The sequence below is a fragment of the Pelagibacterium halotolerans genome (assembly GCF_044811015.1).
Lineage (GTDB): Bacteria > Pseudomonadota > Alphaproteobacteria > Rhizobiales > Devosiaceae > Pelagibacterium > Pelagibacterium halotolerans_A.
On record NZ_CP085243.1, the window covers coordinates 3,116,936 to 3,232,278 of the forward strand.

Here is a 115,343-nt window from a genome sequence, read left to right on the forward strand (position 1 = left end):
CTACATGGATGCCGATAACCAGGAAGCCGCCAATGGGGGCACGTTAGTCGTGCAGGTCAGCAGGACATTGCGCGCGGCGATTCTTGCAGGCCAGTTCAAGCCTGGTGACAAGCTTCCCAGCGAAGCAAAGCTCACCGAAGTCCATGGCGTCAGCCGCACCGTCGTGCGTGAAGCCATAGCGGCCCTGCGCGCTGATGGCCTGGTCGAGCCCCGCCGCGGCGCCGGCATTTTCGTCCTCGAGTCCGGCGCCGCCCACGCCCAGCCCTTCAAGAACATCGATCACGCCCGCATTTCCTCGATAATTGAATTGCTCGAACTGCGTGGCGCGGTCGAAATGGAAGCGGCTGCCCTTGCTGCGCTACGCCGCTCCCCCGCGCAGGAAGAAGAAGTCCACGAAAAGCACGCCGCTATCCAAGCATGTATTGCCCGGGACGCGCCCACAAGTGCTGCCGATTTCGAGTTCCATAAGGCAATCGCCAGGGCAACCAACAATCCTCGTTTCCTTGAATTTGTCGAGTTGATGGGTCAGGACGCCATCCCTCGCGCCGCTCTTCAGTCGGCAGAAAAAGGACGCTCCTCGCCAGCCTACCTCACGCAAATCCATGATGAACATGGTCAAATCGTTTCCGCAATCTCCGACGGCAATGCGGAAGCCGCTCGCGAGGCCATGCGTGAACACCTTCAGGGCAGCCAACGGCGCTATCGCGCGTTGCTCAGGGACGTATAGGGCATCGGGATCGGCTACGGGCCGGTCTGGAGGTTCAAGACCGTAGCGCTCCCGCCTTGCGTTTCCGGCGAAAGCCGGAGGCCCACTTTCCACACCCGCATCGTTGAAATTTTGTGCTGAGTTCCGGCTTTAGTCGGAAAGGCGAGAACGGTGTGCGAGGGTGTTGCCGGACCTTTACTGAAAAGATATCATACAAGCTGTTGACATAAGTCATGCAGGTTTGTATGCCAGTCAGCATCACAACGATGGCTGCTAGGGATTATGATGGCGATGGATTTTTTTGAACTGAAAGAGGCTCTCGGAGCCGGGTTGCTCTCGTTTCCCGTCACCCATTTCGATGCCCAGGGGCGCTTCAATGCCGGGTCTTACCAGCAACACGTTGAATGGCTCTCCCGCTACGAAGCCACGGCCCTGTTCGCCGCTGGCGGCACAGGCGAATTCTTCTCGCTGGCGCCTGATGAAATTGCCGATGTGGTGCGCGCCGCAAAGGAAGCCGCCGGCGGTCGTACGGCCATCGTCTCGGGCTGCGGCTATGGCACGGAAGTCGCCGTCTCCATCGCCCGTTCGGTCGAAAAAGCAGGCGCTGAAGGTATCCTGCTTCTGCCTCATTATCTGATCGATGCGCCCCAGGACGGGCTTTACCACCACATCAGGAAAGTTTGCCAGTCCATCGGTATCGGCGTGATGGTCTATAATCGCGACAACTCAATCATCCAGCCAGACACGCTCAAGCGCCTATGCGACGAATGCCCAAACCTCATCGGCTTCAAGGATGGTTCGGGCGACATCGGTCTTGTCCGCCAGATCACCTCAACGATGGGCGACCGGCTCACCTATCTCGGCGGCATGCCGACCGCTGAACTCTTTGCAGAAGCCTATCTCGGCGCCGGGTTCACCACCTATTCCTCTGCGGTTTTCAATTTCGTTCCCGGCCTCGCTGTCGAGTTTTACAAGGCGCTGCGCGGCGGCAATCGCGCGCGCTGCGAAGAAATCCTCAAGGACTTCTTCTACCCGTTCATGGCCATCCGCGATCGCGCCAAGGGTTACGCCGTTTCCGCCATCAAGGCCGGCGTTCGACTGCAAGGCTTTGACGCAGGTCCCGTTCGCGCGCCCCTATCGGATTTGACGCCAGTAGAGGAAGAGATGCTGGCGGCTCTGATTGCGCCCTATAAGCGATGAAGATCGTCAACGTTTGCACTCATCTGCTCGAGCACCCTCTTGAAACCGCCTTCGAGAGTGCGTCCATGCGCTTTGACAGACGGCTGCATGTGCTTGTCGAGATCGAATGCGACAACGGCATCACCGGCTGGGGCGAGTGTCTCGGCCCGGCCGTCCCCAACGCCGCTATTGTCGGCATCTATAAGCAATGGCTTGTCGGCCAGAACCCGCTCGAAACCGAAAAGCTCTGGGCAACGCTCTACAATGCCCTGCGCGATCAGGGCCAGCGCGGCCTGACGGTTACGGCGCTCTCGGGCATCGACGTCGCGCTTTGGGATATCAAGGGTAAGCATTTCGGCGTGCCGGTCTCGACACTCCTCGGCGGCCGCTTCCGCGAGTCCGTCCGCGCTTACGCCACCGGCTCGTTCAAGCGTGATGGAGCGGACCGGGTCGAGGACAACGCCGCCGACGTCGCGCGCTACCGCGCTGAGGGTTTCCACGCCACCAAGATCAAGATCGGCTTCGACGTCGAGCAAGACCTGCGCACAATCAAGGCTGTCCGCGAGGCGGCGGGCGATGACATGCGCGTGATGATCGACGCCAATCATGGCTACGACGCCCTCGAAGCCATCGAGTTGGGGAAGAAGGCCGCCGAGTATGGCATAGACTGGTTTGAGGAGCCCGTGATTCCCGAGCAACTCGACGCATACCGCGCCGTTCGCGCTGGTCAACCCATCCCGGTTGCTGGCGGTGAGACCTGGCATACCCGCTGGGGAATGCGCGAACCCATCGAAACCCGCTGCATCGATATCGCCCAGCCCGACCTGTGCGGCTGCGGCGGCTTCACCGAAGCCCGGCGGATCGCCGACCTCGCCTCACTTCACGGCGTCCGCCTCATCCCCCATGTTTGGGGCACGGCAGTCCAGATCGCCGCCGCTTTGCAGTTCATGGCAGCGATGGTCCCGAACCCGGTGCGCACCAAGCCTATCGAGCCAATCCTCGAATTCGATCGTACCGATAATCCTTTTCGTCAGGCCGTGGTCAAAACCCCGCTCGAACACCAGCGCGGCTGGGTTGCGATTCCCGACGGCCCCGGCCTCGGTATCGAGATCGACCGCGACGCGCTCAAGGAATTCGCACCCAGAACAGATTGATGCTCGGCTACTCGGCTGCAAGTTTTCGCGAGCAGCAAGTTCTCTGACACCCACCAGCACGATCGGCGCGCAGATGCGTCTGTATCTGCCCGGATGTGCGGCAAGGGCTGCCGTGCCAACCAGGCGCCTGATCATGATCATAAGTTATCATACAAAATTGAAATTAGTATGTTGACATTGATCGCGCTCCTGCATAGCAGTATTACATGCAGCGGGTGATGCTTTTGGAGAGCGACGTGCCGCGTTGCCGGACTTGGGAGACATGGGTCGCATTCAACAGGGGCCCGGACGTAAAAGGAGGAGTACTTATGAATATCTTTATCAAGGTAACCGCGTCGGTTGCCGTTTTGGCCGGCCTATCGACGGCGGCGGTCGCCCAGGAAATTATCCTGCGCTCATCGGATACGCATCCCGATGGCTATCCGACTGTGGAAGCCGTCAAATATATGGGCGAGCTTCTGACCGAACGCTCTGGTGGCCGGATTGCCATTGAAGTCTACCACTCCTCGCAGCTCGGCGAGGAAGCTGACACCATCGAACAGACCCGTTTCGGCGTGATCGACCTCAACCGAGTCTCGCTTGGCCCGTTCAACAATCTCGTGCCGGAAACGCGGGTCCCGTCGTTGCCCTATATCTTCCGGTCGATCGATCATATGCGCGAGGTGATGGATGGCGACATCGGCGATGACATTCTCGCCGCCTTCGAGCCGCACGACCTTGTCGGTCTGGCCTATTACGATGCCGGCGCGCGCTCCTTCTACACCTCCAACACGCCGGTCCGCTCGATCGACGACATGGCCGGCCAGAAGTTCCGCGTCATCCAGTCGGACCTGTTTGTCGACATGGTCAACGCGCTGGGCGCCGACGCCGTGCCGCTGCCCTATGGTGAGGTATATTCCGCAATCCAGACGGGCGTCATCGATGGTGCGGAGAACAATCCGCCGAGCTACCTTTCGTCTGCTCACCTGGAAGTGGCAAAGTACTACACGCTCGATGAGCATCTGATCGTTCCCGAGGTTTTGGTTATGGCCAGATCGACATGGGACAAACTGTCACCTGAAGACCAGGAATTGGTCCGGCAGGCCGCCAGGGACAGCGTTAGCTATCAGCGGGAACTGTGGGATGCCGCAGTGGTCGACGCCATGGCCGCAGCCGTTGCGATGGGATCCGAGATCATCGAGGTGGACAAGCAGCCGTTCATCGACGCCATGGGCCCGGTCTATGAGCAGTACGTGGATACGCCGGAACTTCAGGATCTGGTGGCCCGTATCCAGGCTGTCCAATAGCATATCATTGCTTGTTGGGCGCGGATGTGCTGAGGCACCCGCGCCCATTTCGTATCGGTGTCCGGCCAAGGCCGGTCAGCAACAAACGCCGCTAGCCAAGGCGCTGGGGGAGGGTGGAGGATGAAGGGCATGCAGTCGTTCCTACGCGGATACAGCGCAGTGCTTTCCGTGGTTACAACAGTGGCACTTTGGGTGGCCGGTGCGGGCCTGATCCTCATGACGGCGGCAGTCGCCTGGCAGGTTTATGGGCGCTATGTCCTGGGCTCGACCCCGCGGTATACCGAGGCCCTTTCGGTCATGCTGATGGCGTGGTTCATTTTCCTTGGCGCCGCGGTGGGCGTGCGCGAGCGATATCATCTCGGGTTCGATGTTCTGCTCTATTTTCTGCCCCGCGTGGGAAAGATGATCTTCCGCTCGATTTCGGATGTGGTGGTTATGGCCTTCGGTATCGGTATGGTCGTCTATGGCAGCCAGCTTTCCTACGCTGCGTGGTCGGCGACCATTCCGACACTCGGGGTGCCTGGCGGCCTTTCCTATTTCCCGATCGTTGCCGGTGGTGGCCTCGTCTGCCTTTTCACGGTGGAGCGGCTGCTTCAGCGCTGGACGGGCCTAAATCCGGATGACGATCCCGGCGATACCGATGTCGGCGAAAATGGCTTCGAGAAGGTATAGCGGCAATGGAACTCTTTATTCTCTTCGGCACGTTTGTAGTGCTGCTGCTGATCGGAACGCCAATCGCGTTCTGTCTGGGCATCGCCTCGTTCGCAACCGTCCTTTTCATGGGGCTGCCGCCGGTTGTCGTTTTCCAGCGGCTTAACTCCGGCGTTTCCATCTACTCGCTTCTGGCCATTCCCTTCTTCATCTACGCTGGCGACCTGATGGTGCGCGGCGGCATCGCGGGGCGATTGGTCGCGTTTGCGGGGTCGCTTGTCGGCCACATGCGCGGCGGGTTAGGGCAGGTCAATATCGCCGCGTCGACCATGTTCGGCGGTATCTCGGGATCAGCGGTCGCCGACGCGTCGGCCATCGGCGGGCTCATGGTGCCGCAGATGAAGGAGCGCGGCTATGGCGTAGACTATGCGGTCAACATCACCGTGACCTCGGCGATCATCGCGCTGATGATCCCGCCATCGCACAATATGATCATCTATTCGATCTCCGCGGGCGGCCGCATTTCGATTGCGGACCTCTTCACCGCCGGCGTGATCCCGGGCATGATGCTCACCATTGCGCTTATGATCGTTGCCTATATCGTGGCGGCCAAGCGGGGATACCCCACGGAAAAATTCGCCGGCTTCCGCGTGGTGCTTCAACTCCTGCTTGCCGCTATCCCCGGACTGATTTTGATCGCCATCATCTTTGGCGGTGTGCGCTCGGGCATTTTCACTGCAACCGAAAGCTCCTGCATCGCGATCGTTTACGCCTTGCTCGTGACCCTGATCCTGTACAGATCCATGGGCTGGCGCGATTTCGTGGCCGCGACGCTGGGGGCGGTGCGCACCACGGCCATGGTTCTGATGGTCATCGGCAGCGCTGCGACGTTCGGCTGGCTCCTGGCTTATATGCGGGTGCCGGCCCAACTGGTTGCCTTCATGCAGACCATTTCGGACAATCCGATCGTTGTCCTGCTGATGATCAACGTGCTGCTGCTGCTCCTGGGCAGTTTCATGGACATGTCGCCGCTCATTATCATCACCACGCCCATCTTCCTGCCGGTGGCGGTGGCCTATGGCATCGATCCGGTCCATTTCGGCGTCATCATGGTGCTCAATCTCGGCATCGGACTATGCACGCCGCCGGTGGGGTCCGTGCTCTTTGTGGGGTGCGCTGTCGCCAAGATACCCATCTGGGAGGCGATCAAGACCATCTGGCCATTCTATGGCGCCTCGATTGCGGTCCTGCTGCTGGTGACCTATTTCCCCGGCATCTCCATGTGGCTGCCCTCGCTGTTTCACTGATGGCGCCGCAGCCCGATCGCACTGCACGACATTGAACCGTCTCGGGAAACCGGGGCGGTTTGATGGTTCTCGACTGCCGAAAATAATGATTCCCGGTAACCGCGTCCGTCTCCCGGTGCAGACCGGGAAAGGGGAGATCTGCGCTGTACCGTGCACCTAGCAATGGCGGGGGCGGGCCTGGGGTCGGGCGTTCTCCACGTTCGCACCAGCACCCGAACGCTCAGCACAACGTGAATTGATTTTACCGACACATGTCGGTAAATAGACATTCATGCGAACACGTCTTTCCAAATCTCAGCGCCGATCCGACATTCTGGAAAAGGCACGGCAGCTCATCCTGGCGCGGGGACTTTCCAACACTGAGATGGAGGACATCCGTCTTGCCTGCAGAATTTCCCGGGGCGGCCTTTACCATCACTTCGCAAACAAGCGCGCGGTGGTCGCCGGACTGGTCGAAGAGGAAGTCGAAGCGCTCGTTAAGGTCCTGGAGACGACACACGGCTCTCCGTTTGCGGCCTTGCTGAGGGCAGGCTCGAGTCACCTCGGCAAGGCGAAGGGTGTTTTGTCGGGATTGTCCACAGACGACGAGCGCCTCGATTACCTGTCGAGCCTCGATCAGGCCCTCGCCGCACACCTGAGCGAACCACTTCGCATCCGGCTAAAAGAGGCTGTTCTGCCAAACGTGGATCCGGGCCACGTCGCCGAACTGTTCCTGACGATAAACGCCCACATCAACCGCCGCGAAATACTGGGGCAATGGCGTCCTGCCCAGGCGGCTGGGTTTGCCGCGACGGCTCTTCAAATGCTGGTCCCCATGCTCAGAACCCCTTCGGATCTCGAACCCATTATTGCGGACCTCAAGAAGCAATCGGAGTCATCATGATCCCTGTTTCCTTTCTTGTCCTGACATTTGCGATTTCGCTCACGGGCTTTGCCTGTATTCTCGCCATTCCGCCCGCGCGGAGCCCGGATACGGCTATCGGGCTGCCATTCTGGCTTATCATGGTCTGGGGACCGTCTCTGGCGGCAATTATCCTGAGCGCGCGAAACCACGAACTGCTCGATCTGCTCAGCCGCACGATCAAGGTTTCCACGGTGCCATGGGAAGCGTGGGGCCTTGTTCTGGCTCCGTTGGTGATCTTGCTGCTCATCAAACCCTTCACTCCCGGAGAAGCGCCCTCCATCGGCGCGGGCCTTGTGGCCGGGATGATCGGCTTCAACCTGATTCTCGGTCCGCTTGGGGAAGAGCTTGGATGGCGGGGCCTGTTTCAAGAGCAACTGAACCAGAGGATCGGCTGGCTCGAAGCATCGCTTCTGATCGGGATTATCTGGCTGGTTTGGCATCTTCCGCTCTGGACCATTGACTCCCCCCACGCGCAAATCGCTCTTCCGCTCTTTGCCGCGCATTGCATGCTGTATTCGGTGATCATTGGCGCTGCCTACACGATCTCCGGCGGCTCTATCCTGCCGGCGATCCTTATTCACCTGACCGTCAACCTGGCCGCCAATCTTGCACTCTTTGTGGGTTTCCGGGATCCAAATGCTTGGTTTAGCGCAAGCCTTATTCCGCTTTGCTTACTTGCACTTTGCGCAATTGGCTTGGTGTATGCCCGGACCGGGCTCATTGGCATCCGATGGCTTCAAATGTGACGTGCTCACATGCCAAGGGTCAACACGCGACAAAACAAGGATTTGAGGGTGGTGGGCTGAATGCAATTCAGCGCGACACGGTCTAAGCGAAGCCATGCATCGACGCGGCGACCGCCAGCCCGCCATTCAGTTGCCGCCGAGAAGAAGCAGGTCAAAATCACCGCGTTTCTGTTGCGCAGATTGGAAGCGTTCTAAACCGGACGGCACGAATTGCCCGGAACGAACTTGGGCGCTAGGACGAAGTCCTGCGCCGGTTCGCTGGCGGCGTCGGGGTTGGTGATGCGGTGGACGAGGCGGCGCGCGATGAGGTTGCCGAGTTGAAGCGTATCCTGAACCACCATGGTGATGCGCGGGGTGATGACGCTGCTCCACTGCACGTTGTCGATCATCGCGAGCGAGATGTCGTCGGGGCAGGAAAAACCCAGTTCCTGCATGGCCTGCAAGGCCGAAAGCGCCAGCACGTTGTTGGCGCCGATAATGGCGCTCGGGCGCTCGGGCTGTATCAAAAGACGCATCGCTGCTTCATAGCCGGCCGCGCGGGTGAACTGACCGTCGACCACAAAGTTCGGATTCACCTCGACACCGGCGCTGGCCATAGTTTCGATAAAGCCGCGATAACGCTCGGCGGCGGTGTGAAAATGCTTGGGGCCGGCGATGAAGGCGATACGCCGATGTCCGAGCTGAAGCAGGTGCTCGGTGAGCATGGCGCCGGCCAGATAGTTGTCCGAGCCTATGAAGTCGCGCTCGATCCCGGCGACCTTCTGGTCGAAGCAGACCATGGGGACATTGATCGACTTGATGAAATCCACATATTCCGGGCCGAAGCTCGAAGGTGCGAGCGCAAGGCCGGCGATCTTGAGGCCGATTAGTTGGCCGATGAGCGCGCGCTCCCGATCCGGCTTTCCCGATGAGTCGGTGACAAGAACGAAGTGCTCGTGTTCGAGTGCGTAGTTTTCGAGCTCGCGCCGGATGTCGCCGAAAAAGGGATTGCCGACATTGCCGACCACAAAGCCGATCATGCGGCTGCGGCCGCGCGCGAGGCTCTGCGCCAGCGGGTCGGCCACGTAGCCTACCGCAGCGGCGGCATTGCGGATTTTTTCGAGCGTCTTGGCGCTGACCCGGCCAGGATTGCTGAAGGCCAAAGAGACTGTCGAAACAGACACTTGGGCCAGCCTGGCCACATCCCGGATATTCGCCATAAGGCCTTTCTCGAACCGTTTCTATCGTTCTTTATGGAATACGAAAGCGCGCTTCTCAAGAGGGCTTTGCGAAAAATATGTAGCATTCGCTGACGTTTTTGCAAATCCGAATGTATCTATTCACGTTTCTCAAACCAGGGCTTGACAAGCACTGCATCGGATTCAAGGATAATAATCGAACCGGTTCGATATGACCGACAGGAGGACAAGTTGGAAAGCGCAATGACGATGGGCGGTGGTGCCGACACAGCACAAGGCAAGGCCTGGTTCCTGGAGGACCGGTTCGGCATGTTCATCCATTTCGGGCTTTATGCGCTGGCGGCGCGGCACGAATGGGTGCAACACCGCGAGGAGATTTCACCCGAGGATTACCGGAAATATTTCGAGAACTTCGATCCCGATCTCTACGACCCGCGCGAATGGGCGCGCCGGGCGCGTGAGGCGGGGATGAAATATGTGGTGCTGACATCCAAGCACCATGAAGGCTTCTGCCTGTGGGACAGCAAATACACCGACTACAAGGCGACCAATACGCCCTACGGCAAGGACCTGCTCAAGGCCTATGCCGATGCCTTCCGCGCCGAAGGGCTCAAGGTCGGGTTCTACTATTCCCTGATCGACTGGCACCATCCCGATTTCCCCATCGACGGCATCCACCCCTTGCGCAACCACCCCGATGCGCTGGAAATGAACAAGAGCCGCGATGTGCGCAAATATGCGCAATACATGCGCGATCAGGTGACCGAACTCCTCACCGATTTCGGCGAGATCTCGGTGATCTGGTTCGATTTCTCCTATCCCCATCGCGACTATCGCGGCATGCCCGGCAAGGGGCGGAACGATTGGGAAAGCGAGGAACTGGTCACGCTCGTGCGCAAGTTGCAGCCCGATATCATTGTGGGCGACCGCTTGGACCTCCCGGCCGACGGTAATTTCCCCAAGGATCTTGCAACGCCCGAACAATATACGCCGCGCGTCGCGCCGACGGTCAACGGCAAGCCGGTGCGTTGGGAAGTATGCCACACCTTCTCGGGCTCATGGGGCTATTATCGCGACGAAACCACCTGGAAGGATGCGGGCCAGCTCATCAACATTCTGGTCGATGCGGTTTCGCTCGGCGGCAATCTTTTGATGAATGTGGGGCCGACGGCCCGCGGCACCTTCGATGCACGCGCCAATCAGGCGCTCGCGACCTATGGCGAATGGATGCGGGTCAACAGCCGGTCCATCTATGGCGCTGGAGCGTCCGAATATAAGGCTCCCAACGGGTGCAAGTTCACCCAGAAGGGCAACCGGCTCTATCTCCACATCCAGACCTGGCCGTTCCGCCACATCCATATCGAGGGGTTGGGCGGCAAGGTGAAATACGCGCAGTTCCTGCACGACGCGAGCGAGGTGCACTGGCTCGACCCCAAAGCGGAGGTGGATTCCAATATCGGTATCGCGGTGGGCGAGGGCATGCTGACGTTGGAGTTGCCGGTGCTCAAGCCCGATGTGGTGTCGCCGGTCATCGAGCTCATTCTCAAGGACTGATGCGGAGGAGCAGCGGGCGCAGCGGGTGATGTCATGAGCCAGGAGGCCGAATTGATCGCCGCGATGACACCGCTCATTGCGGACCTGGCCGAGGATGGCAGAGGCGCCGTCGCCTTGGCCGGGTCCCGCGGCAAGGGCTGGGCGGACGCGCAGTCGGACTACGACTTCCGCGTCTATGCCGATGCCTATCGCGGCCCGGACATCCGCGAGACGCCGCAATGGCACCGGTTCGAGGCGGCGCGGCGCGCCTGGGCATCGAAAGGCGTCCGCATGGATGGCGTCTGGATGCGATCCTATGCCGGCGTGCGGCGCGACCTCGCGGCCTGGATTGCGGGGACGCCTGTGCCGAAAGAGTTCGAATGGACCATTTGGGGCTACCAGCTCCCCACGGACCTTTATAATCAGCACATCGTCCATGATCCCGATGGCGAGCTGGCGGTCTGGCAGAGCCAATTGGCCATCTACCCCGAATCGCTGCGCGCGGCGATCCTGCGGCACTACCGGGGCATTCTGGCCTATTGGGCCGATGACGGCCACTACGCCAGTAAGGTGACGCGGCGCGACCTCGTTTTCCTCGTGGGGCTGAGCGGCAAGCTCGCAAACGCCATCCTGCAGGTCGTCTTCGCGCTCAACCGCGTCTATTTCCCCGGCGATGGCTGGAACCTGCAGATGGCGGCGAATCTGCCGCTCAAACCCGAACGCTTCATATCGCGCATGGAAGCCATCCTGGCGCCGGGGCAGGACCCCGATACCTGGGTGCGCCAGCGCCAGAACATCATCGCCATGGTCGCTGACCTTGAGGCGCTGATCGCGGCCGTTGACGGCCAAGACGACCAAGCCGGCTCTAAAGAAGGCCGGAACCACCCAATCGATCCGATTTCACCAATAGTCGCTGAGGAGAAACTATCGTGAAACGCACATTGATACTGGCCGCCGGTCTTCTGGCCGGCAGTTCGCTATTCGCCACCGCCCACGCCCAGGAGCAGGTGAACCTGACATGGCAGATGTGGGGCAATGAAAACGACACGGCGCTCTGGGAGAGCCTGGCGGACCTCGTCACCGAGGAATACCCCCATATTACCGTCACCCCGCAGATATCGGGCTGGACGGATTACTGGACGCGCCTGCCGGTCCTCGCCGCATCCGGACAGATTGCCGATCTGGTCGCCATGCAATCCATGCGTATGCCCAGTTTCTATGCGCTTCTGGAGCCGCTCGACTCGTATTTCGAAAGCGACGGCTTCGATGTTTCGGCGTTCGAAACCTCGATTATGTCCGGTCTCAGCTATGACGGAACGCAATATGCGCTGCCCTATGACGTCGGGCCGTGGCTCGTCTTCTACAACCGCGACAGGTTCGCCCAAGCAGGGCTCGAAGAGCCGGCCATGGACTGGACCTTCGACGAGTTCAAGGCTGCTGCCCAGGCTCTGACCGATGGCGAGAATTACGGCTATGCGGTGTCGGCTTTCGACTTCGTCGCCGGCCCGGTCGCCCTTGGCGCCGAATATTTCGACGACGGCAATAATTTTGCCGTGACCAATCCTGGGTATACTGAAGCGGTCGGCAAGTTCGTCGATCTGGTTGCTGTCGACCATGCCTCGCCGGTCTTCGCCTCCGCCGCTGGGGCTATGACCTCCAGCGGCCGCTTCGCCTCGGGCAATGCGGCTATGTATATCGACGGCCCCTGGTCGCTGATTTCGACCCAGGGCGATGTCGATTTCCCGGTGGGCGTCGCGCCGCTGCCACGCGGGGACGGCGAATCGCGCTTCATCACCGCCGGTTCGGGCTGGGGCATTTCGACCTCCAGCGATCATAAGGACGAAGCCTATCTGGCACTGCAGGTCCTGACCGGCCCCAAGGCTGCCGAAATCCTGGCGTCGGCGGGGCGCGCGCTGCCGGCGCGGCTGGCGGAGCAATCTTACTGGTATGACATAGCGGCCAAGGACATCAGCGGCACGCGCGAGACGCTGACCTATTCCTTCGACCATTCCACCCCGTTCCGTCTCAACGCGTATTGGAACGAGTTCGAGAACCTCATCAACCAGTACATGCCGCTGGCGCTCAATGGGGACGCGACGACCGAAAGCGTGTTGGCTGACATCCAGAGCCAGCTTCCATTCTAGGCGATATGTGCCCGGCCGGACGTCCCGGCCGGGCCGAACACCAAAACCGGAAGGGAGGGGTCCGTGACGGTGGTGCAAGACACAATAGCGGCGACAGAGGGCACGCGGACGCGGCGCAGGAGCCGGCTCGACCGGCGGGAGGCGCGCGCGGCGCTTTTGTTCCTGCTGCCGGGCTTCATCGGGATGGTGCTGTTCCTCGTTATGCCCATCGTCGCCTCCGTGGCACTCAGCTTCACCAACTGGAAGCTGCTGGGCACGCCTGAATTCGTCGGCATCTCCAATTATGTCCGGCTCTTTACCGCAGACCCGCAATTCTGGCCGGTGCTGCGCAACACACTGTTCTTCACCGCCGAATATCTGGTGCTGAACGTCGTGATCTCGTTGGGGCTGGCCGTCTGGATCTCCAGCCTCAAGATGGGGCAGCGATGGTTCCGGGTGATCTTCTTCCTCCCGACCTTCACCCCGGGCATCGCTGCCGCCATCGTCTGGATGCTGATTTTTGCGCCCGGCGGCTTCTTCGATTTCGTCATGCAATCCATGTCGGTCGCCATCCCCTCCATGCTGACCGACCAGACCCTCGCCATGCAGGCGGTGGTGATCGTCTCGATCTGGGCTGGCGTGGGCTACAATACGGTGCTCTTCAATGCGGCGCTCGACATGGTGCCGCAGACCTATCTCGAAGCCGCGCGGATCGACGGGGCGACGGCCTGGGACCGGTTCTGGAAAATCCGGCTGCCGCTGATTTCGCCGGTCCTGTTCTTCGGCACGGTGATGACCGCGATCACATCACTGCAGGTCTTCGACCAGATCTATGTGATGACCCGCGGCGGACCGGGCAACGCTACGGCCACATTGGGCTACGCCATTTATCAACGCGGGTTCCAGAACTTCCAGATGGGCTACGCCTCGGCTATCGCCTGGGTGATGTTCGCCATGATCATGGCCCTGACCGCCGTGCAGTTCTGGCTGCAGCGCAAATGGGTGCACTATGACAACTAAGGCAGCTTCCCGCCGCAAGATGGCGCTCGACATCCTCAACCACGGCGCGCTGACGGTCGTGGCGCTTGCATTCCTCTTCCCGTTCTTCTGGATGGTCTCCAACGCGGTGCGCAGTAACGCCGAGGTGCTGGCGATCCCGGTGCGTATCCTGCCCAACGTGTTCGAGTGGGACAATTTCGCCAAGGCCTGGACGCAGCTGCCCTTCGGTCGGTTCTTCCTCAACAGCATGATCGTCTCAGTAAGTGTGACGATCATCACTGTGATCGTTTCATGCCTTTCGGGATATGCCTTCGCGCGGCTGAAGTTTCCCGGCCGGGACGCGTTGCTGATGGCCTATCTCGGCACGCTGATGGTGCCGGCCATCATGCTGATCATTCCGCTGTTCCTGATCGTTAATAGCCTGGGCATGGTCAATACCTTCCAGGGCGTCATCCTACCGGTATCCTTCAGTACCTTTGGGGCCTTCCTGATGCGGCAGTTTTTCATGTCCATCCCCAAAGAGCTCGAGGAGGCAGCCCGGATCGACGGCGCGTCGCGGCTTCGGATTCTCGTCAGCGTCATCGTACCGCTCTCCATGCCCGCGATCGGCCTCCTGTCGCTTTTTACCTTCATCGGCCAGTGGAACAATTTCCTCTGGCCGCTGATCGTCTTGACGGGGTCCGAGAATGCCACGCTGCCGGTCGGCCTCACCATGTTCCAGACGCAGCAGGGGACGCAGTGGAACTTCATCATGGCGGGCGCGGCGCTGTCCATGCTGCCGGGCATCGTACTCGCGATCCTGTTGCAGAAGCTCATCTACAATTCCATCGCCCTCAATGCCGGCATGGGCGGCCGCTAAACCGAGGAGAGGACCTGATCCATGGCCAGTGTTACCATTCGCGAGGCGGTCAAGAGCTACGGCGCGTTTGAAGTTCTGCACGGCGTATCGCTCGCGGCGCGCGATGGCGAGTTTGTCGTTCTTGTCGGGCCCTCAGGGTGCGGCAAGTCTACGCTCCTGCGCATGATCGCCGGGCTTGAAAGCATCACCGACGGCGCGATCGAGATCGGCGACCGCATCGTCAACGAGCTCGAACCCAAGGAGCGGGACATCGCCATGGTGTTCCAGACCTACGCGCTCTATCCACATATGAGCGTGCGCGACAACATGGCGTTCTCGCTCAAGCTCGCGCGCACGCCGCGCGAGGAGATCGAGCGCGCCGTGCGGCGCGCCGCCGAGATCCTGGCGCTTGGCCCCTTGCTGGACCGGTATCCGCGCCAGCTTTCAGGTGGCCAGCGTCAGCGCGTCGCCATGGGTCGCGCCATCGTCCGCGATCCGGCGGTATTCCTTTTCGACGAGCCTCTATCGAACCTCGACGCCAAGCTGCGCGTGCAGATGCGGGGTGAAATCAAGGCCCTGCACGCGCGTCTGGGTGCGACGATGATCTATGTAACGCATGACCAGATGGAAGCCATGACCATGGCCGACAGGATCGTCGTCATGCGCGACGGCAGAATCGAGCAGGCGGGCACGCCCCTCGAACTCTATGACAATCCCGCTAACAGCTTCGTCGCGAGCTTCATTGGCTCGCCATCGATGAACCTGATCGATGGCGCGGTGGTCGAAGACGGCAATGGCGTTGCGATGCGGGATGCCTGCGGAACCCACTGGCCGTTGTCCGAGGCGGCGCGAGCCCATCTCGGGCGTCCGGTGCAACTGGGCCTGCGGCCAGAGCACATCCGGACCGCAGAAGGTGGGACGCCCGGAACTCTCGTGAACCTGGAGCCTACGGGCTCGGAGACGCACCTGCAGGTGCAGGTTGGCGATCAACCCATCATGGTCGTGCTGCACGACCGGTTCCTCGCGCCAATTGGTTCGACAGTCGACCTTGCGATTGATCCCGATTCCGCAAAGCTTTTCGATCCGGAGACCGGAGGGCGCCTGGCCTGAAGGCGGGGCAGAACAGGGAAATGCGGCGATCGGCAATTCTATCGCTCTTCCGTTATCAGTCGGACAAAGCCGCCGATTTCGGGCGCCTTTTATTTGAACAGCGTTGCACAATATCCCCAATGAGCGTGCGTGGCAGATAGGCGGTCTCCTCGGTCCGGCAGAATACGACATCGCTTTTCTCCTCAGACCGGCTGTGCCATGGCGCGGAACGGGACAAAGCTCACACCAGGATGATCTTTGACGGGCGCTCGAAATACGTCGGGTGCGGGGGATACCGCCCGGTGCTATTCGGCCTTCAGGCCGCCTTGCGGGAACTTGTCGACCTTGGCCTATCCAGGTCCGCAGAACACGCGGCGGTCCGCAAGCGGATGGAAGGCGCGCTGCTCGATTGGGCGACACGATGGTGTCCCCTGGCGTGGCGGCCCAAACCAACCTACACCACGCCAGGGGACACCATCTCGTAGGTTTTCTGTCGGGCTGCGGCGGGGTCACCCGGACATTCTTGCGGGCATATGCGATACCCAATGATCGGGTGAGTCCCCAAAGACCATGCTTGGCGACCGGCCACATAGCGGAGAGGTGATTCAAACCTATGTGCGCCGGGACCATGGAAGATGGGCTTATGCACTTCCCCGTCCCACGTCAGCGCGGTCGAAAGCCGTGCTCGATATTCTGGGCGATTGCACCGAGGTCGTTGTTGACCTGATGGTCCCGATCAAAGAGCACGCGGGCCGTCGCGTGGGCAATGGCCTGCGCGTAGAGTTCCATGTGTCCGAGCGGAACTTCCTCGTCCGCGGTGCGGTGGTAGAGGATACGGGAACGTCGGCGTGAAGCTCTCCCGTTAAGTCTGTTGCAGGGGCGGTCTCCCACCGCGCGGAGGACACTTGGATAGGTTTGGATCATCACGCCGCTGTCTGGAAAAGGCGTTGATTAATGGTGGAAGGTCCGCAACCAATCGCCTGCAATTCAGTTACCTGTAAGCGCCGCCCGGCGCCTTGTCCGTTCGGCTGCGGCGCGTGCTGTGTTTGGCGTGGGATTGCTCCCCAAGTACTGGCACGGCAGCCCTGCAATCGTGCCGGATGGTTGTCGCTATGCTCGAAAATCCGGAAAAAAGCGTGGTCCGCTCGACGCGCTGGCTTGGCCGGGCGCTGGTATTGGCCGTGATCGTCGGTATTGTCCTCGGCACTGTTTTCCTTTCTTCTCTGGACTTGGGCGAAACCACTCAAGCGCTCGCGAGGGTCGATCTCCCGACCTTGTCGGTGGTGCTCTTTTTGTCGCTTGTGAACTACGCGCTGCGGTTCTGGCGCTGGATCTTGTTTTTGGGCGGGCGGGCTGCCCCGGTTCCTTTTGGCCGGCATCTTGCTATCTACCTTTCCGGTTTCGCGCTGACCGCAACACCCGGCAAGGCCGGCGAGACGATGCGGAGTCTCTATCTTCGTCCGTTCGGTATCCCCGCAAGCCGGAGCCTCGCGGCGTTCTATGCGGAGCGACTGCTCGACCTGATCGTCATCAGCCTGATGGCGATGCTGCTCGTCGCCCATCCGAGCGTCATCATGCGGGTGCTCGGACTCATCGGCGCCGCCATCGCTCTGGTTTTGCTGGCCATGCAGCATCCGGGGATAACGGCGCTTGTCGGGCGCGTTGGCGCCGGGTTGCCCGGTCGTGCCGGACGCGTTGCCAGTATGGTGGCGGATTTTCTGGGTGAGGTGCGCATGATGATGACCGCGCGCCTTGCCGCCGGCGGAATCCTGCTGGGCCTCGTTGCCTGGGGTGCCGAAGGCTTGGGGACGTATCTGGTGCTCCATTCGATGGGATTTCCGATCGACCTTTCCTTGGCCTTTGGCATCTATGCCACGGCGATGGTTGCAGGTGTCTTGTCCTTCCTGCCGGGTGGTCTAGGGGGAACCGAGATCGTCATGACGTCGTTATTGATCCATGCCGGCGTCTCGGCCCCGGTTGCGGTTGCGGCCACGATCATTGTCCGGTTGGCAACCTTGTGGTTCGCCGTCGTGATCGGGTTGGCTGCGTGGGTCGGTCTTGAGGCTTTCGGTGGCCTCAAACGCCGCAATGAGGTCGCGTCCCGGTAAGGGAAAACCGTTAGATGACAAATCTGGAGATGCTCCCGAATGCTGAAGACACCGCTTCAGCGCCGCAGATTCCGCTGGTCGTTGCGCTCAACGGAACGCTGATCCGGGGTAACCTGCTTCTGGAATCGATAATCTTGCTGGTCAAGCGGTCATTGCCGACCATTTTCCTGTTGCCGGTATGGCTTATGGGCGGGAAGGCTGCATTCAAGGAGGAAATCGCCCGCCGCGTCTCGCTCAACCTATCGGGATTGCCCTTCAACCTGCCGTTTATCGAGCATCTCAGGCGACAAAAAGCGCGTGGCGTCCGTTTGATCCTCGCCACGGGCACACATGAAACGCTCGCAAGGAAAGTCGCTGATGAGCTTGGCCTTTTCGACGACGTTCTGGCTGCCGGAAACGGCAATAACCTCACCGGCGCCCAGAAGCTCGCGGCGTTGCAGCGCCGGTTCGGCGCGACGGGGTTCGATTATGCGGGCAACGGTCCCGAGGACTGCCTGATCTGGCGTGCGGCCCGGCATGCAACTGTGGTGGACGCGCCGCGTCGGCTGGTTGCCTGGGCCGGACAGAACGCCGATGTCGAGCACGTGTTTCCACGGCAACGGTCGCCGCTCGCGCTCTATCTCCGCGCTCTTCGCGTGCACCAATGGCTCAAGAACATTCTTCTGTTCGTGCCGTTGATCACGGCGCTGAGGTTCTCGGATTTCGCGGCCCTGACGGATTTGCTGATCGGCTTTTTTGCGTTCAGCTTCTGTGCGTCCAGCGTCTATGTGGTCAACGACATCATCGATATCGCGGATGACCGGCTTCATCCCAACAAGCGGAATCGCCCCTTTGCCTCCGGCGCGCTGCCGATCACGCACGGGATCGCCATGGTTCCGCTTCTGCTGGTTGCGTCGGGGGTTCTCTGTCTTTTCCTGCCCTGGCAATTCGCCGCCATTCTCGGCGTCTACTATGTTGCGACCGTCGCTTACACATTCGGCCTCAAGCGCATGGAGGCGATCGATATCGTTACGCTCGCCTTACTCTATACGACGCGCATCTTCGCAGGCGGCGCGGCTGCTCACCTGCCGATCTCGATCTGGCTGTTGACCTTCTCGATCTTCCTGTTTCTCAGCCTTGCGATCGCCAAGCGGTATACCGAGCTGATTTTGATGCGCAAGAACGGCAGGCAGAAGAGTTCGGGACGTGGATACCGGGTTTCCGATCTCCCCATGCTACGGGCCATGGGTGTGGGAACAGGCTACGCTGCAGCGGTTGTTCTGGCGGTCTATCTGGATACGCCACACGTTAGAGCAGCCTACACAGAGCCGGCTCTTTTGTGGGTTTTTGTGCCCATCCTCGTTTTGTGGCTCACGCGGATTTGGATCAAGACGGGACGAGCGGAAATGCACGATGACCCGCTGATCTTTGCGGCACGGGATCGGGTCAGTTTGACCTTCGCGGTTTTGTGCGGTGCCGTTATCGGGTTGGCGCTATGACGATCGCCGGCGCGACCTACCGCTCATGGGGGCGTCCGCCCGCGAAGGCAGAACCCAAAGCCATACGCCTGCGCTGGCGCGACGAGGGATTTCCCGTCGCGCGTCCCGTGCTGCCCTATGGCAACGGGCGCAGCTATGGCGATAGCTGTCTTGCCGGCGAAGGTACGTTCGTAGACCTTCGCGGCCTTGACCGCTTTATTGCGTTCGACGAGGAGACGGGGCTATTGCGATGCGAGTCGGGCGTCCTGCTGGCCGATATCCTTGCTCATTTCGTGCCTCGGGGGTGGTTCGTGCCGGTGACGCCAGGCACGCAATTTGTAACGCTTGGTGGCGCAATCGCCAATGACGTCCACGGCAAGAACCACCACAGGGCTGGTAGCTTTGGCCATCACGTGCGGTCCCTTGAGCTTTTGCGATCCGACGGCACGCGGATCGTCTGCTCGTTGGAAGAAAATGCCGACTGGTTTGCGGCCACCATCGGCGGTTGTGGCTTGACGGGGATTATTCTGTGGGCAGAAGTCACCCTGAAACGGGTGCCGGGGCCGGCGGTCGATGCGGAGGCATTGCGCTTTTCAAGTATCGACGAATTTCTTGAATTGAGCCGTGCCTCGCACAATTCGCATGAATATACCGTCGCGTGGATCGACGCGCTCAGTCCGGGTAAGGACGGAGCGCGTGGGGTTTTCTTTCGCGGCAATTTCGCCGTGGATCAGCGCCAGGTTGCCGCGGCCCGGAAGAAGCCGGGTTTGCCGTTCACGCCGCCAGTTTCGCTGCTCTCGAAGAGGACGGTAAAGGTCTTCAATGCCGTCTACTATCACTGGCCGCGACGATCCCGTGGCCACGTACACTACGAGCGATATTTTTATCCACTCGATGCGGTGGCGAACTGGAACCGCGTGTTCGGAACCAGGGGCTTTTATCAATACCAATGCGTGGTGCCCAACGGGGATGCGGTCGACGCAATCCGCGCGCTTATTGCGCGTGTTTCAAAAGCCGGCGAGGGGTCGTTCCTCTCGGTGCTCAAGGTCTTTGGCGATCACAAGCCGGCAGGCTGGCTATCCTTCCCGCGTCCCGGTGTGACGCTCGCTCTCGATTTTCCCGATCGTGGCGAGGAGACGCTGGCGCTACTCGATGCGCTGGATGAGATCACCGCGGAGGCGGGCGGCGCGGTTTATCCGGCCAAGGACGCGCGAATGAAAGCGGTGGACTTCCAGCGCAGTTTTCCATTTTGGCGGCGGCTCGAACGCTATCGCGATCCTGCGATATGCTCCGATTTCTGGCGGCGTGTCGTCGTTTCGCAAATTTAGGGGTGGCTGTGAGGACGATTCTGATTATTGGCGCCACTTCGGCAATCGCTGCCGCGACGGCGCGTTTGTTTGCACAGGATGGTGACCGGCTCTTCCTTGTTGCCCGTAACGAAGAGCGCCTCAAGGCGACGGCCGACGACTTGGCTGTGCGTAGCCGGAATCTTGCGGGATATCGCAACCTCGACGTCAACGTGCTCGAAGCGCATCAATCGGTTCTGGAGGATGCCGAAGCGGCATTGGGTGGGTTGGACATTGCATTTGTCGCCCATGGTACGCTGCCGGATCAATGGCGCTGCCAAGGGTCGCCGGAGCTCACCGTCGAGGAATTCCGGACAAACGCCGTCAGCACCATCGCTCTCCTGACCCGACTTGCCGAACGGATGGAGCGCAACGGGCGCGGCAGGATCGCGGTCATAACTTCGGTCGCCGCCGACCGGGGGCGGCAGAGCAATTATGTCTATGGTGCAGCGAAAGCCGCGGTGGACACCTTCCTCGAAGGATTACGGCAGCGGCTTTACAAAGCCGGCGTCGGCGTCACCGTCATCAGGCCAGGCTTCGTCGATACGCCGATGACCGCCGCGTTTTCAAAAGGACTGCTGTGGACGACGCCGGAGGCGGTTGCGCGATCCATTCACGCTGCCATAGTCAAAGGCAAAGATGTCGTCTACGTGCCCTTTTTCTGGCGGTGGATCATGCTCGTGATCCGTTTCATGCCCCGCAGCCTTTTCAAGCGAATTTCGCTTTAGCTACAACTTCAGCGCTTCCAGGGCCCGGTACGGATCGGGGATGATGACGCTGGGCTCTGCCCGCGCCTGCATCACCATCGCCCCTGCCATGAAGGCGAGAAACATCAGCATGATAACGAAGGCCGCGGAGCCGGACCGGTCCATGGCGGTTTGTACCTTTCGCTCGTGAGCGCCGGAATCGCTTGCGCGCGCTAGGTTGCGGGCGGGAAGCGGGCTGGAACCCGGCGTGTGTTGTCTCGCTACCCAGGCCGTGATCGCCTGAATGGCCGCCAGCCAGATCAGCGGAACGACTTCGACGACGACGCGCTGTTCCACCAGCCGGCCGAAAAGGATCGCCGATGCCAGCAATGGCAAGCCATACCAGAACACAATACGGCCAAGTACAGGTGAGAGATGCTGACGGAGCAAGAGCACCGGCAGGTAAAGCCCGGCGCTGAAACGCGCAAAATACGTGAGGAGGTAGAGCGGGCTCGCGAACAATGCGAGATTATGCATCAGGTGGTTTTCGTATTCCGACGCGCCGACGCTGGCATGGGGATTTTCCATGGCTGGAGCAAGCCATACGATGCCGCCGTAGATTGCGACAAAGACGGCGATTTGAGCGGCCAACGCCATCAAGAGCGTTTTGGGGCTCAGGCTGTGGCGGCAAACGCCGAAGAATGCTGCGATCATGAATACGGCGGTTTCCCGGTTCAGCGTGGCCAGCGCGAATACGCCGAGGTATGCGGCGAAACGGGACAAATCCCGCCGTCGCTCGAAGCGCACCAACATGAGTGCCGTGGCGAGCGTGAACACGGCGGCCGGAAGGTCGTATACATAGCGGAAGAGTCTCACGGCGCGCCATTCCCCAAGGCCCAGCGTGCCGGCCTCGTTCTGGAATGTCGATGGAAACCGGAAGTCGGGAACAATCAGATGCATGGCCACCGGCACGAGCACCGTCAAGGCGAGCGGCCAGCGCAGGCGTGGCGAAACCTCCGGGCAAAACATCTCGACGCCGCGCAACGCGACGAAAACCAGAGCCATCCATGCGGCAACCTCGAGAGCCGCGAATATGACATCCGCGTCGAGCCAAGGTACGACCTTGCCGACCCCCGATGCGAGCAGCGGCATAAGCATGCGGTACTGGAACGGTGCCGCGGCGTTGAAATCCGCCATGCGTTCGGGACTGGCGAGCCACCATGATAATGTTGCGGCGTAGTGAAAGCTGGTGAGGAGAACAGAAATCCAGAGCAGGGCGGCGATCCATATGCCCTGAACGATGCGGTCGCTATAAAGACGTGGGGCGCTCCCAGGCCGCCCGGTTACCGATGATGGAATCGCTTCCACGAGAGCCTCCACAGCCCTCCGCCTCGGCGGCTGGATGCCGTGTCCGAGCGCTGCAATAGGGCATAGTGCAACTTCCAATCGGCTCGATTGAGCCGGCGATTAGAACTTCCGTCCTGCTTTGCAAAGCTCCAAGGCTTTGTTTTGTCGCGTTTTTAAGCGGGGAAAACGGTGCCCGTTTCCTCCTGAAACGCTCTAGCCAATAATCGCCGGGGCCGGAAAAAGTTCCGCTGATGGCTATCCGTCGTCAGACGTTGAGCCTTCCGCGACGGTGACTGGTGGAGCGGGCCATTCGAGCGTCGTGCGCATGAGGAAGACGTTGTACGGCCCCCATTGCGACATCGTGTAATAGAGCGAGGTATCGATGGCGCTGCCAGGCACGATATAGGGCGCGTAAAGGCCCGGATAATCTTGCGCCGTTACCACGACCTGAGCGTCTGTCCATGGGCCGGTCAACTCGGATGCAAGGCGCAGCACGATAGCGTTGCGTTCAGGGTCGAAATACATCATGATCCAGCACCCGTGCGCCTCGCTCCAGGCAACTGACAATTCACCGACCGGAGCAGGCACGATTACGCGTGCGGCGGCCGGGTCGGACACCCATTCGGTGCCGGTCCAATATTCATATGCATTTCGGGCCAATATCTGGTCTGTGGCGACGCGGCGCAGCTTGGCGCCACCGAAACGCCCCTCGGGAATGCCGAGCGAGTAGAGTATGTCGCCGTCGCGGACGAACGCGACCTGCTCGAAGCCGATCGGCTGGGCCTGAACTGCTCCGGAAGGAACCACCCAGCTCTGTCCGTCATCGTCCGAATAGGCGATGCCGGAATGGCCGACCTCCCAGCGCCCTGGCCGTCCCCAGGTTCTGACCGACATGTAGTGCAGATAGATCCGGTCGCCGATGGAAACGCCATGGGTCGGGATGACGGTCTTTTCCAGGCCATCGATCTTGCGCGACTGGATGAGTTCCCTTGCCTGGCCGTCGGCTCCCGTGATCATCGTTTCGATCGGAAGGCCGTTCTGCGGGTCCGGATCGGCGATACGGGCCATTGTATTGCTGCGCCAGTTCCGGCGCCCGAACAGCCCCCTGGGGCCGAACGTATCGCCGAAGACCATATACAGCGCGTCCTTGTGGAAAAACATGTGCCCCAGATCGGTGCCGTGGATATCCCATTGACCAGCGGTGGGGGTGACCCCGCCCCCGCCGGTGATCTGGTTTACGATTTCGCTGCGTGTGACGCTCACCGTCAGCGGCGGCATGGCCGTTTCTCCATCCACCATAGGTTGGTCAGGCGACAAGCCATCCGGCGTTTCGATACTGGACAGCTCGGTCGTGGGGTCGGCAAAGGCGATAACGGAGAACGAAGAAAACGCAACGCAAACAAGGGCGGCCAGCAGATTTCGCGCCATACAAGACTCCCGATACATGTCCAGGAGCCCCGTATTTGCGGGCTTGTGCCCGTCTCTTGACCGGAATGTGAGGCTCCAAGCCCGTTAGCTAGATAGCTGTCGTATACGGGGAGTTGGAGCTCGCAAACAATTAAAAACGAAGTGATTTCCTCGTGATTTTCGGCATTCTTCTTTATTATCAAGTGTTAAAAAATATAGTTATCGTGCAGTGATGCCATGTATAGGAATGTTTCTGTTCAATTATACGTGATTGAAGGCTCTGGCGTATATGGTGCGGGAAACGAAACCTTAAGTGTTCCATCGCCCGGAAGTACTGCCGGATCGCGGTCGCAAGTAAAGACATAGGCAGGCCACCGGGTATCGGCCTGAAGGGGGACCTCGCGCGTGGCGCACCGCAATTCGGGGCGTTCATGTTCTATCCAATGGACGAACTGGAAGCCGTCGGTGGGGACGACGACGCCGTTCATATCCGCCCGAGACTTGATCTCGGGGATCGCGTGCCACCAGACACGGTAGGTCGGCGTGCGCGGAAGTTGTCCTGCCAGTTCATAGTAAAGCGTCGCCATGCGCAGTTCGTAAGACATGACGACCAGAGGATTATCGAGCGGCGCTTGCGCGACGACCTGCCGAATGGTCGGTCGCAGGTTCTCGAAAACGGGTGTCCGGTTCGAAAGGAGTGTGGCGATCTGCTCGGTGCGAACGGCTCCTATTGCCAGCAGCACCAGGGCCAGGCCGTTAACAAGTGCCGGGCGGTATGCGAGCCGCCATGCAAGCGTTGCGGCGGCCGCTATGAGGAGAGGCCCCAGAACCGGCAAGTGGAAGGCCCGAATGTCGTAGGCGCCATACCATAACATGAACGGCGCAAATGAAAGCGCCGCGCCATAAACCAGCGCGAGGCCGCGCCAGTCTGCATCCCGGCGTTTCCAGCCGGTGGCGAAACATACGAGCCCCGCGATGATCAGCGGCGCTGAGATCCATGGATGGGCCGAGAGCAGCGTCCCGGCCAGCGCTTCCAGCGTTTGCGTCGATGCCAGACCCGCACCGTACAACGTGCCGAAATAGGTCCCGAAAATATAATCCAGAAGCTCCTCCGGCCGCGGGGGCAGGGGCATATATTCGGAATAGGCCGTGTTGGGGTCGTAGGCTGCGTATGCCAGATAGAGGTACTGGGACGCGCCTACGAGGATAAAGAAAAGAATTGCCGCAATCGGACGCGGGCGCAGGATCAGGCGAAAGTGTGTTGCTGTCAGCCAGACGAAGACCGGCAGCAGCATGACCATCATCAGGTGATTTCCGAATGAGAGCGCATAGACGGCGCAGGCGGTGACGAAAAATCCGACGCGGCGGGTCTGGACGAAGAGGACCAGAAAAAAGAGAGTGGTAAGAATGAAGGCGAGATTGAGCGCATAGACTTCCGCCTCGGTCGCCTGGATGGCCATCAGGCTGGAGGTTCCAAGCAATAGCCCCGCCGCAATTGCCACGAGGACGTGGCGCGTCAGGCGATGCACGATCAGAACCGCCATAGCGTTGGCGACGGCCGCGGGAAGGACCGAGAGCGCGAAGGTCATCGCCCACCATGGCGGCAACGGCAATCCAAGCGCACGTACCGCTGTGCCGAGCAGCAACACGGTTGGGTACCCGGGGCCGTGCGGCATGATCGGTGTATGACCGAGAATCTGGAATTTCGTCGAGTCCCCGGGGTTGAACACGCCCCCCAACCCGGGAAACATCAGTAGCCCATAATAGACGAGCGACGCGAAAAAGATGAGCGCTGCGGCAATGGCTGGCACGCGCCGGTCGTCCTGCACCGGAGATTGCCGCTCTTTGAGCAGGTACGCGCGAACGGTCCGCAGCGCGCGGATCATGCCACGGCAAAGCCCCGCAACCATCCCGCCCCAATCCGGCCGGAACCTCGGAAACAGCCTTACCTTCGCCAGGTTCTGCCTATCCATTCCGCCACCGGCCTACCGATGATCCACGCCATGATGCCATGCGCTTCATCCGATCGTTCATTGGTGATGAGATGTGCCGGGCGGACCATCCATTGAGATCGGGATGGTTCCATTCGCCTGCGTCGCGAACAAGGGTGCCGATCGGCCTATGATGCGCGGAATGCCCGGTGCGAATACCGGCTCACGCACGGTTCCGCCGAGGCCGAAAGGAAGCTGGACGCCCGAGCCCTCATCCGTCGGGGTCGTGGGTGGGTCGAGCGAAGCCATACCCTCGGCCTCGAGCCTGCCGCTCGCGAGGCGGGCTTGGCCCGACAGGCTGACTTCGAAATCGTCACCCTGGAATTGTGCGAGCGGCAAATGAACGATGCCGTCGTGAACCGTCGCGGAAGCGATGAAGCTAGAGAACTGTGTCCGGCCCGCAACCGGCATCAGCGGATCTCCGCTTCCGGGCAGAACGCGCCCGTCCGCGAGTTGGCGAAGCGTCGAGACGATGTCTGCGCCGCTGAGGCTGCCGTTGCGGACGACTGTGACGGCCCAGCCATCGAGCGTGTCAATGGCGGCGCCAAGCGTGGTTCCACGTCCCTCGAGTGTGGTGGTCGCGTAGATGATGCCCTCTGGCGGCCGGTCCTGCCCCACAGGCAGTCCCGTTGCCTCCGGCCAAAGCGCCCGCCCAATCTCTCCCGCCGATATATGCTCCACGCTGCCGGTAAACCGCATGGATGACCCGAATGCCGTCGGCAAAACGGCAAGCCGTCCGCGTATTTGGCCGCCGGCCAGTCCCGTTTCGAGCAAGGTCAGCGTTATCCGTCCCGATGCCGCATGAAATCGCATTGTGGGTTGAGCGAAACTCAGCCGGCCGAAATAGACTTCCGGCGCACGCATCGTCAGGTCTATGTCGGCGTCACTGAGCCAGGACGGAGTGAGGGGGATGTCAAGCAGGTCCCCATAGTGCACGGGAAGAACCCCCGCGACGTACGGGCCGAAATCGAAGGCGTTGAATTCGAGCATTCCCGAGAGCAGCGGCCGGTCTCCGCGCAAGTCGAGGAGGACCCGGCCCGAAGCCATGGTGCCAACTGTCTCGATAGCCGCGTCGTGGAGCGTTGCCGTACCCCCTTCGGTAATCCTGAGAATCCCGGTCGCGCTGAAAGGGGCGAGCGTCGCAGGTGTTTTGTGCGTCTGCGCTGGGTCTCCCGAGGCGTTCAGGATGCCCCATGAATTCGTTGCCTGATCGATAGAGGTTGTTGCGATTGTCAGCGCTGCCGCACTGCCGGCCGGCGCAAAGAGGTTGCGTGGGCGCTCGAGGCTGGCATTGAATTCGATGGTTTGCCGGTGCCATTGCAGGACACTGTCGAGTTCAATAGGCGTTCCTTCGGCGCCCATGGCAAACCTTGCATTGATGCCGGTCATCTCTTCGTTCAGCCCCGGAGCCACGACCTGGACGCTTCCGCCGCGAAGTACAATCGCCTCGATGCCGCTATCGCGGGTTTGGACGAGGAGCGGATGTTGGAGGTATTGTGCCAGCCTCGCGAACACTGCATGCGGTTGCCCATGGGTATCCCGTTCGAGCCGGATGTTTGCGCCGTCCAGCGTTAAGGTCCTGGGTTCGAACCGTCCACTGAGAAGCGGTAGAACCCGTAGAGACACGCTCAACGACGCTGCGCTGAGAGACCACCGGCCATTGGGACGGTCGCTGCCGATTTCGACCTGTTGGAGCGTCACGGAAGGGGTTGGCAGGAGGGTGACGCTTGTCTTCCCGGCGACGCTGAGCGTTTCGCCGGTTGCTGCATGGATAAAGGTAACAATGCGCGTTTCGGCAAGATCGGTCCATGCGTGAGGCAATGGGCGCGCGAGCACCGCTACGCTCATAGCAGCAATCACTAGGCCGATGGAAATGAACACTCTCATGGCAGCAAAGTATTTTTTACATAATCGCCCAGGCGTCGATTGGTTGCACTCGGACGTATCACCGGTGGATCGCAAGCGGGTGGTGGAATGGCAAATGCAGGTAATTGAGCGACGGATGCCAGCGCTTCCGCCCCTCCCCATTAAGGGGAGGGGCGCGGTATTTGGCAGTAAACCGAAGCATTTGGCGTAAACTCATCCCCTCACCCCAAAGGGGCGAGGGGTCTATGAGGCTGCCCCAGGGCATTGCTTCCTTCGCCTCCCTTTGGGGGAGCCTCCGAGGCGACGGCCGAAGGCCAGCAAATCGCTCCAGCGGAGCGATTTGAGCCGACGAAGGCCCCGAAGGGGCGGATGAGGGGGATTCGGCGTAAGCCGAAGTTTCCGCCCCAAAAACTTATCCCCGCCCCTGAAACCGCGCTTATGATGCTCCTCACGGACCCGCTTCTGATGGGCGCAGGCGCAACGAACGTTTGGGCGGGACCGGTCCGGGTCCGATGGGAGTCGTCCCAGCGGAGGTCCAAACGTCACCGAGGCCAGCCACGGCCGAGCTGTGGTAACCGGGGAAACCTGGCGGGGATTGGCCCCAGCCCGAGCGGACGCCAAGCCAAAAACCCCGGATGTATGCGGCGAGGCTCGCTTCGCATCTATATAATCAGTATGAGGCGCGTCTCGCCGCATACCGTCCACGCTCAATAACATCCGAGGCTTCAAGGCCGTCGGACGAATAGGTGTGTCCGACGTCACATCGCTGCTATCGGTCGGATTCGCGCCAGCGGGGATTGATCCAGGGTTCGGCATTGTCTGCGGGGAGCGGCGGGCGGCCCAGGATGTGGTCGGAGGCTTTTTCGCCCACCATGATGGAAGGGGCGTTGAGATTGCCATTGGTGATGGAGGGGAAGATCGAACTGTCGGCAACGCGCAAGCCCTTGACACCGATCACGCGGCATTCGGGGTCGACCACGGCCATAGGGTCGCTCGCCTTGCCCATCTTGCATGTGCCACAGGGATGGTAGGCGCTTTCGGCATGCTCCCGGATATGTGCGTCAAGCGCGTCGTCGCTCTGCACATCGGCGCCAGGCAGGATTTCCTTGCCGCGATAGGGATCGAAGGCTGCTTGCGCGAAAATTTCGCGGGTGATGCGAATGCAGTGGCGGAAGTCGATCCAGTCTTGTGGGTCGGACATGTAGTTGAAGAAGATAGCGGGATCGGCCTTGGGATCGGCGGAGGTAAGCGACACCGCGCCGCGCGAAGCCGATCGCATGGGCCCCACATGCGCCTGGAAGCCGTGCCCCTCGGCGGCGGCCTTGCCGTCATAGCGGATCGCGATGGGGAGGAAGTGGAACTGGATGTCGGGGTAGTCGATGCCCGCGCGCGAGCGGATGAAGGCAGCGCTTTCGAACTGATTGGAGGCACCCAGCCCGGTCTTGAAGAAGAGCCATTGCGCGCCCGAGAGCGCTTTGCCCAAAAAGTTCCAGTGCTTGTAGAGCGTAATGGGTTGGGTACAGGCTTGCTGGATGTAGAGCTCGAGATGGTCTTGTAGATTCTGCCCGACGCCGGGGCGGTCGGCGACGACCTCGATGCCGTGTTCGGCCAGATGCGCGGCGGGGCCGATGCCGGAGAGCATCAGGAGCTTGGGCGAATTGATCGAGGAGGCGGCAACGATCACCTCGCGGGTGGCGCGGACGGTTTCGATCTTGCCGCCGCGCTCGATTTCGACGCCGGTCGCGCGACCGTTTTCAATGACGATCCTGCGGGCGAAGCAGCGCAGCAAGCTGAGGTTGGGGCGCTTGAGCGCGGGCTTCAGATACGCATTGGCTGCAGACCAGCGCCGGCCCTGCCAGACCGTCTGCTCCATCGGGCCGAAGCCTTCCTGCTTTTGCCCATTGTAATCGTCGGTCAATTCGAATCCGGCCTGGGCTCCCGCATCGACGAACGCCTGATAGAGCGGGTTGGCGCGCGGGCCCCGGGTGACGTGAAGTGGGCCATCCTTGCCGCGCCAGTTCGGATCGCCCCCATGGCCGCCATCGTGCCAGTTTTCCATGCGTTTGAAATAGGGCAGAACGTCCGCATAGCCCCAGCCGGCGGCGCCAGATTCGGCCCAATGGTCGAAATCACGGGCATGGCCGCGGACGTAGACCATGCCATTGATCGAGGAGGAGCCACCGATCACCTTGCCGCGCGGGCAGACGAGGCGGCGGCCGCCGAGACCAGGCTCGGGCTCGGACAAAAAGCCCCAATCATAGCGCTTCATGTTCATCGGATAGCTCAGCGCCGCCGGCATCTGGATGAACGGGCCGATATCGGTGCCGCCATATTCGAGGACGAGGACATTATGCCTGCCGTCCTCGCTCAGCCGGTGAGCCATGGCCGCGCCCGCCGAGCCCGAGCCGATGATGATGTAATCTGCCTGCACGGGAGGTTGCCTCGCTAGAATGGCGCTTCGACGTCGCCCATGGCGACATAGACGGATTTGACCTGCGAATAATGCTCGATCGCCGCGCGAGCATTTTCGCGGCCGACGCCAGACTGTTTGACCCCACCGAAGGGCATTTCGACTGGGGTCAGATTATAGGTATTGATCCAGCACGTCCCAGCTTCGAGCGCCGCGACCATGCGGTGCGCGCGCGCGATATCTTTGGTGAACACACCGGCGGCAAGGCCGAACTCGGTGGCGTTCGCGCGTTCGAGCACCTCGTCCTCGGTTTTGAAGGTGAGGACCGAAAGGACCGGTCCGAAGATCTCCTCGCGGGCGATACGCATGGCGTCGGTGACGCCGGAAAAGAGTGTGGGTTCGATAAAAAAGCCTTGGGCGTTCAGGCCTTTGGGAATGTCCCCGCCGAAGACGAGCGTAGCGCCTTCGGATCGTCCGATCTCGACATAACCGAGCACCTTTTCGTGCTGGGACTTGGAAACGAGTGGGCCGATCTGTGTGGCATCTTCGCGCGGGTCGCCGATGATCGCCTTAGCGGTGCGTTCGGCAATACGGGCGATGAATTTATCCTCAATGCTCTCGTGGACGAAAACGCGGGTGCCGTTCGAACAAATCTGGCCGGTCGAATAGAAATTGGCGTTGATCGCGGCGGAGACGGCGTTTTCGATATCGGCATCCTCGAAGATAATGAGCGGGGATTTCCCGCCCAATTCCATCGTGACGTGCCGGATGCCCTCGGCGGCCGCGGCGTAGACTTTCTTGCCGGTAGGGACCGAACCGGTGAGCGAAACTTTGTCGGTACGCGGATCGGTGGCGAGCGCGGCGCCGACGTCGCCATAGCCCTGGACGACGTTGAACAGGCCCGCTGGCGCGCCGGCTTCGACGAAGATCTCGGCGAGTTTGAGCGCGCAGAGCGGGGTGAGCTCGGAGGGTTTGAAGATCATCGCGTTGCCGCAGGCGAGCGCGGGGGCGGCTTTCCAGCAGGCAATTTGGGTCGGGTAGTTCCAAGCCCCGATGCCGACGCAGACGCCCAGGGGCTCGCGCAGTGTGTAGGCCAAATCGGCGCCCAGCGGGATGGTTTCACCGGTCAGCGTCGCGGCGAGGCCGCCGAAATATTCGAGCGCTTCGGCGCCCGAGGTGGCGTCCGCAACACGGGTTTCCTGGATAGGTTTTCCGGTGTCGAGCGTTTCGAGCTGGGAGAGCTCCTCGTTGCGTTCGCGGATGATGTCGGCGGCGCGGCGGAGGACGCGGCCGCGCTCGACGGGGGTGAAGCGGGCCCATTGCCGCTGGGCGCGGCGGGCGGAAGCGAGGGCTTTGTCGATGATCGCGGGGGTTGCCGAATGAAGCGTTGCGATGGTTTCGCCGGTTGCCGGGAAAATGCAGACAATTTCTCGGCCGGTTTCGTCCTCGAGGTAGGCCCCGTCAATGAAATGGCTCGCTGTGGGCTGGGCGTTCATCACTATTCTCCGCGCGGGAAGCGTTGGGTCTCTTCGAGGACGTTGAGGTCCATGTGGTTGCGCATGAACCGCTCGGAGGCCTTTTGCAGGGGTTGAAAGTCCCAGGGGTAATAGGCGCCGTTGCGCAAGGCCTCATAGACGACGTGACGGCGGGCCTGGCTTTGACGGACATCGGCGTCGAACCGGTCCATGTCCCACAGCTCCCGCACCTTTGCCGCGAAACGTCCGGCGGTTTGCGCATGCGCGGGATCCTGCGCGAGATTTGCCGTTTCGTGCGGGTCGGTCTCAAGGTTGAAAAGCTGGGGCGGGTCGAGCTCGCAATGGACGTATTTCCACGGGCCCTCGCGCAGGGCGACGAGGGGCGCATAGGAGGCCTCGGCGGCGTATTCGATGCGGACAGGGGTATCGCGTGTTTCCCCGTTGGCCAGCGGAACGAGCGTTTCGCCATCGGTCCAGGGGGTGACCTCGGACAGATCGATACCGGCGAGTTCGGCGAGGGTCGGGGTGACGTCCATCGTGCTCACGGGGGTATCGATTCGGCCCGCCGGAAGACCAGGCGCAGAGATCATCAGGGGTACGCGGGCGGAGCCTTCATAAAAGCTCATTTTGAACCAGAGACCCTTTTCGCCCAGCATGTCGCCGTGGTCGGAAACAAAGACGATGATGGTGTCTTCTTCCTGCCGCGTGGCGCTCAAGGCGTGCATCACTTCGCCGATCTTGTCATCGAGATAGGAGATGTTGGCAAAATAGGCGCGGCGGGCGCGTTCGATGTCGGTCTCGGTGATCGTATATTCGCGCCAATCATTGGCGTCGAAGATGCGTTTGGAATGCGGGTCGTGGTCCTCATAGGGCAGGGCCGGCACCTCGGGGAGGAGGTGGTCGCAGTCCGCGTAAAGGTCCCAATATTTGCGGCGCGCGACATAGGGGTCGTGCGGGTGGGTGAAGCTCACCGTCAGCATCCAGGGCCGGTCGTCATTGCCGCGGGCGAGGTCATAGACCTTACGCGTTGCGTGATAGGCGACCTCGTCGTCATATTCCATCTGGTTGGAAATCTCGGCGATGCCGGCGCCGGTAACCGAGCCCAGATTGTGATACCACCAGGCGATGCGTTCGCCGGGTTTGCGGTAGTCCGGCGTCCAGCCGAAATCGGCGGGATAGATGTCGGTGGTCAGCCGCTCCTCGAAGCCATGAAGCTGGTCGGGGCCGACAAAGTGCATCTTACCCGAAAGCGTTGTCTGGTAGCCCGCGCGGCGCAGGTGGTGGGCATAGGTGGGGATATCCGAGGCGAACTCGGCAGCGTTGTCGTAAACCCGTGTGCGGTGGGGCAATTGCCCGGCCATATAACTCGCACGGCCCGGCGCGCAGAGCGGAGAGCCGGTATAGGTGTTGGCAAAGCGTGTGGAGCGCTCGGCCAACGCCTTGAGATTTGGCGCGTGGAGCCAGTCCGCCGGGCCATCGGGAAAGAGCGTGCCGTTGAGCTGGTCGACCATGAAAACGAGAATATTGGGCTTCCGGGTCATCTGCGGGCGATCCTTTCCAACCAGAGATTGAGGTAGTCCTTGACCATGTCTCTGGTGCTCTCGCGGTCGGGGACTTCGTCTTGTAGTGCGCACCGGATGTAGAAGCCGTCGATCATCGAGGCGAGCCCCTGGGCGACCTTCTGGGCCGTGCGGTCGTCAAAGAGTTGGCGCAGGTTGAACAGGAGGTTGGCGTGCAGCCGCTTGGCGTAGATCTGCAAGAGCCGCCGCGTGGAGTGCGATTGCAGGGCGCGCACGTAAAAGATCAGCCATGCGGCAACGATCTCGCGTTCGAACTGGCTTTGCTCGAAGCTCGCATCGATGATGGCGCGAATGCGCTCCTCGGGCGTATCGGCCAGACGCAGTCGCTCGCGCACGGCGAGTCGAAACGTTTCGAGAACCCTTCGCATGGCCGCCAGAAATATCTGATCCTTCGATCCAAAATAATGGTGCGCGAGCGCGGAAGATACGCCCGCACGCTTGGCGATCTGGCTGACAGTCACGTCGAGTGAACCGGCCTCTCCAATCTCCGCGATTGCCGCGGAAATCAGCGCTTTCCGGCGCAAAATCGGCATACCAATTTTCGGCATATTTGCGACTTTCCCGAGAAAACTGTTTACATCTCCTCCTAATTTGTTTTTGATTGACTCGTCAATCAAGAAAAATTTCCCCACCCCACCCCTTTCAATAGAGGAGATGGCCATGATCAAACACGCCGCGACCCTGACCAGCGCGCTGGCGCTTTCGCTGGTTTCGAGTGCCGCGTTCGCCCAGGCTCAGTGCACCGAGGTTTCATTTTCCGATGTCGGCTGGACCGATATCACTACGACCACTTCGGCGACCAAGCATGTACTCGAAGCGCTTGGATACGAGGTCGATGTAAAGGTGCTTTCGGTGCCGGTGACCTTTGCCTCGCTTGAAAGCGACGACATCGACGTCTTCCTCGGCAATTGGATGCCCGCTCAGTCCGCGGCGATCGGACCCTATATTGAAAGCGGCGAGGTCGAGACGGTTGCGACCAATCTCGAGGGCACGAAATATACCCTTGCAGTCCCCTCCTATACCTATGAGAAGGGATTGCAGTCTTACGCGGACATTGCCGATTTCAGGGAAGAGCTCGACGAGACGATCTACGGTATCGAGCCGGGCAATGAGGGCAACGCCTATCTTGTCAGCCTGATTGAAGAGAACGCTCACGGGCTTGAAGGCTTCGAGGTCGTGGAAAGCTCCGAGCAGGGCATGCTCGGACAAGTTGCGCGTGCCTATGAAGATGGTGAGGACGTCGTGTTTCTCGGCTGGGAACCCCATCCGATGAACGCCAATTTCGAATTGCGCTACCTGCCGGGCGGTGAAGACTTCTTTGGCGGCGAAGGTACCGTGCATACCGTGACGCGGGCCGGGTTCGTCGATGAGTGTCCCAATGTCGGCAAGCTGCTTGAGAACCTCTCCTTCACGCTCGCCATGGAGAACGAGATCATGGGCGAGATTCTCGATGAGGGTGCGGACCCTGACGACGCGACGCTGGCCTGGATGCAGGCTAATCCCGAGCTACCGCTCGCATGGGTCGAGGGGGTGACGACCGTGGATGGCGGCGATGCCACCGCCGCGGTGACCGAGGCTCTCGGACTTTAAGACATTCATGACCCCAGCCCGGCCCAGGCCGGGCTGGTTTCGTTTGGCGCTTTAAGAGGGGGCTCCGCGTTGGAATGGCTGACTAATAACAAGATCCCGGTCGGGAAGTGGGCAAGCGCCTTCTTCGACTGGCTCAAGAATAATTTCGAGGGCGTCATCGATGTCCTCGCCGATGGCGCAGAGGCCCTGATCGAGGGGCTATTGTGGCTGCTCCAGACCCCCCATCCTTTTTTCATTATTGCGGTTTTCGCCGTGCTGACATGGCTTTTACAGCGCAACTGGAAGACCTGCCTTTTCGTCGTGCTCGGCTTTCTGTTCATTCTCAACCAGGACTATTGGGAGGAAATGACCGAAAGTTTGACGCTGGTCGTTTGCTCATGCCTCGTGTGTATGGCCATCGGCGTTCCGATCGGCATCGCGGCGGCGCACCGGCCGCGCGCCTACCGGTTTATCCAGCCGGTGCTCGATCTGATGCAGACCCTGCCGACCTTCGTCTACCTCATTCCCGCGATCGTCTTTTTCGGTATCGGCATGGTGCCGGGCCTGATCGCGACGGTGATCTTCGTCGTCCCCGCGCCGATCCGGCTGACCTATCTGGGCATCGCTTCGACACCGACGCCGCTGCTTGAGGCGGCCGAAGCGTTTGGGGGGACCAACAGCCAGAAGCTCTTCAAGGTCGAGTTACCCTATGCGTTGCCGCAAATCATGGCGGGGCTCAACCAGACCATTATGCTCTCGCTCTCGATGGTGGTTGTCGCCGCGCTCGTTGGGGCGGACGGTCTCGGCGTGCCAGTCGTGCGCGCGCTCAACCAGGTCAATACCGCCCTCGGCTTCGAGAGCGGGTTCATCATCGTTGTGGTCGCAATCATTCTCGATCGCATGCTGCGCATTCAACAGGACAAGAGATGAGCAAGGCTGTCGTATTCGATAAGGTCAACATCGTCTTCGGGGACAATCCGGACGCCGCGTTGCCGCTCATGGATCGGGGCAAGAGCCGGTCCGAAATTCAGCAGGAAACCAATCAGGTTCTCGGGGTGCACGACTGCTCGCTCGAAGTCGAGGAAGGGGAGATCGTCGTCCTGATGGGCCTGTCGGGCTCGGGCAAGTCGACGCTTTTGCGGGCAGTCAACGGGCTCAATCCGGTGGTGCGTGGTTCGGTCACGGTCACCTCGGACGGATGGTCGTGCGATCCGGCCAATTGTACCCGGGACGAGCTTTTGCGCCTGCGCCGCCGGGGCGTGGCGATGGTCTTCCAGCAGTTCGGACTTCTGCCCTGGCGCAATGTGCTCGACAACGTCGCGCTTGGGCTCGAACTCGGGGGTATGAACCGGGCCGAGCGCGAAGAGAAGGTGCACGAGGAACTCGAACTCGTCGGGCTTTCAGAATGGGCCGAGAACAAGGTGAGCGAGCTTTCGGGCGGGATGCAGCAGCGGGTCGGGTTGGCGCGCGCCTTTGCCACCAAGGCGCCGATCCTTTTGATGGACGAGCCGTTCTCAGCGCTCGACCCGCTTATTCGCACCAGGCTTCAGGACGAGCTTCTGGTGCTCCAGGAAAAGCTCAAGCGCACGATCATCTTCGTCTCGCACGACCTTGATGAAGCGTTCAAGCTGGGCAATCGCATTGCGATCATGGAAGGCGGGCGGATCGTTCAGTGCGGCACGCCGCAGGAGATCATCGCTAATCCGGTCAATGCCTATGTCGAAGATTTTGTTACGCATATGAACCCGCTCAACGTGCTGCTGGCGGGCGATGTGATGTCCAGCACACCGGCTGTTTCGGCGAAAACTGCAGTGGATGTGGAAACGCCGGTTGCGACAGTTATCGACAGCCTTTCGACTGGTACCGATATTGTAGGGGTCACCGATACGGAGGGTCGACCAGTAGGGTCGATCACCAACCAGGACATCATTGTTGCGCTCCAATCCAAGGAAGCGGATGCGCCTTAGGGCTCGATCCCATGCGGGTCCGCACGATCGCTAACGCGAATCCAGCGGAGCACTGTGCTCAATATGCCGAACTTCGCTGGCAAGCTCGACATGCAGCTTGAGTTTACCGCGACGCAACAGCAAGTGCATCAATCCTGATGCTTCGTGGCCGGGCGGCTATCGGCTTGCAGATACATGGTCCAATCTGTCAGGAGTTTGACCTTACTTGTTTCGTTGAAGGACGCCGGCGATGTCAATCGCAACGCTTTTGGGGTTTTCCGCAATTCTCATGTGGGCGCTGCTGGCGCTGTTCACTTCGGCGAGCGGTGCGGTCCCGCCGTTTCAGCTCAATGCGATGACGTTTACGGTAGCGACGGCGATCGGGCTTGTTTATCTCAAGGCTAGAGGCCGGAGCTTTGCGATCTTTCGTCAACGACCAGTTGTATGGCTGCTTGGGGTGGCGGGGTTATTCGGTTATCACGCCTTCTATTTCGGGGCGCTGCGGAATGCGCCACCGGCTCAGGCGAGCCTTATCGCTTACCTCTGGCCGCTGCTGATCGTTCTGGGTTCGGCGATTCTCCCGGGGGAGCGGTTGCGCTGGTTCCATGGCGCCGGGGCGGTGCTGGGGTTGTCGGGCGCGGCGCTGATCATCGCCGGAAGCGGCGACCTTGCGGTCTCGACGGCTTATGTGCCCGGCTACATTCTGGCGGCGTTCTGCGCGCTGACGTGGTCGAGCTACTCGTTGCTTTCCCGGCGGTTTTCCAGCGTGCCTTCGGATGTCGTGACCGGATTTTGTTTTGCTACGGCTATTCTCTCGGTTTTTGCCCATCTCGTGTTCGAGACGACCGTCTGGCCGGCGAATTGGGTCGAGTGGCTCGCGGTGCTCGGGCTTGGGCTGATGCCGGTGGGGGGAGCGTTTTACGTCTGGGACTATGCCGTCAAGAAGGGCGACATCCAGCTTATCGGCGCTGCGAGCTACGCGGCGCCGCTTCTTTCCACGCTGATCCTTATTGCGAGTGGGCAGGCCGCGTTTTCCGGGGCTATTGTCGTCGCGGCGGTTCTGATTACCGCCGGTGCGTGCCTTGCGGCGCTTCCGTTGTTCAAGCGTTTGCTGGATGCGCGGCTTGCGGCAAGGCGCAGTTCCGTGGGGTAGGCAGTGTGAGAAGTCCGGGCCAGGTGGACCTCAGCGGGCCAGCCAACCCCCGTCGACCGGCAGCACCACGCCATGGACATAGGTTGCCGCATCGCTGGCGAGGAAGACTGCAGCGCCACCGATGTCGCCGGGCTGGCCCCAGCGTCCCGCCGGGATGCGGCCTAGGATTTCCGTGTGGCGCTTTTCATCGTTGCGTAGGGCTTCGGTGTTATTGGTCTCGATATAACCCGGCGCAATGGCGTTGACGTTAATCCCCTTGGCGGCCCATTCGCAGGCGAGGAGCCGGGTGAGGCCGGCAAGACCGCTCTTGGATGCCGTATAGGAAGGGATACGGATGCCGCCCTGGAAGGATAGCAGCGAAGCGATGTTGATGATCCTGCCTTCCTGGTCTGTGGCGAACGCCTTGCGGGCGAAGGCCTGGCAGAGGAAGAATGCGGTCTTGAGGTTCAGATCGATGACCGCATCCCAGTCCTCTTCGGTGAAATCGATCGCGTCAGCGCGGCGGATGATGCCGGCATTGTTGACTAGAATGTCGATGGGACCCGAGGAATCCCAGTCGTGTTCAAGCGCCGTGACGGCAGCGTGCATGTCGCTGAGATCGACAATGATTTCTGCACAGGATTGACCGAGTCTCTCTACCTCGGCCTTGGTTTCCGCCATCGAGGAGCGGCCTACCGCGATGATGTCGGCGCCCGCTTCGGCCAGGGCGATTGCGATGCCCTGACCAATGCCGGTGTTCGCTCCGGTGACGAATGCGCGTTTGTTTTTCAGGCTGAAACCCGCCATCAGCGCAGGTCCTCCATCGCGACCATGTCGACGTCCTTGTAGTCGATGTTATCGCCAGCCATGGCCCAGATGAAGGTGTAATTGGCCGTGCCGGCGCCACAGTGGATCGACCAGCCGGGGGACAAGAGAGCCTGCTCGTTGGCGATGACCATGTGGCGAGTTTCGTCCGGTTCGCCCATGAAATGGAAGACGCGGGCGGTCTCGGGCATGCCGAAATAGAGGTAGGCTTCAGTGCGGCGGTCGTGCAGGTGGGCGGGCATGGTGTTCCAGACCGAACCGGGCGCGAGAGTGGTCATTCCGACGACAAGTTGGCAGGACTTGGCCCCATCTGCGTGGACGAACTGAAAGATTGAGCGCTCGTTTGAGGTCTCTTGCGCACCGAGGTCGATGCGGTTGGCGTCTTCGATTTTGATGAGCCTGGTTTCGTAAGTCTTATGGGCGGGTGCGCTGACGATATAGAATTTCGCGCCCTTGCCCGAGAAGGAAACGTCCCCGGCGCCCATGGCGATGTAGAGCATATCCCGGTGACCCAAAGTGTAGTCTATGCTCCCGACCGTGACGATGCCTTCCTCGCCGATATTGGCAATGACCGCTTCGCGGCGGTCGAGGAAATTGGCAGTGCCGAGGGTTTTGAAGGCCTCGAGTTTCAATGTGCTATCGGCGGGCGTGGCGCCGCCGACGATCATGCGGTCCATGTGGCTATAGGTGAGGTTGATTTCACCGGGCACGAACGGGGTTTCGATGAGGAACTCGGAGCGCAGTGCGGTGGTATCGAGGCTGCGCGCGGTTTCGGGGTCGATGGCCCAGCGCGTTTCGACGTTCATAAAAAGCTCCCAATAGTCTGGAGTTGGAATTGATGGTGGTCAGTTCGCGTTCGCGAGGCGTTTGGCAGATGCAGGCCGGTTTCCGGCCAGCATTTCGACGAGCAGCAGCATTGCCAGTGCCTGGCCGTAGGGAGCCGGGGCGTTGGGGATGCGGCGGTAGAAATCGAGGTCGTGGCCCATGGGGGTGCCGTCCGAGACTTCGGCGACGATGCCATCCTCACCGATCCGCGTGGTAACGGCGGCAAAGGCCTTTTCGGCCAGCGTGCGGCAGTCGGGGGAGAGGAGCCCGAGTTCGATGCCGCGGAGGACGCCATAGGCGATACCGGCGGTCGCGGATGTTTCAAGCGGGGAGGCCTTATCATCGAGGAGCGTTGAGAACATCCCGTTCTCATGCTGAAGGGTCTTGAGCGTCGCCACCTGCGCGCGGAGGACCGCTCCGAGGAATTTCGCCGTGGATGCCGGGATGCCTTCGATCAGCCCGAAGAGTTCGGGAATGGCGACGGTGATCCAGGAATTGCCGCGCGCCCAGAAGGCGTTGGCGAAGTTGTGGCGGCCGTTGAAGGTCCAGCCGTGATACCAGAGCCCGGTCACCGGGTCAGAGAGATAGCGGGCGTGGACCAGGAACTGGTAGAGCGCCTCGTCGACCCAGTCGCGACGGCCAAAGCGCTGGCCGGCGCGGGCGAGGAACAGGCAGGTCATGAAGAGCGTATCGTCCCACAGTTCGCCATCGTTCATGCGCTCCTTGACGACATGCTGGAAGCCGTCGTCCTCAGTGCGCGCGAGACCGGTCATGAGCCAGTCGGCCCAGTCCTTGACCAGCGCTTCCCAGTCGGGGCGGTCGACGTGGTCGATCAGGATGCTCAGGGGCAGCATGGGCGAACTTGAGTTAACCTGGCGGGGCGGGAGACCGCGCCCGATCTGCCAGTCGTACCACTGTGCAATGGCGGCGATGAGCGCGTCGTCGTTCGCGGCTTCGGCGTGGCGGATGAGGCCATAAACGCCCACGCCGACTTCCCAATCCCATTCGTCGAACTGAAGGGAGAAACCATCGCTGGCGAGCGGCGCTGTCTCGTTCATGCCTTTGAGGCGCGCGAGGCCGAGCGCAACATTGGATAGCAGCCGGGAAAGGTCCTCTTGGGTATGCATACTTATGAACTTTCTCGTGACGATCTCGTGTGGGGTCAGGACAGGGGGGAGGCCGCCGTTTCGCGGACCTGTGGTGCGAGGCCCGGATTGGGGAAGGCGAAAGGAATGCCATCGACCGACAGGCCGGAGGCGTAGTCGAGCTCAAGGGATTGGGCGCCCTTGCGGGAGAGGGTGGCGCGCATGGCTTCGGGGGCGAAGGAAAGCGCGGTGTCGCCCAGCATGGATTTGATCGCGGCGATATCTGCGCCTTGCGCGCGTTCGCCGACGATCACGGCCCATGCGGCTTTCGTACCTTGGGCGCGGTATTCCCGCCCGGCGCCGGGGCCGGTTTCAACCGGGACGATCGGCGCGGAGGCGGTCAGTGCGGCGAAGCCATTGCCGCCGCGCAGGATCAGCCAGTTGTTCCAGATGAGGGTTTCGTCGAAGCCGCCGGAGGGCGCGCAGGCATGGGTGAAATCGACGCGCGGGTTCTCGCCCAGGTCATAGAGCATCAGGGCCGCGTCTTGATATTGCCCGATGCGCGGCATGACGCCGTTGCCGGCCCAATAGGACGGGCGCTGGTGGCCCCAGGGATCGTCCTCGCCGGGATGGTTGATCCAGGCGCGGGCGAAAGGGTGGCTCGCGAAGCGGATGTCGATGAGGTGCTGCTGGTGGCCCTTCTTGCCCGGCTCGCCATCGACCGAGGCCGAAAGCTGGACGGCGGCGCGCTTGTGGAGCGCGAGACGGCCAGCGCTTTGATAGCCCTGGACGTAGTGCGCGTTGAGCGCCGTGCCGGGGGGCGGCGATACGTAACGGTCGAGCCCCGCGGGTGGCTCGTAGCTGCCGGCGGCGAACATGGGCAGTGCGGCGACGCCGTCGTTGAGCCAGCCTTCGCCGAAGGCGACGGTTGCGAAGGGGGCGAGTTCGGTCAAGGGGCCGGCGTGCAGTTCCTTATCGTAGGCGCGGCCCTGCGTGCCGGCGGCGACGCCGCCCAGCGTGTGGAGGGCGATCATGGTGAAAAGGCGGTCGAGGAGCGCTTTTGCGCGTGTTTTGATGTCGCCATCGGCCCAATGCTCAAGGGCGAGAAGGCCGATAAAATCGATGGGGTAATAGGCGGCGGAGTTCCATTCGGCGAGGCCGTGGGCCTCGACGGAATCAAACCATTTGCCAAGGCGTTCGGTGGCGAGGCGCGCCTGCGTGGTGCCCTTGCGTCCCGAGGCGGTGAAGGTCGCCGAGGGGAAGAGCCGGCCTGCGAGGTATTGGGAGGTGTGGAAACACAGGACGTGGTTTTCGCTCCAAAACCACATGACGTCGTTGCCCGGCTCGTCAACCCAGTAGCGGTAGTTGAGGATGGCGGTTTCGATGCGCTTGGTCCGCCGCTCAGGGAGCTTGTCCTTATAGGCGCCGTAGAGCCAGAGGAGCGGCACCATGACGAAATCCGAGCAATCGCGGCGCTCTTCGATTGCGGCGAGGGTATCGGCGAGGATGGTGTCGAGCGTTTCGCCGTCGACCTGGTTTGCCGCGAGCATGGCGAGCGCGCGGCCTACACGCAATTCGCCATGTTGCGCGGCGAAGGCCAATGCCGCCTCTTTGCGTGCCGAGAGCGTTGCGGGCTGGCGCGGTGGGGTCTTCTCGCGCAGGAGCGCAAAGCCGATATGACGCGTGACGCGGGCAGAGCCGATTTCAAAGGTAAGATCGAGCGGGTGGTAGGCGTCCGGGAGGGTGTCGATGCCTTCGAGCACGACGCGATCCTTGCCGGTGCGCAGGGTGGCGCGCGTCTCAAAGAGTGGCGGCAGGTGCTGCATGTGGACGCTTTGCCGGATGCTGGCGGTGACCGTGACATCGGTTTCGCTCGGTGCGTCGAAGACGAGGACTAGCGGGCCCGCGCTGGTGAACTCACCTTTGGGGCGAACGTCGGCGGCGAGCGTCATCAGTGTCTTGATGTCGGAAGGGCTCGCGCCGCCGGGAACGCCGGCCTCGATCGCGACGTCCGCCTTGGAGGTCATTTCAACGTACCAGGTGGTGTCGCGTTCGGCGAGGTCTTCGGAGAGCATCACAACTTCGCTGCCGGTGGCTTTTAGCGGCAGGGTTACCGCTGTCGTCTGACCGGCGTTGCGGGTGAAGGGTTCGAATTGTCCGGCGAGGACGCCATCGACCCAGATGTGGACGCCTCCGCAGGTTGTAACAGTGAACGGGTAGTCGCCGTCCTCAGGCGGTACGAGGGTGGTGCGGCACCAGCGCGCGAGCTTTGTGGGGCGATGCCAGAAGTGCGAGAAATCGAGCCGCCGGTTGAAGCCGGGCAGATTGATGCTTTCGACGGGCCAATCGGTCTTGAGCGGGACGGTGCGGGTCTTGATTTCATCCCAAAGCGCGACGCGGCACGGGAGATGGCCGACATCGACGAAGCCGTTGATGAAGCGGTAGTTGACGCGGTCCTCGGCGAGTGCGGGGGTGCCAGGGTAGTAGGCCGCTTCGAGAGGTGACAGTGCCCACGCAACGACTGTTCCGCCCGGCGGGACCGGGAAGAAGGCGGTGACGGTGTTTGTCTCGGTCGTCAGTGCACTCACTGGCGCACCCCGACGAGGTCGAGCTTTTCGGCGAAGTGGCAGCGGACCTGCCGGTTGGGCGCTACCGTGCGCAGTTCGGGCACTTCGGCCGAACATCTGGCTTCCGCATAGGGGCAGCGTGGGTGGAAGGCGCAGCCGGAGGGCGGGTTGGCCGCGTTCGCGATTTCGCCCTTGAGCGGCACGCGCTTGCGGGCCCGGTTGCCCTTGGGATCGGGCTGCGGAACGGCGGCCATCAGCGCTTCGGTATAGGGATGCAGCGGCTTGGTGAAAATGTCACCGGTCGGTGCGGTCTCGACGAGGCGGCCCAGATACATCACGCCGATGCGGTCGGAGATGTGCTCGACCATACCCAGATCGTGGGTGATGAAGAGATAGGTGAGGCCGAATTTTTCCTGCAGGTCCTGTAGGAGGTTGATGTTTTGTGCTGCTACCGAAACGTCAAGCGCGGAGACCGCTTCGTCTGCCGCGATGAAGCTCGGGTTCAGCGCAAGGGCGCGGGCGATGCCGATGCGCTGGCGCTGCCCGCCGGAGAAGGCGTGCGGGTAGCGCTGGAGATATTCGGGCCGCAGGCCGACGACGCTCAGAAGTTCGGCGACGCGATCCTTGATCTCGGACTGGGTCCCGACGCCGTGGATGACGAGCGGTTCGCCGATCAATTCCAGCAGCGTCATGCGTGGGTTGAGCGAGGAATAAGGATCCTGGAAGATCATCTGCATCTCGCGCCGGAGTGCGCGCAATTCGCGCTCGGGCAGGTGCGAGATATCGACAATGGAATCGTCGCTGCGGCGGAAGAGGATCTGGCCGTCGGTGACGTTATAGGCGCGCAGCATCAGGCGGGCGACGGTAGACTTGCCCGAACCGCTCTCGCCGACGAGCCCGAAAGTCTCGCCCTTCCTGATGTCGAGGGTTACTCCATCGATGGCCTTGACGTCGCCAACATGGCGGCGGTTCCAGCCGGCATGGATGGGGAAGTACTTCTTGAGGTCGCGGATCGAAAAGAGCGTGTCGTCCGGTATTGCCGGGCTCGTTGTGGGAGTGTCAGGCATTGACGGTCTCCTTGAGGAAATCTTCGGCGAAATGGCAGCGCGACATCTGCTCATTTGCGAAATGGTGCGCCTCGGGCATGTCGACATCACAGAGGCCGGGGCGCGCATGTTCGCAGCGCGGGTTGAACGGGCAGCCCCTGGGCACACTGAAGGGGTCGGGGACCATGCCGGGGATCGTCGGCAGGCGCCGGCCCTGATCGACGCCGAGGCGCGGGATCGAGCGCAGGAGGGCGCGCGTGTAGGGGTGCTTGGGGGCGTAGAAGATGTCGTCGACCGTGGCGGTTTCGACGATGCGGCCCAGATACATCACCGACACCCGGTCGGCGATGTCGGCGACGACGCCGAAATTGTGCGTGATGAAGACGATCGCCATGCCCAGTTCGGACTGGAGCTCTTTAAGGAGTGTCAGGATCTGGGCTTCGGTGGTGACGTCGAGCGCGGTCGTCGGCTCGTCGGCGATCAGGAGCGCGGGGTTGCACGAGATGGCGAGTGCGATCATGGCGCGCTGGCGCATGCCGCCCGAGAGCTGGTGGGGGTAGGCGTCGAGGAGCTGTTCGGGCCGCGGCATATGGACCTTGGCCAGAAGCTCGGCGGCGCGCTTCCGGGCGGCAGCGCGGTCCATCTGCATGTGCAACTGGATGGTGCGTGTGATCTGGGTGCCGATGGTGTGGACCGGCGAGAGCGCGGTCATCGGCTCCTGGAAGATCATCCCGATATGGTTGCCGCGCACCTTGCGGATGGCGCGGGAATTGCGGCCAAGCGCGGAAAGTTCGATCTGCTCGTTTGCCGTCGGGGAAAAGCGGATCGCGCCACCGGCTTCTTTCGCGTTGCGCGGGAGGAGCCGCATGATCGCACGCGCGGTGATGGATTTTCCGGAGCCACTCTCGCCGACGATGCCGAGCACTTCGCCACGATTGACGTGGTAGGAGACGCCGTTGACGGCTTTGACCACGCCTTCGCGCATGGGGAAGTGCACCTGAACCTCGTCCAGTTCTATGAGGCGCCTTTCGGGCAGGGTTTGGTTGGACATACAGCTTATCCTATTGCCCATACGGGTCGGCTGCGTCGCGCAGGCCGTCGCCGAGGAAGTTGAAGGCAAGCACCGTCAAAACCACGGCGAGACCGGGAGTCAGGAGCCATGGTGCGAGCGAGATCGAGCGCAGGTTCTGGGCGTCCTGCAACAACACGCCCCAGCTTACCACCGGCGGGCGCAGCCCGAGGCCGAGGAAGCTCAGAGCGGTTTCGCCGAGGATCATTTCGGGCACGGCAAGGGTGAGCGCAGCAATGATATAGGAGGTCATCGAGGGCAGCATGTGCTTGGTGATGATCCGATATTCCGAAGCACCGGCAAGCCTTGCGGCGAGGACGTAATCCTCGTTGCGGATGGCGAAGAACTGTCCGCGTACGACGCGGGCGAGGTGCGTCCAGCCAATGAGTGCCAATATGATCGTGATGAGCACGTAAACGAGGATCGGATCCCATGCGATGGGGAGCGCCGCGGCGAGGCCCATCCAGAGCGGGATCGTCGGAATCGAGCGGATGAACTCCATCAGGCGTTGGATGGAGCTGTCGATCCAGCCGCCGAAATAGCCCGAGATGGAGCCTAGCGCGAGGCCGAGGACGAAGGCGAAGATGACGCCGACGAGGCCGGCCGAAAGCGTCACGCGGGCGCCATGGACAAGGCGGGAGAAGACGTCGCGGCCAAGCGAATCCGTGCCTAAAAGGTTGATCTGCTCGCGGCGGTCGTCGACGCCGAAGAGGTGGAAATCCGTGCGGAAGAGGCCGAGGAAATTGTATTCGTCTCCGCTTACGAAGAGCTGGATGGGAAGAACGGTTTCGGTGTCGGTCTCGTAGAGAACGCGTGCAGTATCCGGGTCGCGTTCGCGGGCGAGTCCGTAAACGAAGGGGCCGACGAATTTGCCCTCGTGGAAGAGATGAATGCCAGTGGGCGGGGCGAGCGTGCGCAGACGCTGGATCTCGAAGGGTCCATAAGGCGCGACCATATCGGCGAAGAGTCCGGTGAGCGCCAAAAGGATCAGGAACCACATGGAGACGACGGCAAGTATGTGCTTTTTGAACCGGCGCCAGATCAGCGTCCAGGGTTTCGCGGTATAGAGGTCTTCTTTGGCGGAAGGCGCTATGGTTTGCAGTGTTTCGATGGCCTGGTCGGTCATGGCTTGTCCTCCCTCACGCGAAACGGATGCGCGGGTCGAACCACGCGAGCAGGATGTCGGAAATCAGCGTGCCGATGACGGTGAAGACGCTGAGGATGAGGATGAAGCTGCCGGCGAGATACATGTCCTGCATCTTGAGCGCCTGGAGGAGCAGCGGGCCTGTGGTGGGCAGGTTGAGGACGACGGCGGTGATGACGTCGCCGGAAAAAAGAGCCGGGAGCGACCAGCCGACCGTGGAGATGAACGGGTTGAGCGCCACGCGAACGGGGTAGTTCCAGACGACCTGGCGTTCGGAGAGACCCTGGGCGTAAGCGGTTTCGACATAGGGCTTGCCTAGTTCGTCGAGCATATTGGCGCGCATGACGCGGATGAGACCAGCCGCGCCGCCGGTGGCGAGCACAACCACGGGGACCCAGAGGTGTGAGAGGAGGTTAAGGACTTTATCGATGGTCCAGGGCGCGCTTTCATATTGCGGGGAGATGAGGCCGCCGACATCCATATGCAGATAGGCGAAGCCGATCCACATCAGAACGAGCGCAAGGAGGAAGTCCGGGATGCCCTTACCTAGGAAACCGAAGACCGTGAAGATGTAATCGAAAACGGAGTATTGCCGCGTTGCGGAATAGACGCCGACGGGGATGGCGATGATCCATGTGAAAACAAGGCTCAGCGAGGAGATCGCGAGCGTCAGGCCGAGACGGTTCCAGATGAGGTCGGCGACGGGCTTGTTCCATTCGAGTGAGAAGCCGAAATCGCCGCGAAAGACGATATTGGAGATCCAGCGCCAATATTGGACGAGCATCGGATCGTTGAGCCCGAGTTGCTGACGCATCAGTTCTTCCTGCGCCTTGGTGATGTAGTCGCCCGCATTGCGCAATTGCGCGGCGTAGGCGGTCACATAGTCGCCTGGCGGCAGTTGGATGATCACGAACGAGATGAACGAGATGAAGATCAGGGTCGGTATCGCAAGCAACATGCGCCGAACGATAAAGCTGATCATGTGTCCTCCACTGGGCAGGATGGGTGCGCGCCCGCAGGCGCGCACCCCTAGCGTGATACGGCTTGGTTATGCCGTCTATTGATTAGTTCTGTTCCATCCAGAACTGCTGGGGCTGGGAGAAGCCGATGCCGCGGAAGATGTCGTCTTCGGCGAGCCCTTCGCGGTGGTTGTGGAAGTCGTTCGCCACGATGTTGATGACCGGCTCCTCGCCGACCACGCCGACGACATAGCCGCCCATGACGAAGTTTCCGATCAACTCGTTGACCGCCATATCAGCGTCCTCGATCGTGCTGGCCTGGGACGCCCTGTCCCAAGCAGCGAAGATCTGACGGATCGGGTGATCGGCGGGCGGTTCGATGCCGGATGCCCCGTCGGTTTCGTACCACAGGAAGTACTGGTTGGCGTAGCTGTCCGAGCCCATCATGCGGCGCGGGTCGGCGGGCACGTAGGTCAGCCGGTCGAACGGCATCCACTGAACCTGGAAGCTGTTGTTCTCGCGGTTGGCGTCCCACTGTGTGCGGTCGATGATGCGCGGCAGCAGTTCGATGCCGACATCGGAGAGGTTGTCGGCCAAGAGTTCGAGCGTATCGGAATGCGAGACGTCATTGGCTTCGACCACGAGAACGAGGCGTTCTCCGTCCGGCCGAAGCCGGAAGCCGGCGCTGTCGCGTTCGGTCAGCCCAATGCCGTCGAGCAGTTCGTTGGCATAGTCGGGATCGTATTCGACCCAGTGCTCCTCGAGCTCTTCACGGAAGTAGGGCGAACCCGAAATCGGCGAGGCCGCGCGCGGTTCGGCCAGGCCTGAGAACGCCAGTTCATTGATCAACTCGCGGTCGATCGAGAAGCTGAGCGCTTCACGGAAGGCTGCATCGGCAAAGAGCTCGCCAAGGACCGCATCTTCGGTGTTGAGGTTCGGAACGAGCGACCAGACGTTAGCCGAAAGCCCGGCGTCGATGTGGTAGTCGCCGCGCTCTTCGTTCTCACGGAAGAACGTATAGTTCGCTGATTGAATGTGCCGGGCCTGCATGTCGATCTGGCCCTGCGCCACCATTAGGTTGAGCGTTTCAGGGTCCTGGAACAGGCGATGCTCGATACGGTCGATATAAGGAAGCTGATTTCCTTCCTGATCGACAGCGTAGTAGTAGGGGTTGCGAACCATCGTGACGATGTCCGCCGGGGGCGGCGTTTCGATCTTCCAGGCGGTGATCACCGGAAGGTCGGGGTTGAACCACCAGGCGGTTGCTGCGCCGCGCGAACCCCAAAGATCAGTCCACTTTTCGACATTGAAGTCGGCTGCGGCCTGCGCCAGTTCCTCGTCGCTCGCATAGTGATTGTTGAACTGCGAAAGGTAGTGCTTGGGGAACAGGAAGCTCGGGCGGTCGAGGCTCGGGTCGCCGGTCGAATCCTTGGCCAGGATCTGAAGGAAGTAGACATAGGGCGCGGCGAATTTCACCGTAAAGGTGCGGTCGTCGACGATCTCGATTTCCATCGGTACGCCGCCCGGAGCGAAGGTGGGATCGATCGAGGGGAGGATATCCTTGTTGAGGAAAACGTCCTCATACCAGAACTGCACATCCTCGGTGGTCACGGGGTGGCCGTCCGACCACTTGAGGCCTTCCAGTAGGGTGAAAGTATATTCGGTTGCGTCCTCGCTAACCGAATAGGATTCGATAAAGCCCGGAACGAGTTGGGCAGTGCCGTTTTCGTCTGGCGCCCACTTCAGGACACGTTCTTCCATCAGCTTGGTCGCGCCCCAGCGGTCGCCGGGGCCGTTGAAGGCACGCTGCCACGTGCCGCCGTATTCACCGACTTCGACAGCTTCGATGACGGTCGGATTTACCGGTAGACGTTCCTCGACCGGTGGTAGTTCGCCTGCTTCGACCAGTTCGGTCAGCGCCGGCGACTCCTGGAATGCCAAAGCCGACGAAATGAATGCCGTCGAGGCGATCAAGCCCGCCGTGATGCCGGCGAGTATGCGAAGGGATTTCATGAATTAACCTCCCAGTTCCCTATCAAGACACGGTGGTGTGCAGGGAGCACATACACCACGAATATGAAAATTTTTCTACATCCTCCTGTTCGTGCACTTTTTCTCATATTATGCATTTCCAGTATTTAAAGGATATGTGGCACGAAGGTGATCTTACAATCGCGGGAAAAGGGACAAGAATCAATAAGAAAATATTTTCATGAAATGGCGAAGGGCGCGCGGTTTCGACATCCCACTCGCAGAGCGTAGGATTCTCAATGTGTTAATAGATGGGCGTGCGCGCCGCCGTCCGATCGTAGCCGGACGGTAGGATTTGTCGTGTGCGTTAGCCGCGCCGGGCGGAGACGCTTTGGCGGATGACGAGCTTGCAGCCGAGCTCCAGGCGTTGGGCCGCGCGCTCGGTGTCGTTGGCAAGGACCCGGCGTTCGAGAAGGTGTAGGGCTTCAGGGCCCATCTGGTTGAGCGGGACATCGACCGTGGTCAGCGCCGGGCTCACCAGTTCGCCCAAGGCCACGCCGTCAAAACCCATGACCGAAATGTCTCCGGGGATATCGAGACCCGCTGCGGTCAGCGCTCGCATGGCGCCGAGTGCCAGATTGTCGGCGGCACAAAAGATCGCCGTGATGTCACCTGGCCCACCATTGTCCTTCAGCCAGGCCCCGATTGCCTCCTCACCCATCTTCGGCTCGTACCCCGCAGCTTCGAGCACGTGGGCACCGGAACGGGGTATGTTGTTGGCCCGGAACGCGTCGATGAAGCCGTCATAGCGCCGAGTGATCGTGGTGCGGCCTTCCCAGGTGAGGTGGAGAATTTCTCGATGTCCCTGTGAAATCAACCAATCGGTTGCCATCTGGGCGGCGAAGCGATTGCCTGGCGTGACACTGTCGACCCTCATTTCCTGATCTTCGCCATTGATCAAGACGGTAAGCAGGCCGGCGTTGGAAATGCCGTGGAGCAGTTCGCGCCGGTCGTCATTGAGAAGGAGTATGCCGTCGGCAGCTGCCTCCTTGGCCGCCTCGACGATCCGTTTCGCTGTCAGTGGACCGCCGCCTGCAAGCGGCACAAGACGGACGCTGCGGCGCTCGCATTCGCGAGTGAGGGCGTTGAGAACCGTCCAGGAGAAGAGATTGATTTCGTTTTCGGGAAGCGCATCGTCGGGGACGGCCAAAAGCACGGTATCGAGCGCCGTGATCGTTGCCTTCGTCTGGCGTTCTGCGAGATACCCCAGCCGACGCGCGGCGTCGAGCACACGGGCACGGACCTCGGTTGAAATTGGCGCTGTGCCATTAAGGACGTGCGATACCGTAGAGATCGCGACCTGCGCCTCGCGTGAGACGTCTTTGATTCCAACCTTTTTGCGTGTAGCCATGCGCGTCTATCCGGGCCTTCCAGTGAGCGGTTTTTCGCTGCCGGAACATTCAGTAACGGTATAGCCGAAGCGGTGCAGCGTCATGGGCGTTTCAGCTTTTTCCCAAGCGGATCGTGCGGATTTGGAACGGGGCGAAAGTTAGCACGACGCCGCCGTCGCTGACCGGCAGTTCGCGCGGCTCGCGTTCGAGAAGATCGACCTCCCGTGCCGTTCCGAAGCCTTCGGGCAAGGCGAGCGCCGTTTCGGCATGTCGACCGTGCGTTTCCCAAAGCCGGACTACGATACCGTCTTCGTCCTCAGCGCGCTTGACGCTTTCGATGGTAACGCCGTCGCAATCGAGCGCGAAGAGCGCCGCTTCGCCATCTATGGCGTCGGATGCTCCAGGCAGGAGGCGTAGTGGCATATTGAACGCTTCTGCCTCTGCCGGAACGCCTCCACCGGAAAATGTGCCGTGGTGGACAAAAAGACCATAGCGGAATCGATGTTCATCCTGATCGGCTTTCGGCCAGGGATCCGTGGGCGCGCGCAGGAGCGTGAGGCGGATGGTCGTATCCTTAGCGTCGTAGCCATATTTGCAGTCGTTGAGCAGCGCAGCGCCGAAATCGGGCTCGGAGAGATCGACCCAGCGGTGCATCGCGCACTCGAAGCGTGCTTGGTCCCAGGACGTATTGCGGTGGGTAGGGCGCTTGACGTGGCCGAACTGGATTTCCGCGGTCGCAGTGTCGGTTTTGATATTGAGCGGGAAGGCCGCTTTGACGAGCGTATGTTCCTCGTGCCAGTCGATCCACGTATCGAAATCGAGCCGTGCGGTGCCGGTTTCAAGCGCGACGATCTGGACGATGCGCGAGCGCTCATAGCACCATTCGAAGCGTATGGCAGCGCGATAGGGACCGGTTTCGATTGGCTCGGCAGAGACCAGATCATCAATCTCCCAAGACTGGTCCTCGAAATCGGAGTCGATCTCCCAGGCGTCGTAGGCAACGGGTCTGTCGCGGAAGGCTTGGAGGCAGTTGGCCGGTTGACCGGGAAGAATCAACTCCCGGCCATTGCGCTTGTCGCGGACCGATGTGATTCGGCCCTTGCGGTCGAACGCGACCGAAAGCACGGCGTTCTCGATGTGGTTCCTGGAAACGGAAAGTTCGCCGGTCCTCGATTGCGGTCGTGCTCCCGGCTCGACATGGAGGATGCGCGTACCCAGCGCTGGCGCTTTGGCAATGGGCGCGGCCTGTTCGCGCGTTCCGTCCGCGCGATAAATGGTTTGGGTCGGGATGGCAGTGCCGGCGTCAATAATCGTTTGCGGCTCCGCGCCGGGAAGCGAGACCAGCCCGTCCCGCGTGCGGGACAGAACGTTGAAGAGCAGGTATTGCCCTTTACCCGCGAGAGCGTTCGCCAGTTCGGTTGTCAAAGCGCCGGCCTCGGTGAAAAACGCGGCGTAGTCGCGGTCGCTATCCTCATAGACGCCGCCGATCGAGGAGCCGGGGAGGATGTCGTGGAATTGGTTCAGAAGGACGATGCGCCACAGGTTGTGGAGGCGCTCGGCGGGGTAGGGATGGTTGCGCGCGGTCATGGCGAGGACGGCGAGGGCTTCGATTTCGCGCAGCGCGTTTTCTGCCAGCCGGTTGTTGCGCTTGTTCTTGGCGACTGAGGTCAGCGTGCCACGGTGGAATTCGAGGTAGAGTTCGCCCACCCAAGTGGGGAAACGCGCGGGATCGGCGTGCATTTTTTCGAGCAGCCGGTCGAAGAACGGGCGCATGGGTTCGTGCTTCACCTTCGGGCAGCCGGGGATTCCGCGCTCCATGCGCCGGACGTTTTCCAGCATTTCGCGCGTCGGCCCGCCGCCGCCGTCGCCATGGCCGTAAACGAGGAACAATTCGTCGTTGAGCGCCTGCTGGCCATAGCGCTTCCACGTGCCCATGACGTGGGTAGGCTTCAGGTCGGGGTTGTAGGTCGTGCCGATGGACGTCGATGTATAGGGTTGCGTGGTGAGGAAGTAGGCAGGGACGCGCGTGCCGTCGATGCCCTGCCAGAAGAAGGTCTCGTAGGGCATGCGGTTGGTGTCGTTCCAGGAGAGCTTGTGCGTGACGAAGACGTCGAGCCCGGCAAGTTCCATCAATTGCGGCAGAGCCGCGGTGTAGCCGAAAGTGTCGGGCAGCCAGACGATGCGCGGGCGGACGCCGAAGGTCTCCTCGTGATAGTGGACGCCGTGGAGGATGTGGCGGACGAAGGATTCGCCGCTCGTGATGTTGGCGTCGGGCTCGAGCCAAAGCGCGCCTTCGATCTCGAAGCGGCCTTCGGCCTTGCGATCCAGGATGCGGGAGAAAAGCTCAGGATAGTCCTCGCTGAGCCAGTCGAGCAGGACGCCCTGATTGTACATGAACCGGTAGTCGGGATACTCCTCCATCAGCTTGAGCACAGTAGCCATCGAACGGGCCATTTTCTGTCGGGTCTCTCGCAACCGCCAGAGCCACGCCACGTCGATATGGGTGTGGCCGGTAGCGACGATAGTGGGCTTTTTCTCGAAGTCCGGCGCTTCGTAAATCTCTTTGGCGATGCGTTCGGCGCGCGTGAGGCTGGCTTGGTAGCGTTCGGGGTTGCCTGGGCGGAAGTCGATTTCGGCGAGGGCAGCGTTGGCGTGGCCGAGGATCAGATGCCGGCGAACGTCGTCCTCGGGCAGGAGACGGGCGACATCCACGGGGACACGGAGGTCGTAATAGACTTTTTCGATTGCGGCATCGTGGATGTGGAGCGAGACGCCGAAGCCGAGCTGGCGCCGGTCTTCGATGGTTCCAGCTTCGATCAGGATATCGAAGGTTTCGCCAGGCTTGGCGTTCTCGGTCAGAAGTACTTCGCGGTGGTTGCCGTCGACGCCTTGCGCAATCGCGCCGTTTATGCGGACGAGGCATTGTGGGTCGGAGCGGCCCATCACGGACCCGAATTGAGCCTCGATCCGGATTGCGATGCGTTTACCGGCAGTGGCCTCGGGTACTTCGACACAGCCCGCGAACCAGGTGTAGCTGCCCGGTTCCCCCCATACGAGGTCGCGGCCTAGGAGCGTCCAATTTTCACACGACTCGGCCAGGGCTTTGGCACGGTCCTCATGGCCGCCGAATCGCACTTTGAAGGGTGTTTCGGTGCCAAGAGGTTGGAATATACGTGCCGCGAGCGTAGCGAGAAGGTGGTCGATTTTTGCGAGTCGGTGCATCAGATGCTCGTCATTGTCGTGGTCGGAATTTCGGCTGTTAGCAGCCTGGGTCGTTTCCGCTTCCTTGGGGAAGTAACATATATTGGCGGTGAAAAATTTTCATTTTTTGTGTTGCCGCGAACACACTAATTGCCAAAACGTCTCTTCTCAATGCATTGAATTCGTCATACTGGCGGATTATTTCCGATATCGCCCGTATCCAAGTGGTTCGCGTGGTGTGTAGGATTCTGAAAATAATTTCGTAGGACGGCAATCGCCATGGCCAAGATTCCCGATTTTCCCGTCGCTGCTCAGGCGACGGATGCAACCATACGCGTACAGGCGGCGATTGCGCGTGCGCACGAAGTTGGTGGTGGCCGGGTGGTGTTGGGGGCGGGCGTACATAGATGTCGTGGGCTTACACTTCTTTCGCATGTCGAACTGCATCTTGCCCATGGGGCAGTGCTGCGGCCCAAGCCGGACTATGGGGCGTATGCGGAAACGGCGGTTCGCGTGATCGCCGAGGACAGCGATCGCGGCATGATCGTTGCGCGAGATGCGCAGAACATCGCCATCACCGGTACCGGGGTGATTGAGGCGGGCGGGGAGGCGTTTATCGCGGGTGACGACCCTACGATGGGGACCTGGGTGCCGGCGCGGCTGCGGCCTCGGGTCATTGTTCTTGATGAATGCAGCGATGTGCGGCTCGCGAACTTCGCTGTGCATGCTTCGCCTATGTGGACGATCCATGCGATCGCCTGCCGAAATCTCACGGCTGTGGGGATTCGCGTCGACAACGACAGGCGCATGCCGAACACCGACGGTTTTGTTATCGATTCCTGTGAAGACGTATTGATCGAGCACGTCGAAATTCGGACGGCGGATGACGGGATTGTGCTGAAGACGACGGCGCGGGCGGATGGAACGCCTGTGGGGTCGTGCCGGCGCGTGCGCGTCGCCAAGAGCCTGATTGAAAGCCAGTCGTGTGCGCTCAAGATCGGCACGGAAACACATTCCCCGATTTCCGACATTCTTTTTGAGGATTGCGAGATCGTGGCATCCAACCGGGGGCTGGGTGTTTTTTCGCGAGACGGCGGGGACATTTCCAATGTGCGGTTCTCGCGCATCGTACTCGATTGCGAGGAGACGCCGGACGGATTCTGGGGGGCAGGCGAGGCGCTGACAGTTTCTGTGGTGGACCGGAGACAGGAAATACCAGCGGGGCGCGTCAGCGGGCTTGTTGCCGAAGATATTTCGGGCAACATGGCGGGTTCCATCAACATCGTGGGCAGTGAGGCAGGACGGATTTCTGACGTGCAGCTTCGGCGGATCTTTGTCGAGCAGCGTCCGGGTCCCTATGGAACGGCGCTCAATTACGATCTCAGGCCGACCGGCGCCGATCTCGCGCCGTCCGCGGATGCGGTAGGCCGAGCGAATGCGTGGGTGAAGGACGCGAACGGCAGGGTGGTGGGGCTGATGCCTTATCCTGGCGGCATGCCAGGGATTTTCCTCAAGAATCTCGCGGATGTGAGTCTTGAGGATGTGACCATTACGCGGCCCGACATCCTACCTTGCCAGTGGAATCGGGAAATGATTGTCCAAGAATAGGCGTTAAACCACTCGTCCTCCGCCGTCGAACAAGTGCGTGCGGGTGGTATCGAGGCGCAGGCCGACATTGTCGCCGATACGGGCGGCGGATTCGCTATCGTCTTCGACTACCATCGATCCTGCGGCTGTATCGACATAGAGGATCGTGGCATTGCCCAGGCGTTCGAGCATGCTAATCTGGCCACCGAGCTGTGCCTCGGGGCCGCCTGGATCGGTGGGCGCAATGTGCTCAGGGCGGATGCCGACCTCGAAATCGTCGCCGGCGGAGGCGAGGGTGGGGCCGCGGGTCTCGAGTTCAATCGTATCGTTGCTGCCGGAGAACGTTACCCTGGCCTTGCGCTCGGAGGGGAAATCGGCGCGGACCGGGGCGAAATTCATCGCAGGCGAGCCGATGAATGAGGCGACGAACTTGTTTTCCGGCCGGTGGTAGAGGTCGAGCGGACCGCCGACCTGGGCGATACGGCCCCGGTCGAGGACGACGATGCGATCGGCAAGAGTCATGGCTTCGATCTGATCGTGGGTAACGTAGATCATCGTCGTTGCGAGCTCCTGGTGGAGCTTGGCGAGTTCGAGGCGCATCTGCACGCGGAGTTTGGCGTCGAGGTTTGAGAGCGGCTCGTCGAAGAGGAAGACTTCAGGATCGCGCACCAGAGCGCGACCGATGGCGACGCGCTGTCGCTGACCGCCCGAAAGCTGGGCGGGCTTTCGGTCCATATAGTCTTCGAGCTGGAGGAGGCGGGCAACTTTATCGGACTTTTCCGCTATCGCCTCCTTGCGCTCGCCCGCGATGTCGAGGCTGAAGCCGATATTCTGGCGCACGCTCATATGGGGATAGAGCGCGTAGGATTGGAACACCATCGAGATGCGCCGCTTGGCGGGCGGGACCTGGGTGACATCATTTCCATTGATGACAACACGGCCAGCCGTGACGGTTTCGAGCCCGGCAATCATACGCAGGAGCGTCGACTTTCCGCAACCCGAAGGGCCGAGGAGGGCGCAGAATTCTCCAGCCTCTATATTGAGGCTGAGATCCTTGATTACCTCGACAAGGCCGAAATTCTTTTTCAGCGATTTGAGTTCAACATGCGGCATTGGAAAGCCTCCTCAAGCTTTCGTACGATCTAGTGCTCGCGAATCCAGACCGTCATTGGCCCGGGTTCGCGATTGGCCCAGAGATAATAGGGGACAGCCGTCAGGGTCTTGGTGCTTTCTTCGGGCGGTGTGGTGCGGTAGAGCGTGCCGGTCCAATCATCGGTGCGCATGGCTTTGCCCTCGGCCTTCAGCACCACAATCCCGTCGAAAAGATCGAGACGGTCTTCGACTGACACCGTAGCATCGCGGGGCAAAGCGAGGAGTGTGATAGGGGCGTCGGGATTGTCGATCTGCTCGAGACAATAAACGAGCGGACCGCGGCGCAGGGTGACGCGGTCGAGGTCCATGCGGACTTTGGGGTTGGCGTAGATGCGCTCGGGCGTCATCGGCAGGTCGAGCGTAATGATATCGCCTTTCGACCAGTCGCGGGTGATCGCGAGATAGCCTTTGTCGAGATTGGCCGGGATTTCGACCGGATTGCCGTTGACCGAAGCAGTCGCGCCTTTCGCCCATTCTGGGATTCTCAATTTGACCGTGAACTGGCCTGGGCTCTCGGGATCAACGGAGAGATTGATTTCTCCTGACCAGGGGAAATTACTCGTTTCGGTGAGTGCGACCTTGCGGCCACTCACGTCGAGTTCGGCATGGTTGCCGCCATAAAGATGGACAGCGATGAGGTCTTCACCGGTCGAATAGAAATACCCGCCGACCGAGGCGACGAGGCGCGAGACGTTCATGGTGCAGCACGGGCAGGGGTGCCATTCCCAGCGCTGGTGTGAGCCGTCGCTTTCGAGCTTGTTCTCGTAGAAATAGTGCTCGCCGTCGCGGCTAAGGCCCGAGAGGGCGCCGTTGAAGAGCGCAAGTTCGAGCATGTCTCCATACTGGCCATCGAGGTCGAGATTGAGCATGCGTTGGGCCCAGAAGATCATCGCGACCGAGGCGCAGGTCTCCGCATACGCGGTGTCGTTGGGCAGGTCGTAGTCGGTGGTGAAGCCTTCATTGGAAGCAGAGGGGCCGAAGCCGCCGGTGACGTACATGCGGGTCGTGGTGACGTCGCTCCAGAGGGTTTCGCAGGCTTTTTTGAGGTCGGGATCCTCAAGGTCGGCCGCGAGGTCGGCCATGGCAGCGTACATGTACATTGCACGTACGGCGTGACCGACGACCTTGGTCTGCTCGCGCACGGGCATGTGCGATTGACTGTATTCGTGACTGCCGAAGACGTAGGCTTTTGGGTCGTCACCGCGCTCAACGGCTTCGATGTCGAAATAGTGCGGTTGGCGGCCGCGTTCGTCGATGAAGTAGGCTGCGAGGTCGAGGTGCTTCTTCTCGCCGGTCAGGTGGTAGAGCTTGACGAGCGCGATCTCGATCTCCTGATGGCCGGGATAGCCGCGCTTCTTGCCTGCCTCTGTGCCGAAGGTTGCGCGGATATGGTCAAGATAGCGTTCCATCACGTCGAGCATCTTGCGCCGTCCGGTTGCCTGGAAATAGGCGATAGCGCCTTCGAGCAAGTGGCCGCAGTTGTAAAGTTCGTGCCGGTCGCGCAGGTTGGTCCAGCGCTTGTCGAATTCGTGGCCGACATACCAGAAGTTGAGATAGCCGTCCTCGCACTGGCCGGCTTCGAGCTTGTCGACGATCTCGTCGATCTGCGCCTCGATGGCTGCGTCGCGGCGATGCGACAGGGCGTAGGCTGCGGCCTCGATCCATTTGCCGATGTCGGAATCCCAGAAGAACTGGGTAGTGAAGCCCATGTGGTTGCGGGGGATTCGCAAGGGCGGGGGCGGATCCTTTAGGTCGAGGGATTCGAGAATCCCTTCGCTCCCGAGCTTCTTATACTGGCTGGGAATGGTGCGTGTTAGAACGGTCTCCAGCCGCTCGCGCCAGAAATCGCCTGTGAGGTCAACCTTGGTGAAATCCGCCGGTGCGTATTTGCGCATTTAAACGTTCCCTTTGCGTTCAGTTGGGGTGCCGCCGCAGCTTTCGCGCACGACGAGCGTGCAGGGCAGCCGCAGTACGCCCTTGAATTTTTCGCCACTGATCATGCGGATGATCCGGCGGCCGGCCTCGCGGCCGAGGTCGTAGAGGTTCATGTCGATGCTGGTGAGCCGGGGGCGCGCCGCTTCGGTCATCACGTCCCAGTTGTCGAAACCGACGACGCAAACTGATCCGGGGACCGGGATGTCGCGATCCCGCAAGGCTTCGAGGACGCCGCGTGCGATCTGGTCGTTGCCGCATACGATGCCGTCGGGTGCAGTGGCGCCGTCGGCGAACAGGATATCCACGGCCTCGCGTCCCCATCGTTCGGACCACACGCCTTTGAGGACATGAGCCGGATCGGGGGAGAGTCCGGCGGCGGCAAGGGCTTCGTGGTAGCCTTCAAGGCGGAGCCGGACAGCTTCAAAATGCTCGGGCCCGGTGACGTGGGCGACGCGCTTGCAGCCGAGACTGATCAGGTGCTCGGCTGCGAGCCGCGCGCCGCCCTCGTCGTCAGGGAGGAGGCAAAAGGAATCCGGATCGTCGTTTTGGGAGAAGACGAAAAGCCGGGGCAGGTCGCCGATATTGGTGGTCAGGCTCGGGCGCCGGTCGGCGCGGCGAGCGGTGAAGACGAGACCGTCGACGCGCTTGCCCATCAATTGGTCGATGTGCTGGCGCTCGCGCTCGGGGTCGTCGGTGGCGTTCGACATGAAGACCGCGATGCGTTCGGCGGCAAGCTCGCGTTCGAGGCCTTCCAGAATCGGCATGGTGAACCGGCCGAAACTGTCGTTGGAAATCAGCCCGACAGTGAAGCTCTGACCACGATGCAGCGACTGGGCGAGATCGTTGGGTCGGAAACCCATCTTTCGTGCTATGGCAACTACGCGCTCGCGGGTTTCGGCCTTGAGCGAACCGGCGCCGTTTAGCGCCTTGGAGACCGTGCCAATGCTGACGCCAGCTTCGCGTGCGACGTCGTGGATCGTGAGCCCCTTACGCTCCGTCCGCTGTGTCGTTTCGCCAGGGGCCCGGCCTTTCTCCATCTTGTTCATCGTTTCTGTCCCCGATCCGCTATTTCACTGCGCCCGAGAGCAGACCGGAAACGTAGTAACGCTGCAACAGGATATAGATCAGCACGCAGGGGATGATCGAAACGATGACACCCGCCTGCAGCGCGCCCCAATCAACGACACCGAAGATGCCGGTCGAGACGCCGGTGAGCATGACCGGGACGGTGAAGCTCGTTTCCCGGCTCATGAAGATGAGGGCGGCGATAAATTCGTTCCAGCTCATGATGAAGGCAAAGAGCGCGACGGTGACCATGCCGGGCAGCACAAGCGGCAGGAAGACGCGCCGCAGAATCTGGAAAGACGAGCACCCGTCCATGACAGCGGCTTCTTCGAGTTCCTTGGGGATGCCTTCGAAGCTGTTGCGCATCAGATAGACCGAAAACGGCAGTTGCAGGATTGTATGGATAATCGCGAGACCGAGGTGGTTGTTAGTTAGCTTGAGCTCGGTAAAGAGCAGATAGAGCGGCGTCAGCATCGCCTGATAGGGGATCATCATGCTTGCGAGCAGAAGGAGGAAGAAGGCCTCCTTGAAGGGGATCCGGTAGCGCGCGAGCGCATACCCTGCAGGGACAGCCAGTCCCAGGCAGAGGGCGATGGTCAGGAAGGCAACGAAGAGGCTGTTGGAGATGTAGGTCCAGAGGCCCGCCTGATAGGTCGCCACCGTTACATAGTTCTCGATGCTGACTGCATCCGGGAAATAGCCGGGGGGGACCGCGCTTGCGGCCTCGGGGGTCTTGATCGAGGCGAAAAAGGACAGCAGCAGCGGGGTCAGCATGATCGTGATCATGAAGATGCAGATCGCGCCCACGAGATAGCGCCGGGTCCGCGTTTCGCCGACCTGCCGAGCCTCGGCGACGCCGCCTGTGGCGATGTCGGATGCGGGAAGGACGGCGGTCATTTGGCTTCACCCCGGCGCTGGATGGCGATCTGCAGGGCGGCGGCACACATGATGACGACCATCAGGATGATCGAGAGCGCGCTGCCATAGCCCAGTTTGAAGTAGACGAAAGAGTTTTGGTAAATCCAGTAGACCGAGGTGAAGGTCTGCCCGCGTGGGGCACCTCCGGTCATCAGATAGAATTGGTCGAAGGCCAGCATCGAGCCGATGGCGCTGATGAGCGTTGCCAAAAGGATAGAGCGCGAGCTTAGGGGGATGATGATGCGGCGCACGCGCTGCCAGTAGCTGGCGCCGTCAATCATCGAGGCTTCAACGATGTCCTGGCCGATGGTCTGCATGCCCGCAAGCATGATGATCATCCCGAAGCCAACGATTTTCCAGACAACGGATACCGTGACTGCGAAGAGACCCAGATGCGCGCGGTTGAACCAGACCATGGGCTTTTCGAGAATGCCGACATCGACCAGGAGCTTGTTCAAAAGCCCGACCTGTTGGTCGAAGAGCCAGACCCAAAGAAGGCTGGAACTTGCGAGGCCGATTACCACGGGCAGGAAGATAACGCCACGGGTGAACTGCACCAGTGGCCGGTTTTCCGCGACCAGAAGTGCCAATAGGAAGCCAAGCCCAATCAGGATGGGGGTGATGATGACCGTATACTGAACAGTGAACCAGAACGAGCGCCAGAAGTCCCTGTCGGTGAAGGCTTGGATGTAGTTATCGAACCAGACGAACTGCCCGCCACCCAAGAGCGACTCGCTCGTCATCGAGATGTAGATGAGTTGGCTCAATGGATAGAAAACGAACACCGCGACGAAAAGAAGCGCGGGCGTGAGATAGAGGAAGCCGACGAGTCTGTTGTTGGTGGCGAGCATGGGCGTTGTCCGCGTTAAGGCGCACCGGCGCGGGTGCCGGTGCGCCGTAAGTCTTACTGGCTGGCGATTTCGAGCATTCTCGCACGGGCATCTTCGATGGCGCTTTCCACCTCGCCATCGAACACGGCGCGCTGGATCATGTTGATCCAGGGGCTCGAATCCGAGTTGACCATGGTCGCGAAATGGAAGACCCAAGGGACGTAGCCTGCTTCCAGCGCCCGCGCGGTGGCCTGCACCTTCTCGTTGCCTTCGAAATACTCGTTATCGGCGAGATCGGTGCGGGTGGTTAGGATCGCGTTCTTGGCCAAGCCTTCGAGTTGAGCTTCGTCGCTGAGAACCCAGCTCACAAATTCGCGGGCCGTTTCCTCATTAGGCGAACCTTCGGGGATGGCGACAACGTCGCCGCCTACAAAGCCGCTGACCTGGCCGGGTTCGAGACCCGGGAGCAGCGTGACGCCGTAATCGAAATCGGGAAATTGGCGTTCCATCAGCGAGAGGAGGAAGCCGCCGGAACCGGTGATGCCGATATTGCCGGAGGTGAAGGCGGAGACAAAGTTTTCGCCGGCGTCTACTTCAGCGCTTTCGGGGATGAGGCCTTCGGCCCACATCTGGCGATACTGATCGAGCACCTCGAAGACCGCTTCGCCTTCGAGTGCGGCGTCCTCGCCATTTCGGGGAAGTATGTGCGCGCCGCCGGCAACCATGAGCGGCGAGGTGACGAAGATGTTGCAGCCCGGGCATGAGCCGGCGAAGTAGAAGCCATAGGTGTCATCGCCCAAGGCGCCGATCTGCGTCGCCATCTCATGGATTTCGTAGATGGTTTCGGGGGGATCTTCCGGGTCGAGGCCGGCCTCGCGGAAAAGCTCCTTGTTCCAGACGAGGATCGAGACGTCCGGCGTGAAGCCGACACCATAGATGCGGTCTTCGTAAGTGGCGATGTCCTTATAGGCCTCGACGTGGGTCTCGTAGTTGGGATCGGCCTGGAGCTGATCGGTCAGATCCGTCAGAAAGCCCGCCCGCATGAAATCGGGCATGTAGATCAGGTCAAATGAAACAAGGTCTGGTGCTTCGCCGGCGCGTACGCTGGTGGCGAGCTTGGTGACCATCTGGTTGTCCGGGATGGCGGTCAACTCGATCTGGGCGTCGTGCGTGCTGTTCCATAGATCGACCATGAGTTGGCCGGGATCTGCGGCGCTTTCGCGGACCCACATCGTCATGTCCTGTGCAAATACACTGGAGGCCATCAGCGCGATGACCGACGCCGTCCCAAGGGGTGCTGTAAAAAGTTTGGGTAAACCCATTTCGTCCTCCCTATGCCGCTACAAGTCGCGATGCGGCTCCTCAATTCCGTTTAGGAAAAGCTTTTCCTGCCCTCGGTTGGAGTAGCGTTGCAAGTGCTCTTCATCTCGCTTGTCCAGCAGGTTCGTCACATTAGGAAAAGCTTTTCCTAAGTACGATGACATATGTGGACCTGATGTTCAAGTGGGTATTTCTGCGATTGGGTGTTAAGGATGCAGCGTTAACGGAATTTGCCGGCCCGCGCGCAACTCAACGGAAAAGCAAGCGAGTATGAAGCTTAACGTATTGTATATACAATATTTTATACCAACTTTGTTGAAATGTCCCTGATCGTTGCACGTCCTGTTATACAGTTGAGGTAGAACCATTTTGCACGCGCGTGCAAAATTGCGTTTCTCTCAATCTTCGAGCGCGGCGCGAAAAGCCGTATGTCGATACGCTTTTTCGCTCAGTACCCGTATGCAACTCGCCAAAATCCGACGCAGGGCGCAAGGAGTGCGAGACCCGAAGGGCGGTACCAACGAAATGCGGGATAGAGCTCCCGTTCTGATCGAATCAGAACGGGAGCTCTATCTCTTTATTTTATCGCGTTTTCGGAAAAGCGGTGTCCACTTTTCCTGAAAACGCTCTAGTTCGTTGCGAGTTGGGTGCGGCGAGCCAAAAGGTTGTCGGCCAGAACGACCAGTGCAGTCAGGATCGACAAACCGATCGTCACATAGCCCATGAACAAGAGGACCTGCGGATAGCCGTGCGCGTTCACGTCGATCATGGGATAGGGATACTCGTTGAGGATCGGGCCCCGAACCAGCACGTAGATCGCGTAGACGAGCGCGGGAGCCACAAGGATGGGAATGTCCTTGTACGCCAGTTTTCCGTGCGGTGTGCCGATCGTCCACCAGACGAGGTAGGTGGTTGGCAGGACGTAGTGGAAGATGTGGTCGTTAAAGAGCGTCAGGCCCTTAAAGGGATTAATCGGCGCCAGAAGGAAATAGTAGAAGATCATTACGAGCGTGATGATCGCGGCGACCGATCCGCGGGCTATCGGGTGCCGGAATATTTCAAGCCATTTGTGCGGAAAGAGCGCGCTGGCATAGGTCAGAACGAGCGCCGTGTTGCTCAGGATCGTGAGATAGCCCAGATAGTGGAGGATGCCCAGCGGCCATCCTCTGCCGTCGTTAATGTAGAGCGAGAGCGTCAATGCGGCCTGGCCCACGAGCGTGATACAGCCGACGATAAAGCCGAAGCAGCCGATGACCCTCGCCAGTTTCATATCCGCTCACCTCTTGCGATAAACCGTCACCTCAATCCGGAAGCGCAAACGCAATCACCTGATCGCTCACGCCTGGGGCTACAAAGGAATTACCGCCAGCGACGAAAACGACATATTGCTTGCCATTATAGGTGTAGGTCGCAGGTATGGCGACAGCGTTGGCATCGACATTGGCCTTCCAGAGAACCTCGCCGGTTTCCTCGCTTATGGCGCGTACGCGACGGTCCATCGAGGCGCCGATGAAAATGACGCCGGTCGAGGTCATAAGCGGACCGCCGAAGGTGACCGAGCCCCAATCCTCAGGCATATAGAAGCCCCATTTCTGCACTTGGCCGAAGGGCTTGCGCCATAGCAATTCGCCGGTGTTGAGGTTATAGGCCGACATCGTGCCATAAGGCGGATTCCAGCAGGGCATGCCCAATGGATTGAGGAAGGCCCGGACCTCGAAGCCGTAGGGGCTGCCCGTCATCGGAAAGAAGCCGGCGACCTCCGTGCCGCCCGCTTCGATCTTGTCGAACGCCTCGCGTGGGACGAGTTTGTAAATTTGCACAACGTTGGAGCTGTTGACGATATAGGTTCCGGTCTCGGGGTTAACCGCGCCACCACCCCATTCGACACCGCCTGTGGTGGGCGGATAGGTGATGGTGCCCTCAAGGCTCGGGGGCGTGAACGGGCCATCATAACGCAGTCCGGCGGCAGTATTGCTGCAGTAGCCGCCGCTGGCGAGGTCGGCCAGCCAATAGACGCCGGGCCATTCGGCGTCGACCGTCGGTTCGGGAACCGCGACAAAAGGCTGGGTTGGGGAGGCATGCTCACCCTCGACCGTAGAGGCCGGAACCGGACGCTCCTCAATCGGAAACACAGGTTCGCCCGTCAAACGATTGAGAACATAGAGGAAGCCCTGCTTGGACGTCTGGACCAGGGCGGGGACTGTTTCGCCATCGCGTTTGATGTCGACCAAAGTCGGTGCGGCGTTAGTATCGTAATCCCAGATATCATGATGGACGAGCTGGCGGCTCCAGATGACATCGCCGGTTGCGATATCGAGCGCGGTGACCGAGGTCGCAAGCGGGATCGGCTGCAAACGCTCGCCGCCGTAAAAGTTCGGGCTCGGCGAGGATACGGGCAGATAGACGATCCCGGCCTCGGGGTCGACGGACATAGATGCCCATACATCGGCCGTGCCGGTCCGGCTGGCGATATCGCTGGGGATGGGATCGAAGGTCCAGTTCAGCGCGCCCGTGCGTGCGTCTATGCCGAAAACATAGCCCGGAGGCGCTGCAGTATCGGCCCAATCCTTGCCTGCCCAGCCGAGCACGAGGGTATCGCCAAAGACGGTCGGGGGCTGAAACAGCGAGAGCGGCCATTTGTTGTTGGTCGTATTCCACGTGTTGACGTCGAGAATACCGTCGGTACCAAAATCTGTGCAGGCTTTGCCGGTATCAGCGTCGACCGAGTGAAGCTTGGCATCCATCGTGCCGATATAGACGCGCTTCTGGCAAGGCTGTCCCTCGACAGGGTTCGCTGCCTCCCAATAAGCGACGCCGCGGCTTTTCAGGATATCCTGAGTCAGCCCTTCGAGAAGTGCATGGCTGTCGTAGATCCATTTGACTTCGCCGGTATCGGGTTCGAGGGCAAAAATGCGGTAAAAGGGGGTGCCCAGATAGACCGTGTCGTTGGCAAAGATCGGCGTTGCCGACCATGCGGAGACCGGACTGCCGTCCTCACCGGTGGAGACGTCGCCGGTGTGAGCCTCCCACGCAACCTCGAGTTGGTGGACGTTTTCGGGTGTGATCTGGTCGGCGGTCGAGAACTTCTGCGCTTGCAGATTGCCATTGAATGTCGGCCAGAGATCCTCCGCGCCGGCGGATGTCGCCATGGTCAGCCCGAGCGGAAGCGCCGTCAGGTATGCAAGAAAAGAAGAAGATTTCATAAGTTTATATCCCTAAGGAACCGGGGCTATGCGGCTGATTTGGGGGTGCGCAGCAGTCCGGCGAACCAACCGATGAGGCATACCGCCATCATGATTGGTAGCCAGGTGCTTTCGAGCAGGTAACCCGCAAGCGCCGTGCCCAGGATGCCGAGCAGGATCAGGACGAATAGTATGCTGCCGATCCAGCGCAGGCGCCCCGCCAGAAGCCAGATGACAGTGGCCGCCATCAGAATGGCTAGCGTCGAGCCGATCACCAGAAGTGCCCCCTCGGTGCCGCTTATTCCGTTACCCGGCGTGAAGTAATTGACGATTGAAACGATGAGTCCCACCGCTGCGCCGAATGCGATGACGCACGGACTCCAGCGTTGAAAAAATGAAAGATTCATTGCGGTAATGGCCCCTTTTTACTCGACAGAAGGCAGTCAGTACCCCCCGGAGCCGTCGGTTCCTAAAGCTCCCGCGCACTTTTTACCGATTGGATACCAAAAAAGGGTAAAGGCGGCGCCTCGTGTGCCTGGATGCGGGAAGCGTATTGCCCTGCCGTCTGCTCAGTCAATCCGAAGCTTTCCGGTGCTCCGGCCTACCGAAAACGTTCTATTATCGTGGCGATAACATGTGGAGCATGCCGGTTTACGCGTTGGCAACGATGTGCTTGCGCGCTGACTTACGATAGCTTGTTTCAATGGCGACGTTGCGTTGGGCGATTCGCTTCAGTGCGCGTGGCGGCGGGGCCGGAAGAAGGGCTTTGTGCTTTGGGGCGCGTATGAATATCGGGGGCATTTTCGGGCAGGTGGTGTCCGGTCGAGGGGGTAATGCGGCAGTTCGCCTTGCGCTTCGCATGTGCGGTGGGCTTGCGATTTTGTGTGCGGCTGCAGCATTGAGCGGATGTGCACTCGGCGGTGCGCCTATTCTCGATCCCAAGGGACCGGTTGCGCTTGCAGAGCGCGACCTGTTGTTTACAGCCGTGGGCTTGATGCTGATCGTCATCATTCCGGTTTTCGTGATGGCGGGTATTTTCGCATGGCGTTACCGGGCAGGGGGTACTGGAAAATATGCGCCTGACTGGGATTATTCGGGCATTGTTGACGCCGCGATATGGCTGGTTCCAGCCGCGATCGTTCTCGCGCTGGGCGTTGCGCTTTGGCAGGCGACACACAGGCTCGATCCTTACAAGCAGCTAGATCCCACCCAGAGCGCGCTTGAGGTGGAAGTCGTCGCCCAGGACTGGAAGTGGCTGTTCATCTATCCCGAGCAGGGGATAGCCTCGGTCAATGAACTGGCCTTTCCCGCAGGCAAGCCGTTGAGCCTCAGGATAACGTCGGACACGGTGATGAATTCGTTCTTCATCCCGGCACTCGGCGGGCAGATCTTTGCGATGGCCGGTATGCGGACGCAGCTCAACCTTCTCGCCGACGCGCCGGGGCAATTCATGGGCCGGAACACGCAGTATAGCGGGGACGGGTTCGCCGATCAGCATTTCACGGCTATTGCGATGACCGACGCCGAGTTCGAAAGCTGGGTAGCGCAGGCAGGTCAGACTGGCGAAAGCCTCGATAAAGCTGCCTACCAAGAGCTTGCGGCGCCCAGCATCGCGCACCCGGTGACTTATTATTCGGGCGTCGAGGAGGGGTTGTTCGATGCCATTATCGCCAAATACGTCCACGGCGAGAGATATGTGACCCACGCCGAAAATGTTCCGGAGGCCGATTGATGCTCGGTAGGCTGACCCTCGACGCGCTGCCTTTTTATAGCTGGGTCGCCATGGGGGGCGCGCTGGTTACCGTACTGGGCGGATTGGCCATCGCACTCGTGATCACGATAATGGGCAAGTGGCGCTATGTGTGGAGCGAGTGGCTAACGAGCCTCGACCACAAACGCATCGGCATCATGTATGTGATGCTGGCGCTGGTCATGCTTTTGCGCGGGTTTATCGATGCCTTGATGATGCGGGCACAGCAGGCGGTGGCACTCAATTCGGATGGCTATCTGCCGCCGGATCATTTCGACCAGATTTTCTCCTCTCACGGCACGATCATGATCTTTTTCATGGCCATGCCGTTTCTGACCGGGCTTATCAACATCGTCATGCCCCAGCAGATCGGGTCGCGGGACGTGGCGTTTCCGTTCCTCAATTCGGTGAGCCTTTGGTTGACCGCCGCGGGGGCGGGGCTGATGCTCGTCTCGCTGGTGATCGGCAAGTTCTCCACCGCCGGGTGGACGGGGTATCCGCCGTATTCCGGGGCTGCCTATAGTCCTGGCGTGGGGGTGGATTACTGGATCTGGTCGCTGCAGGTGAGCGGTGTCGGGACGACGCTCAGTGGGATCAATTTCATCGTCACGATTTTGAAGCGGCGGGCGCCGGGAATGACGTTCATGCGCATGCCGATGTTCACTTGGACGGTGCTGTGTTCGAGTATTCTGATCATCTTCGCCTTTCCGGCGTTGACGGTGGTTGCGTCCATGCTGGCGCTCGACCGGATTTTCGGGATGCACTTTTTCACCAATGCCGGCGGCGGCAATATGATGAACTATGTGAACCTCATCTGGATCTGGGGGCATCCGGAGGTTTACATCCTCATCCTGCCGGCGTTCGGGATCTTTTCCGAGGTGGTGGCGACGTTCTCGGCCAAGCGGCTGTTTGGATATCCATCGCTGGTTTACGCAACGGCGGCGATTGCGCTGTTGTCGTTTACCGTGTGGCTGCACCACTTTTTCACCATGGGTGCGAGCGCCAACGTCAACGCGTTCTTCGGGATTGCGACGATGGTGATCGCGGTGCCGACGGGAGTGAAAGTCTTTGACTGGCTGATGACCATGTATCGCGGGCGGATCACGTTCCATCCATCGATGAAGTGGACGCTGGGGTTCATGGTGACCTTCGTGATCGGGGGCATGACCGGCGTGTTGCTGGCGCTGCCGCCGGCGGATTATCTCATGCACAATTCGACATTTCTCGTTGCGCATTTCCACAACATGCTGATCCCGGGTGCGCTGTTCGGGTATTTCGCGGGCTATATGTACTGGTTCCCCAAGGCGTTCGGGTTCACGCTCGATGCGCGCTGGGGGACGCGGGCGTTCTGGTTCTGGATCGTGGGGTTCTATTTTGCCTTTATGCCGCTTTATGCGCTGGGGTTCATGGGCATGTCGCGGCGGATGGAGCATTACAACATCGCCGAGTGGCAACCATTCCTCGTAACGGCGGCGATCGGGGCGGTTCTGGTGCTGGTCGGGATTATTTGTCTTGGTGTGCAGCTTTACGTTTCTATCCGGGGCCGGGAGGCGAACCGGGATACGACCGGTGACCCGTGGAACGGACGGACGCTCGAATGGCTCGCGGCATCTCCGCCGGCGCCATACAATTTCGCGGTGGTGCCGGAGGTGCATAGTCTCGATGCGTTTCATGAGATGAAACGGGAGGGCACAGCGTATCGTCGGCCCGAGCGATACGAGGATATCGAGATGCCGAAGAATAGCGGCGTCGGGGTCGTGATCGGTATGCTCGCTGGCGTGTTCGGGTTCGCGATGGTCTGGCACATCTGGTGGATGGCGGTCGGGGCCGGGCTCGGGATGCTGGTGGCGATTGTTGTCCGGGCTTCGCAGGACGAGACGGAAACCGTGATGCCGGCATCGGAGGTTAAGCGGATCGAGGATGCTCGGTTTGCGGCGCTGTCCGGGGCCAAACCGGCGGAGGTTGCGGCATGAGCGTGCAAACGGCAGCGAGGGGGAGCGTTCACGAAGAGCGGGCCTTCGGGTTCTGGCTTTACCTCATGAGCGATGCGATCATCTTCGCGCTGCTTTTTGCCACCTATCTGGTGATGCGGAACAACCTTGCCGGCGGGCCGGGCGGGGGCGCGCTGTTCGACCTTTCGAACGCCTTTGCCGAGACGATGCTGCTTTTGGTGAGCAGCCTCACATTCGGATTTGCCGCGCTTTCGGCAGACGCGGGGAAGCAACGGGCAGCGCTTGGATGGCTTGGCGTTACGTTTGTGCTCGGGGTTGCATTCGTCGCTCTCGAGTTGCGCGAGTTCGCCGGGATGATCGGCGAGGGGGCTGGACCGGACAGGAGCGGGTTCCTCTCGGCGTTCTTTACGCTCGTGGGGACGCACGGATTGCACGTCAGCGGCGGGTTGACCTTTATCGCTGTCATAGTGGGGCAGATCGTTTTCAAGGGGCTGACGCCGCCGGTGGCTTCGCGGCTGTTCCGGCTGGGGCTTTTCTGGCATTTCCTCGATATCGTGTGGATCGGGATTTTCTCGGTCGTTTATCTGCCAGGGGTTCTTTAAGATGGAGCAGGTGTCGTTCTCACGCCGGTTGCGGACATATCTCACCGGGTTCGTTCTGGCGCTTGTTCTCACGCTAATTCCGTTCGGATTGGTGGCGACGCGGGTGTTGCCGGTGGAGCAGATTTTCGCGGTGATTGCCGTTGCGGCCGTGGCGCAGGTGCTGGTGCACCTGAGGTTCTTCCTGCATCTGGATTGGCGCACGACGCCGAAGGAAAATCTCCTTGCGCTGGGGTTCGCCGCGGTTCTGATCTGCATCATGATCGGGGGGAGCCTCGTTATCATGTTCAACCTCCACTACAGGATGTGGGTCTGATCCCTTTGCTGCGATAACCGGGTTGTGCACCGCCGATCTTTTGGCAATGGTGCGGATTCGAGGTTAAAGCGGCAGGGAGAGCGAAGATGGGCACGGGCAGGATACGGGTTGGTGTCGGCGGATGGACCTACGAGCCGTGGCGTGGGACGTTTTACCCTGAAAAGCATCCGCAAAAGCGTGAACTCGAATATGCATCGCGCCACCTCACGGCCATCGAGATTAACGGAACCTATTACGGCTCTCAGAAGCCCGAAACCTTCGCCAAATGGCACGATGAAACGCCGGGCGATTTCGTCTTTTCGCTGAAGGGGCCGCGTTTCACGACCAACCGGCGTGTGCTGGCCGAAGCCGGAGAAAGCGTCGAGCGGTTCGTCACCAGCGGGATCACCGAGCTTAAAAACAAACTTGGGCCGATCAACTGGCAGTTCATGGCGACCAAGAAGTTCGACCCTGAGGATTTCGCGGCTTTCCTGAACCTTTTGCCCAAGAGCGTTGAGGGGCGGGCGCTCCAGCACGTGGTGGAGGTACGCCACGAGAGCTTCAAATCGCCCGAGTTCATTGCGTTGCTGCGCGAATATGGCGTTGCGCAGGTGATCGCAGCCGATAGTGAGTTTCCGCAGATCGCGGACGTGACGGCACCGCTTGTCTATGTCCGGGCGATGGGGGCGCAGGATGGTGAAGCTCTGGGATATCCGGATGTGGCGCTCGACGCCTGGGCCGAGCGGGCGAAGACCTGGGTGGATGGCGGTGCGCCCGAAGATCTGGCACCCGTGGTCAAGGGCGTGCCCGATAAGGCGCCACGGGACGTTTTCCTGTTCTTCATTGCCGGGCACAAGATTGCCAATCCGGCGGCGGCAATGGCGGTCATTGAGCGGCTCGGGTAGCGGTGGGAAGCGCTGATTTTTGCGCGAACGGACCGGAAATTAGCAAAATTTTAGCGGATGTGGCGAATTTGTGGCGTTGACTTAGTCTATCAATTTAGTAGTCTTTAGGCGTCATACATTCTGGAGGAAACATGACGCGGCTTAGGTACCTGTTGGCACTCATCGCTTTTACCGCTTCTGTTCTGTTTATCGGCGCCGTTACGGCGCATGCGCTTCCCCTTTGATAGAAAATTGACCGCTTGAGCACTCCCGGTCGGCGCCGTTAGGCTGAGCCTGTCTATGGGAGGCCAATATGAGCGTACAGGCGGAATGCGACGGCGATCATGCGGTGGTCGTTCTGATTACGACGGAAACCGATATGGAGGCCGACGGGCTTGCCAGGCATCTGGTTGAGCATCGGCTTGCAGCCTGCGTCCAGCGGTTACCCATTACCAGCACCTATCGCTGGGACGGCGACGTGGTGGAAGGCGGCGAGGTTTTGCTCCTGGCCAAGACAATGGCCTCGCGGTTTGCCGCGCTTGAGGAAGCGGTGCGGGCACTCCATTCCTATGACGTTCCGGAGATCGTCTGCCTGCCGGTCGAGGCGGGGTGTACGCCCTATCTGGACTGGATCGTCGCTGAGACCGTTACGGCGGAGTCGTAAAGTACTGGTATCGCCTACATTTTTTAACCCAAGCGGGATGAAATCTCCTGCTCTTGCCTTACTTCTCCTTGTTATCGTGCCATAGTGCTTCTGGTGACCGGCTGAGCCGACACCAAGGCACAAAGCGGTTCGAAGGCGAGAGGGATGATTGACTGGATTTACCCACTGATGCTGGTGGGTGCGGGGCTCATTGTCATTTCGGTTTTCACGAGCCTTGTCGCATTCCGGTTCGGCGCGCCCTTGCTGCTTGTTTTTCTTGGTATCGGGCTTTTGACTGGCAGCGATGGACTGGGGATCCAGTATTCGGATTTCCATTCTGCCTATCTCGTGGGGTCACTGGCGCTCGCGGTGATCCTTTTCGATTCCGGGTTCGGTACGCCGCTCAAATCCTTCCGGCAGGCGGCGGGGCCCGCCATTGTGCTGGCGACAGTCGGCGTGCTGTTGACAACGCTGATCCTCGGTCTGGCCGCGCGGCTGGTCCTGGGGGTTTCTTGGGCGGAAGGGTTTCTGATGGGGGCCATTGTTTCGTCAACCGACGCGGCGGCGGTGTTCTTCCTCCTGCGGGTCGGGGGGATCACGATCCGGGACAAAGTGCGTTCGACACTGGAAGTCGAATCTGGGTCGAACGACCCGATGGCGATTTTTCTCACCATCATGTTCGTCGAATTGATCGCCCAGGGCGTGGGCATCGGGGGGATGACCGGAGAGTTCATCGTCGGCTTTGCTACCCAGATGGGGTTGGGCATCGCTCTCGGGCTTTTGGGGGGCTGGGTCATCGTCCAGGTCATCAACCGGGTGGAACTCGAAGGCGCGCTTTATCCGATCATCGTTCTGGGCATGGCGGTATGCCTTTTCGCACTCACGGGTGCGCTTGGCGGCTCCGGTGCGCTGGCGGCATATGTCGCGGGACTACTGGCGGGGAATATGCGCGTGAGGGCGCGCTCGACGCTGACGCGGTTCCAGGACGGAATGACGTGGCTGGCGCAAATCGTGATGTTCCTGATCCTGGGGCTACTGGCCAACCCTTCCGAGTTTCGGCTGGTCGCCGTTCCGGCGATTGCACTTGCGGTCGTGCTGATTTTCGTCGCACGTCCGGTTGCGGTGTGGTTGTGCCTTCTGCCCTTCCGCTATCAGCGCGACGAGATCGCGTTCGTCTCGTGGGTGGGCTTGCGCGGCGCGGTCTCGATCCTTTTAGCCATCCTGCCGCTGATGGCCGGGCTACCGAACGGCGGGCTGCTGTTCAATACCGCTTTTATCATCGTTCTCACCTCGCTCCTCATACAGGGCTGGACAATCCGTCCTATGGCGCAGTGGCTGGATCTGATCGTGCCCAAAAGGATCGGGCCGGTCGAGCGCGTGGGGCTAGAATTGCCAGGCAACGCGCATCACGAATTGATCGTCTACCATGTGGTGCCGGGTAGCCCGGTAGCCGAAGGCGAGAGGCTGCCGCGTTGGGCACGGCCCTCGCTCATTGTGCGCGACGGGCAGTCGATGCGGTATCAGTATGCGGGGCGGATCAAGCCCGGCGACTACATCTACATGTTCATCGCTCCACGCTATACGCGCCTGCTGGATCGGCTGTTCGCTAGCCCCGCCAAGGTGGAGGCCGACGACAAGGATTTTTTCGGCGAGTTCCGGATCAATCCGGACCGGCCGCTCGAAGCGCTGCGGGAAGCCTATGGCATGGACATCGCACCCAACGTGGCACCGGACCGCTCAATCGCGGATTTCATGCGCGAGAGGCTTGGTGGCACAGCGGAAGTCGGCGACCGGGTGGCCGTCGGGGCAATCGAGTTGATCGTGCGCGACGTGAATATCGAGGGCGAGATCTCGGAAGTCGGGCTTTCCATCGATCAGGAGGTGGCGCGAGCACGGGTTCCAGTTTTCGTTACGGGGCACGAGCTTGTACAAACGCTGCGTGCGAAGCTGGCCGAGCGGCGGTTGCGCGCGGCGAAAAAGGCAGGTGTGGCGCGCTCTGAAGGTGGCGGTGATGTGATTGTCTCAGACGGGAACGACAAGCCGGCGAAGGATGAGGAGGAGGAGGTTTCGGGGCGCAAGGCCGATTAGAGATGGTGATAGCCCCGTTCACGCCAGAGCAGCGGTGCGGCTCCAGTCGCTTCGGCGTTGATCAGGACGCCGCCGAAGAGGCAGTGAGTATCGAGTTCGATCATGCCGGCGATCCGACAATCGATCGCGGTCGCGGCGTCGGCAAGCTTGGGGCGCCCGGAGGGCCATGTGTCCCAGGTGCCGATCTCGAAGCGTCTTTCGGGCGGGCGTTGACCGGCAAAGGCGTCGGAGACGCCGAACTGGCCGGTTGCGAGCATGGCGACCGAGAAACCGCCTTCGGCGCGCATCGTGTGGTCGAGATCGCTGTTTTTGGTGATCGAGACCAGAAGCGAGGGCGGGGTGGCGCTCAGGGAGATGAGCGAAGTGATTGTACGGCCCACGCGGTTCGCGCCTCGACCGGCGGTGACGATGCAAACCGTGCCGGCAAGGGTCGCCATGGTGTCGGCGAAATGGGCGAAATCAAGCGCATCGCTGTCCCTGGCCGGGTCGGCAAGGGTCAGCTTCGCGCTGGGAAAGCGGGCGTCGGTCATAAAGTCCGTTTCTGGGCTCAGATGGGAAAGGCTTGATCTCGCCGGGCTGAACCTGTATTTTCCAAGTTATAGCTTTCTAAAAGCCTGATTGGAGCCATGTCAAGCACCGAACCTCTTTCTTATCCGGGCTGGACGCCCCGCAATACGGCGGAGCGTATTCTGTTCCATCTCAAGATGCACGGCGACCAGACCGCGGCAAGCCTCGGGCAGGCGCTGGGGACGTCTGGGGAGGCAGTGCGTCAGCAATTAGTGCGGTTGGCCGAAGAAGGGGTCGTCGAGAGCTGGGCGCAGCCCAAGGGCGTCGGGCGGCCCTCGCAATTCTGGCGGCTGACCTCAGAGGGGCAGGACCGGTTTCCCGATACACATGCGGCGCTGACAGTGGACCTTCTGGCGACGATCCGATCCGAACTTGGCGCGGACATGCTTTCGAAACTGATTGACGCGCGCGAAGCCAAGACGCGGACGGACTACAGGGCGCGGCTTGCGGATGCGCAGACTCTGGGCGAGCGGGTGACGCGTCTAGCGGATATCCGGAGCCAGGAGGGCTATATGGCGGACTGGGCCGAGGACGGTGCGGGCGGCTATATGCTCTATGAGAACCACTGCCCGATCTGCGCGGCGGCTGCTGCGTGTCAGAATTTCTGCCGGGCCGAACTGGCGGTGTTTCGCGACGCGTTGGGGCCGGGCGCGCATGTGGAACGGGTCGAGCATATCATTGCCGGAGCGCGGCGGTGTGCCTACCGGATCACGCCGGCCGCATAGGGCTACTGTTCGCTATTATCGAATAAAGAATGAAGCTTCGTGCCGATTATCCGGACGATCATTTCCTCTATATTGCTCCGTAAAGGGTCCCCGGAGGGGGGGCAACCAAGGAGTGATCTCATGCTCGATCAAATCGAGGGCCTGCATCACGTCACGGCGATGTCGCGCGATGCGGATGCCAATAACCGCTTTTATACCGACACGCTTGGGTTGCGGCGGGTGAAAAAGACCGTCAATTTCGATGAGCCGTCGGTCTATCACCTCTACTACGGCGACGAAGCCGGTACGCCGGGTTCGGTGATGACTTACTTTCCGTTTCCCCACATCGTACGCGGGCGTCCCGGTACCGGAGAGGTGGGCGAGACGGTGTTTTCCGTGCCGGAAGGCAGTCTGGGGTTCTGGAAGGAGCGGCTCGGTACCAGAGGCGTTGGCAATGTTTGGGGCGATGAGAGCTTCGGACAGAAGCGGTTACGCTTTGCGGGACCGGATGGCGACGGGTTGGCACTTGTCGAAGCGCCGGACGATACGCGTGCAGCCTGGACGAAAGGCGGTGTTCCGGACGATGTTGCGATCCGCGGGTTTCATTCCGCGGCGCTTCGGGTGCGCGACAGCGGGGCGACAGAGGAGCTGCTGAAATTCATGGGCTATGAGGACGCCGCGACGTGTCGGGGCATCAAGCGGTTCGTGATGCCCGGCGGGAACGGCGCGGACGTCATCGACGTGCAGACGTTGCCCAATATGCCGCGCGGAGACCTCGGGGCGGGTTCCGTGCATCATATTGCTTTTGCGGTTCGGGATCGGGCGGCGCAGCTTGCGGTGCGCACGGCGCTGGTGGATACGGGGTATAATGTGACGCCGGTGATCGACCGCGATTATTTCTATGCGATCTATTTCCGGACGCCTGGCGGGGTTCTGTTCGAGATTGCGACCAATGAGCCAGGATTCGACCGTGACGAGGACACCGCACATCTGGGCGAGGCGCTAAAGCTGCCGAGCCAGCATGAGCATCTGCGGGCGTGGCTCGAAACCCATCTCCCCGAGATTGAGGATGCGCACCATGACTGAGGCCGACGGATACGTCTTTCGGGAGCATGACGGCCCGGAAGGTGCACCGACGCTGTTCGTCTTTCACGGGACGGGCGGAGACGAGAACCAGCTGTTCGACCTCGCACGGCAATTGGCACCGAGCGCGCGGATCATCGCACCTCGGGGTGACGTCTCGGAGATGGGCGCGCTGCGCTTTTTCCGGCGAACCGGCGAAGGCGTCTACGATATGGATGATCTGGCGCTGCGGACCGGGCGGATGGCCGCGTTCATGAAGGCGCAGGTGGGAGACGGGCCGGTCTACGGGTTGGGGTATTCCAATGGCGCCAACATCCTCGCTTCGGTAATGCTGAGCGATCCCGGGATCGTCACTGCGGCGGTGCTCATGCACCCGCTTATTCCATGGGCTCCCAGCGATCTGCCTGGGCTCAAAGGCCGCAAGGTCCTGATCACGGCGGGACGGCGCGATCCCATGTCGCCAGCGGAAACGACCCAGGCGCTGGCGGACTACTTTGCTGCACAAGGAGCTGAAGCCAAACTGTTCTGGCATGAGGGTGGGCATGAAATTGCGCAGGCCGAGTTGGGGGCGGTTCAACGGTTTTTGACCGAACTGTGACGTGGTTTGGCCGTTTGGGGCGGATTCTTAGTAATAGGGAAACAAAAATTACATATCTTTTGAACCGACGCATGACTCGGGGCTGGGAGAATTTCGCAAATGAGGGGAAACGAGGCTCGCCTCTCGGCATTTGCGGCTCTGCGCACCCGCGTCCTTCTCGTTCTTGCCGGGTTCATGGTGCTTTTGGCGCTCGCCGGCTGGTTTGCGTTCAACCACATCGTGGAGCAAACCGCGTTGCGGGTCGGTGCACTGGTGGCCGAGCGCCAGGTTCAGTATGATCGCTATAGAGGGTTGGAGACGCTACGCCGTGAGGTGGCGCTGGCCAAAACGCTGGCGCGGGCACCCAATATCATTGCCTGGGCAAAAGACGAATATGATCCCACGGCACGAGAACGCGGCATCGCCGAACTCGAGCATTACCGCGCGGCTTTCGACGACGAAAGCGCGTTCCTGGTGGTCGATGAGTCGGGCAATTACTATTTCAACGACAGTCAGAACAGCTACGCCGACGATCCGTTTCAATACACTGTACGGTCCGACAATCCTCGCGACGGTTGGTATTTCACCACGCGCTCGCGGCGCGAGGGCTGCTATCTTAATGTCGATCACGATGATGTTCTTGGCGTCACCAAAGTCTGGATCAACTGCATTGTCTCTCACGAGGGGCAAGTGCTGGGGATCGTGGGCACAGGGCTTGATCTTTCGGAATTTATTCGTGACGTGGTGGACATTCCGCAGCCGGGCATCCAGTCGATGTTCGTGGATGCGAGCGGCGCGGTACAGGCGCATCGGGATGCATCCATGGTCGATTTTCATTCGCTGACCAAGGACATCGCGCAGAAGAATATGGTTTTTTCGCTGTTCGATACACCGTCGGACATGGCCGCGCTCCGCGCGATGATGGCGGCGACGGCCGACCCGGAGGATGGACCGTCTGTCCAAACCGCCTATCTTTCGATCGACGGTAAGCCGATGCTGGTGGGGGTGGGATATCTCGGTGAGATCGGCTGGTACAATGTGACGGTGATGGACGTCGATACCATCGTCGACAAGCGGCTGTTCCTGCCCATCGGAGTGTTGTTGGCCGCGCTCATGGGTGTGGCCGCACTGGCGATGGCCTATATCTTCAAGGCGATGGTGCTCGATCGGCTCGAAAGGGTCGAGGCGGGTCTCACTGCTGTGCGCGACGGGAAGCGGGTGCAGTTTTCGCCCGATCCGCGCAACGACGAGATCGGAAGACTCTCCCGCGCGCTCGCGGATATGTGCAACGCGGTGACGGATTCCGAGATCGGGCTCGAGCGCCAAATCAAGGAGCGCACCGAGGAACTCGAATCGCTGGTCAATCGCGATGCCCTGACAGGTATCCTCAACCGGCGCGGTTTCGGGCAGGCGTTCGAGATCATGCGGGCTCGGGCATACGGTGATAGCTGGACCTATGGCGTGTTGCTGGTGGACATCGACCATTTCAAGCCGGTCAACGACACCGAAGGTCATCTGGTGGGAGATCAGGTGATCGTCGAGGTTGCGCGCCGGTTGTCCTCAGCGGTGCGGCGGACCGATATATGCGCGCGCTGGGGTGGGGACGAATTCCTGATCGTTATCGGCAATTGCGACGCGGAGCGGCTCGACAAGATCGCGGCGGCGATAATAGAGATGATGCGTAGTGTACCGGTTGCGCTGGACGATGGCCGGCACGTCGATGTCACAGTGAGCATCGGTACCGCAATCATCAAGCCGGACGATACGATCGACAGCGCTACGGCGATGGCCGATGCGGCCCTTTATCAAGCTAAGGCACAGGGGCGCGATTGCGCCGTTGCATTCAGTGCCGATCTGGCGGCTGCGGGCTAGCCCGCAAGTCCTCCCATTCGGGGTGACGGCGAAACTGGACGGCAACGTAAGGGCACAGGGGAACGATCCTGAAATCTTCCTCACGCGCGTCGGCGATAGCACGCCTGACCAGTTGGAGCGCGTAGCCCCTGCCCTCGAACGGTTTGGGAACGCCTGTGTGATCGATGATCCGGGCGCCGTCGGCGCGAATGCGGTAAGTCATTTCGGCTTCGAACCCGTCGCCAAGATCCGCCCAATAGCGGCCTTCCGATCCGTTCCGTGTATGCTCTATCTGGAGGGGGCGGGTCATGGCTTCTGGTCCGTTAGTGAGTTGCATCTACTACTCAGTATTTGGATTATTCAGCTCCGCTGCAAGCCGGGATGCGATTGACGGCCAGCGAGCGTCGGCTCACAGTTGACGCAATCAGCATTCGCCGAAGGGAGATCCCCATGAGCCTGCCCGTCCATCATATGATTGAGCGTGGACCTCGCCCGGTGGCGCCTTTTTCTCATGCCGTTGAGGTCGACGGATGGGTGTTCCTGACCGGCCAGATGCCCACGGACCCGGATGCTCCGGACGCGCCGCTTCCGGAAGGAATCGAGGCCCAAACGCGGCGGGTGATGGACAACCTGCAGATCGTTCTGGCTGGCGTTGGGCTCGGGCTCGAAAACGTGACGATGGCAAGAATCTATCTCACTGAGTTCGAGCGCGACTACGCCAAAATGAACGAGACCTACATGTCCTATTTCGAGCAAGGCAAACTACCGGCGCGAACGACGATCGGGGTCACAGGACTTGCGGTCGGCGCGCTCGTTGAGATCGACATGATCGCGCGCCGGCCGGGATGACCGATCCCTCTTCGCTCTTAAGCAATGAGGATCTTGATCCGGTTGTCCCAGGGATCTCGTGTTTCGATGCCGTTTTCGATTTCGGTGACGGGTGCACTGGCGTCTGTCAGGCGCGCGCGGATGCCGTCGAGAACCGTCCGGTCCTGCACAACGATTTCGAACCAGCGCAAACCGGCGGCGCTTTGCGGCGGTTGCTGTGCGTTGCGGCCGGCCCAGATGTTGAAGGCAAGGATGTGCGGGGCATAGTCGAGCGTGACGTCGCCCATGCCGTAGCGACGGCTCAGCAGCTGGCCGGCGAAGCCAAGCTGGTCGCGGTAGAACGCCATGGCCTTATCGAGGTCGCCGACATGGACGTGAACATGGCCAATGCGCGTACCTTCAGGCATCGGAGCGAGCGGGGTTGCGTCGCCGTCGAGCTCGGCGAGAAGGCCCTGCACGTCAATCGGTTCGCGTCCGGAATGGGGCTTGCCGTCGGGGGTAATCGCCATCAGCTCATCGTTTTCGACGAAACGGCCGCGCCATGGGGTCTCGAAGGTGATCTCAATACCGTTTCCATCGCGATCCCACAGATAGAGGGCTTCGGAGACGAGGTGGTCGGTGGGCGAAACGCGTGCCTTGTGGGCGATTGCGCGGTTGAGGGCGCGGGCAAAATCGCGGCGGGTCGGGACGTGGATGGCGACGTGGTAGAGGCCGGTGGTGTGTGGCGCTACGGGGGCTGTTGCATCCAGATGCAGGATGATCAGCGGCGTACCGCCTGCGCCGAGAACGAGGCGATCGGGCGTTTCTTCGATGAGCGTCAATCCAACGACGTCGCGCCAGACGGCGAGCGCGTCGTCGCGACTGGTCACCGCGATATGAACCTCTCCCAAACGGGTCGAGTTGGGAACCAGCGCCGGCGTGGCGACGCTGTTCTGGGACAATTTGGGCATCTCGGTCACCTCGGGCTTCGCCGCGTGCGGCGCTAATAACGTGTGACCTCTAATCTAGGCGTGTTTATCGTTTCGATTAAGGGGATCAATCGTGACGGTCTGTACGTCAGAGGTGAACGGGCTCCCAGAGCCCGTCCGAATTATCGGTTGGGCTCTAACTTTACAGTTGCGCATTCAGGACGCTTGCGTCGTCCCGGATGCGGGCCGGGCTCTTAGGGCTGCGGGATGTCCGGTACCCCGCGCTCACTCTCTCCTCCGTCATCACCCGGACAAGCCGGGTGATGACGGGGTGGTGGGAACAGGGCAGCGCAAAGTGCAACTGTAAACCTAGGCCCGTGCGAGTTCGCCGTCGGAAAACAGCGTCGGGCTTTGCCGGGCGACTTCGAAGACCGACTCGACCATAGAGTCGAGATGAGCTCGCATGGCATCGGCAGCCGCGTCGGGGTTTCGGCTGGCGATGGCGTCGAGGACGGCGCGGTGTTCTTCGAGCGCGATTGCAGTTTCGCGAATCCTGTTCGAGAGGTGGCGGGCACGGTCGAGATTGTTCCGCGCTGTGTCCACCATCGCTTTCATGCGCTTGTAGCCGGCGGCGCTGAGGAGAATTTCGTGGAACTGGAGATCGGTATTGTGGAAACCCTGCTTGTCGTCTTTGGCGGCAAGAACCTGCTGGCGGGCTATGTTCTCTTCAAGCGCTGCAATTAATCCTTCGGGCGGCTCGGCAGCAAGCTTGCGGACGGTTTCGCATTCGAGGGCGGTGCGGATGAAGATGTATTCCTTGACCGCCGCGAGGGAGACGAGCGAAACGACCGAACCACGCTGGGGCAGGATATCGATCAGGCCTTCGGCCTGCAGGCGCGCGAGCGCGTCGGCGACGGGTGAGCGCGAGACGCCCAGACGCTCGCAGATCTCGGCCTTGTCGAGCATGGTGCCTGGCCTTAAACGCAGCGAGACGATCGCTTCGCGCAGTTGAGACGTCACGTGGCTGGAAAGCGAGCCCCGGGGCATGTGTTCGGGGCGCTCGAGAAAGGCGTAGGCGCTGGCCTTTTTTGTCATTCGGGCTCGTCAGTTAGGCAATAGGCGGCATTTAATATGCCATTTTTTATTATAGCACGCACATTGGTCCTGACCAGCACGGAACGCATTGGCCGGATTGAACCTTTCGCCGATTCAGCGTTCAATTGGAAAAGCCAATGAACAATAAGGAGGCCTCACGATGACCCTCACCTCAGCGCTTACCGACAAGCTCAGCGAAAAGCGGATTGTGGTCGCCGGAGGGTTCATCGGCGGGAAGTGGAACACTGTCTCCTCGCGCGGCAAGGTGTTCCGGGTCTCCAACCCGGCGACGGGCGAGGTTCTGGCGCAGATTCCGGATCTGTCCACCCATGCGACCCGGGACGCCATAGACGCCGCACATGCTGCGCAGCCGGGCTGGGCGGCGCTTTCGGCGAAGGATCGGGCCGACAAACTCAAGGCGCTCCATCGATTGATGGTGGAAAATGCCAACGATCTGGCGCGCATCCTGACGCTCGAGCAGGGCAAGCCCTTTGCCGAGGCCAAGGGGGAAATTCTTTATGGCGCGGCCTATATCGAATGGTTCGCCGAGGAGGCCCGGCGAGTCTACGGCGATACGATTCCAGGGCATCAGGCCGACAAGCGGATCATGGTGATCAAGCAGCCCGTTGGGGTTGTAGGTGTGATCACGCCGTGGAATTTCCCCAACGCGATGCTCGCGCGCAAGCTGGCGCCGGCGCTTGCGGTGGGGTGCACGGTCGTCTCTAAACCAGCCGCCGAGACACCGCTTTCCGCACTTGCGATTGCCCGGTTGATGGAATGGGCCGGGTTTCCGCCGGGGGTCTTTAACGTTGTGCCGGGGACTGACGCGCCGGCTATCGGACAGGAATTGTGCGCTAACCCCAAAGTCGCAAAGATCAGCTTCACCGGCTCGACCGAGGTGGGCAAGATCCTGATTCGGCAGAGCGCGGACGGGGTCAAGCGCATGAGCATGGAGCTTGGCGGGAACGCGCCGTTTATCGTTTTCGAGGACGCGGATCTCGATGCGGCGGTCGAGGGCGCGATGCTTTCGAAATTCCGCAATGCGGGGCAGACCTGCGTGTGTGCCAACCGCATCTACGTTCACGCCGATCTTTACGACGCCTTCGCCGAAAAACTCGCCGCAAAGATGGGTGAATTGCGTCTGGGCAACGGGATGGAGACGGGCATCACCACCGGGCCTCTGATCAACGAAAAGGCGATCGAGAAGGTTGAGATGCTGCTGGCGGACGCATCCGAGCAGGGCGCGCGGATTTCGGCTATTGGCGAGAGGCCGGAGGGCGCGCTGTTTTATCCCACGACGCTTTTAACCGGAGCGACCAAAGAGATGCGGATTGCACGGGAGGAGATTTTCGGGCCGGTGGCCCCATTGTTCCGGTTCGAGACGACCGATGAGGTGATCGAATTGGCGAACGCGACGGAGTTCGGGCTGGCGGCCTATTTCTACGCACGGGATATCTCGAAGGTCTACAAGGTCGCCGAGGCGCTCGAATACGGGATCATCGGGATCAATACGGGGATCATTTCTACGGAAGTGGCGCCGTTCGGCGGCGTCAAGCAGTCCGGTTTCGGGCGGGAAGGCTCGAAATACGGGATCGAGGACTATCTCGACATTAAGTATCTGTGCCTGTCGGTGTGATCCCGCTTCGTGGCGTTCCGGGATTGATGCTTACCGGTCGTTAGGAGGTGAGTGCTTACGGTTCGGTCGAATCGTAAGGAGATCCTCCGATGGCCAGGATTATGCCGTTCGGGCGCGTCGGCGTCCGGCTCCGCCGGCGCGCGCGGATGCCATTGGGCGAGATGGCGGTGGCGCTCATTGCCGTTGCGGCACTGGGCTATGTCGCGATTGAGCGCGGGTATGTCGAGGTACCCTCTCTCGCTGCGGGTGGGCCTGAGGAGGTTGTCACGCGGCAATTCACGCTCTGTTCGGGCGGCGCGGCAACCTGCGTGACGGACGGGGATACGATAAAGATCGACGGGATCCGGATCCGCGTTGCCGATATCGATACGCCCGAGGTCTTCTCCTATCAGTGTCCCGAGGAGCTTGCGCTGGGGCAGGCGGCAACGCGGCGGATGCTGGAGCTGGTGAATGCTGGCGGGTTCGAGATGACGATGTGGGACCATCGCGACGCGGACCGCTACGGGCGGAAGTTGCGCGTGCTTATGCGCGACGGGCAATCGTTGGGGATGACGCTCGTTGCCGAAGGGCTGGCACGACCTTGGGACGGGGCGCGGCGGGGGTGGTGCGCCTGAATGGCTAATAATGCGGCGGCGGCGGTTCCTTGGACTGGCCGCGGGCCAGCGTTTCGACCGCCGATAGCTGATCGTCGAGCAGCGCGATCTGGCGCTTGAGGCGTTCGATCATCTGGAATTGCTCAGTCACGAGCGTGTTGAGTTCGTCAATCGTGTGGTCGGCATGAGCCTGCCGGATTTCGAGCGCTTCGATGCGCGCTGTGAGGTCTGAGCTGTCCATGGGCGTGCCCTGCGATGGTGTGCCGGTGTCCTACGCGAAATGTGGTTGCGCGGCAATCGTCTGGCGGCTTGGCGGGACCGCAACGTTGCTATAGAAGCGCGGACACGGAAATCGCCGCTCTTTGGAGGATCACTTTATGTTCGTCGTTTCGGGGGAGAGCCTTATCGACCTTGTCGCCAAGCCGCAGGAGGGCGATGAGGCGCTGGAGATGAGCGCACATGCGGGCGGTTCGCCCTACAATTGCGCGATTGCGCTGGCGAAGCTGGGCAATGACACAGGGTATCTGTGCCCCATCTCCAAGGATACCTTCGGCGACCTCCTTTTGGGACCGCTCGATGCGGTGGGCGTGACCCAGCTTGTCGACGAACGCAGCGACTGCAATACCACACTGGCGGTGGTAACGCGGAACGCCAAGGGGCTGCCGAGCTATGCGTTTTACCGGCAGGGGACGGCGGAGCGCGATATCAGCAGGGAGAAGCTCAACGGCGCGCTGCCTGAGGCGATCGATCTGTTCCAGATCGGCGGGTTCCTGCCTATCGAGCCCGAGGATGCAGAGATTTGGATGGATGTGGTCGGAAAGGTTGCCGCACGCGGGGCAGTGATCTCGATCGACCCGAATGTGCGGCCGAGCCTCGTTTCGGACTTCGTGGGTTACAAGGAGCGGCTCGACGGGTTTCTCGATTTCGCGCATATCGTCAAGGTGTCGGACGAGGATCTCGAAACGCTCGATCCGGGGAAATCCATCGAGGATCATGCCTCAAGCCTTCTGGCGAGACCCAATTGCGAGCTTGTGGTGGTGACGCTCGGGGAGCAGGGCTCGCGGGCGTTTACGACCAAGGCGCAGGCGAGTGCTCCGATCTACAAGCCCGAAGTTATGGGCGACACCGTTGGTGCAGGCGACAGTCTGATGGCGGGCATTCTGACTGCGATTGCGGATAAGGGACACCTTACGGTCGGGCGGATCGGGGAGCTTGACGGGCTGGCTTTGACTGAGGTGCTACGGTTCGGGGCGACGGTTGCCGGGCTCAATTGCGCGCATATCGGGTGCGTTCCGCCGACGCGGGCGGAGGTCGATGCGGTGCTGGCGAGCGCGTGATCACCGGGTCGTGATCTGTTGTGTTGTAACAAGGACCCCTCGCATATCGTAAACCGGGAAGGACCCGCGTTCTTCGAAGGAAGCGCCCTTGCTCGACTTTGCCTTTGCCTATGCCGCAGGTCTTCTGACGCTGCTTAATCCGTGCGTGTTGCCGCTTCTGCCGATCGTGCTTGCGAGTTCGGTCGGGCAGCATCGGCTCGGGCCGGTTGTCCTTGCGGGCGGGCTGGCGGTGAGTTTCACGCTGGCGGGGTTTTTCGGCTATGCGTTCGCGCAGGCATTGGGGCTTCATCCTGAGGATATCGCGAAAGCCGGGGCGGTCGTGATGATCGGGTTCGGCACGGTGCTTCTGGTGCCGCAGGCGAGCGCGAGGTTCGCACGGCTTGCGGGTGGCGTGGCTTCAGGCGGTAATCGGATGCTGTCTGTGGTCGAAGGTGCGCCGGGGACCAGCGGGCTTTGGCGGCAGGGGATTTCGGGCACGCTTTTGGGGATCGTCTGGTCGCCCTGCATCGGGCCGACGCTGGGGGGTGCCATTGCGCTTGCGAGTGCCGGGGACAGCCTTTTTTATGCCTTTTCGATCATGGCGGTCTTTTCGCTCGGGGCGGGGACGATCGTTATGGCGCTCGCTTACGGCAGCCGGGAGCTGATAGCGCACAGGCGTGAGCGACTGATGGCGGTGGCACGGTATGCCAAACCGGCAATGGGGATCGCGCTTATTGCAGTGGGACTGGGGATTTGGTTTGGGGTCGACAAGATGCTCGAATTCTGGGTGCTGCAGGTGCTGCCCCCCGGCCTTCTCGATATTTCGGTGAGCGTTTAGGAGAGACGATGATGACGGTATTGCGGCGGACGGTTCTTGGGCTTTTGCTGGCGCTGTTCAGCCTGCCGACGGTGGCACAGGAGGTTGTGCATCAGGACTATAGCGAAGCTCTGCTTGAAGAACTCGACGCGTCCGGTGAGCCCTATATCCTCGACTTTTATGCACCCTGGTGCGTTACCTGTGCGGCGCAGCAGCGCGTGATCGGGGCGCTGCAGGCTGAGAATGAAGCGTATCGTGAAGTGACCATTGTTCAGGTCGATTGGGATACGCACCGGGAGGGGCCGCTGGTGGCTGAACTCGGTATTCCGCGGCGCTCTACGCTCGTTCTTATGCAGGGCGGCGAGGAGATCATGCGGCTTGTGGCGGATACGCGGCGCGAGGCGATCGAGGGGCTGTTCGAGGCTGCGCTTTAGGCCTCGGCTCTGATCTCCAGCGCCTCACCGAGCGTCATTTCGGTATGGCGTCCCCAGGTGTCGTCGGTTTTGGGAAAGTCGGTGCGGAAGTGACCGCCCCGGCTTTCGGTGCGGCGCAGTGCGCCGGCAGCGACGAGGGTGGCTGAGGTGATCATGTTGAGATAGGCGCGGGTGACCCCAAGCGCGGTGGCTTCGAGCGTGGCGAGTTCGCGTAGGGCGTGCTTGAGGCCCGCCGCGTCGCGCTCGACGCCGACATGGTCGCTCATAATGGCGCGCAGGCGCTTTACGGCGTCGAGATTGCGCAGGATCGCTTCGGCCTCGGCGCCTTTTTGCGGGTCCCAGCCTATGCCCTCGAAGGGGGGTAGGTGACCGGTCGCGGGTTCCAAGCCGCCGATGTCGTCGGCGATGCGGGCGCCATAGACGACGGCTTCGAGCAGGGAATTCGACGCGAGGCGGTTGGCGCCGTGGAGGCCCGTGCACGAGGCTTCGCCGCAGACCCAGAGGCCTGGGAGGGAGGCGCGGCCGTCGGCGTCCACCTTGACGCCACCCATGTGGTAATGGGCGGCGGGCGTAACGGGGATGGGCTCTCTGACAGGGTCGATGCCGGCTTCGATGCAATACTGCGCGACTGTCGGGTAGGCTTCGAGGATTCGGGCGCCTAGAGCTTGGCGGGTGTCGAGGAAGACCTTTCGGCCGAGCTTGATTTGCTGGAAATTGGCGCGGGCGACAATATCTCGCGGGGCAAGTTCGGCGTCTTCGTGGACGTCGAGCATGAAGCGTTTGCCCAAATCGTTGACGAGGATGGCGCCTTCGCCGCGCAGGGCCTCGGTGGCGAGCGGAGCGGGGTCCTTGCCTGTGGCGATGGCGGTCGGGTGGAATTGGACGAATTCGGGGTCGGCGATGATCGCCCCGGCGCGGGCCGCCATGCCCATTGCATGGCCGCGCACCGAGGGCGGGTTGGTGGTCACGGCGTATAGGCCGCCGAGCCCGCCGGCGGCGAGGACTGTGGCGCGGGCGCGGATGAAGACGGGCTCGACATAGCGATCGCCGAGCTTGCGGCAGAAGACGCCGACGACACGACCATCGGCGCGGGCGAGATCGACGGCGGTGATGCCTTCGACGATGCGGATCGACGGGGTTTGCCGGACTTTGGCAATGATCGCCTGCATGATGGCGTGACCAGCACGGTCGCCCGAGACGCGAACGACGCGGTTCATCGAGTGGGCTGCTTCCTTGGAGAGCACGTAATTGCCGAAATCGTCACGGTCGAAGGGGGTGCCGAGTGCGGCAAGGTCGGCAATGCGGGCCGCGGCCTCCTCGGTGACGGACTGGGAGATGCCGTGGTCGACGATGCCGGCGCCGGCCATTTGCGTATCGAGCGCGTGGGCGGCGGGGCTATCGCCCTTGCCGACGGCGGCAGCAACGCCGCCTTGCGCCCAGGCGGATGAGGCGCCGAGGCCGAGCGGGGTAGGGGACAGAACGGTGACGGGGCGCGGGGCGAGTTTGAGTGCGCAGAAGAGGCCGGCGAGCCCGGCGCCAACGATGACGACGCCTTCGGCGTTCAGGGTGTTGTCGAAGATGTTCATTTCGAATGCGGTGCCCCTTGGTCTGGAAGCGAGGCTTTATCGTTGCGGGGCCTCTCTTCCCTTCTCCCCTTGAAGGGGAAGGTGAGCTTTCGCTTTGGCGAAAGGTCGGATGAGGGGTGCTCTTTGCAGAGGCAGCAGGCACCCCTCATCCGACCTCCGCTTCGCTCCTGCCACCTTCTCCCTCAAGGGGAGAAGGGAAGAAGGGGCTTCCGTTTGTTTGGCCGTTTTCTTAATGCTTCTTGCGCATCGAAATCTCGATCATCCGTTCGACCGAGGCGCGGGCGGGTTCGATCAGGTGTTCGGGGATGGTGATTTCCTCGGTGCCGGTGTGCAGGCTCCAGAGGACGTTTTCAAGGTTGATGCGCTTCATGTGCGGGCAGATGTTGCAGCCGCGCAGGAATGAGACGCCTTCGGTTTCGGCTGCGACATTATCCGACATCGAGCACTCGGTGACCATCACCACCTTGGGCGGCTTTTCGGTCTTGATCCAGTCGATCATGCCCGAGGTCGAGCCGGAGAAATCGACGTTGTCGATGACTTCGGGCGGGCATTCGGGGTGGGCGATGATCTTGGCGCCGGGGTAGGCGGCGCGCAGTTCGGCGATGTCGTCGGCGGTGAAGGTTTCGTGCACCTCACAGGCGCCGGCCCAGGTGATGATTTTCTTTTTGGTCTTTTTCGCCGTATTCTGGGCGAGATACTGATCGGGGATCATCAGCACCGTATCGCCCTCGACCGCCTCGACGATTTGAAGCGCGTTCGAGGAGGTGCAGCAGACGTCGGTGACCGCTTTGACGGCGGCGGAGGAATTCACATAGGTGACGACCGGCACGCCGGGATATTGCGTACGCATGGCCAGGACGTCCTCGGCGGTGATCGAGGAGGCGAGCGAGCAGCCCGCGCGGCTGTCGGGGATCAACACCGTCTTGTCGGGGTTGAGCATCTTCGATGTCTCCGCCATGAAGTGCACGCCGCACTGGACGATGATATCGGCCTTGACCTTGGTGGCTTCGATCGCGAGTTGCAGGCTGTCGCCCACGATGTCGGCGACGCCGTAGTAAATCTGCGGGGTCTGGTAATTGTGCGCGAGGATGACCGCGTTTTTCTTCTTTTTGAGCCGGTTGATCTCGAAGATCAGCGGTGCATAGAAGGGCCATTCGATCTCGGGAATCCGGTCCTTGACCTTGTCGAAGATCGGCTGTGTCGCCTTTTCGACGGCCTTGGTGAATTTGAGCTCGAACGCGTCGGCGAGCGCGACGCGGGCTTCCTCAAGCGGTGTGATGGCGTTGATCTGCTGGATCATGTCGGGTCCCGCCGCAGCTTCCTCCATTGGCCGTCCGGACGGCCGGGCTTTGACTTAAGGAGTTTTGGTTCCCATTTCAATAAAGGCCGTGCTAGGGACAAGCGAAAGCTCTCTCGCCCAATCGTTTTTGGAGGCAGTTCATGGCGCAGGATGCGGCCACGCTCACATCGATTCTTACCGCAGCGCCGGTGGTGCCGGTCATCATTCATGATGATGTATCGACCGCGCGGGCGCTAGCCGAGGCGCTCGTCGCTGGCGGGCTGCCGAACCTCGAAGTCACGCTCAGAACGCCCAATGCGCTCAAGGTGATCGCGGAGATGGCCAAGGTCGAGGGTGCTGTGGTCGGGTCGGGCACAGTGAGAGACCTCGATACCATGAAGGCCTCTGTGGATGCCGGGTGCCGGTTCATGGTGTCACCAGGCGCGCCGGTGAAGCTGCTTGAGGATGCCGAGACGATCGGCATTCCGCTGCTGCCGGGGATCGCGTCGCCGACCGAGGCGATGGCGGCGTCGCTCATGGGCTATTCCTACCTCAAGTTCTTCCCCGCCGAGGCGATGGGCGGGGCGCCGGTTTTGAAGGCGTTTGCCTCGCCGCTGCCGGATTTGAAATTCTGCCCGACGGGTGGGATCAGTCTTGCGAACGCGAAAACTTACCTCTCGCTGCCCAATGTGGTGTGCGTCGGAGGGTCGTGGGTCGTGCCAGGCGATAAAGTTGCTGCGGGGGATTTCGACGGCATCAAGGCGCTGGCCGCTGAGGCTGCCGCCCTGGCTGGATAAACCATGAAGCGCCCGGTCCCCATATCGGGCCTTGGGCACCTTCGGGTCGTCGTCGACCAGGATGTCTATGTCGGGCCGGGGCGGGCGGATCTGCTCGAGCGGATCGCCGATATGGGATCGATCTCGGCTGCAGGGAAATCCATGGGTATGAGCTACAAGCGGGCCTGGGGGCTCGTGCAGGCGCTCAATGAGGGCTTCGGCGCCCCGCTCGTCGAAACGTTGCGCGGCGGGACCCGGCAGGGCGGCGCGCGGCTTACCGACCTCGGGCTCGCCGTTCTCAACCACTACCGCGCAATGGAAGAGAAGACGGAAACGGCGATCGCGGAGGATGTCGAGGCGCTACGGACGCTCAAGAACGATATAGCCGAGCGGAAATAACGGTTGCGCGCCTCCCTTCGATTTTCTACCGATATGTTTCGAAAAACATATCGGGGCTTCGATGCGACTGCTTGCGATCATAGCACTGGTTCTGGGGGCGGGGATAAGTGCGGTCCGGGCGCAGGATGCGCAGATTGCCGTGGCGGCGAATTTCATCGCGGCGGCAGAGGCGTTGGCCGAGGCTTTTGAAACACAGACCGGGGCCGAGATCGGGCTGAGTTTCGGGTCTACGGGCCAGCTTTACGCGCAGATCGTGCAGGGAGCGCCGTTCGACGGGTTTCTGGCTGCCGATAGCGAACGGCCGGATCTGTTGGTTGAAGAGGAGCTGGCGGTTCCCGATAGCCGGTTTACCTATGCGGTGGGGCGGCTGGTGCTCTTTAGCGCCGATTCTGGGCGGGTCTACGGGCCGGAAAGCCTGGAGGGCGATTTCGACCGCCTGGCAATTGCCGAGCCGGGTGCTGCGCCTTATGGCGCGGCAGCGGTCGAAGTGATTGCGGCGCTGGGACTAACCGACGCATTGGACGCGAAGCTGGTGATCGGGCAAAGCATTGCGCAGGCCTATCAATTTGTCGAGACGGGCAATGCCGAGATGGGATTCGTGGCGCTTGCCCAGGTCGCGGGGCGAGGTGGCGGGTCGCAATGGGTGGTGCCGGAGGAGATGCATGCGCCGATTGCTCAGGACGGCGTGGTTATTGCCGCTGCGCCGAGTGCCGAGGTGGCCGAGGCGTTTTTCGATTTCATGCGTAGCGATACAGGGGCGGCGATCATCGCATCCTTCGGCTATGGCGTGCCGGAGCGCTGAGCGGTGACGCTTCTTGCCGAAATCTGGCCAGCGATCCGGCTCACCATTCTGCTGGCGTTGGTGACGACTGTGCTGCTGGTCGTGTTTGGCACGCCGCTGGCGTGGTGGCTGGCGCGGTCTCGCTCCAAATGGGTAACACTGGTGGCCGCTTTTGTCGCCGTGCCGCTGGTGCTGCCACCCACGGTATTGGGGTTTTACCTTTTGATCGCCCTGGGCCCCGACGGACCGGGCGGCATGATTGCATCCTGGTTCGGTGGGCGGACCTTGGCGTTTTCCTTTACCGGACTGGTGATCGGGTCGGTGCTCTATTCGCTGCCTTTCGTCGTGCAGCCTTTGCGCAATGCGTTCGAGGCCGTGCCCGAGGAGTTGCTGGAGGTTGCCTATACGCTTGGAGCATCGACATGGCAGGCGTTCCGTACGGTCGCCGCGCCATTGGCGCGACCGGGTTATCTCACCGCGACGGTTCTGGGGTTTGCCCATACGGTGGGGGAGTTCGGTGTGGTGCTGATGATCGGGGGCAACATCCCCGGTCGGACCAAGGTGCTCTCGATTGCGATCTACGACTATGTCGAGCAGTTGCGCTGGACAGAGGCGCATTGGATCGCGGCGGGGATGATTGCTTTTGCGTTTCTGACCGTCGCGGCAACCTTTGCAATTGACCGCAGGACGCGTGTGCGGCTCTAGCCCGCATTTCTCACACTCCTTGCGCCCTGCGTCGGATTTTGGCGAGTCGCATGCGGGTGCGGAGCGAAAAAGCGTATTCAACATACGGTTTTCTCGCGCCGTGCCCGGAGGCGGCCGCCAACATCCGACCCGAAGGGCTGGTTGAAAGTGGCGACAGTGTGCGCCGGAGAGCTTGCACGTATGTCCAATACGCACGGCGCTCTCCGCCTACCCTGACGCCACTTTGAACCAGCGCAGGGCACAAGGAGTGTGAGAAATGCGGGCTAGAAATCCAGAAGCGTGATGATGCGCTTGAGACCCCGGCGAAGGCTTTTGCGGGTCTTCTTGCCCAAATCCTCGGCGATGGTGTCTTCGAGCTGCCGCCAATGATCCTCGATTGCCGCCCGGGTGGATTGGCCCTGCTGGGAGAGCCGGGCGCCAGGGACCATTTCCGGACCGACCGCGAGCCGTAGTAGCAGGCCCTTGTCTTCGAGCCGCCGCAGGATCGCGTCGAGGTGATCGCCGTCGAGGCCGGTGAATGCCTCGAGCGTCGCCGTGGGGACGCCAGAGGGATCGGCGAGGCCTAAAAGCACCGCGTCGTCACCCACTTCGAGCCCGCGTGCAGCGAGCGGGGCGAGCAGGGCCTGCCGGGCGAGGTGGCCGGCTTCAATAAGACGGTAAAGGGTCGAGGCGGTCGGCTTGGTCATGAGAAGATCATTATCGGAACGGGGGGAAGCCGTCGATTCGGCGTTTAAAGGAAAGTTAATCAGGCCGCGCAGTGTTGTTCGGAGCGTGCTCACAGGCTAATCCTACACCATCCCTGTTACCGAACGGAGCACATGCGTGCCGCTCGTCCAGCTTGCCTCCTTAAACGCGCTTTCCGGGCACGCCGTTTCCGAGAATACGATTGCGATCCTGCCAGTAGCGGCGACCGAGGCGCATGGCCCGCATCTGCCGGCAACGACCGATTGCGACATCGCCGAGGGGCATCTTAGGGCACTTCCGCCCTATCTTGCCACGACTATCGAAGCAGTCGTGCTGCCAATGGAGCGCATAGGCGCTTCACTTGAGCATATGCGGTTCGCCGTAACCGAGAGCCGGGATGCGGTGGAACTGGTCGGCACATGGTTCGCGATCGCCAAGGCGGTACGCGAGGCGGGGATCAGGCGGCTGGTGATTGTGTCCTCGCATGGGGGTAACAGCGCGGCGGTCGATATCGTGACGCTCAAGGCGCGGGCGGAATTGGATATGCTTGCGGTGGCGACGGCCTGGATGCGATTTGGCTATCCCGATGGTTTGTTTGGCGAAATCGAGCAGCGCTATGGCATTCACGGAGGCGATATCGAAACCTCGCTCATGCTGCATTATGCGCCCAAGCAGGTGGATATGCGGCATGCGGCGGATTTCGTCTCGCGGCTGGCTGCCTGGGAGGCGGGGATGACGCATCTGACGGGATACGGCAAGCACCGGTTCGGCTGGCTGAGTTCTGATTTCAACGATCAGGGCGTTGTCGGGAACGCCGCGGCGGCGACCGCGGAGAAGGGGGCGGTCCTGGCTGATCATATGCTCAAGGGGTTTGCGGACCTGCTCAACGACGTCGCGACGTTCGATCTGGCCCGGCTGCGGTAAGGAGGAGGGATGACACAAGATTTGGCGCGAATCCGGGCCTTCGTGCAGGTCTACGATGCCGGCGGGTTTTCGGCGGCCGCGCGGATACATGGGCGATCCAAGGCGCTGCTCTCGAAGTACGTTACCGACCTCGAGGACTATCTCGGGGTACGGCTGATGAACCGGACGACGCGGAAGCTAAGTCTCACCGAGGCGGGGGAGGCGTACTATCGAGAGGTGAGCCAGATTCTCTCCCAACTCGACGATCTCGATGCGACGATATCCGACCAGACGGCGGCGCCACGTGGGGTATTGCGTGTGTCCGCGCCACGGAATTTCGGAGAGCAGACGCTCGCAGAGCCACTGTTCGAGTTCGTCGCGCAACATCCCGACGTCACGCTGGATTTGAGGCTCGAAGACCGGATGGTGGACCTCGTGGACGAGGGAATCGATCTGGCCCTCCGGATTTCAGCAATGCCTGACAGTTCGCTCATTTCGCGCAAGATTGCGGAGACTTCGATATCGGTCTGCGCCGCGCCGGCGGTGATCAAGGCTTATGGCGTACCCAAAACACCTGAAGCGCTGCGGGGGTTGCCATGTATCGTCGATACCAACATGACGGGGCAGGCGAATTGGCGGTTCGTTGTGGACGGGCGGACGGTCTCGATCCATGTGGATGGGCAGGTGAGGGTGAATTCGCCTGTGGGCGTGCTGATTGCGGCACAAAAAGGCCTTGGTTTTGCGGGACTACCAAGCTTTCTCTCCGATTCGGCAATTGCCGATGGGTCGCTCGTACCGGTGCTCCAGGAGTATCTGCCTTATCGGGCGTTCCTGCAGGCGGTCTATCCACATCGCCGGCACCTGTCGGGCAAGGTGCGGGCGCTTATCGATTATCTCGTTGCGTGGTTCGAAAAGAACCCGCTCTGACAAGGGGTTTAGATGACTGGACTTGTGCGGCGCGGACTGGCGGTTTTGTGGCTGGTTCTTTGTTTTGCAGGCGCCGCGCAGGCCCACCCGCATGTCTGGGTCGATGCGCGCTCGACGGTGTTGTTCGAGGATGGCGCGCTTGTTGGTATCCGGCATGAGTGGACGTTCGACCCCTACTTCTCGGCGTGGGCGATCCAGGGGCTCGATACTGATGGCGACGGCGTTCTGACGTCCGCGGAGATGCAGGAGCTTGCCGAGGAGAACATGGTGGGGCTCGAATATTACGAGTTCTATACCTATGCCGGGGCCGATGAGGAGGCGTTCCGCTTCACCGGACCGCATAATCCCTCGATGCGGTACGAGAATGAGCAGACGACGCTGACCTATACCGTCTGGCTTTCTCAACCCCGTGAAATCTCTGGAGAATTCGATATCATTGTGGGGGATCCGGAATATTATTCGGAAATTACCTTTCCCGACAACAGGGCTGTGACCGTCGAGAATGCGCCAGAAGGCTGCTCGGCAGTGGCGCATCCGCCCCAACAGATCGATCCGGCACTCGAAGAGCAGCTTTACCTGCTCGGTCCGGACGTGGTCGAGCTGCCACCGGAGCTCAAGCAGGCGGCGCGGGATCTGGCGAACCGGATCACCATCACGTGCCCGCAACGCGCTGCCGCGACGGCGTCCGAAGCGATTGCGCAGGTAATGTCCGCACCTGCGCCCCGGCCGTTCGCTGCGCCGCCGTCGGAGCCCGCCATGGCACCCGGGCAGGGCGGGTTTATGGGCTGGATCGCGGATCAGCAGCGGGTGTTCTATCGGGCGCTGACCGACGCGCTTTCCGCGCTTCGGGACGATTATAACGCGTTCTGGATCCTGGGGGGATTGAGTTTCCTCTATGGCATTCTCCATGCCGCAGGGCCTGGGCATGGCAAGGTGGTGATCTCCTCCTATGTCGTTGCGAATGAACGGCAATTGCGGCGCGGGATCGTTCTGAGTTTCCTTTCGGCGATGATGCAGGCCATGGTGGCGGTTGCGTTCGTCCTTGTGGCGGCAGGGCTGTTGCGGGCGACCTCGGTGGCGATGAGCGATGCGGCGGGGGTGATGACCAAGGGCTCGTATGTGCTCGTTGCGGTGTTGGGAGCGTGGCTTGCCGCGCGGCATATTCTGGGGTTTGGGCATCACCATCATCACGCTGAGCATCATGACGCCCACGCGGAGCATCGTCACGGCCATGATGGCCACGATGAACACCACGATGGCCATGATGAGCACGCCCATCACGTTGTTTTACCTCAACAAACCGGTGGTAACTGGCGTTCGATGGCAGGTGTCGTTTTCTCGGTGGGGATAAGACCGTGCTCGGGCGCCCTTGTTGTCCTTGTTTTTGCGCTGACGCAGGGTGTGCTGCTTGCGGGGATCGCAGCGACGTTCCTGATGGCGCTGGGGACCGCGCTGACGGTCGGTATGCTCGCGACGCTGGCGCTGGGGACCAAGGGGCTGATGCTGCGGTTTGGCGGCGGCGGCGCAGCGGCCGGAGCGGTGCTGTGGTGGGTCGAACTGGCCGGCGCACTCGCGGTCATGGGGTTCGGGCTTCTGTTGTTTTTCGCCTCGCCATGATAGCGGGATCGGGCCGGGCGGTGATAAATTCTCATGATCGGGCATGTTGCCGCATTTGAGACAGCGGCGGTTGCCGGGGGCGGCACAGAGGGTATTGTGCCCGATGTCGGATCCGCTTCCGCGCCCATCTGGAGCGTTTTCGCTTTTCTCCGAATCGCGAAGATTCTCTACGTCTTTGTTTATCCCGCTTCCGAACCGCAAAAGGGGTCGACGCTTTTGCCCGGAACGTTCCAGGCCTCACGATTCCAAGCACGAGACGCGATATGAATCAGTTCGTTCCTGCCGGACACCCTCCGATCAAGCCGCGCAAGATCGGGGTTCTGTTGCTCAACCTCGGGACACCGGACGCGACGGACTACTGGAGCGTGCGGCGGTATTTGAAGGAATTCCTCTCCGATCGACGCGTGATCGAGGCGCCGAGGTGGCTATGGTGGCCGATCCTCAACGGGATCATTCTGTCCACCCGCCCGCAAAAGACCGGCGCCAATTACGAGCGCATCTGGGACAAGGAGCGCAATGAGAGCCCGTTGCGCGTGATCACGCGTGCGCAGGCGGACAAGCTGCAGGCCGCGTTTTCGGCGGACGAGAACGTTATCGTCGACTACGCGATGCGGTATGGGAACCCCTCGACCAGGAGCGGGATCGAGAAGCTCAAGGATGCCGGGTGCGACCGGATTTTGCTGTTTCCGCTCTATCCGCAATATTCGGCAACGACGACGGCGACAGCCAACGACAAGGCGTTCGACACGCTCAAGACCCTGCGCTGGCAGCCGGCGGTGCGGACCGTGCCGGCCTATTTCGACGATCCGGCCTATACGGCGGCGCTGGCGAAATCGATCACGGACGGGATTGCCAAGCTCGATTTTGCGCCGGATCTCGTCATCACCTCCTACCACGGGATGCCCAAATCCTACCTCGAAAAGGGTGACCCCTATCACTGCCAGTGCGTGAAGACGACGCGGTTGGTGCGCGAGTATCTGGGGTGGTCCGAAGACAGGATCATGGTGACGTTCCAGAGCCGGTTCGGACGTGCGGAATGGCTGCAGCCCTATACCGACGAAACGCTCAAGGCGCTGCCCGGCAAGGGGATCAAGAAGGTCGCCATTCTCGCTCCGGCGTTTTCAGCCGATTGCATCGAGACGCTCGAGGAGATCGCGATCACCGGGGAGGAGGAGTTCATGGGCGCGGGGGGCAAGCGGTATGCCTATATCCCGTGCCTGAACGACAGCCCGGAGGGGATGGGGATGATCGAGACGGTGGTGCGGCGGGAATTGGCGGGGTGGTTGTAGGTCTTGATCCCGCATTGCATCGCAACATGAGCGTCGCAGGGATTTTGGCAAATCTGTTTAAAAGGCATTGATCGGCAAGACGATACAGGAACGCCACAGCCATGGCTCTAGAAGCGGTTATCTTTCAGGGACGGTATGTCGACCTCGTTCCCCTTTCTCGCGAACATCACGACGGGCTCGTTGAGGCGGTGCAGGACGGGAACCTCTGGGAACTCTGGTTCACACGGGTTCCGGAACCGCAAGCGATGTCCGCGCATATCGATCGATGTTTGAACCTTCAGGCTGCGGGCACCATGCTGCCCTTCACGGTCGTCGACAAACCGACCGGCAGTGTGGTCGGCATGACGACTTATCTGAATATCGACCTTTCGGGCCCGCGCGTGGAGATTGGCGCGACCTGGTATGCCAAACGCGCTCAGCGGACACCGATCAATACGGAGGCCAAGCTCTTATTGCTTTCGCATGCCTTTGAGCGTCTCGATTGTCTCGCTGTTGAATTCCGCACGCATTTCCTGAACCATCGCAGCCGGAGTGCCATTGAGCGGCTTGGTGCAAAGCTTGATGGCGTATTGCGTCAACATATGCGCATGCGCGACGGCACGCTTCGCGATACCTGCGTTTACAGCATCATTGCGTCGGAGTGGCCGACGGTGCGCGCGCACCTTCACTGGCTGCTTGGGCAGTCCACCTCATGATCGGAGTTGTCGATGCACGTTCGGTTCAGTGTCCTGTGGGGAGAATTGACCGCGTCGGCAGAGTCCGTTCACGCAGTGGGGTAGCTTTGCGTGTTGATCAGGGTGCCGGTCGGCAGCTGTCTGGCTTTAAGCAAAGTGCCCGCATGCCCGGGTCGATAAGATCAGAGGTCCAACCCCTTCAGTTTCTAATGGCCCCAGTGTGATTGAAAATCGTCCTAACCCGCGATCTCGAACCCAACGATTTCCGTGTCCGGTTCGACCGTATCGGTCTCTACATTGGTAACCTGCGCGGCTGGCGGGCCCTGGTGGAGGGCGCGGACCATGGCGGCGACCTGGGAGGAGGGGCCTATGACAAGGGTTTGCACCGAGCCGTCGGGTTCGTTGCGAACCCATCCGGCGAGGCCGTGTTTTTCGGCTTCGGTCTGGGTCCAGGCGCGAAAGGCAACGCCCTGAACGTGTCCGAAGATCCGTGCGCGGACGGCGATCGTGGTCATCGGGGGCATCCCTTATTGTCCCTGATGGAGGTATTATACATCTTGAAGGTCGGCGTGCCCACCGGCTGCACCGTTGCTTACGGCCTCAATGCCACCGGCACCGGCGGGTCATCGTTCAGGATGGTGATCTTCACGCGCTGGTTGGCCGCGAGATACGGGTCGTTGGCGAAGTACGGCTCGGTTTCGGCACGTCCGATCACGGCCTCGATCCTGTTATCCGAGAGGCCGAATTCTTCGAGAATCTGACGGGTGATGTTGGCGCGGTCGAAGGAGAGTTCCCAGGAGCCGTAATTGGGGTTGACGTATTGGACTCCTGCCGCGGTGTGGCCGGAGATGCGGATCGGGTTGGGGAGGCGCTGGAGGACGGGCGCCATGGCGGCGATGGCCTGGCGGGTGGCTTCGTAGGGGTACTTCGAGCCCTCGGGGAACATGGGGCGGCCTTCCTGATCGGCGATCAGGATGTTGAGGCCTTCCTCGGTTTCCTCAAGGATCAGGTTGTCGCTCACCGTGGTGATCTGCGGGTTCTCGCGCCAGGCCTGCTGGATCGAGGCGGCGGCGAGCGCAAAGCGCTGGTCGGTTTCCACCTCGGCGCGTTCGTTCTGGTAGGTGTTGACCTCGGGGCCCTGCTGGGAGAAGCGGTCGTGCTCGATCTCGGAGAACTGGGTTTCGAGTTCGTCCGGTTCGTAGGTGACGGATTTGAGGAATTCACGCTGGGGGTTGCCGTCGCGCTCGATGACCGCGGTGCGCGAGAAGGTCTGGACGATGCCGAAGGCATCGCGCATGGAGCCGGCGACGACCTGGAGCTTCTGTTCGTCCTGAATCGAAAAGGAGATGATCAGAACGAAGAAGACGACGAGGATCGACATCAGGTCCGCGAAGGTAACGAGCCATTCGGGAACACCGCCTCCGCCCGGTTTCTTTCGTCCGGCAGCCTTTGCCATCGGTCAGGCCGCCTTGAGCTCAGGTTCGGTTTCGCGCTGGTGCTCGGGCAGATAGGCGACGAGCATTTCGCGGATCAAGTTGGGGCTTTTGCCGTCACGGATGGACATGATGCCATCGATAATGAGGGTCTGGTTGACCTCCTCGACGTCGAGCTTGGCGGTCAGCTTGTCGGCGACGGGCAGGCAGATGAGGTTGGCGAGAACCGCGCCGTAGAGCGTCGTTAGCAGCGCCACGGCCATGGCGGGGCCGATCTTGGAGGGGTCGTCCATATTGCCGAGCATCTGGACGAGGCCGACGATGGTGCCGATCATGCCGAAGGCGGGTGCGGCGTCGCCCAGGGACTTGAAGACGCGCTGGCCCTCTGAGAGACGGGCGAGATACTGGTCGCGCTCAAGCTCCATGGATTCGCGGATGAAGGCACCGTCATAGCCGTCGGCGATGTATTGTGCGCCCTTGCGCAGGTTCGGCTCGTCGAAGTCTATGCCTTCGAGCCCGAGAGGCCCCTGGCGGCGGACGATGTCACCCATCTGGGCGATCTTGTCGATCAGCTCGCGCGGCTCGACTTTCTTGTGGGTGAAGGCGACGCGGCCACCAGTAATCAGGGCGTTGAGGACGCCAGCGAGAGGAAAGCGGATCAAGGTTGCGGCAAAGCCACCGCCAATCACGATCAGGACCGAAGGAGCATCGACGAAGGCTCCGAAGGAACCGCCCATGAAAATCGCAAAGGCGATAACAGCGGCACCGACCGTGATGCCGATGATTGTGGCCAGATCCATGGCTTACTCCTCGTGCCTTCTGGCACGTACGCAAATACTCAGTCGGGGACACTATAAAGGGCCAGAGGCTAATCAGGCCTTAACCCGATCCATCCTGAGTGCATCCGATTTGTGAGTATCGGCGCTCGCCGTAAGATTTTGTTAACCATAAGTTGAAAGCTTTGCCGTGCGCCTTCGGAAGCTGCTGGGGGCTCGGGAGTACTATTCCGGTGTCGATCGCATCCATCGTTTATAGAGCGCTGCTGGTGACCGGTGCGGCGGGGTTCGCCGTGCCGGGTGCGTTTGCGCAAGGGGATGGGTCGGGGACCGACAATCTCGATCTGCTGCGCACAGGATATGGCAGCGATTTCTGCGAACCGGCGATGTTGTGCCATACGGCGCGCGAAGGCGCTGAGGGATCTTCAGTGACCGTGCAGGCTTCCGGGCAAGCGCCAACCCCGCAGCCAGTTCAGCCCGCACCTGCCATGCCTCCACGGCCGGCCTTTGCACCGCAGCCGGCGCTTTCCGATCCCGCGCCGCGGTTTTCCGAACCCGTACCGCTGTTCGATACGGAATTGAGCGTAACGTTGCGTGGAAGCTATGCCGTTGAGGACGGCGACTCGTCTTATGCGGCTTCGGTGACCCCTGGTGCGCAGTTCAGCTATGCGCGGGACGACCTTGCGGCGGATTTGCGGCTGAGTGCGGGGCTCGTTTATGTGGGGGATGAAGCGGTCGAGGTTGAGGACGGCGTTGCGGAGTTCAACCTGACACGGAATTTCGGGTCCACGCGGCGGCTTGGCTTGCAGGCGGCATTGGCGGTGGGGCAGGAGGATCCGACCGGGCTTGACGCGGACGCCGATGTCGAAACCGAGCCTTTGCGGGTGTCGGGGAATGTTGATGCGACGCTCTCACAGGATTTTGCGCGCGCGAACGTGACGGTTTCGGGTGGCGTGCTCAGAGAAACGGTGAGCCCGACGACGCTCTCGGACGGGACGATCGTTTATAACGATGCCGAGAATTTGACCGCGATTTCGGGCGGGGTGCGGCTCGGGTATGCACTGACGCCGATTGTGGGGGTGTTTGCGGCGGCAGATGTCGAGCGCGAGGATTTCGATGCGGTGTCCGACGATCTCGGGGCGTCGCGGAACGGCTGGAATTATGCGCTGCGGGGCGGGTTTAGCGGAAACTGGTCGGATGTTGTGACGCTTGAGGCGTCCATCGGTGCCGGGCGGCGCACGTTCGACGATGCGGCGCTTTCGACGGTCGATACCGTGCTTTATGGCGCTGCGCTGGGGTTCAATCCCGACGCGACGACGCAATTGCGATTGAGCTTTGATACGCGCATTGCGCCGGGGACCGACGGGGCGTCTGCAACAGTGAATTACGCACTGGCGCTCGAAGGGGATTATACGGTTAATTCCTGGCTCGGGCTGCGTGGGAGTGCGAGCGCGCTTTGGCAGGAGGCAGCCGATAGCGATGCGGTTATACGGACTTATCAGGCAGGCATTGGGGCGGACGTCGCGCTTGGTGCCAACACGACGCTGGCGCTCGACTACGGATACGGCCTCAAGGAAGACAGCGAGGCCGATCCGCAGATCAGCGACGAACACCGCGTGAGCGCCGGCGTTACGCTTCGATACTGATCGGAAGTTCTTCTGTCATGGTTTTAAGCTCGGCCATGAAATCCCCGGAGATATCGGGGCGGTCGAGGGCGAAGGCGACATTGGCGGTGAGGAAACCGATCTTGGAACCGCAATCGAAGGAGCGGCCCTGGTATTTGACGCCCGTGAAGCGCTGAAGGTCCATCAAGTGGCGCATGGCGTCGGTGATCTGGATTTCCCCGCCTGCGCCCACGGTCTGTTCGGACAGGAGCATGAAGATTTCCGGTTGCAGGATGTAGCGGCCGGAGATGATGAGATTCGAGGGAGCATCCTCGGGTTTGGGTTTTTCGACCATGCCGGTGATGGTGAAGCCCTGATCGGGGCCATCGCCCCGTGCGACGATGCCGTATGAGGATACCGCCTCGGGGGCGACTTCTTCGACGGCAATGACGTTGCCGCCGGATTCCTCATAGGCGTCCATCATCTGCTTGAGAACACCGGGCTTGGCCTGGAAGATCATGTCCGGCAACAAGAGGGCGAAAGGTTCGCGGCCGACGAGGTCGCGCGCGCACCAGACGGCGTGGCCAAGGCCCAGCGGCTCCTGCTGACGGGTAAAGCTGGTCTGGCCCGGACGGGGGAGGTCGCGGCGGAGTTCCTCGAGCGCGGCAGTCTTCCCGCGGGCTTCGAGGGTCGATTCGAGTTCGTACTGGCGATCGAAATGGTCTTCGATGACGGCCTTGTTGCGGCCGGTGACGAAAACGAAGTGCTCGATGCCGGCTTCGCGGGCCTCGTCGACGGCGTACTGAATCACCGGACGGTCGACGACAGTGAGCATTTCCTTGGGCATGGCTTTGGTGGCGGGCAAAAAGCGGGTGCCAAGACCGGCGACGGGAAATACGGCTGTACGGACTCTGCGGACCACTGACGGCTCCTTCTCGATGATTCGGGTTCCTAAGACAATTTCAATGCCTTAGTGCCAAAACTGTGACAAAAACAGGTTGGTATTCAAACGCATCACACCCAAAGAGTCGATGCGGAAAGGGCATAGATGAGCATACTGGTGACTGGCGGGGCCGGATATATCGGATCGCATATGGTTCTCAACCTTGCGGATGCGGGCGAGTCGGTCGTGGTTCTGGACAACCTTGTGACCGGGTTTGACTGGCTCGTCGACCATCGTGTGACGTTCGTCAAAGGGAATGTCGCCGATACCGATCTCGTTGCACATCTGATCGCAGAACACGATATCGATGCGGTGATTCATTTCGCCGGGTCGGTGGTGGTGCCCGAGTCCGTAGTCAACCCGCTCAAATATTACGCCAACAATACCGCAGCGACCCGGACGTTGATCGAAACCTGCGTCAAAGGCGGGGTGAGCCATTTCATCTTCTCTTCGACGGCTGCCGTCTACGGGATGGTGGGGCTCGAGCCGGTTTCGGAAGACAATGTGCTCAACCCGGTTTCGCCCTATGGGAAATCCAAGCTCATGAGCGAGTGGATGCTGGCCGACGTCGCCGCGGCGCATCCGATGACCTACGGCGTCTTGCGCTACTTTAACGTGGCGGGCGCGGACCCGCAGATGCGCTCGGGTCAATCGACGGCGGGGGCGACGCACCTTATCAAGGTCGCGGTGCAGACGGCGCTGGGGCTCCGAGAGAAAATGAGTGTTTTCGGGGACGACTATCCGACACCGGACGGGACCTGCGTGCGGGACTATATCCACGTCACCGACCTCGTTGCCGCCCACGCGCTGGTGCTCGATCATTTGCGCAAGGGCGGCGATAGCGTCACGATGAACTGCGGGTATGGCCGAGGGTTTTCGGTCGACGCGGTGGTCAAGACCGTCAAGGATGTGACCGGGGTCGACTTTGCCGTCGAGCACGGGCCGCGGCGGGCGGGCGATCCGGCCTCGATCGTTGCGGGCGCAGACCGGATCCGCGCATTGGGTTGGCAGCCGCAATTTGACGATCTCACCCGCATCGTGGAGATGGCATTCGCATGGGAAAAGCATCTCGGCACACGCAACGACCGGCCTTCGGTGTTTTAGCGGCGCTTCTTGTTGCTGTTCTTTGGGCGCTACCCGGAGCGGCGCAGCCGGTTGAGAGTTTTGCGGCATTCAAGGACCGGTTCGAGGCGGTCGCGGTGGCAGCGGGCATCGACCGGGCGCTTTACCGGTCGGTGATGGGGCCGGTGGCCGAGGACCCATCGATCGCGCGGTATATCGGTGGACAGCCCGAATTCGTGACGCCCATATGGGAGTATATCGACCAGCGGGTGAGCGCGGGTCGGATCGAACGCGGGCGGGTGGCCATGGCAGCCAATGTGGGGCTGTTCGAGGCGGTCGGGAGCGCTTACGGGGTCGATCCCTATATTCTCGGCGCGATCTGGGGGATGGAGAGCGATTATGGCGCGATCCTGGGAAACACGGGATTGATAAAACCGATCATCCCGTCGCTTGCCAATCTCGCGCACCAGAGGCGCGGGCGGGTGGCCGAGGACGAGGCGGAGTTGATCGCGGCCTTGCGGATTGTCCAGAGCCAGGGGATTGCATCCGACAGTCTTGTTGGGTCGTGGGCCGGGGCAGTGGGGCATTTGCAACTCATTCCCACGGCATACCTCAGCTACGGGCAGGATGGGGATGGCGACGGGCGGGTGGACGTGCATCGCTCGCTCGCGGATGCGCTGGCAAGCTCAGCGATGTATTTGCGGGGATTGGGGTACCGATCCGGGCTCGATTGGGGTTTTGAGGTGCGTGTGCCCGAGGGGTTCGACTACCTACTCGCGGACCGGGAGGTGTTTCGGCCGATCCGGTTCTTTGCCGAGCGGGGTGTGACGCGGGTTGCGGGGCGGGAATTTTCCGATCTTGATACCGAAGTTTTCCTTTATGTGCCCGCGGGGGCATCTGGGCCGAAATTCCTGATGACGCGGAATTACCTTGTGCTCAAGGGGTACAATTTTTCCGATTCCTATGCGCTCTCGGTGGCGCATCTGACCGACAGGCTCAAGGGCGCGGGGCCGTTCGTCGCATCCTGGCCGCGCGGGACGGCGTTTCCGGACCGGCAAGAGCGGGTTGAGATCCAGCAGTGGCTTGCGGCGCTTGGGTATTATGACGGTGCGGTCGACGGGCGGATCGGACCGGTCACCCAGGCGGCCTATGCACGGTTTCAGGCGGAGCGAGGACTGGTAGCGGACGGCTTCGTTACGTCAGAAAGCCATGCGCTTTTGGCGCAGGTGGTACGCTAGGCGTGCCGCGTCCGATCGGATAAAATCACCTCATGGTTCTCAGGCGTATTTTCATCGTTCTTTCGCTGATCGTGCTCGCACTGCCTCTGGCGGTGCCTGAGGCGCTGGCGCAGAACGACCGGCCGCGCCGAAGCCTGTTCGAGGTGCTTTTCGGTAATGACGAGCCCGAGGAGCAGGCGCCGGCAACCGTGCAGCCACAGCCGCGCCGGACACAGCCAACCTCAAGCCCATCCTTTACATCGCCGCAAACCGCTACGCCCGCTCCGGCGGTCGAGAAATCCGAGAATGCGAAGCGTATCGCGGTATTCGGGGATTCGATGGCAGTCGATCTGGCGCGGGCGCTGGAGCGATTTTATGCCGACGATCCAGAAACGGTAATCCATGGCGAGGGCGTTGGATCGTCGGGTTTTGTGCGCGACGATTTTTTCGATTGGAACGCGGCACTCAATGAGGAGATCGCCGCGGACAGCTTCGATATCGCGGTGGTCATGATCGGGATCAACGACCGGCAGGCGCTCGATAGTGCAGGGCCTTTGACCGATGCGTGGAAGGCCGCGTATTCGGCGCGGATCGAGGCATTCCTTGGCGATTTGCGCGCGGCGGGCAAACCGGCCATCTGGGTTGAATTGCCGCCGATGGCGCAACCGACCTATTCGTCCGACATGGTGCAGATTTCTTCACTTCATCGGCAGGCCGTACAGGCCGCCGGTGGGGAGTGGGTGGAGACCTTCGAGCGGTTCACAGGGGAATCGGGAGGTTATTCAGAGATGGGGCCGGACCTATCGGGGCAGATCGTTTCGATGCGGAAGTCCGATGGCATCCATTTTTCGAGCGCCGGCGCGGACAAGCTCGCGTTCTATATCGACCGGGCGATCGGGGAATATCATTCGGGGGGCGGAATCACGACGGAAGTGGCCGATCCGCTCGCGGGGACCGATGCCGCGCAGATGGTGCGGCCGCCGTTTCAGGGACTCGATCAGGCGCAACTGGTGGAAATTGCCGGCGTGGTGCAGCAGATCGGCGGCGCCACGCGGCGGGCAGAGGATCTGCTGGTGGCCGGGTCGTCGCAATCCTCGGGGAGCTTTGAGTTGGACGCTCTGCTCGAGGCGCCGGCTGGGCGAGTGGATGCGTTCGGGCTCGGGGCGGAGCCCGAGGAGGCGCCAGGGGGACGATAGGGCCTCCTGTGTTGATCTTCATAGGAGCGGGTTTCAACTTACCAAAGTTTGGTATAATATGGCCGTCTGAAGAAAGAGGTTCCCGATGACCCGAAACACGTCTGTTTCCCTTGGCGATCATTTTGTGGGGTTTATCGACGATCAAGTGCAGTCGGGCCGCTACAGTTCGGCCAGCGACGTCGTGCGGGCTGGCCTCCGGCTGCTTGAAGAGCATGAGGCGAAGGTCAAGGCGCTGGAAGCAGCTCTCATTGAGGGCGAGGAGTCCGGCGAGCCGCAGCCGTTCGATAACGAGGAATTCATAGCCCGGATGCATGCGAAATACGCTGCCAAGCATGCAGGATAGACGGTTCCTGCTTTTACCGCGTGCAGACCGCGACCTCGAGGACATCTGGCTCTATACCTGCCAGCGCTGGGCACGCGATCATGCCGACATGTATCAGCGCGAGCTAAACGCCGTTTTTGAAGCGCTGGCTGCCGGTACGAAGAGGGGCCGTATGGTCGACGTGCGTTCCGGTTATTTCAAATATGCACACCGGGTGCATGTTGTTTATTTCCGCGAGCGTGAGGACGCGATCGAGATCGTGCGTATTCTGCATGGGCGCATGGACGTTGGCCGCCATCTCTAAGCCGTTGAACTGCCTGCAGGCCGGGCGATAAAGGACGGCACGAACAATGCCGCCCTTGCGTGATCGGCTACCGCGGCAATGCCGTCTGCCCCATCAGGTCCAGATCGATTGCGCGGGCGGCCTGGCGGCCTTCGCGGATGGCCCAGACGACGAGGGACTGGCCACGGCGGGCGTCGCCCGCGGCGTAGAGGCCGTCGACGGAGGTCTTGTAGCTGAACGTATCGGCAAAGACGTTTCCGCGCTTGTCGAGCTTGGCGCCGGACTGTTCGACCACGCCCTCGAAGATCGGGTGGGCGAAGCCGATGGCCATCAGGACCAAGTCGGCCTTGAGGATGAAATCCGTGCCTTCGATGGGCTTGCGCGACTGGCTCACGCGGGCGCATTTGACGCCAGTGACGTGGCCGCGCTCGTCGCCGATGATTTCCAGCGTACCGGCGGAGAACTCGCGCACAGCGCCTTCGGCCTGGGAGGATGAGGTGCGCATCTTGACCGCCCAGTTGGGCCAGGTGGCGAGCTTGTCTTCCTTGGCCGGCGGTTGGGGACGGATGTCGAGCTGGGTGACCGACACGGCGCCCTGGCGGAACGAGGTGCCGATGCAGTCCGATGCCGTATCGCCGCCACCGATGACGACGACGTGCTTGCCCGAGGCGAGGAGCTGTTCCTGATCCGAGATGTCCTCGCCGCCATTACGGCGGTTCTGCTGGATGAGGAACGGCATGGCATAGTGCACGCCCTCAAGGTCAGTACCTTCACAGCCGGGATGACGCGGGTGCTCCGAGCCGATGCACAGGAGAACCGCGTCGTGGGCGTCCTGGAGCTCCGAAAGCGGGCGGGTGACGCCGATATTTTCGCCGAAGTGGAAGATGACGCCCTCGGTTTCCATCTGACGCTGGCGGAAATCGATGTGGTGCTTTTCCATCTTGAAGTCGGGAATGCCGTAGCGCAGCAGGCCGCCGGGCTTGGGTTCGCGCTCATAGACGTGAACCTCATGGCCGACGCGGGCGAGTTGCTGGGCGGCGGCAAGGCCCGCTGGGCCCGCGCCGACGATGGCCACCTTCTTGCCGGTGCGTGTATCGGGAACCTGCGGCTTGATCCAGCCGCTGCCGATGGCGCGGTCGGCGATGGACTGCTCGACGGTCTTGATGGCGACCGGGATATCCTCGAGGTTCAGCGTACAGCCTTCCTCGCACGGGGCGGGACAGATGCGGCCGGTGAACTCGGGGAAGTTGTTGGTCGAATGCAGGTTGCGCGCTGCTTCTTGCCAGTCGCCGTTCCAGACGAGATCGTTCCAATCGGGGATCTGGTTGTTGACCGGGCATCCCGTATTCTCGTTGTGACAGTAGGGGATGCCGCAATCCATGCAGCGCGCCGCCTGGTTCTTGACCTCGTTCTCGGTCAGCGGAATGGTGAACTCGCCGAAATGGCGGATGCGGTCCGAGGCAGGCTCGTAGCGCTGTTCCTGACGATCGATTTCGAGAAAGCCGGTAACCTTACCCATGCTTTCCTCCCTTATTCCGCGGCCGGGCGCTGCTTGGAGCCGCCCATGCGCTTTTCTTCCATTTCCCGCATCGCCCGTCGGTACTCGACGGGCATGACCTTGACGAATTTGGGCCGGTAGGTCTCCCAATCGTCGAGGATCGTTTTCGCCCGGTCCGAGCCGGTATAGTGCAGGTGGTTCGCGATGAGCTGGTAGAGGCGCTCGTCGTCGTGCTTGGTCATGTCCGCCGAGACATCGACGCGACCGTGCCATTCGAGGTCGCCCCCGTGATGGTGCAGCTTCTGCATCAGCTCTTCTTCCTCGGTCACGGGCTCGAGATCGACCATGGCGAGGTTGCAGCGGCGGGCGAAATCGCCTTCTTCGTCAAGAACGTAGGCGACGCCGCCGGACATGCCCGCCGCGAAGTTGCGGCCGGTTTTACCGATGACGACGACGAGGCCGCCGGTCATGTACTCGCAGCCATGGTCGCCCGTGCCTTCGACGACGGCAATGGCGCCGGAGTTGCGGACGGCGAAGCGTTCACCGGCGACGCCGCGGAAGTAGCATTCGCCCGAGATCGCGCCGTAGAGCACGGTGTTGCCGACGATCATGGACTCTTCAGGAACGATCTTTGCCTGCTCCGAGGGCCGGATGACGAGGCGACCGCCCGAGAGGCCCTTGCCGACATAGTCGTTGGCGTCGCCGACGAGATCGAAGCTGATGCCCTTGGCGAGGAAGGCGCCGAAGCTCTGGCCGGCGGTGCCGCGGAACGTGATGGAAATCGTGTCGTCCGGCAGGCCCTTCAGGCCGTAGCGGGTGGCGAGTTCGCCCGAGAGCATGGCGCCGGTGGCACGGTTCAGCGATCGGATCGGCATGTCGAACTTGACGGGTTCGCGATTTTCGAGCGCCGGCATGGCCTTCTTGATCAGCTCGCGATCGAGGATCGCTTCGAGGTGATGGTTCTGGGCCTCCGAATGATAGATTGTGTCGCCGCCAATGGGCTCGGGCTTATAAAAGAGCTTGGAGAAATCCAGGCCTTTGGCCTTCCAGTGGTTGACGAGCTTGGTCTGATCGAGGAGGTCCGAGCGCCCGACGAGTTCGTTGAGCGTCCGCGCGCCGAGCTGGGCCATGATGCCGCGCAGTTCCTCGGCGACATAGAAGAAGTAGTTGATGACATGCTCGGGCGTGCCCTTGAAGCGCTTGCGCAACACGGGGTCCTGGGTGGCGATGCCGACCGGGCAGGTGTTGAGGTGACACTTGCGCATCATGATGCAGCCCGCCGCGATGAGCGGGGCGGTCGAGAAGCCGAATTCGTCGGCACCCAGAAGTGCACCGATGAGGACGTCGCGGCCGGTCTTGAGACCGCCGTCGACCTGGAGCTTGACGCGCGAGCGCAAGCGGTTGAGGACGAGGGTCTGGTGGGTTTCAGCGAGGCCGATTTCCCACGGACCGCCCGCGTGCTTGAGGCTGGTCAGCGGTGAAGCGCCCGTACCGCCATCGTAGCCGGAGATGGTGATGTGGTCCGCGCGCGCCTTGGCGACGCCGGCGGCGACGGTGCCGACACCGACTTCGGAGACGAGCTTGACCGAGACGTCTGCCTTGGGGTTGACGTTCTTCAAATCGTAGATGAGCTGCGCCAGATCCTCGATCGAATAGATGTCGTGGTGCGGCGGGGGCGATATGAGCCCGACGCCCGGCGTCGAGTGGCGTGTCTTGGCGATCACCCAGTCGACCTTGTGGCCGGGGAGCTGGCCGCCCTCGCCGGGCTTGGCGCCCTGGGCCACCTTGATCTGGAGCATATCGGCGTTGACGAGGTATTCGGTGGTGACGCCGAAACGGCCCGAAGCGATCTGCTTGATGGCTGAGCGCTGGGGGTTCATCGAACCATCGGGGAGCGGATAGAAGCGGTCGGGCTCCTCGCCGCCTTCGCCGGTGTTGGACTTGCCGCCGATCCTGTTCATCGCAATCGCGAGCGAAGTATGGGCCTCGCGGGAGATCGAGCCGAAGCTCATCGCGCCGGTGGAGAACCGGCGGACGATGGATTCAGCGGATTCGACCTCCGAGATGTCGATGGGGTCGCCGATGGGCTTAACGCCGAACATGGAGCGGATCGTCAGGAAGCGCTCGTTCTCGCCGTTGACGGCCTTTGCGAAGGCGTCATAGCGCTCCTGCGCGGATTCCGCGTTGTCTTCCTTGGTGCGGACGGCGTGCTGGAGGTTTGCGACGATGCCGGGATCCCACGCGTGGGCCTCGCCCCGGATGCGATAAGCATATTCGCCGCCCACATCGAGCGTCTTGCGCAAGACGTAGTCATCGCCGAAGGCGAGGACGTGACGGCGCAGGGTTTCCTCGGCAATTGCGGCGAGATCGACGCCTTCGATGGTCGTCGCGGTGCCGGTGAAGAATTTGTCCACGAGGCTCGTCGACAGGCCCACGGCGTCGAAGATCTGGGCGCCGCAATAGGACTGATAGGTCGAGATGCCCATCTTGGACATGATCTTCAAAAGACCCTTGCCCACCGACTTGATGTAGCGGTGGATCACCTCGGTGGCGTCGACCTCGGGCGGGAACTGGCCTTCTGCATGCATGGCCGCGAGGGTTTCGAACGCCAGATAGGGGTTGATCGCCTCGGCGCCGTAGCCTGCGAGGACAGCGAAGTGGTGCACTTCGCGCGCTTCGCCGGTTTCCACCACGAGGCCCGAGGATGTGCGCAGGCCCTTGCGGATGAGGTGATGGTGCACGGCGGCGGTTGCGAGCAGCGCCGGGATTGCGATGCGCTTGGCCGAGACGAGCCGGTCGGAGAGGACAATGATGTTATGGCCGCCCAGAACGGCCTTCTCGGCGCGCTGGCAGAGTCGATCGAGCGCCTCATCCATCCCCTCGGCGCCCTTTTCGGCGTTGTAGGTGATGTCGAGCGTGACGGTCTGGAACTGGTTGTCGGCCATGTCACCGATGGCGCGGATCTTTTCGAGATCCTCGTTGGTGAGGATGGGCTGGCGCACTTCGAGCCGCTTGACGGTCGAGAGGCCCTCAAGATCGAAGAGGTTCGGGCGCGGGCCGATGAAGGAGACGAGGCTCATCACCGATTCTTCGCGGATCGGGTCGATGGGCGGGTTCGTGACCTGCGCGAAGTTCTGCTTGAAATAGGTGTAAAGCAGCTTGGGCTTGTCCGAGAGCGCCGAAATCGGCGTGTCGGTGCCCATCGAACCCACGGCTTCCTGGCCCGTCGTCGCCATCGGCGTCATCAGGTGCTTGACGTCTTCGATGGTATAGCCGAAGGCCTGCATGCGATCGAGCAGGCTTTCCGTGGTCTGCGGGGCCTTGGGCTCAGTTTCGGGCAGGTCCTCGAGCACGATCTGCGTGCGTGCCAGCCACTGGGCGTAGGGATGCTTGCCCGTCAGGGACTTCTTCATCTCCTCGTCGGAAACGATGCGGCCTTCCTCAAGATCGATCAGAAGCATGCGGCCGGGCTGGAGGCGCCAGCGCTCGACGACGTCTTCGTCGGGAATGTCGAGCACGCCGGATTCCGAGGCCAGGACGACGTGGCCCTCGCGGGTGATGAGGTACCGCGCAGGGCGGAGGCCGTTGCGGTCGAGCGTTGCGGCGATGTAGCGGCCGTCCGACAGGCACATGGCGGCCGGGCCGTCCCACGGCTCCATCAGCGAGGCGTGATACTCGTAGAACGCCTTGCGCTCGTCATCCATCAGGACGTTATCGGCCCAGGCTTCGGGAATCATCATCATCGCGGCGTGGGGCAGCGAATAGCCGCCGCGCACGAGAAATTCGAGCGCGTTGTCGAAGCAGGCGGTATCGGACTGGCCCTCGTACGAGATCGGCCAGATCTTGGTGATCTCGTCGCCGAAATGCTTGGAGGCGACCGATGCCTGGCGCGCGGCCATCCAGTTGACGTTGCCGCGGATGGTGTTGATCTCACCGTTGTGGATCGTCATCCGGTAGGGGTGCGCGAGCTTCCAGGACGGGAAGGTATTCGTGGAGAAACGCTGGTGGACGAGCGCGATGGCGCTCTCAAAGGCTTCATCGTGAAGATCGAGATAGAACTTGCCGAGTTGGTCGGCGAGGAACATCCCCTTATAAACGATCGTGCGGGCGGACATCGAGACGATGTAGAAACCGTTATCGCCCTCGCTCTCGGGGATTTCCTTATAGATGCGGTTCGAGATCACCTTGCGCGCGATCAGGAGCTTGCGCTCGTAGGCGTCGAGATCGAGCCCTTCGGGGCGCGAAACGAACATCTGCTCGATGATCGGCTGGGTGGCGATGACGCCGTCGGACAGCGCGGAATTGTCGAAGGGCACGACGCGCTCGCCGAGCACCGAAAGCCCCTCGGATTCGAGACACTTGCGCACGAGCGCCGCGCAGCGGTCCCGCAGGGCAGCATCGTTGGGATAAAAGATCATGATCGGCGCGTAAGCGCCTGCTTCGGGCAGAACAAAATCGACGGTCTTTGCGAAAAATTCGTGCGGGATTTGAACGAGAATGCCCGCGCCATCGCCCATCAACGGGTCAGCGCCCACGGCGCCACGATGCTCGAGGTTCTCGAGAATTTCGAGACCCTTCTGCACGACTTCGTGCGACTTTTTGTTCTTGATGTTGGCAATCATGCCGATGCCGCAGGCATCGTGCTCGTTGCGCGGGTCGTAGAGGCCCCGGGCGGCGTTGGCCGGTTTGGTCGCGCGCACGGGTGCCGCAGAAACACTCATGTCGATCAAACGCTTGTCAAATTCGCCCATAATCAAGGTCCTCGCCAAAGTTCCCGAAACGCTCTCTCCCGTCCGGGGGCAGGTCACTCCCTCGGGTCGTACAGTTGGTTTGTACGGCTCGGCGAGAGCGGCCTAATATTTACGTTATGGGTAGCACTGCATCCAAATGGCCACCCCCTGTTTCGGACCGAACCGGCCCCGTTCTTTGGTCCCGACAGCACTGGAAAGCCAGCGCAGTGACCGCGAACGCCGCGCGAAGCCTCCGGGAGACGGATGGGCAGCGCGGTTATTTGTTTGTCGGTTGCGTTTCGCTTGCGCAGGCCTACCGGTCCGAACCGGAAAAGTGGTGCCCACTTTCCCCCGAAACGCTCCAAGCGCACCTTCTTGCATAAAAAAGCGCGAGGTTCACCTGAATTTATGTGTCCTTGCCGGGCCCGGCAACCGCCAGAGGCCCGGAAATTCCTCCAATATTGGACAATAGTGCTGTCCTAATTGGCGCGCGAATTTGGCAGATTTTTACCGATCCGGCAAGTGGTGTGTGGAAATTGGGGGCAAGGGGGGCCGCAGAGACGGGATTGCCGGTTTCAGAATGCATGCGGGCACCGGCTGGAGTCGCCGGCGCCCGCAGGGAACGCTTATCTAAAAGCAGTAAGCACCGTGTTCGTTCAACCGTTGCTTTTATATGGCCGGCGCGGCGGACCGCGCCGGTTTTCGGGGCGCGAGAGAGGGGAACTCGCGCTTAGTTGACGGTCTTGTCCTCGATCGTCTTGGCGTCCGAGGTCTTGATATCGATCTGGCGCGGACGCTTGGATTCGGGCAGTTCGCGCTTCAGGTCGATATGGAGCAGACCGTTTTCGAGGGACGCACCGGAGACCTCGACATGCTCGGCAAGCTGGAAGCGCAACTCGAATGCGCGTTCGGCAATGCCGCGATGGAGGAATTCGCGGTTCCCGTTCGAAGTGCCTTCGGGGCGAGCGCCCTTGATCAGAAGGCTATTTTCCTTGGTTTCCACGGCGATATCGCCCGGAGCGAACCCGGCGACAGCAACCGAAACGCGGTAGGTGTCCTCATCGGTGCGTTCGATGTTGTAGGGCGGGTAGCTCTTGGCCTCCTCGCTCACGAGATTGTCGAGGCGCGAGAACAGACGGTCGAAACCGACAGTGGAGCGGTAGAAGGGGGTGAAATCGAGACGTTGCATCGGTGTTCTCCTTTCAAAGCAAGAATCACGTCTCCGTCCCGGAGCAAATCTCCCGTTTTGGCGAGCCACCTCCGGACCGGTGTCCCCGGATTATCCGGCGGACAGCAATGAGGTAGGTACGGCATTTGAGTGGTTCAAGACCCGTCAAGCCGACCCGTCCGGGTTTTTGGTTGGGCTCTAAATGGCGCGAGCGTTCGGCACATGAATGGAAAATGAATGGACCGCTCGGACTGCATTCAGACGGTATGGGTTAGACAAGCATCATGTGAACAGCCGAAAGGCGTTCGCAACAAGACGCAGGCGCCATTCACCGCCCCCCGCAATGGGGCCTGCCGATCAGGATGCACCCGTCCGCCAGCGCGGGTGGGTGCATCTTTTTTGTTTGTCAGCACGCACGGCTCTTCGTAACCTTCCGGGGCGAAATCGCCGGAGTGCCGACAGACCGTGAACATCAAGGCCGATATCCCAGCCGCCCGTTTCCACCCCATCCCGTCCAATCCCGTGCCCGAGGGTGGCCGCGCCGGCATGTTCACAACCGCCGACGGGGCCCGGCTGCGCTATGGGGTTTTTCCGCGCCTTGGGGCCGAGCATAAGGGAACCGTTTGTCTCGTGCCGGGGCGCGCTGAGTTCATCGAGAAATATTTCGAGACGATCGGCGACTTCCAGAAGCGCGGATTTGCGGTGGCAACGTTCGATCTGCGCGGGCAGGGCGGGTCCGAGCGGTTGGCGCGCGATCCTCTCGCCGGACATGTCGAGGATTTCGAC

101 protein-coding genes (1 of these 101 cut by a window edge) are annotated in these 115,343 nt (G+C 61.2%); 56 read left to right on the top strand and 45 right to left on the bottom strand.

Features of this window, described 5'->3' with window-relative positions; genetic code table 11:
• The first annotated feature begins 4 nt into the window (after positions 1-4).
• From LG281_RS15080 to LG281_RS15115, 8 genes are all read left to right on the top strand, one after another.
• Positions 5-727, top strand: a complete 723-nt coding sequence (locus tag LG281_RS15080) for a FadR/GntR family transcriptional regulator (RefSeq protein ID WP_404402094.1) — start codon at positions 5-7, stop codon at positions 725-727.
• A 270-nt stretch (positions 728-997) separates the two neighbouring features.
• A complete protein-coding gene (gene kdgD, locus LG281_RS15085) occupies positions 998-1,906 on the top strand; it encodes a 5-dehydro-4-deoxyglucarate dehydratase (protein ID WP_404402096.1) in 909 nt (302 codons plus the stop codon).
• Complete coding sequence (locus LG281_RS15090) at positions 1,903-3,039, top strand: mandelate racemase/muconate lactonizing enzyme family protein (protein WP_404402098.1); 1,137 nt, start codon at positions 1,903-1,905, stop codon at positions 3,037-3,039. Before kdgD ends, LG281_RS15090 begins: the two co-directional genes overlap by 4 nt.
• 308 nt (positions 3,040-3,347) lie before the next feature.
• Positions 3,348-4,325, top strand: coding sequence for a TRAP transporter substrate-binding protein (locus tag LG281_RS15095; RefSeq protein ID WP_404402100.1), 978 nt, complete (start codon positions 3,348-3,350; stop codon positions 4,323-4,325).
• 120 nt (positions 4,326-4,445) lie between these two features.
• The gene (locus LG281_RS15100) at positions 4,446-4,997 is read left to right on the top strand and encodes a TRAP transporter small permease (protein ID WP_404402102.1); all 552 of its coding nucleotides are present in this window, start codon (positions 4,446-4,448) and stop codon (positions 4,995-4,997) included.
• A gap of 5 nt (positions 4,998-5,002) precedes the next feature.
• On the top strand, positions 5,003-6,283 hold the full coding sequence (locus tag LG281_RS15105) for a TRAP transporter large permease (RefSeq protein WP_404402104.1): 1,281 nt from the start codon (positions 5,003-5,005) through the stop codon (positions 6,281-6,283).
• 271 nt (positions 6,284-6,554) lie between these two features.
• The gene (locus LG281_RS15110; protein WP_404402106.1) at positions 6,555-7,166 is read left to right on the top strand and encodes a TetR/AcrR family transcriptional regulator; all 612 of its coding nucleotides are present in this window, start codon (positions 6,555-6,557) and stop codon (positions 7,164-7,166) included.
• Entirely contained in the window at positions 7,163-7,933 is a 771-nt protein-coding gene (locus LG281_RS15115) for a CPBP family intramembrane glutamic endopeptidase (protein WP_404402108.1), read from the top strand. Before LG281_RS15110 ends, LG281_RS15115 begins: the two co-directional genes overlap by 4 nt.
• Before the next feature lie 191 nt (positions 7,934-8,124).
• Here the strand turns inward: LG281_RS15115 and LG281_RS15120 are convergent, their stop codons facing one another.
• Positions 8,125-9,132, bottom strand: coding sequence for a LacI family DNA-binding transcriptional regulator (locus tag LG281_RS15120; RefSeq protein ID WP_404402110.1), 1,008 nt, complete (start codon positions 9,130-9,132; stop codon positions 8,125-8,127).
• A gap of 222 nt (positions 9,133-9,354) precedes the next feature.
• Between LG281_RS15120 and LG281_RS15125 the strand changes: the two genes are divergently transcribed.
• From LG281_RS15125 to LG281_RS15150, 6 genes are all read left to right on the top strand, one after another.
• Positions 9,355-10,665: an alpha-L-fucosidase gene (locus LG281_RS15125; RefSeq protein ID WP_404406777.1), complete on the top strand. Its 1,311-nt coding sequence runs from the start codon at positions 9,355-9,357 to the stop codon at positions 10,663-10,665.
• Between the two features lie 33 nt (positions 10,666-10,698).
• Positions 10,699-11,577, top strand: coding sequence for a DUF4037 domain-containing protein (locus LG281_RS15130; protein WP_404402112.1), 879 nt, complete (start codon positions 10,699-10,701; stop codon positions 11,575-11,577).
• The gene (locus tag LG281_RS15135) at positions 11,574-12,788 is read left to right on the top strand and encodes an ABC transporter substrate-binding protein (RefSeq protein ID WP_404402114.1); all 1,215 of its coding nucleotides are present in this window, start codon (positions 11,574-11,576) and stop codon (positions 12,786-12,788) included. The genes LG281_RS15130 and LG281_RS15135 overlap by 4 nt, the downstream gene beginning before the upstream one ends.
• Before the next feature lie 84 nt (positions 12,789-12,872).
• Positions 12,873-13,787, top strand: a complete 915-nt coding sequence (locus LG281_RS15140) for a carbohydrate ABC transporter permease (protein WP_404406779.1) — start codon at positions 12,873-12,875, stop codon at positions 13,785-13,787.
• A 19-nt stretch (positions 13,788-13,806) separates the two neighbouring features.
• Positions 13,807-14,625: a carbohydrate ABC transporter permease gene (locus LG281_RS15145; RefSeq protein WP_404406780.1), complete on the top strand. Its 819-nt coding sequence runs from the start codon at positions 13,807-13,809 to the stop codon at positions 14,623-14,625.
• Between the two features lie 21 nt (positions 14,626-14,646).
• Positions 14,647-15,714, top strand: coding sequence for an ABC transporter ATP-binding protein (locus LG281_RS15150; protein ID WP_404402116.1), 1,068 nt, complete (start codon positions 14,647-14,649; stop codon positions 15,712-15,714).
• 642 nt (positions 15,715-16,356) lie between these two features.
• Here the strand turns inward: LG281_RS15150 and LG281_RS15155 are convergent.
• Entirely contained in the window at positions 16,357-16,482 is a 126-nt protein-coding gene (locus tag LG281_RS15155; RefSeq protein ID WP_404402118.1) for a hypothetical protein, read from the bottom strand.
• Positions 16,483-16,805: 323 nt separating this feature from the next.
• Between LG281_RS15155 and LG281_RS15160 the strand changes: the two genes are divergently transcribed.
• From LG281_RS15160 to LG281_RS15175, 4 genes are read left to right on the top strand one after another with little or no spacing between them, the layout of a single operon-like run.
• Complete coding sequence (locus LG281_RS15160) at positions 16,806-17,801, top strand: YbhN family protein (RefSeq protein ID WP_404402120.1); 996 nt, start codon at positions 16,806-16,808, stop codon at positions 17,799-17,801.
• A gap of 14 nt (positions 17,802-17,815) precedes the next feature.
• Positions 17,816-19,279: a UbiA family prenyltransferase gene (locus tag LG281_RS15165; RefSeq protein WP_404402122.1), complete on the top strand. Its 1,464-nt coding sequence runs from the start codon at positions 17,816-17,818 to the stop codon at positions 19,277-19,279.
• Entirely contained in the window at positions 19,276-20,586 is a 1,311-nt protein-coding gene (locus LG281_RS15170) for an FAD-dependent oxidoreductase (protein ID WP_404402124.1), read from the top strand. Before LG281_RS15165 ends, LG281_RS15170 begins: the two co-directional genes overlap by 4 nt.
• 8 nt (positions 20,587-20,594) lie before the next feature.
• Positions 20,595-21,332, top strand: a complete 738-nt coding sequence (locus LG281_RS15175) for an SDR family oxidoreductase (protein WP_404402126.1) — start codon at positions 20,595-20,597, stop codon at positions 21,330-21,332.
• Here the strand turns inward: LG281_RS15175 and LG281_RS15180 are convergent, their stop codons facing one another.
• The 8 genes from LG281_RS15180 to betI all read right to left on the bottom strand — a co-directional run bounded on the left by LG281_RS15180 (position 21,333) and on the right by betI (position 33,914).
• Positions 21,333-22,487: a hypothetical protein gene (locus LG281_RS15180; protein WP_404402128.1), complete on the bottom strand. Its 1,155-nt coding sequence runs from the start codon at positions 22,485-22,487 to the stop codon at positions 21,333-21,335.
• A 405-nt stretch (positions 22,488-22,892) separates the two neighbouring features.
• A complete protein-coding gene (locus LG281_RS15185; RefSeq protein ID WP_404402131.1) occupies positions 22,893-24,065 on the bottom strand; it encodes a DUF4185 domain-containing protein in 1,173 nt (390 codons plus the stop codon).
• A 236-nt stretch (positions 24,066-24,301) separates the two neighbouring features.
• Positions 24,302-26,017 (bottom strand): ArnT family glycosyltransferase, encoded by a 1,716-nt coding sequence (locus tag LG281_RS15190; RefSeq protein WP_404402133.1) that lies wholly within the window; start codon positions 26,015-26,017, stop codon positions 24,302-24,304.
• Positions 26,018-26,074: 57 nt separating this feature from the next.
• Positions 26,075-27,922 carry an AsmA family protein gene (locus tag LG281_RS15195; RefSeq protein ID WP_404402135.1) on the bottom strand — a complete coding sequence of 616 codons (1,848 nt, stop codon included), beginning with the start codon at positions 27,920-27,922 and terminating at the stop codon, positions 26,075-26,077.
• Between the two features lie 748 nt (positions 27,923-28,670).
• Positions 28,671-30,284 (bottom strand): choline dehydrogenase, encoded by a 1,614-nt coding sequence (gene betA / locus LG281_RS15200; RefSeq protein WP_404406782.1) that lies wholly within the window; start codon positions 30,282-30,284, stop codon positions 28,671-28,673.
• A 62-nt stretch (positions 30,285-30,346) separates the two neighbouring features.
• The gene (betB, locus tag LG281_RS15205) at positions 30,347-31,807 is read right to left on the bottom strand and encodes a betaine-aldehyde dehydrogenase (RefSeq protein ID WP_404402137.1); all 1,461 of its coding nucleotides are present in this window, start codon (positions 31,805-31,807) and stop codon (positions 30,347-30,349) included.
• 2 nt (positions 31,808-31,809) lie between these two features.
• On the bottom strand, positions 31,810-33,327 hold the full coding sequence (betC, locus tag LG281_RS15210; protein ID WP_404402139.1) for a choline-sulfatase: 1,518 nt from the start codon (positions 33,325-33,327) through the stop codon (positions 31,810-31,812).
• Positions 33,324-33,914, bottom strand: a complete 591-nt coding sequence (gene betI, locus LG281_RS15215) for a transcriptional regulator BetI (RefSeq protein ID WP_404402141.1) — start codon at positions 33,912-33,914, stop codon at positions 33,324-33,326. Before betI ends, betC begins: the two co-directional genes overlap by 4 nt.
• Positions 33,915-34,026: 112 nt before the next feature.
• Here betI and choX point away from each other — a divergent pair, with 112 nt between their 5' ends.
• The 4 genes from choX to LG281_RS15235 all read left to right on the top strand — a co-directional run bounded on the left by choX (position 34,027) and on the right by LG281_RS15235 (position 38,034).
• The gene (gene choX, locus LG281_RS15220) at positions 34,027-34,956 is read left to right on the top strand and encodes a choline ABC transporter substrate-binding protein (RefSeq protein ID WP_404402143.1); all 930 of its coding nucleotides are present in this window, start codon (positions 34,027-34,029) and stop codon (positions 34,954-34,956) included.
• Between the two features lie 69 nt (positions 34,957-35,025).
• Entirely contained in the window at positions 35,026-35,865 is an 840-nt protein-coding gene (gene choW / locus LG281_RS15225; protein WP_404402145.1) for a choline ABC transporter permease subunit, read from the top strand.
• Positions 35,862-36,902 carry a choline ABC transporter ATP-binding protein gene (gene choV / locus LG281_RS15230; RefSeq protein WP_404402147.1) on the top strand — a complete coding sequence of 347 codons (1,041 nt, stop codon included), beginning with the start codon at positions 35,862-35,864 and terminating at the stop codon, positions 36,900-36,902. Before choW ends, choV begins: the two co-directional genes overlap by 4 nt.
• Before the next feature lie 229 nt (positions 36,903-37,131).
• Complete coding sequence (locus LG281_RS15235) at positions 37,132-38,034, top strand: DMT family transporter (protein WP_404402149.1); 903 nt, start codon at positions 37,132-37,134, stop codon at positions 38,032-38,034.
• Between the two features lie 30 nt (positions 38,035-38,064).
• Here LG281_RS15235 and kduD read toward each other — a convergent pair whose 3' ends face one another.
• The 11 genes from kduD to LG281_RS15290 form a co-directional block, all read right to left on the bottom strand.
• A complete protein-coding gene (gene kduD / locus LG281_RS15240) occupies positions 38,065-38,820 on the bottom strand; it encodes a 2-dehydro-3-deoxy-D-gluconate 5-dehydrogenase KduD (RefSeq protein ID WP_404402151.1) in 756 nt (251 codons plus the stop codon).
• Positions 38,820-39,644 (bottom strand): 5-dehydro-4-deoxy-D-glucuronate isomerase, encoded by an 825-nt coding sequence (gene kduI / locus LG281_RS15245; RefSeq protein WP_404402153.1) that lies wholly within the window; start codon positions 39,642-39,644, stop codon positions 38,820-38,822. The genes kduD and kduI overlap by 1 nt, the downstream gene beginning before the upstream one ends.
• A 39-nt stretch (positions 39,645-39,683) precedes the next feature.
• Positions 39,684-40,790 carry a glycoside hydrolase family 105 protein gene (locus tag LG281_RS15250; RefSeq protein WP_404402155.1) on the bottom strand — a complete coding sequence of 369 codons (1,107 nt, stop codon included), beginning with the start codon at positions 40,788-40,790 and terminating at the stop codon, positions 39,684-39,686.
• 35 nt (positions 40,791-40,825) lie between these two features.
• Positions 40,826-43,336 carry a hypothetical protein gene (locus LG281_RS15255; protein WP_404402157.1) on the bottom strand — a complete coding sequence of 837 codons (2,511 nt, stop codon included), beginning with the start codon at positions 43,334-43,336 and terminating at the stop codon, positions 40,826-40,828.
• The gene (locus tag LG281_RS15260; RefSeq protein ID WP_404402159.1) at positions 43,333-44,382 is read right to left on the bottom strand and encodes an ABC transporter ATP-binding protein; all 1,050 of its coding nucleotides are present in this window, start codon (positions 44,380-44,382) and stop codon (positions 43,333-43,335) included. The genes LG281_RS15255 and LG281_RS15260 overlap by 4 nt, the downstream gene beginning before the upstream one ends.
• The gene (locus LG281_RS15265) at positions 44,375-45,412 is read right to left on the bottom strand and encodes an ABC transporter ATP-binding protein (protein ID WP_404402161.1); all 1,038 of its coding nucleotides are present in this window, start codon (positions 45,410-45,412) and stop codon (positions 44,375-44,377) included. The genes LG281_RS15260 and LG281_RS15265 overlap by 8 nt, the downstream gene beginning before the upstream one ends.
• 10 nt (positions 45,413-45,422) lie before the next feature.
• Positions 45,423-46,556, bottom strand: coding sequence for an ABC transporter permease (locus tag LG281_RS15270; protein ID WP_404402163.1), 1,134 nt, complete (start codon positions 46,554-46,556; stop codon positions 45,423-45,425).
• A gap of 13 nt (positions 46,557-46,569) precedes the next feature.
• Complete coding sequence (locus tag LG281_RS15275) at positions 46,570-47,556, bottom strand: ABC transporter permease (protein ID WP_404402165.1); 987 nt, start codon at positions 47,554-47,556, stop codon at positions 46,570-46,572.
• An 82-nt stretch (positions 47,557-47,638) separates the two neighbouring features.
• Complete coding sequence (locus tag LG281_RS15280; RefSeq protein ID WP_404402167.1) at positions 47,639-49,546, bottom strand: ABC transporter substrate-binding protein; 1,908 nt, start codon at positions 49,544-49,546, stop codon at positions 47,639-47,641.
• A 325-nt stretch (positions 49,547-49,871) separates the two neighbouring features.
• Entirely contained in the window at positions 49,872-50,915 is a 1,044-nt protein-coding gene (locus tag LG281_RS15285; RefSeq protein WP_404402169.1) for a LacI family DNA-binding transcriptional regulator, read from the bottom strand.
• A gap of 91 nt (positions 50,916-51,006) precedes the next feature.
• The gene (locus LG281_RS15290; RefSeq protein ID WP_404402171.1) at positions 51,007-54,117 is read right to left on the bottom strand and encodes an alpha-mannosidase; all 3,111 of its coding nucleotides are present in this window, start codon (positions 54,115-54,117) and stop codon (positions 51,007-51,009) included.
• 258 nt (positions 54,118-54,375) lie between these two features.
• On the opposite strand from LG281_RS15290, the gene LG281_RS15295 reads away from it, so the two are divergent.
• Positions 54,376-55,704 carry a glycoside hydrolase family 28 protein gene (locus LG281_RS15295; RefSeq protein ID WP_404402173.1) on the top strand — a complete coding sequence of 443 codons (1,329 nt, stop codon included), beginning with the start codon at positions 54,376-54,378 and terminating at the stop codon, positions 55,702-55,704.
• A gap of 3 nt (positions 55,705-55,707) precedes the next feature.
• Here the strand turns inward: LG281_RS15295 and LG281_RS15300 are convergent, their stop codons facing one another.
• The 9 genes from LG281_RS15300 to LG281_RS15340 all read right to left on the bottom strand — a co-directional run bounded on the left by LG281_RS15300 (position 55,708) and on the right by LG281_RS15340 (position 66,492).
• Complete coding sequence (locus LG281_RS15300) at positions 55,708-56,796, bottom strand: ABC transporter ATP-binding protein (RefSeq protein ID WP_404402175.1); 1,089 nt, start codon at positions 56,794-56,796, stop codon at positions 55,708-55,710.
• Between the two features lie 29 nt (positions 56,797-56,825).
• The gene (locus LG281_RS15305; RefSeq protein WP_404402177.1) at positions 56,826-58,730 is read right to left on the bottom strand and encodes a glycoside hydrolase family 127 protein; all 1,905 of its coding nucleotides are present in this window, start codon (positions 58,728-58,730) and stop codon (positions 56,826-56,828) included.
• Positions 58,731-59,816: a LacI family DNA-binding transcriptional regulator gene (locus tag LG281_RS15310; protein WP_404402179.1), complete on the bottom strand. Its 1,086-nt coding sequence runs from the start codon at positions 59,814-59,816 to the stop codon at positions 58,731-58,733.
• Between the two features lie 19 nt (positions 59,817-59,835).
• Positions 59,836-60,732 carry a carbohydrate ABC transporter permease gene (locus LG281_RS15315; protein ID WP_404402181.1) on the bottom strand — a complete coding sequence of 299 codons (897 nt, stop codon included), beginning with the start codon at positions 60,730-60,732 and terminating at the stop codon, positions 59,836-59,838.
• On the bottom strand, positions 60,729-61,604 hold the full coding sequence (locus tag LG281_RS15320) for a carbohydrate ABC transporter permease (RefSeq protein WP_404402183.1): 876 nt from the start codon (positions 61,602-61,604) through the stop codon (positions 60,729-60,731). Before LG281_RS15320 ends, LG281_RS15315 begins: the two co-directional genes overlap by 4 nt.
• Positions 61,605-61,657: 53 nt before the next feature.
• Positions 61,658-62,905, bottom strand: a complete 1,248-nt coding sequence (locus LG281_RS15325; protein ID WP_404402185.1) for an ABC transporter substrate-binding protein — start codon at positions 62,903-62,905, stop codon at positions 61,658-61,660.
• Between the two features lie 626 nt (positions 62,906-63,531).
• Positions 63,532-64,173 carry a Pr6Pr family membrane protein gene (locus LG281_RS15330; RefSeq protein WP_404402187.1) on the bottom strand — a complete coding sequence of 214 codons (642 nt, stop codon included), beginning with the start codon at positions 64,171-64,173 and terminating at the stop codon, positions 63,532-63,534.
• Between the two features lie 31 nt (positions 64,174-64,204).
• Complete coding sequence (locus LG281_RS15335) at positions 64,205-66,106, bottom strand: pyrroloquinoline quinone-dependent dehydrogenase (protein ID WP_404402189.1); 1,902 nt, start codon at positions 66,104-66,106, stop codon at positions 64,205-64,207.
• Between the two features lie 26 nt (positions 66,107-66,132).
• Positions 66,133-66,492, bottom strand: a complete 360-nt coding sequence (locus LG281_RS15340; protein WP_404402191.1) for a hypothetical protein — start codon at positions 66,490-66,492, stop codon at positions 66,133-66,135.
• 377 nt (positions 66,493-66,869) lie between these two features.
• Here LG281_RS15340 and cyoA point away from each other — a divergent pair, with 377 nt between their 5' ends.
• The 7 genes from cyoA to LG281_RS15375 all read left to right on the top strand — a co-directional run bounded on the left by cyoA (position 66,870) and on the right by LG281_RS15375 (position 74,296).
• Positions 66,870-67,817, top strand: coding sequence for a ubiquinol oxidase subunit II (cyoA, locus tag LG281_RS15345; RefSeq protein ID WP_404402193.1), 948 nt, complete (start codon positions 66,870-66,872; stop codon positions 67,815-67,817).
• On the top strand, positions 67,817-69,808 hold the full coding sequence (gene cyoB, locus LG281_RS15350) for a cytochrome o ubiquinol oxidase subunit I (protein ID WP_404402195.1): 1,992 nt from the start codon (positions 67,817-67,819) through the stop codon (positions 69,806-69,808). Before cyoA ends, cyoB begins: the two co-directional genes overlap by 1 nt.
• Positions 69,805-70,389, top strand: a complete 585-nt coding sequence (gene cyoC, locus LG281_RS15355) for a cytochrome o ubiquinol oxidase subunit III (RefSeq protein ID WP_404402197.1) — start codon at positions 69,805-69,807, stop codon at positions 70,387-70,389. Before cyoB ends, cyoC begins: the two co-directional genes overlap by 4 nt.
• A gap of 1 nt (position 70,390) precedes the next feature.
• Complete coding sequence (cyoD, locus tag LG281_RS15360) at positions 70,391-70,702, top strand: cytochrome o ubiquinol oxidase subunit IV (protein WP_404402199.1); 312 nt, start codon at positions 70,391-70,393, stop codon at positions 70,700-70,702.
• 86 nt (positions 70,703-70,788) lie between these two features.
• Positions 70,789-71,586, top strand: a complete 798-nt coding sequence (locus LG281_RS15365) for a DUF72 domain-containing protein (protein ID WP_404402201.1) — start codon at positions 70,789-70,791, stop codon at positions 71,584-71,586.
• A 292-nt stretch (positions 71,587-71,878) separates the two neighbouring features.
• Positions 71,879-72,229, top strand: coding sequence for a divalent-cation tolerance protein CutA (gene cutA, locus LG281_RS15370; RefSeq protein ID WP_404402203.1), 351 nt, complete (start codon positions 71,879-71,881; stop codon positions 72,227-72,229).
• Positions 72,230-72,373: 144 nt separating this feature from the next.
• Positions 72,374-74,296 carry a potassium/proton antiporter gene (locus LG281_RS15375; RefSeq protein WP_404402205.1) on the top strand — a complete coding sequence of 641 codons (1,923 nt, stop codon included), beginning with the start codon at positions 72,374-72,376 and terminating at the stop codon, positions 74,294-74,296.
• Here the strand turns inward: LG281_RS15375 and LG281_RS15380 are convergent.
• A complete protein-coding gene (locus tag LG281_RS15380) occupies positions 74,293-74,826 on the bottom strand; it encodes a flavin reductase family protein (protein ID WP_404402207.1) in 534 nt (177 codons plus the stop codon). The two genes, LG281_RS15375 and LG281_RS15380, sit on opposite strands and share 4 nt — an antisense overlap.
• 96 nt (positions 74,827-74,922) lie before the next feature.
• On the opposite strand from LG281_RS15380, the gene LG281_RS15385 reads away from it, so the two are divergent.
• The 4 genes from LG281_RS15385 to LG281_RS15400 all read left to right on the top strand — a co-directional run bounded on the left by LG281_RS15385 (position 74,923) and on the right by LG281_RS15400 (position 79,099).
• Entirely contained in the window at positions 74,923-75,588 is a 666-nt protein-coding gene (locus tag LG281_RS15385) for a helix-turn-helix transcriptional regulator (protein ID WP_404402209.1), read from the top strand.
• Positions 75,589-75,708: 120 nt separating this feature from the next.
• Positions 75,709-76,653 (top strand): VOC family protein, encoded by a 945-nt coding sequence (locus LG281_RS15390; protein ID WP_404402211.1) that lies wholly within the window; start codon positions 75,709-75,711, stop codon positions 76,651-76,653.
• Positions 76,646-77,248, top strand: a complete 603-nt coding sequence (locus LG281_RS15395; RefSeq protein WP_404402213.1) for an alpha/beta hydrolase — start codon at positions 76,646-76,648, stop codon at positions 77,246-77,248. The genes LG281_RS15390 and LG281_RS15395 overlap by 8 nt, the downstream gene beginning before the upstream one ends.
• Positions 77,249-77,347: 99 nt before the next feature.
• Complete coding sequence (locus tag LG281_RS15400) at positions 77,348-79,099, top strand: diguanylate cyclase (protein WP_404402215.1); 1,752 nt, start codon at positions 77,348-77,350, stop codon at positions 79,097-79,099.
• Here the strand turns inward: LG281_RS15400 and LG281_RS15405 are convergent.
• Positions 79,071-79,388, bottom strand: a complete 318-nt coding sequence (locus LG281_RS15405) for a GNAT family N-acetyltransferase (protein WP_404402217.1) — start codon at positions 79,386-79,388, stop codon at positions 79,071-79,073. The genes LG281_RS15400 and LG281_RS15405 overlap by 29 nt on opposite strands.
• 161 nt (positions 79,389-79,549) lie before the next feature.
• Here LG281_RS15405 and LG281_RS15410 point away from each other — a divergent pair, with 161 nt between their 5' ends.
• The gene (locus LG281_RS15410; RefSeq protein ID WP_404406784.1) at positions 79,550-79,927 is read left to right on the top strand and encodes a RidA family protein; all 378 of its coding nucleotides are present in this window, start codon (positions 79,550-79,552) and stop codon (positions 79,925-79,927) included.
• Positions 79,928-79,944: 17 nt separating this feature from the next.
• Here the strand turns inward: LG281_RS15410 and LG281_RS15415 are convergent, their stop codons facing one another.
• Positions 79,945-80,856 carry a VOC family protein gene (locus tag LG281_RS15415; RefSeq protein WP_404402219.1) on the bottom strand — a complete coding sequence of 304 codons (912 nt, stop codon included), beginning with the start codon at positions 80,854-80,856 and terminating at the stop codon, positions 79,945-79,947.
• 327 nt (positions 80,857-81,183) lie between these two features.
• Positions 81,184-81,909 carry a GntR family transcriptional regulator gene (locus tag LG281_RS15420; protein ID WP_404402221.1) on the bottom strand — a complete coding sequence of 242 codons (726 nt, stop codon included), beginning with the start codon at positions 81,907-81,909 and terminating at the stop codon, positions 81,184-81,186.
• Between the two features lie 160 nt (positions 81,910-82,069).
• Here LG281_RS15420 and LG281_RS15425 point away from each other — a divergent pair, with 160 nt between their 5' ends.
• Together LG281_RS15425 and LG281_RS15430 are read left to right on the top strand one after the other, a co-directional pair.
• Positions 82,070-83,545 carry an NAD-dependent succinate-semialdehyde dehydrogenase gene (locus LG281_RS15425; RefSeq protein WP_404402223.1) on the top strand — a complete coding sequence of 492 codons (1,476 nt, stop codon included), beginning with the start codon at positions 82,070-82,072 and terminating at the stop codon, positions 83,543-83,545.
• 89 nt (positions 83,546-83,634) lie between these two features.
• Entirely contained in the window at positions 83,635-84,159 is a 525-nt protein-coding gene (locus LG281_RS15430; protein ID WP_404402225.1) for a thermonuclease family protein, read from the top strand.
• A gap of 4 nt (positions 84,160-84,163) precedes the next feature.
• On the opposite strand, the gene LG281_RS15435 is transcribed toward LG281_RS15430, so the two are convergent.
• Positions 84,164-84,379 (bottom strand): SlyX family protein, encoded by a 216-nt coding sequence (locus tag LG281_RS15435; RefSeq protein WP_404402227.1) that lies wholly within the window; start codon positions 84,377-84,379, stop codon positions 84,164-84,166.
• A gap of 136 nt (positions 84,380-84,515) precedes the next feature.
• Here LG281_RS15435 and LG281_RS15440 point away from each other — a divergent pair, with 136 nt between their 5' ends.
• The 3 genes from LG281_RS15440 to LG281_RS15450 all read left to right on the top strand — a co-directional run bounded on the left by LG281_RS15440 (position 84,516) and on the right by LG281_RS15450 (position 86,705).
• Complete coding sequence (locus LG281_RS15440) at positions 84,516-85,475, top strand: carbohydrate kinase (protein ID WP_404402229.1); 960 nt, start codon at positions 84,516-84,518, stop codon at positions 85,473-85,475.
• An 88-nt stretch (positions 85,476-85,563) separates the two neighbouring features.
• A complete protein-coding gene (locus LG281_RS15445; RefSeq protein ID WP_404402231.1) occupies positions 85,564-86,292 on the top strand; it encodes a cytochrome c biogenesis CcdA family protein in 729 nt (242 codons plus the stop codon).
• Between the two features lie 8 nt (positions 86,293-86,300).
• Complete coding sequence (locus tag LG281_RS15450) at positions 86,301-86,705, top strand: thioredoxin family protein (protein ID WP_404402233.1); 405 nt, start codon at positions 86,301-86,303, stop codon at positions 86,703-86,705.
• Here LG281_RS15450 and LG281_RS15455 read toward each other — a convergent pair.
• Positions 86,702-88,291 (bottom strand): L-aspartate oxidase, encoded by a 1,590-nt coding sequence (locus LG281_RS15455; protein WP_404402235.1) that lies wholly within the window; start codon positions 88,289-88,291, stop codon positions 86,702-86,704. The two genes, LG281_RS15450 and LG281_RS15455, sit on opposite strands and share 4 nt — an antisense overlap.
• 229 nt (positions 88,292-88,520) lie before the next feature.
• A complete protein-coding gene (nadA, locus tag LG281_RS15460) occupies positions 88,521-89,591 on the bottom strand; it encodes a quinolinate synthase NadA (protein ID WP_404406786.1) in 1,071 nt (356 codons plus the stop codon).
• Between the two features lie 140 nt (positions 89,592-89,731).
• Here nadA and eda point away from each other — a divergent pair, with 140 nt between their 5' ends.
• From eda to modB, 4 genes are all read left to right on the top strand, one after another.
• Positions 89,732-90,367, top strand: coding sequence for a bifunctional 4-hydroxy-2-oxoglutarate aldolase/2-dehydro-3-deoxy-phosphogluconate aldolase (gene eda / locus LG281_RS15465; RefSeq protein WP_404402237.1), 636 nt, complete (start codon positions 89,732-89,734; stop codon positions 90,365-90,367).
• A gap of 3 nt (positions 90,368-90,370) precedes the next feature.
• A complete protein-coding gene (locus LG281_RS15470; protein WP_404402239.1) occupies positions 90,371-90,745 on the top strand; it encodes a winged helix-turn-helix domain-containing protein in 375 nt (124 codons plus the stop codon).
• A gap of 61 nt (positions 90,746-90,806) precedes the next feature.
• The gene (gene modA / locus LG281_RS15475) at positions 90,807-91,547 is read left to right on the top strand and encodes a molybdate ABC transporter substrate-binding protein (protein ID WP_404402241.1); all 741 of its coding nucleotides are present in this window, start codon (positions 90,807-90,809) and stop codon (positions 91,545-91,547) included.
• Between the two features lie 3 nt (positions 91,548-91,550).
• Positions 91,551-92,231 carry a molybdate ABC transporter permease subunit gene (modB, locus tag LG281_RS15480; RefSeq protein ID WP_404402243.1) on the top strand — a complete coding sequence of 227 codons (681 nt, stop codon included), beginning with the start codon at positions 91,551-91,553 and terminating at the stop codon, positions 92,229-92,231.
• Between the two features lie 263 nt (positions 92,232-92,494).
• On the opposite strand, the gene LG281_RS15485 is transcribed toward modB, so the two are convergent.
• Positions 92,495-92,917, bottom strand: coding sequence for a hypothetical protein (locus tag LG281_RS15485; protein WP_404402245.1), 423 nt, complete (start codon positions 92,915-92,917; stop codon positions 92,495-92,497).
• Positions 92,918-93,053: 136 nt separating this feature from the next.
• Here LG281_RS15485 and LG281_RS15490 point away from each other — a divergent pair, with 136 nt between their 5' ends.
• The 5 genes from LG281_RS15490 (at position 93,054) to LG281_RS15510 (ending at position 98,346) form a co-directional block, all read left to right on the top strand.
• A complete protein-coding gene (locus tag LG281_RS15490) occupies positions 93,054-93,839 on the top strand; it encodes a creatininase family protein (protein ID WP_404402247.1) in 786 nt (261 codons plus the stop codon).
• A 9-nt stretch (positions 93,840-93,848) separates the two neighbouring features.
• On the top strand, positions 93,849-94,745 hold the full coding sequence (locus LG281_RS15495; protein ID WP_404402249.1) for a LysR family transcriptional regulator: 897 nt from the start codon (positions 93,849-93,851) through the stop codon (positions 94,743-94,745).
• 12 nt (positions 94,746-94,757) lie between these two features.
• On the top strand, positions 94,758-96,362 hold the full coding sequence (locus tag LG281_RS15500; protein ID WP_404402251.1) for a DUF1007 family protein: 1,605 nt from the start codon (positions 94,758-94,760) through the stop codon (positions 96,360-96,362).
• A gap of 263 nt (positions 96,363-96,625) precedes the next feature.
• Positions 96,626-97,651 carry a ferrochelatase gene (hemH, locus tag LG281_RS15505; protein ID WP_404402253.1) on the top strand — a complete coding sequence of 342 codons (1,026 nt, stop codon included), beginning with the start codon at positions 96,626-96,628 and terminating at the stop codon, positions 97,649-97,651.
• 101 nt (positions 97,652-97,752) lie between these two features.
• The gene (locus LG281_RS15510) at positions 97,753-98,346 is read left to right on the top strand and encodes a GNAT family N-acetyltransferase (protein ID WP_404402255.1); all 594 of its coding nucleotides are present in this window, start codon (positions 97,753-97,755) and stop codon (positions 98,344-98,346) included.
• A gap of 215 nt (positions 98,347-98,561) precedes the next feature.
• Here the strand turns inward: LG281_RS15510 and LG281_RS15515 are convergent, their stop codons facing one another.
• From LG281_RS15515 to LG281_RS15525, 3 genes are all read right to left on the bottom strand, one after another.
• Complete coding sequence (locus tag LG281_RS15515) at positions 98,562-98,840, bottom strand: acylphosphatase (protein ID WP_404402257.1); 279 nt, start codon at positions 98,838-98,840, stop codon at positions 98,562-98,564.
• A 77-nt stretch (positions 98,841-98,917) separates the two neighbouring features.
• Positions 98,918-99,781 (bottom strand): flagellar motor protein MotB, encoded by an 864-nt coding sequence (locus LG281_RS15520; RefSeq protein WP_404402259.1) that lies wholly within the window; start codon positions 99,779-99,781, stop codon positions 98,918-98,920.
• Between the two features lie 3 nt (positions 99,782-99,784).
• A complete protein-coding gene (locus LG281_RS15525; RefSeq protein ID WP_404402261.1) occupies positions 99,785-100,558 on the bottom strand; it encodes a motility protein A in 774 nt (257 codons plus the stop codon).
• A gap of 209 nt (positions 100,559-100,767) precedes the next feature.
• On the opposite strand from LG281_RS15525, the gene LG281_RS15530 reads away from it, so the two are divergent.
• Entirely contained in the window at positions 100,768-102,180 is a 1,413-nt protein-coding gene (locus LG281_RS15530; RefSeq protein WP_404402263.1) for an outer membrane beta-barrel protein, read from the top strand.
• On the opposite strand, the gene galU is transcribed toward LG281_RS15530, so the two are convergent.
• Positions 102,164-103,060: a UTP--glucose-1-phosphate uridylyltransferase GalU gene (galU, locus tag LG281_RS15535; protein ID WP_404402265.1), complete on the bottom strand. Its 897-nt coding sequence runs from the start codon at positions 103,058-103,060 to the stop codon at positions 102,164-102,166. The two genes, LG281_RS15530 and galU, sit on opposite strands and share 17 nt — an antisense overlap.
• A 126-nt stretch (positions 103,061-103,186) precedes the next feature.
• Here galU and galE point away from each other — a divergent pair, with 126 nt between their 5' ends.
• The 5 genes from galE (at position 103,187) to LG281_RS15560 (ending at position 107,182) form a co-directional block, all read left to right on the top strand.
• Positions 103,187-104,185 carry a UDP-glucose 4-epimerase GalE gene (gene galE, locus LG281_RS15540; RefSeq protein ID WP_404402267.1) on the top strand — a complete coding sequence of 333 codons (999 nt, stop codon included), beginning with the start codon at positions 103,187-103,189 and terminating at the stop codon, positions 104,183-104,185.
• Complete coding sequence (locus LG281_RS15545) at positions 104,137-105,381, top strand: lytic murein transglycosylase (RefSeq protein WP_404402269.1); 1,245 nt, start codon at positions 104,137-104,139, stop codon at positions 105,379-105,381. Before galE ends, LG281_RS15545 begins: the two co-directional genes overlap by 49 nt.
• Before the next feature lie 32 nt (positions 105,382-105,413).
• Complete coding sequence (locus tag LG281_RS15550) at positions 105,414-106,556, top strand: DUF459 domain-containing protein (protein ID WP_404402270.1); 1,143 nt, start codon at positions 105,414-105,416, stop codon at positions 106,554-106,556.
• 85 nt (positions 106,557-106,641) lie between these two features.
• On the top strand, positions 106,642-106,899 hold the full coding sequence (locus LG281_RS15555; protein WP_404402272.1) for a type II toxin-antitoxin system ParD family antitoxin: 258 nt from the start codon (positions 106,642-106,644) through the stop codon (positions 106,897-106,899).
• On the top strand, positions 106,889-107,182 hold the full coding sequence (locus LG281_RS15560; protein WP_404402274.1) for a type II toxin-antitoxin system RelE/ParE family toxin: 294 nt from the start codon (positions 106,889-106,891) through the stop codon (positions 107,180-107,182). Before LG281_RS15555 ends, LG281_RS15560 begins: the two co-directional genes overlap by 11 nt.
• 67 nt (positions 107,183-107,249) lie before the next feature.
• On the opposite strand, the gene LG281_RS15565 is transcribed toward LG281_RS15560, so the two are convergent.
• The 3 genes from LG281_RS15565 to LG281_RS15575 all read right to left on the bottom strand — a co-directional run bounded on the left by LG281_RS15565 (position 107,250) and on the right by LG281_RS15575 (position 114,578).
• A complete protein-coding gene (locus LG281_RS15565) occupies positions 107,250-108,680 on the bottom strand; it encodes a glutamate synthase subunit beta (RefSeq protein ID WP_404402276.1) in 1,431 nt (476 codons plus the stop codon).
• Between the two features lie 11 nt (positions 108,681-108,691).
• Entirely contained in the window at positions 108,692-113,410 is a 4,719-nt protein-coding gene (gene gltB / locus LG281_RS15570) for a glutamate synthase large subunit (protein ID WP_404402278.1), read from the bottom strand.
• Positions 113,411-114,119: 709 nt separating this feature from the next.
• Positions 114,120-114,578, bottom strand: coding sequence for an Hsp20 family protein (locus tag LG281_RS15575; protein WP_404402280.1), 459 nt, complete (start codon positions 114,576-114,578; stop codon positions 114,120-114,122).
• Positions 114,579-115,022: 444 nt separating this feature from the next.
• On the opposite strand from LG281_RS15575, the gene LG281_RS15580 reads away from it, so the two are divergent.
• A protein-coding gene (locus LG281_RS15580) for an alpha/beta fold hydrolase (protein WP_404402282.1) crosses the window boundary here: on the top strand, positions 115,023-115,343 show its 5' end (the start). It continues 654 nt past the right edge of the window; the window shows 321 of its 975 coding nt (coding positions 1-321); it begins with the start codon at positions 115,023-115,025; its stop codon lies beyond the right edge, outside the window.

Bases quoted from the DNA above. Each gene is read 5' to 3' on its own strand.
- LG281_RS15080 (WP_404402094.1), top strand. From the start codon at position 5: ATGGATGCCGATAACCAGGAAGCCGCCAATGGGGGCACGTTAGTCGTG.
- kdgD (WP_404402096.1), top strand. From the start codon at position 998: ATGGATTTTTTTGAACTGAAAGAGGCTCTCGGAGCCGGGTTGCTCTCG.
- LG281_RS15090 (WP_404402098.1), top strand. From the start codon at position 1,903: ATGAAGATCGTCAACGTTTGCACTCATCTGCTCGAGCACCCTCTTGAA.
- LG281_RS15095 (WP_404402100.1), top strand. From the start codon at position 3,348: ATGAATATCTTTATCAAGGTAACCGCGTCGGTTGCCGTTTTGGCCGGC.
- LG281_RS15100 (WP_404402102.1), top strand. From the start codon at position 4,446: ATGAAGGGCATGCAGTCGTTCCTACGCGGATACAGCGCAGTGCTTTCC.
- LG281_RS15105 (WP_404402104.1), top strand. From the start codon at position 5,003: ATGGAACTCTTTATTCTCTTCGGCACGTTTGTAGTGCTGCTGCTGATC.
- LG281_RS15110 (WP_404402106.1), top strand. From the start codon at position 6,555: ATGCGAACACGTCTTTCCAAATCTCAGCGCCGATCCGACATTCTGGAA.
- LG281_RS15115 (WP_404402108.1), top strand. From the start codon at position 7,163: ATGATCCCTGTTTCCTTTCTTGTCCTGACATTTGCGATTTCGCTCACG.
- LG281_RS15120 (WP_404402110.1), bottom strand. From the start codon at position 9,132: ATGGCGAATATCCGGGATGTGGCCAGGCTGGCCCAAGTGTCTGTTTCG.
- LG281_RS15125 (WP_404406777.1), top strand. From the start codon at position 9,355: ATGACGATGGGCGGTGGTGCCGACACAGCACAAGGCAAGGCCTGGTTC.
- LG281_RS15130 (WP_404402112.1), top strand. From the start codon at position 10,699: ATGAGCCAGGAGGCCGAATTGATCGCCGCGATGACACCGCTCATTGCG.
- LG281_RS15145 (WP_404406780.1), top strand. From the start codon at position 13,807: ATGGCGCTCGACATCCTCAACCACGGCGCGCTGACGGTCGTGGCGCTT.
- LG281_RS15150 (WP_404402116.1), top strand. From the start codon at position 14,647: ATGGCCAGTGTTACCATTCGCGAGGCGGTCAAGAGCTACGGCGCGTTT.
- LG281_RS15155 (WP_404402118.1), bottom strand. From the start codon at position 16,482: ATGGAACTCTACGCGCAGGCCATTGCCCACGCGACGGCCCGCGTGCTC.
- LG281_RS15160 (WP_404402120.1), top strand. From the start codon at position 16,806: ATGCTCGAAAATCCGGAAAAAAGCGTGGTCCGCTCGACGCGCTGGCTT.
- LG281_RS15165 (WP_404402122.1), top strand. From the start codon at position 17,816: ATGACAAATCTGGAGATGCTCCCGAATGCTGAAGACACCGCTTCAGCG.
- LG281_RS15170 (WP_404402124.1), top strand. From the start codon at position 19,276: ATGACGATCGCCGGCGCGACCTACCGCTCATGGGGGCGTCCGCCCGCG.
- LG281_RS15180 (WP_404402128.1), bottom strand. From the start codon at position 22,487: ATGGCGGATTTCAACGCCGCGGCACCGTTCCAGTACCGCATGCTTATG.
- LG281_RS15185 (WP_404402131.1), bottom strand. From the start codon at position 24,065: ATGGCGCGAAATCTGCTGGCCGCCCTTGTTTGCGTTGCGTTTTCTTCG.
- LG281_RS15190 (WP_404402133.1), bottom strand. From the start codon at position 26,017: ATGGATAGGCAGAACCTGGCGAAGGTAAGGCTGTTTCCGAGGTTCCGG.
- LG281_RS15195 (WP_404402135.1), bottom strand. From the start codon at position 27,922: ATGAGAGTGTTCATTTCCATCGGCCTAGTGATTGCTGCTATGAGCGTA.
- betA (WP_404406782.1), bottom strand. From the start codon at position 30,284: ATGGCTCACCGGCTGAGCGAGGACGGCAGGCATAATGTCCTCGTCCTC.
- betB (WP_404402137.1), bottom strand. From the start codon at position 31,807: ATGAACGCCCAGCCCACAGCGAGCCATTTCATTGACGGGGCCTACCTC.
- betC (WP_404402139.1), bottom strand. From the start codon at position 33,327: ATGACCCGGAAGCCCAATATTCTCGTTTTCATGGTCGACCAGCTCAAC.
- betI (WP_404402141.1), bottom strand. From the start codon at position 33,914: ATGCCGAAAATTGGTATGCCGATTTTGCGCCGGAAAGCGCTGATTTCC.
- choX (WP_404402143.1), top strand. From the start codon at position 34,027: ATGATCAAACACGCCGCGACCCTGACCAGCGCGCTGGCGCTTTCGCTG.
- choV (WP_404402147.1), top strand. From the start codon at position 35,862: ATGAGCAAGGCTGTCGTATTCGATAAGGTCAACATCGTCTTCGGGGAC.
- LG281_RS15235 (WP_404402149.1), top strand. From the start codon at position 37,132: ATGTCAATCGCAACGCTTTTGGGGTTTTCCGCAATTCTCATGTGGGCG.
- kduD (WP_404402151.1), bottom strand. From the start codon at position 38,820: ATGGCGGGTTTCAGCCTGAAAAACAAACGCGCATTCGTCACCGGAGCG.
- kduI (WP_404402153.1), bottom strand. From the start codon at position 39,644: ATGAACGTCGAAACGCGCTGGGCCATCGACCCCGAAACCGCGCGCAGC.
- LG281_RS15250 (WP_404402155.1), bottom strand. From the start codon at position 40,790: ATGCATACCCAAGAGGACCTTTCCCGGCTGCTATCCAATGTTGCGCTC.
- LG281_RS15260 (WP_404402159.1), bottom strand. From the start codon at position 44,382: ATGCCTGACACTCCCACAACGAGCCCGGCAATACCGGACGACACGCTC.
- LG281_RS15265 (WP_404402161.1), bottom strand. From the start codon at position 45,412: ATGTCCAACCAAACCCTGCCCGAAAGGCGCCTCATAGAACTGGACGAG.
- LG281_RS15270 (WP_404402163.1), bottom strand. From the start codon at position 46,556: ATGACCGACCAGGCCATCGAAACACTGCAAACCATAGCGCCTTCCGCC.
- LG281_RS15275 (WP_404402165.1), bottom strand. From the start codon at position 47,556: ATGATCAGCTTTATCGTTCGGCGCATGTTGCTTGCGATACCGACCCTG.
- LG281_RS15280 (WP_404402167.1), bottom strand. From the start codon at position 49,546: ATGAAATCCCTTCGCATACTCGCCGGCATCACGGCGGGCTTGATCGCC.
- LG281_RS15285 (WP_404402169.1), bottom strand. From the start codon at position 50,915: ATGGCTACACGCAAAAAGGTTGGAATCAAAGACGTCTCACGCGAGGCG.
- LG281_RS15290 (WP_404402171.1), bottom strand. From the start codon at position 54,117: ATGCACCGACTCGCAAAAATCGACCACCTTCTCGCTACGCTCGCGGCA.
- LG281_RS15295 (WP_404402173.1), top strand. From the start codon at position 54,376: ATGGCCAAGATTCCCGATTTTCCCGTCGCTGCTCAGGCGACGGATGCA.
- LG281_RS15300 (WP_404402175.1), bottom strand. From the start codon at position 56,796: ATGCCGCATGTTGAACTCAAATCGCTGAAAAAGAATTTCGGCCTTGTC.
- LG281_RS15305 (WP_404402177.1), bottom strand. From the start codon at position 58,730: ATGCGCAAATACGCACCGGCGGATTTCACCAAGGTTGACCTCACAGGC.
- LG281_RS15310 (WP_404402179.1), bottom strand. From the start codon at position 59,816: ATGAACAAGATGGAGAAAGGCCGGGCCCCTGGCGAAACGACACAGCGG.
- LG281_RS15315 (WP_404402181.1), bottom strand. From the start codon at position 60,732: ATGACCGCCGTCCTTCCCGCATCCGACATCGCCACAGGCGGCGTCGCC.
- LG281_RS15320 (WP_404402183.1), bottom strand. From the start codon at position 61,604: ATGCTCGCCACCAACAACAGACTCGTCGGCTTCCTCTATCTCACGCCC.
- LG281_RS15325 (WP_404402185.1), bottom strand. From the start codon at position 62,905: ATGGGTTTACCCAAACTTTTTACAGCACCCCTTGGGACGGCGTCGGTC.
- LG281_RS15330 (WP_404402187.1), bottom strand. From the start codon at position 64,173: ATGAAACTGGCGAGGGTCATCGGCTGCTTCGGCTTTATCGTCGGCTGT.
- LG281_RS15335 (WP_404402189.1), bottom strand. From the start codon at position 66,106: ATGAAATCTTCTTCTTTTCTTGCATACCTGACGGCGCTTCCGCTCGGG.
- LG281_RS15340 (WP_404402191.1), bottom strand. From the start codon at position 66,492: ATGAATCTTTCATTTTTTCAACGCTGGAGTCCGTGCGTCATCGCATTC.
- cyoA (WP_404402193.1), top strand. From the start codon at position 66,870: ATGAATATCGGGGGCATTTTCGGGCAGGTGGTGTCCGGTCGAGGGGGT.
- cyoB (WP_404402195.1), top strand. From the start codon at position 67,817: ATGCTCGGTAGGCTGACCCTCGACGCGCTGCCTTTTTATAGCTGGGTC.
- cyoC (WP_404402197.1), top strand. From the start codon at position 69,805: ATGAGCGTGCAAACGGCAGCGAGGGGGAGCGTTCACGAAGAGCGGGCC.
- cyoD (WP_404402199.1), top strand. From the start codon at position 70,391: ATGGAGCAGGTGTCGTTCTCACGCCGGTTGCGGACATATCTCACCGGG.
- LG281_RS15365 (WP_404402201.1), top strand. From the start codon at position 70,789: ATGGGCACGGGCAGGATACGGGTTGGTGTCGGCGGATGGACCTACGAG.
- cutA (WP_404402203.1), top strand. From the start codon at position 71,879: ATGAGCGTACAGGCGGAATGCGACGGCGATCATGCGGTGGTCGTTCTG.
- LG281_RS15375 (WP_404402205.1), top strand. From the start codon at position 72,374: ATGATTGACTGGATTTACCCACTGATGCTGGTGGGTGCGGGGCTCATT.
- LG281_RS15380 (WP_404402207.1), bottom strand. From the start codon at position 74,826: ATGACCGACGCCCGCTTTCCCAGCGCGAAGCTGACCCTTGCCGACCCG.
- LG281_RS15385 (WP_404402209.1), top strand. From the start codon at position 74,923: ATGTCAAGCACCGAACCTCTTTCTTATCCGGGCTGGACGCCCCGCAAT.
- LG281_RS15390 (WP_404402211.1), top strand. From the start codon at position 75,709: ATGCTCGATCAAATCGAGGGCCTGCATCACGTCACGGCGATGTCGCGC.
- LG281_RS15395 (WP_404402213.1), top strand. From the start codon at position 76,646: ATGACTGAGGCCGACGGATACGTCTTTCGGGAGCATGACGGCCCGGAA.
- LG281_RS15400 (WP_404402215.1), top strand. From the start codon at position 77,348: ATGAGGGGAAACGAGGCTCGCCTCTCGGCATTTGCGGCTCTGCGCACC.
- LG281_RS15405 (WP_404402217.1), bottom strand. From the start codon at position 79,388: ATGACCCGCCCCCTCCAGATAGAGCATACACGGAACGGATCGGAAGGC.
- LG281_RS15410 (WP_404406784.1), top strand. From the start codon at position 79,550: ATGATTGAGCGTGGACCTCGCCCGGTGGCGCCTTTTTCTCATGCCGTT.
- LG281_RS15415 (WP_404402219.1), bottom strand. From the start codon at position 80,856: ATGCCCAAATTGTCCCAGAACAGCGTCGCCACGCCGGCGCTGGTTCCC.
- LG281_RS15420 (WP_404402221.1), bottom strand. From the start codon at position 81,909: ATGACAAAAAAGGCCAGCGCCTACGCCTTTCTCGAGCGCCCCGAACAC.
- LG281_RS15425 (WP_404402223.1), top strand. From the start codon at position 82,070: ATGACCCTCACCTCAGCGCTTACCGACAAGCTCAGCGAAAAGCGGATT.
- LG281_RS15430 (WP_404402225.1), top strand. From the start codon at position 83,635: ATGGCCAGGATTATGCCGTTCGGGCGCGTCGGCGTCCGGCTCCGCCGG.
- LG281_RS15435 (WP_404402227.1), bottom strand. From the start codon at position 84,379: ATGGACAGCTCAGACCTCACAGCGCGCATCGAAGCGCTCGAAATCCGG.
- LG281_RS15440 (WP_404402229.1), top strand. From the start codon at position 84,516: ATGTTCGTCGTTTCGGGGGAGAGCCTTATCGACCTTGTCGCCAAGCCG.
- LG281_RS15450 (WP_404402233.1), top strand. From the start codon at position 86,301: ATGATGACGGTATTGCGGCGGACGGTTCTTGGGCTTTTGCTGGCGCTG.
- LG281_RS15455 (WP_404402235.1), bottom strand. From the start codon at position 88,291: ATGAACATCTTCGACAACACCCTGAACGCCGAAGGCGTCGTCATCGTT.
- nadA (WP_404406786.1), bottom strand. From the start codon at position 89,591: ATGATCCAGCAGATCAACGCCATCACACCGCTTGAGGAAGCCCGCGTC.
- eda (WP_404402237.1), top strand. From the start codon at position 89,732: ATGGCGCAGGATGCGGCCACGCTCACATCGATTCTTACCGCAGCGCCG.
- LG281_RS15470 (WP_404402239.1), top strand. From the start codon at position 90,371: ATGAAGCGCCCGGTCCCCATATCGGGCCTTGGGCACCTTCGGGTCGTC.
- modA (WP_404402241.1), top strand. From the start codon at position 90,807: ATGCGACTGCTTGCGATCATAGCACTGGTTCTGGGGGCGGGGATAAGT.
- LG281_RS15485 (WP_404402245.1), bottom strand. From the start codon at position 92,917: ATGACCAAGCCGACCGCCTCGACCCTTTACCGTCTTATTGAAGCCGGC.
- LG281_RS15495 (WP_404402249.1), top strand. From the start codon at position 93,849: ATGACACAAGATTTGGCGCGAATCCGGGCCTTCGTGCAGGTCTACGAT.
- LG281_RS15500 (WP_404402251.1), top strand. From the start codon at position 94,758: ATGACTGGACTTGTGCGGCGCGGACTGGCGGTTTTGTGGCTGGTTCTT.
- hemH (WP_404402253.1), top strand. From the start codon at position 96,626: ATGAATCAGTTCGTTCCTGCCGGACACCCTCCGATCAAGCCGCGCAAG.
- LG281_RS15510 (WP_404402255.1), top strand. From the start codon at position 97,753: ATGGCTCTAGAAGCGGTTATCTTTCAGGGACGGTATGTCGACCTCGTT.
- LG281_RS15515 (WP_404402257.1), bottom strand. From the start codon at position 98,840: ATGACCACGATCGCCGTCCGCGCACGGATCTTCGGACACGTTCAGGGC.
- LG281_RS15520 (WP_404402259.1), bottom strand. From the start codon at position 99,781: ATGGCAAAGGCTGCCGGACGAAAGAAACCGGGCGGAGGCGGTGTTCCC.
- LG281_RS15525 (WP_404402261.1), bottom strand. From the start codon at position 100,558: ATGGATCTGGCCACAATCATCGGCATCACGGTCGGTGCCGCTGTTATC.
- galE (WP_404402267.1), top strand. From the start codon at position 103,187: ATGAGCATACTGGTGACTGGCGGGGCCGGATATATCGGATCGCATATG.
- LG281_RS15545 (WP_404402269.1), top strand. From the start codon at position 104,137: ATGGGAAAAGCATCTCGGCACACGCAACGACCGGCCTTCGGTGTTTTA.
- LG281_RS15550 (WP_404402270.1), top strand. From the start codon at position 105,414: ATGGTTCTCAGGCGTATTTTCATCGTTCTTTCGCTGATCGTGCTCGCA.
- LG281_RS15555 (WP_404402272.1), top strand. From the start codon at position 106,642: ATGACCCGAAACACGTCTGTTTCCCTTGGCGATCATTTTGTGGGGTTT.
- LG281_RS15560 (WP_404402274.1), top strand. From the start codon at position 106,889: ATGCAGGATAGACGGTTCCTGCTTTTACCGCGTGCAGACCGCGACCTC.
- LG281_RS15565 (WP_404402276.1), bottom strand. From the start codon at position 108,680: ATGGGTAAGGTTACCGGCTTTCTCGAAATCGATCGTCAGGAACAGCGC.
- gltB (WP_404402278.1), bottom strand. From the start codon at position 113,410: ATGGGCGAATTTGACAAGCGTTTGATCGACATGAGTGTTTCTGCGGCA.
- LG281_RS15575 (WP_404402280.1), bottom strand. From the start codon at position 114,578: ATGCAACGTCTCGATTTCACCCCCTTCTACCGCTCCACTGTCGGTTTC.